Origin of the sequence: Ensifer adhaerens (assembly GCF_013283195.1) — a bacterium.
In the GTDB taxonomy this organism is placed as follows: domain Bacteria; phylum Pseudomonadota; class Alphaproteobacteria; order Rhizobiales; family Rhizobiaceae; genus Ensifer; species Ensifer adhaerens_G.
The window spans coordinates 2547034-2658253 of sequence record NZ_JABEKT010000001.1; the positions used below are offsets into that span (position 1 = coordinate 2547034).

108 protein-coding genes and 1 pseudogene (1 of these 109 cut by a window edge) are annotated in these 111220 nt (G+C 61.1%); 53 read left to right on the forward strand and 56 right to left on the reverse strand.

The features are described from left to right. From LPJGGPFB_RS12080 to LPJGGPFB_RS12095, 4 genes are all read right to left on the reverse strand, one after another. On the reverse strand, positions 1 to 1097 hold the 5' portion of the coding sequence (locus LPJGGPFB_RS12080; RefSeq protein ID WP_173420122.1) for an ankyrin repeat domain-containing protein. It extends 637 nt beyond the left edge of the window; the window shows 1097 of its 1734 coding nt (coding positions 1-1097); the start codon lies at positions 1095 to 1097; its stop codon lies beyond the left edge, outside the window. Between the two features lie 165 nt (positions 1098 to 1262). Beyond that, a complete protein-coding gene (locus tag LPJGGPFB_RS12085) occupies positions 1263 to 2090 on the reverse strand; it encodes a TolB family protein (protein WP_173420123.1) in 828 nt (275 codons plus the stop codon). A 24-nt stretch (positions 2091 to 2114) separates the two neighbouring features. Next, entirely contained in the window at positions 2115 to 2300 is a 186-nt protein-coding gene (locus LPJGGPFB_RS12090) for a hypothetical protein (RefSeq protein ID WP_173420124.1), read from the reverse strand. Between the two features lie 152 nt (positions 2301 to 2452). After that, complete coding sequence (locus tag LPJGGPFB_RS12095; RefSeq protein ID WP_173420125.1) at positions 2453 to 4135, reverse strand: NAD+ synthase; 1683 nt, start codon at positions 4133 to 4135, stop codon at positions 2453 to 2455. A gap of 270 nt (positions 4136 to 4405) precedes the next feature. On the opposite strand from LPJGGPFB_RS12095, the gene LPJGGPFB_RS12100 reads away from it, so the two are divergent. From LPJGGPFB_RS12100 to LPJGGPFB_RS12120, 5 genes are all read left to right on the forward strand, one after another. Beyond that, the gene (locus LPJGGPFB_RS12100; RefSeq protein ID WP_173420126.1) at positions 4406 to 6328 is read left to right on the forward strand and encodes an LTA synthase family protein; all 1923 of its coding nucleotides are present in this window, start codon (positions 4406 to 4408) and stop codon (positions 6326 to 6328) included. Between the two features lie 184 nt (positions 6329 to 6512). Continuing rightward, positions 6513 to 7061, forward strand: a complete 549-nt coding sequence (locus tag LPJGGPFB_RS12105; RefSeq protein ID WP_173420127.1) for a DUF1003 domain-containing protein — start codon at positions 6513 to 6515, stop codon at positions 7059 to 7061. 195 nt (positions 7062 to 7256) lie between these two features. Further along, entirely contained in the window at positions 7257 to 7679 is a 423-nt protein-coding gene (locus tag LPJGGPFB_RS12110) for a TadE/TadG family type IV pilus assembly protein (protein ID WP_173420128.1), read from the forward strand. Position 7680: 1 nt separating this feature from the next. Beyond that, positions 7681 to 9420, forward strand: a complete 1740-nt coding sequence (locus LPJGGPFB_RS12115; protein WP_173420129.1) for a TadG family pilus assembly protein — start codon at positions 7681 to 7683, stop codon at positions 9418 to 9420. Positions 9421 to 9618: 198 nt separating this feature from the next. Next, positions 9619 to 10536, forward strand: a complete 918-nt coding sequence (locus tag LPJGGPFB_RS12120) for a helix-turn-helix domain-containing protein (RefSeq protein WP_173420130.1) — start codon at positions 9619 to 9621, stop codon at positions 10534 to 10536. Between the two features lie 112 nt (positions 10537 to 10648). Here LPJGGPFB_RS12120 and LPJGGPFB_RS12125 read toward each other — a convergent pair whose 3' ends face one another. After that, positions 10649 to 10993, reverse strand: a complete 345-nt coding sequence (locus tag LPJGGPFB_RS12125; RefSeq protein ID WP_173420131.1) for a hypothetical protein — start codon at positions 10991 to 10993, stop codon at positions 10649 to 10651. Between the two features lie 330 nt (positions 10994 to 11323). Here LPJGGPFB_RS12125 and LPJGGPFB_RS12130 point away from each other — a divergent pair, with 330 nt between their 5' ends. Continuing rightward, complete coding sequence (locus LPJGGPFB_RS12130; RefSeq protein WP_173420132.1) at positions 11324 to 12364, forward strand: MerR family transcriptional regulator; 1041 nt, start codon at positions 11324 to 11326, stop codon at positions 12362 to 12364. Positions 12365 to 12370: 6 nt separating this feature from the next. Here LPJGGPFB_RS12130 and LPJGGPFB_RS12135 read toward each other — a convergent pair whose 3' ends face one another. The 5 genes from LPJGGPFB_RS12135 to rpiA all read right to left on the reverse strand — a co-directional run bounded on the left by LPJGGPFB_RS12135 (position 12371) and on the right by rpiA (position 17498). Beyond that, positions 12371 to 12769, reverse strand: a complete 399-nt coding sequence (locus LPJGGPFB_RS12135) for a GFA family protein (protein WP_173420133.1) — start codon at positions 12767 to 12769, stop codon at positions 12371 to 12373. A gap of 122 nt (positions 12770 to 12891) precedes the next feature. Continuing rightward, the gene (locus LPJGGPFB_RS12140) at positions 12892 to 14265 is read right to left on the reverse strand and encodes a class II 3-deoxy-7-phosphoheptulonate synthase (protein ID WP_077503918.1); all 1374 of its coding nucleotides are present in this window, start codon (positions 14263 to 14265) and stop codon (positions 12892 to 12894) included. Between the two features lie 249 nt (positions 14266 to 14514). After that, positions 14515 to 15906, reverse strand: a complete 1392-nt coding sequence (gene gor / locus LPJGGPFB_RS12145; RefSeq protein ID WP_173420134.1) for a glutathione-disulfide reductase — start codon at positions 15904 to 15906, stop codon at positions 14515 to 14517. 227 nt (positions 15907 to 16133) lie between these two features. Next, positions 16134 to 16682, reverse strand: a complete 549-nt coding sequence (locus LPJGGPFB_RS12150; RefSeq protein ID WP_173420135.1) for a DUF2059 domain-containing protein — start codon at positions 16680 to 16682, stop codon at positions 16134 to 16136. Positions 16683 to 16802: 120 nt separating this feature from the next. After that, positions 16803 to 17498: a ribose-5-phosphate isomerase RpiA gene (gene rpiA, locus LPJGGPFB_RS12155; protein ID WP_173420136.1), complete on the reverse strand. Its 696-nt coding sequence runs from the start codon at positions 17496 to 17498 to the stop codon at positions 16803 to 16805. 223 nt (positions 17499 to 17721) lie between these two features. Here rpiA and LPJGGPFB_RS12160 point away from each other — a divergent pair, with 223 nt between their 5' ends. Then, positions 17722 to 18399 (forward strand): HAD family hydrolase, encoded by a 678-nt coding sequence (locus LPJGGPFB_RS12160; RefSeq protein ID WP_173420137.1) that lies wholly within the window; start codon positions 17722 to 17724, stop codon positions 18397 to 18399. A 243-nt stretch (positions 18400 to 18642) separates the two neighbouring features. On the opposite strand, the gene LPJGGPFB_RS12165 is transcribed toward LPJGGPFB_RS12160, so the two are convergent. Next, complete coding sequence (locus LPJGGPFB_RS12165) at positions 18643 to 20535, reverse strand: L,D-transpeptidase family protein (protein WP_173420138.1); 1893 nt, start codon at positions 20533 to 20535, stop codon at positions 18643 to 18645. 532 nt (positions 20536 to 21067) lie between these two features. On the opposite strand from LPJGGPFB_RS12165, the gene fumC reads away from it, so the two are divergent. The 3 genes from fumC (at position 21068) to LPJGGPFB_RS12180 (ending at position 24564) form a co-directional block, all read left to right on the forward strand. Next, positions 21068 to 22459 (forward strand): class II fumarate hydratase, encoded by a 1392-nt coding sequence (fumC, locus tag LPJGGPFB_RS12170; RefSeq protein WP_173420139.1) that lies wholly within the window; start codon positions 21068 to 21070, stop codon positions 22457 to 22459. A gap of 210 nt (positions 22460 to 22669) precedes the next feature. Beyond that, positions 22670 to 23740, forward strand: coding sequence for a GGDEF domain-containing protein (locus LPJGGPFB_RS12175; protein WP_173420140.1), 1071 nt, complete (start codon positions 22670 to 22672; stop codon positions 23738 to 23740). A 173-nt stretch (positions 23741 to 23913) separates the two neighbouring features. After that, on the forward strand, positions 23914 to 24564 hold the full coding sequence (locus LPJGGPFB_RS12180) for a L,D-transpeptidase (protein WP_173420141.1): 651 nt from the start codon (positions 23914 to 23916) through the stop codon (positions 24562 to 24564). A gap of 39 nt (positions 24565 to 24603) precedes the next feature. Here LPJGGPFB_RS12180 and LPJGGPFB_RS12185 read toward each other — a convergent pair whose 3' ends face one another. The 3 genes from LPJGGPFB_RS12185 to LPJGGPFB_RS12195 form a co-directional block, all read right to left on the reverse strand. Continuing rightward, positions 24604 to 25368, reverse strand: coding sequence for a M15 family metallopeptidase (locus tag LPJGGPFB_RS12185; protein ID WP_345791011.1), 765 nt, complete (start codon positions 25366 to 25368; stop codon positions 24604 to 24606). Between the two features lie 115 nt (positions 25369 to 25483). Then, on the reverse strand, positions 25484 to 26092 hold the full coding sequence (locus LPJGGPFB_RS12190; RefSeq protein ID WP_173420143.1) for a pyridoxamine 5'-phosphate oxidase family protein: 609 nt from the start codon (positions 26090 to 26092) through the stop codon (positions 25484 to 25486). Between the two features lie 239 nt (positions 26093 to 26331). Beyond that, the gene (locus LPJGGPFB_RS12195; protein ID WP_173420144.1) at positions 26332 to 27240 is read right to left on the reverse strand and encodes an alpha/beta fold hydrolase; all 909 of its coding nucleotides are present in this window, start codon (positions 27238 to 27240) and stop codon (positions 26332 to 26334) included. A 47-nt stretch (positions 27241 to 27287) separates the two neighbouring features. On the opposite strand from LPJGGPFB_RS12195, the gene LPJGGPFB_RS12200 reads away from it, so the two are divergent. Then, the gene (locus LPJGGPFB_RS12200) at positions 27288 to 27773 is read left to right on the forward strand and encodes a MarR family winged helix-turn-helix transcriptional regulator (RefSeq protein ID WP_173420145.1); all 486 of its coding nucleotides are present in this window, start codon (positions 27288 to 27290) and stop codon (positions 27771 to 27773) included. 261 nt (positions 27774 to 28034) lie between these two features. Here the strand turns inward: LPJGGPFB_RS12200 and LPJGGPFB_RS12205 are convergent, their stop codons facing one another. Further along, positions 28035 to 28409 (reverse strand): gamma-butyrobetaine hydroxylase family protein, encoded by a 375-nt coding sequence (locus LPJGGPFB_RS12205; protein ID WP_173420146.1) that lies wholly within the window; start codon positions 28407 to 28409, stop codon positions 28035 to 28037. 147 nt (positions 28410 to 28556) lie between these two features. Here LPJGGPFB_RS12205 and moaA point away from each other — a divergent pair, with 147 nt between their 5' ends. After that, the gene (moaA, locus tag LPJGGPFB_RS12210; protein ID WP_173420147.1) at positions 28557 to 29606 is read left to right on the forward strand and encodes a GTP 3',8-cyclase MoaA; all 1050 of its coding nucleotides are present in this window, start codon (positions 28557 to 28559) and stop codon (positions 29604 to 29606) included. A 354-nt stretch (positions 29607 to 29960) separates the two neighbouring features. Here the strand turns inward: moaA and LPJGGPFB_RS12215 are convergent, their stop codons facing one another. Then, positions 29961 to 32513: a methyl-accepting chemotaxis protein gene (locus LPJGGPFB_RS12215; RefSeq protein WP_173420148.1), complete on the reverse strand. Its 2553-nt coding sequence runs from the start codon at positions 32511 to 32513 to the stop codon at positions 29961 to 29963. A 453-nt stretch (positions 32514 to 32966) separates the two neighbouring features. Between LPJGGPFB_RS12215 and LPJGGPFB_RS12220 the strand changes: the two genes are divergently transcribed. The 3 genes from LPJGGPFB_RS12220 to mobB are packed head-to-tail and all read left to right on the forward strand — an operon-like array spanning position 32967 to position 35078. After that, entirely contained in the window at positions 32967 to 33875 is a 909-nt protein-coding gene (locus tag LPJGGPFB_RS12220; RefSeq protein ID WP_173420149.1) for a DMT family transporter, read from the forward strand. 16 nt (positions 33876 to 33891) lie between these two features. Beyond that, a complete protein-coding gene (gene mobA / locus LPJGGPFB_RS12225) occupies positions 33892 to 34554 on the forward strand; it encodes a molybdenum cofactor guanylyltransferase MobA (protein ID WP_173420150.1) in 663 nt (220 codons plus the stop codon). Then, positions 34551 to 35078 (forward strand): molybdopterin-guanine dinucleotide biosynthesis protein B, encoded by a 528-nt coding sequence (gene mobB / locus LPJGGPFB_RS12230; protein WP_173420151.1) that lies wholly within the window; start codon positions 34551 to 34553, stop codon positions 35076 to 35078. The genes mobA and mobB overlap by 4 nt, the downstream gene beginning before the upstream one ends. A gap of 13 nt (positions 35079 to 35091) precedes the next feature. Here the strand turns inward: mobB and LPJGGPFB_RS12235 are convergent, their stop codons facing one another. From LPJGGPFB_RS12235 to LPJGGPFB_RS12245, 3 genes are all read right to left on the reverse strand, one after another. Next, complete coding sequence (locus tag LPJGGPFB_RS12235; protein ID WP_173420152.1) at positions 35092 to 36345, reverse strand: tetratricopeptide repeat protein; 1254 nt, start codon at positions 36343 to 36345, stop codon at positions 35092 to 35094. A 141-nt stretch (positions 36346 to 36486) separates the two neighbouring features. Beyond that, complete coding sequence (locus LPJGGPFB_RS12240; RefSeq protein WP_173420153.1) at positions 36487 to 37230, reverse strand: polysaccharide deacetylase family protein; 744 nt, start codon at positions 37228 to 37230, stop codon at positions 36487 to 36489. Positions 37231 to 37333: 103 nt separating this feature from the next. Then, positions 37334 to 39712 carry an OmpA family protein gene (locus tag LPJGGPFB_RS12245; protein ID WP_173420154.1) on the reverse strand — a complete coding sequence of 793 codons (2379 nt, stop codon included), beginning with the start codon at positions 39710 to 39712 and terminating at the stop codon, positions 37334 to 37336. Positions 39713 to 40126: 414 nt separating this feature from the next. Here LPJGGPFB_RS12245 and LPJGGPFB_RS12250 point away from each other — a divergent pair, with 414 nt between their 5' ends. From LPJGGPFB_RS12250 to LPJGGPFB_RS12265, 4 genes are all read left to right on the forward strand, one after another. Then, a complete protein-coding gene (locus LPJGGPFB_RS12250) occupies positions 40127 to 40909 on the forward strand; it encodes an ABC transporter substrate-binding protein (protein ID WP_173420155.1) in 783 nt (260 codons plus the stop codon). 169 nt (positions 40910 to 41078) lie between these two features. Further along, on the forward strand, positions 41079 to 41882 hold the full coding sequence (locus LPJGGPFB_RS12255) for an ABC transporter permease (RefSeq protein ID WP_173420156.1): 804 nt from the start codon (positions 41079 to 41081) through the stop codon (positions 41880 to 41882). Then, complete coding sequence (locus LPJGGPFB_RS12260; RefSeq protein ID WP_173420157.1) at positions 41879 to 42709, forward strand: ABC transporter permease; 831 nt, start codon at positions 41879 to 41881, stop codon at positions 42707 to 42709. Before LPJGGPFB_RS12255 ends, LPJGGPFB_RS12260 begins: the two co-directional genes overlap by 4 nt. Positions 42710 to 42884: 175 nt before the next feature. Further along, complete coding sequence (locus tag LPJGGPFB_RS12265) at positions 42885 to 43151, forward strand: usg protein (RefSeq protein ID WP_077503719.1); 267 nt, start codon at positions 42885 to 42887, stop codon at positions 43149 to 43151. Positions 43152 to 43175: 24 nt separating this feature from the next. Here LPJGGPFB_RS12265 and LPJGGPFB_RS33710 read toward each other — a convergent pair whose 3' ends face one another. Continuing rightward, entirely contained in the window at positions 43176 to 43400 is a 225-nt protein-coding gene (locus tag LPJGGPFB_RS33710; RefSeq protein ID WP_173420158.1) for a hypothetical protein, read from the reverse strand. Between the two features lie 120 nt (positions 43401 to 43520). Continuing rightward, positions 43521 to 44246: a DUF2270 domain-containing protein gene (locus tag LPJGGPFB_RS12275; RefSeq protein ID WP_173420159.1), complete on the reverse strand. Its 726-nt coding sequence runs from the start codon at positions 44244 to 44246 to the stop codon at positions 43521 to 43523. Positions 44247 to 44425: 179 nt separating this feature from the next. On the opposite strand from LPJGGPFB_RS12275, the gene LPJGGPFB_RS12280 reads away from it, so the two are divergent. The 4 genes from LPJGGPFB_RS12280 (at position 44426) to LPJGGPFB_RS12295 (ending at position 48140) form a co-directional block, all read left to right on the forward strand. After that, positions 44426 to 45253 carry a class I SAM-dependent methyltransferase gene (locus tag LPJGGPFB_RS12280; protein ID WP_173420160.1) on the forward strand — a complete coding sequence of 276 codons (828 nt, stop codon included), beginning with the start codon at positions 44426 to 44428 and terminating at the stop codon, positions 45251 to 45253. A 110-nt stretch (positions 45254 to 45363) separates the two neighbouring features. Then, a complete protein-coding gene (locus tag LPJGGPFB_RS12285; RefSeq protein ID WP_173420161.1) occupies positions 45364 to 46233 on the forward strand; it encodes an NAD(P)-dependent oxidoreductase in 870 nt (289 codons plus the stop codon). Then, complete coding sequence (locus tag LPJGGPFB_RS12290; protein WP_173420162.1) at positions 46230 to 46952, forward strand: DNA alkylation repair protein; 723 nt, start codon at positions 46230 to 46232, stop codon at positions 46950 to 46952. Before LPJGGPFB_RS12285 ends, LPJGGPFB_RS12290 begins: the two co-directional genes overlap by 4 nt. Before the next feature lie 195 nt (positions 46953 to 47147). After that, a complete protein-coding gene (locus LPJGGPFB_RS12295; protein WP_173420163.1) occupies positions 47148 to 48140 on the forward strand; it encodes a carbon-nitrogen hydrolase family protein in 993 nt (330 codons plus the stop codon). Between the two features lie 44 nt (positions 48141 to 48184). On the opposite strand, the gene LPJGGPFB_RS12300 is transcribed toward LPJGGPFB_RS12295, so the two are convergent. The 3 genes from LPJGGPFB_RS12300 to LPJGGPFB_RS12310 form a co-directional block, all read right to left on the reverse strand. After that, positions 48185 to 48673: an Lrp/AsnC family transcriptional regulator gene (locus LPJGGPFB_RS12300; protein WP_025427268.1), complete on the reverse strand. Its 489-nt coding sequence runs from the start codon at positions 48671 to 48673 to the stop codon at positions 48185 to 48187. A gap of 65 nt (positions 48674 to 48738) precedes the next feature. After that, on the reverse strand, positions 48739 to 49374 hold the full coding sequence (locus LPJGGPFB_RS12305) for a uracil-DNA glycosylase family protein (protein ID WP_173420164.1): 636 nt from the start codon (positions 49372 to 49374) through the stop codon (positions 48739 to 48741). Beyond that, the gene (locus LPJGGPFB_RS12310; RefSeq protein ID WP_173420165.1) at positions 49367 to 49960 is read right to left on the reverse strand and encodes a thermonuclease family protein; all 594 of its coding nucleotides are present in this window, start codon (positions 49958 to 49960) and stop codon (positions 49367 to 49369) included. Before LPJGGPFB_RS12310 ends, LPJGGPFB_RS12305 begins: the two co-directional genes overlap by 8 nt. 224 nt (positions 49961 to 50184) lie before the next feature. Here LPJGGPFB_RS12310 and LPJGGPFB_RS12315 point away from each other — a divergent pair, with 224 nt between their 5' ends. Together LPJGGPFB_RS12315 and LPJGGPFB_RS12320 are read left to right on the forward strand one after the other, a co-directional pair. Continuing rightward, a complete protein-coding gene (locus tag LPJGGPFB_RS12315; protein ID WP_173420166.1) occupies positions 50185 to 51720 on the forward strand; it encodes a sensor histidine kinase in 1536 nt (511 codons plus the stop codon). 3 nt (positions 51721 to 51723) lie between these two features. Further along, a complete protein-coding gene (locus tag LPJGGPFB_RS12320) occupies positions 51724 to 52263 on the forward strand; it encodes a GNAT family N-acetyltransferase (protein WP_173420167.1) in 540 nt (179 codons plus the stop codon). 6 nt (positions 52264 to 52269) lie between these two features. Here the strand turns inward: LPJGGPFB_RS12320 and LPJGGPFB_RS12325 are convergent, their stop codons facing one another. Both LPJGGPFB_RS12325 and cobT read right to left on the reverse strand, forming a co-directional pair. Then, positions 52270 to 52683 (reverse strand): diacylglycerol kinase, encoded by a 414-nt coding sequence (locus LPJGGPFB_RS12325; protein WP_173420168.1) that lies wholly within the window; start codon positions 52681 to 52683, stop codon positions 52270 to 52272. Between the two features lie 229 nt (positions 52684 to 52912). Further along, positions 52913 to 53929, reverse strand: a complete 1017-nt coding sequence (gene cobT / locus LPJGGPFB_RS12330; RefSeq protein WP_173420169.1) for a nicotinate-nucleotide--dimethylbenzimidazole phosphoribosyltransferase — start codon at positions 53927 to 53929, stop codon at positions 52913 to 52915. Between the two features lie 151 nt (positions 53930 to 54080). On the opposite strand from cobT, the gene LPJGGPFB_RS12335 reads away from it, so the two are divergent. The 4 genes from LPJGGPFB_RS12335 to LPJGGPFB_RS12350 all read left to right on the forward strand — a co-directional run bounded on the left by LPJGGPFB_RS12335 (position 54081) and on the right by LPJGGPFB_RS12350 (position 56626). After that, positions 54081 to 54869, forward strand: coding sequence for an adenosylcobinamide-GDP ribazoletransferase (locus LPJGGPFB_RS12335; protein ID WP_173420170.1), 789 nt, complete (start codon positions 54081 to 54083; stop codon positions 54867 to 54869). A gap of 70 nt (positions 54870 to 54939) precedes the next feature. After that, positions 54940 to 55161: a DUF1289 domain-containing protein gene (locus LPJGGPFB_RS12340; RefSeq protein ID WP_173420171.1), complete on the forward strand. Its 222-nt coding sequence runs from the start codon at positions 54940 to 54942 to the stop codon at positions 55159 to 55161. Beyond that, complete coding sequence (locus tag LPJGGPFB_RS12345; protein ID WP_173420172.1) at positions 55158 to 55859, forward strand: TIGR02281 family clan AA aspartic protease; 702 nt, start codon at positions 55158 to 55160, stop codon at positions 55857 to 55859. The genes LPJGGPFB_RS12340 and LPJGGPFB_RS12345 overlap by 4 nt, the downstream gene beginning before the upstream one ends. Before the next feature lie 86 nt (positions 55860 to 55945). After that, complete coding sequence (locus tag LPJGGPFB_RS12350) at positions 55946 to 56626, forward strand: permease (RefSeq protein ID WP_173420173.1); 681 nt, start codon at positions 55946 to 55948, stop codon at positions 56624 to 56626. An 18-nt stretch (positions 56627 to 56644) separates the two neighbouring features. Here LPJGGPFB_RS12350 and LPJGGPFB_RS12355 read toward each other — a convergent pair whose 3' ends face one another. The 9 genes from LPJGGPFB_RS12355 to LPJGGPFB_RS12395 all read right to left on the reverse strand — a co-directional run bounded on the left by LPJGGPFB_RS12355 (position 56645) and on the right by LPJGGPFB_RS12395 (position 65411). After that, positions 56645 to 57406, reverse strand: coding sequence for an ABC transporter permease (locus LPJGGPFB_RS12355; protein WP_173420174.1), 762 nt, complete (start codon positions 57404 to 57406; stop codon positions 56645 to 56647). Continuing rightward, positions 57403 to 58329 (reverse strand): ABC transporter ATP-binding protein, encoded by a 927-nt coding sequence (locus LPJGGPFB_RS12360; RefSeq protein ID WP_173420175.1) that lies wholly within the window; start codon positions 58327 to 58329, stop codon positions 57403 to 57405. Before LPJGGPFB_RS12360 ends, LPJGGPFB_RS12355 begins: the two co-directional genes overlap by 4 nt. A gap of 105 nt (positions 58330 to 58434) precedes the next feature. Then, entirely contained in the window at positions 58435 to 58929 is a 495-nt protein-coding gene (locus LPJGGPFB_RS12365) for a YeeE/YedE family protein (protein WP_173420176.1), read from the reverse strand. Then, positions 58926 to 59333, reverse strand: a complete 408-nt coding sequence (locus tag LPJGGPFB_RS12370; RefSeq protein WP_173420177.1) for a YeeE/YedE family protein — start codon at positions 59331 to 59333, stop codon at positions 58926 to 58928. The genes LPJGGPFB_RS12365 and LPJGGPFB_RS12370 overlap by 4 nt, the downstream gene beginning before the upstream one ends. Further along, positions 59330 to 59662 carry an ArsR/SmtB family transcription factor gene (locus tag LPJGGPFB_RS12375; protein WP_077503740.1) on the reverse strand — a complete coding sequence of 111 codons (333 nt, stop codon included), beginning with the start codon at positions 59660 to 59662 and terminating at the stop codon, positions 59330 to 59332. The genes LPJGGPFB_RS12370 and LPJGGPFB_RS12375 overlap by 4 nt, the downstream gene beginning before the upstream one ends. Before the next feature lie 300 nt (positions 59663 to 59962). Continuing rightward, on the reverse strand, positions 59963 to 60784 hold the full coding sequence (locus LPJGGPFB_RS12380; protein ID WP_173421026.1) for a sulfite exporter TauE/SafE family protein: 822 nt from the start codon (positions 60782 to 60784) through the stop codon (positions 59963 to 59965). 339 nt (positions 60785 to 61123) lie between these two features. Beyond that, complete coding sequence (locus LPJGGPFB_RS12385; RefSeq protein WP_173420178.1) at positions 61124 to 62377, reverse strand: extensin-like domain-containing protein; 1254 nt, start codon at positions 62375 to 62377, stop codon at positions 61124 to 61126. 380 nt (positions 62378 to 62757) lie between these two features. Beyond that, complete coding sequence (locus tag LPJGGPFB_RS12390) at positions 62758 to 63309, reverse strand: Kazal-type serine protease inhibitor family protein (protein WP_173420179.1); 552 nt, start codon at positions 63307 to 63309, stop codon at positions 62758 to 62760. 287 nt (positions 63310 to 63596) lie between these two features. Continuing rightward, a complete protein-coding gene (locus tag LPJGGPFB_RS12395) occupies positions 63597 to 65411 on the reverse strand; it encodes a methyl-accepting chemotaxis protein (protein ID WP_173420180.1) in 1815 nt (604 codons plus the stop codon). A gap of 212 nt (positions 65412 to 65623) precedes the next feature. Between LPJGGPFB_RS12395 and LPJGGPFB_RS12400 the strand changes: the two genes are divergently transcribed. Both LPJGGPFB_RS12400 and LPJGGPFB_RS12405 read left to right on the forward strand, forming a co-directional pair. After that, the gene (locus LPJGGPFB_RS12400) at positions 65624 to 66010 is read left to right on the forward strand and encodes an acyl-CoA thioesterase (RefSeq protein ID WP_077503744.1); all 387 of its coding nucleotides are present in this window, start codon (positions 65624 to 65626) and stop codon (positions 66008 to 66010) included. A gap of 77 nt (positions 66011 to 66087) precedes the next feature. Next, positions 66088 to 66621, forward strand: a complete 534-nt coding sequence (locus tag LPJGGPFB_RS12405) for a hypothetical protein (RefSeq protein WP_210264476.1) — start codon at positions 66088 to 66090, stop codon at positions 66619 to 66621. A 6-nt stretch (positions 66622 to 66627) separates the two neighbouring features. On the opposite strand, the gene LPJGGPFB_RS12410 is transcribed toward LPJGGPFB_RS12405, so the two are convergent. Then, positions 66628 to 67263 carry an NrsF family protein gene (locus tag LPJGGPFB_RS12410; protein WP_173420182.1) on the reverse strand — a complete coding sequence of 212 codons (636 nt, stop codon included), beginning with the start codon at positions 67261 to 67263 and terminating at the stop codon, positions 66628 to 66630. Beyond that, on the reverse strand, positions 67250 to 67816 hold the full coding sequence (locus LPJGGPFB_RS12415) for a sigma-70 family RNA polymerase sigma factor (RefSeq protein WP_173420183.1): 567 nt from the start codon (positions 67814 to 67816) through the stop codon (positions 67250 to 67252). Before LPJGGPFB_RS12415 ends, LPJGGPFB_RS12410 begins: the two co-directional genes overlap by 14 nt. 226 nt (positions 67817 to 68042) lie before the next feature. On the opposite strand from LPJGGPFB_RS12415, the gene LPJGGPFB_RS12420 reads away from it, so the two are divergent. From LPJGGPFB_RS12420 to LPJGGPFB_RS12440, 5 genes are all read left to right on the forward strand, one after another. Next, complete coding sequence (locus tag LPJGGPFB_RS12420) at positions 68043 to 68312, forward strand: BufA1 family periplasmic bufferin-type metallophore (protein ID WP_173420184.1); 270 nt, start codon at positions 68043 to 68045, stop codon at positions 68310 to 68312. A 57-nt stretch (positions 68313 to 68369) separates the two neighbouring features. Continuing rightward, a complete protein-coding gene (locus LPJGGPFB_RS12425; protein ID WP_173420185.1) occupies positions 68370 to 68654 on the forward strand; it encodes a BufA1 family periplasmic bufferin-type metallophore in 285 nt (94 codons plus the stop codon). 78 nt (positions 68655 to 68732) lie between these two features. After that, positions 68733 to 69587: an MNIO family bufferin maturase gene (gene bufB, locus LPJGGPFB_RS12430; protein WP_173420186.1), complete on the forward strand. Its 855-nt coding sequence runs from the start codon at positions 68733 to 68735 to the stop codon at positions 69585 to 69587. 11 nt (positions 69588 to 69598) lie between these two features. Continuing rightward, a complete protein-coding gene (locus LPJGGPFB_RS12435) occupies positions 69599 to 70354 on the forward strand; it encodes an HvfC/BufC N-terminal domain-containing protein (protein WP_173420187.1) in 756 nt (251 codons plus the stop codon). 14 nt (positions 70355 to 70368) lie between these two features. Beyond that, positions 70369 to 70860, forward strand: a complete 492-nt coding sequence (locus LPJGGPFB_RS12440; protein WP_173420188.1) for a DoxX family protein — start codon at positions 70369 to 70371, stop codon at positions 70858 to 70860. Between the two features lie 20 nt (positions 70861 to 70880). Here LPJGGPFB_RS12440 and LPJGGPFB_RS12445 read toward each other — a convergent pair whose 3' ends face one another. Both LPJGGPFB_RS12445 and LPJGGPFB_RS12450 read right to left on the reverse strand, forming a co-directional pair. Beyond that, the gene (locus LPJGGPFB_RS12445; RefSeq protein ID WP_173420189.1) at positions 70881 to 71693 is read right to left on the reverse strand and encodes an AraC family transcriptional regulator; all 813 of its coding nucleotides are present in this window, start codon (positions 71691 to 71693) and stop codon (positions 70881 to 70883) included. A gap of 18 nt (positions 71694 to 71711) precedes the next feature. Further along, complete coding sequence (locus LPJGGPFB_RS12450) at positions 71712 to 72146, reverse strand: hypothetical protein (protein WP_173420190.1); 435 nt, start codon at positions 72144 to 72146, stop codon at positions 71712 to 71714. A gap of 355 nt (positions 72147 to 72501) precedes the next feature. On the opposite strand from LPJGGPFB_RS12450, the gene LPJGGPFB_RS12455 reads away from it, so the two are divergent. The 3 genes from LPJGGPFB_RS12455 to LPJGGPFB_RS12465 all read left to right on the forward strand — a co-directional run bounded on the left by LPJGGPFB_RS12455 (position 72502) and on the right by LPJGGPFB_RS12465 (position 75207). Beyond that, the gene (locus LPJGGPFB_RS12455; RefSeq protein ID WP_173420191.1) at positions 72502 to 73455 is read left to right on the forward strand and encodes an aliphatic sulfonate ABC transporter substrate-binding protein; all 954 of its coding nucleotides are present in this window, start codon (positions 72502 to 72504) and stop codon (positions 73453 to 73455) included. A 101-nt stretch (positions 73456 to 73556) separates the two neighbouring features. Beyond that, positions 73557 to 74339: an ABC transporter permease subunit gene (locus LPJGGPFB_RS12460; protein WP_173420192.1), complete on the forward strand. Its 783-nt coding sequence runs from the start codon at positions 73557 to 73559 to the stop codon at positions 74337 to 74339. Positions 74340 to 74379: 40 nt separating this feature from the next. Then, a complete protein-coding gene (locus LPJGGPFB_RS12465; protein ID WP_173420193.1) occupies positions 74380 to 75207 on the forward strand; it encodes an ATP-binding cassette domain-containing protein in 828 nt (275 codons plus the stop codon). A 36-nt stretch (positions 75208 to 75243) separates the two neighbouring features. Here LPJGGPFB_RS12465 and LPJGGPFB_RS12470 read toward each other — a convergent pair whose 3' ends face one another. Continuing rightward, positions 75244 to 75597, reverse strand: coding sequence for a DMT family protein (locus LPJGGPFB_RS12470; RefSeq protein ID WP_077503757.1), 354 nt, complete (start codon positions 75595 to 75597; stop codon positions 75244 to 75246). 762 nt (positions 75598 to 76359) lie between these two features. Between LPJGGPFB_RS12470 and LPJGGPFB_RS12475 the strand changes: the two genes are divergently transcribed. Next, positions 76360 to 76803: a TIGR02594 family protein gene (locus LPJGGPFB_RS12475; RefSeq protein WP_173420194.1), complete on the forward strand. Its 444-nt coding sequence runs from the start codon at positions 76360 to 76362 to the stop codon at positions 76801 to 76803. 24 nt (positions 76804 to 76827) lie between these two features. On the opposite strand, the gene LPJGGPFB_RS12480 is transcribed toward LPJGGPFB_RS12475, so the two are convergent. The 3 genes from LPJGGPFB_RS12480 to LPJGGPFB_RS12490 form a co-directional block, all read right to left on the reverse strand. Continuing rightward, positions 76828 to 77391, reverse strand: a complete 564-nt coding sequence (locus LPJGGPFB_RS12480) for a GNAT family N-acetyltransferase (protein ID WP_173420195.1) — start codon at positions 77389 to 77391, stop codon at positions 76828 to 76830. A gap of 218 nt (positions 77392 to 77609) precedes the next feature. Beyond that, positions 77610 to 78110, reverse strand: coding sequence for a GNAT family N-acetyltransferase (locus LPJGGPFB_RS12485; protein WP_173420196.1), 501 nt, complete (start codon positions 78108 to 78110; stop codon positions 77610 to 77612). Positions 78111 to 78257: 147 nt separating this feature from the next. Beyond that, positions 78258 to 78917 (reverse strand): Asp/Glu racemase, encoded by a 660-nt coding sequence (locus LPJGGPFB_RS12490; RefSeq protein ID WP_173420197.1) that lies wholly within the window; start codon positions 78915 to 78917, stop codon positions 78258 to 78260. Positions 78918 to 79214: 297 nt separating this feature from the next. Here LPJGGPFB_RS12490 and LPJGGPFB_RS12495 point away from each other — a divergent pair, with 297 nt between their 5' ends. Together LPJGGPFB_RS12495 and LPJGGPFB_RS12500 are read left to right on the forward strand one after the other, a co-directional pair. Then, the gene (locus LPJGGPFB_RS12495; protein ID WP_173420198.1) at positions 79215 to 80969 is read left to right on the forward strand and encodes an adenylate/guanylate cyclase domain-containing protein; all 1755 of its coding nucleotides are present in this window, start codon (positions 79215 to 79217) and stop codon (positions 80967 to 80969) included. Between the two features lie 6 nt (positions 80970 to 80975). Continuing rightward, positions 80976 to 83147, forward strand: a complete 2172-nt coding sequence (locus LPJGGPFB_RS12500; RefSeq protein ID WP_173420199.1) for a CHASE2 domain-containing protein — start codon at positions 80976 to 80978, stop codon at positions 83145 to 83147. A 3-nt stretch (positions 83148 to 83150) separates the two neighbouring features. On the opposite strand, the gene LPJGGPFB_RS12505 is transcribed toward LPJGGPFB_RS12500, so the two are convergent. Both LPJGGPFB_RS12505 and LPJGGPFB_RS12510 read right to left on the reverse strand, forming a co-directional pair. Beyond that, positions 83151 to 84233 (reverse strand): FecR family protein, encoded by a 1083-nt coding sequence (locus LPJGGPFB_RS12505; protein WP_173420200.1) that lies wholly within the window; start codon positions 84231 to 84233, stop codon positions 83151 to 83153. A 169-nt stretch (positions 84234 to 84402) separates the two neighbouring features. Then, positions 84403 to 84840, reverse strand: coding sequence for a GNAT family N-acetyltransferase (locus tag LPJGGPFB_RS12510; RefSeq protein ID WP_173420201.1), 438 nt, complete (start codon positions 84838 to 84840; stop codon positions 84403 to 84405). A gap of 209 nt (positions 84841 to 85049) precedes the next feature. On the opposite strand from LPJGGPFB_RS12510, the gene uvrB reads away from it, so the two are divergent. Further along, the gene (gene uvrB / locus LPJGGPFB_RS12515) at positions 85050 to 88034 is read left to right on the forward strand and encodes an excinuclease ABC subunit UvrB (protein WP_173420202.1); all 2985 of its coding nucleotides are present in this window, start codon (positions 85050 to 85052) and stop codon (positions 88032 to 88034) included. Positions 88035 to 88292: 258 nt separating this feature from the next. On the opposite strand, the gene LPJGGPFB_RS12520 is transcribed toward uvrB, so the two are convergent. From LPJGGPFB_RS12520 to LPJGGPFB_RS12545, 6 genes are all read right to left on the reverse strand, one after another. Continuing rightward, positions 88293 to 88886, reverse strand: coding sequence for a HEPN domain-containing protein (locus LPJGGPFB_RS12520; RefSeq protein WP_173420203.1), 594 nt, complete (start codon positions 88884 to 88886; stop codon positions 88293 to 88295). Further along, a complete protein-coding gene (locus LPJGGPFB_RS12525; protein WP_173420204.1) occupies positions 88886 to 89923 on the reverse strand; it encodes a DUF262 domain-containing protein in 1038 nt (345 codons plus the stop codon). Before LPJGGPFB_RS12525 ends, LPJGGPFB_RS12520 begins: the two co-directional genes overlap by 1 nt. Positions 89924 to 90242: 319 nt before the next feature. Next, positions 90243 to 90440 (reverse strand): hypothetical protein, encoded by a 198-nt coding sequence (locus LPJGGPFB_RS12530; RefSeq protein ID WP_173420205.1) that lies wholly within the window; start codon positions 90438 to 90440, stop codon positions 90243 to 90245. A gap of 23 nt (positions 90441 to 90463) precedes the next feature. Further along, positions 90464 to 91219, reverse strand: coding sequence for a bestrophin-like domain (locus LPJGGPFB_RS12535; RefSeq protein WP_173420206.1), 756 nt, complete (start codon positions 91217 to 91219; stop codon positions 90464 to 90466). A 299-nt stretch (positions 91220 to 91518) separates the two neighbouring features. Beyond that, positions 91519 to 92241: an LssY C-terminal domain-containing protein gene (locus tag LPJGGPFB_RS12540; RefSeq protein WP_173420207.1), complete on the reverse strand. Its 723-nt coding sequence runs from the start codon at positions 92239 to 92241 to the stop codon at positions 91519 to 91521. Between the two features lie 356 nt (positions 92242 to 92597). Beyond that, positions 92598 to 93167 (reverse strand): J domain-containing protein, encoded by a 570-nt coding sequence (locus LPJGGPFB_RS12545; RefSeq protein WP_173421027.1) that lies wholly within the window; start codon positions 93165 to 93167, stop codon positions 92598 to 92600. Positions 93168 to 93979: 812 nt separating this feature from the next. Between LPJGGPFB_RS12545 and LPJGGPFB_RS12550 the strand changes: the two genes are divergently transcribed. After that, positions 93980 to 94192 (forward strand): cold-shock protein, encoded by a 213-nt coding sequence (locus tag LPJGGPFB_RS12550; protein WP_025427309.1) that lies wholly within the window; start codon positions 93980 to 93982, stop codon positions 94190 to 94192. 183 nt (positions 94193 to 94375) lie between these two features. Here the strand turns inward: LPJGGPFB_RS12550 and dusA are convergent, their stop codons facing one another. Continuing rightward, entirely contained in the window at positions 94376 to 95473 is a 1098-nt protein-coding gene (gene dusA / locus LPJGGPFB_RS12555) for a tRNA dihydrouridine(20/20a) synthase DusA (RefSeq protein ID WP_173420208.1), read from the reverse strand. 90 nt (positions 95474 to 95563) lie between these two features. Here dusA and LPJGGPFB_RS12560 point away from each other — a divergent pair. After that, positions 95564 to 96627: pseudogene (locus LPJGGPFB_RS12560) on the forward strand (tyrosine-type recombinase/integrase). A 237-nt stretch (positions 96628 to 96864) separates the two neighbouring features. On the opposite strand, the gene LPJGGPFB_RS12565 reads toward LPJGGPFB_RS12560, so the two are convergent. Beyond that, positions 96865 to 97641: a hypothetical protein gene (locus tag LPJGGPFB_RS12565; RefSeq protein WP_173420209.1), complete on the reverse strand. Its 777-nt coding sequence runs from the start codon at positions 97639 to 97641 to the stop codon at positions 96865 to 96867. Between the two features lie 183 nt (positions 97642 to 97824). Here LPJGGPFB_RS12565 and LPJGGPFB_RS12570 point away from each other — a divergent pair, with 183 nt between their 5' ends. Further along, complete coding sequence (locus tag LPJGGPFB_RS12570) at positions 97825 to 98316, forward strand: hypothetical protein (protein WP_173420210.1); 492 nt, start codon at positions 97825 to 97827, stop codon at positions 98314 to 98316. Positions 98317 to 98583: 267 nt separating this feature from the next. Here LPJGGPFB_RS12570 and LPJGGPFB_RS33450 read toward each other — a convergent pair whose 3' ends face one another. Together LPJGGPFB_RS33450 and LPJGGPFB_RS12575 are read right to left on the reverse strand one after the other, a co-directional pair. Further along, complete coding sequence (locus LPJGGPFB_RS33450; RefSeq protein WP_282438038.1) at positions 98584 to 98706, reverse strand: hypothetical protein; 123 nt, start codon at positions 98704 to 98706, stop codon at positions 98584 to 98586. A 287-nt stretch (positions 98707 to 98993) separates the two neighbouring features. Then, positions 98994 to 99887, reverse strand: a complete 894-nt coding sequence (locus LPJGGPFB_RS12575; protein ID WP_173420211.1) for a hypothetical protein — start codon at positions 99885 to 99887, stop codon at positions 98994 to 98996. A gap of 739 nt (positions 99888 to 100626) precedes the next feature. Here LPJGGPFB_RS12575 and LPJGGPFB_RS12580 point away from each other — a divergent pair. From LPJGGPFB_RS12580 to LPJGGPFB_RS12590, 3 genes are read left to right on the forward strand one after another with little or no spacing between them, the layout of a single operon-like run. After that, positions 100627 to 102177, forward strand: coding sequence for an N-6 DNA methylase (locus tag LPJGGPFB_RS12580; RefSeq protein WP_173420212.1), 1551 nt, complete (start codon positions 100627 to 100629; stop codon positions 102175 to 102177). Then, positions 102174 to 104393, forward strand: a complete 2220-nt coding sequence (locus LPJGGPFB_RS12585) for a sensor histidine kinase (protein WP_173420213.1) — start codon at positions 102174 to 102176, stop codon at positions 104391 to 104393. Before LPJGGPFB_RS12580 ends, LPJGGPFB_RS12585 begins: the two co-directional genes overlap by 4 nt. Beyond that, the gene (locus LPJGGPFB_RS12590) at positions 104386 to 105519 is read left to right on the forward strand and encodes a hypothetical protein (RefSeq protein ID WP_173420214.1); all 1134 of its coding nucleotides are present in this window, start codon (positions 104386 to 104388) and stop codon (positions 105517 to 105519) included. Before LPJGGPFB_RS12585 ends, LPJGGPFB_RS12590 begins: the two co-directional genes overlap by 8 nt. A gap of 761 nt (positions 105520 to 106280) precedes the next feature. Here the strand turns inward: LPJGGPFB_RS12590 and LPJGGPFB_RS12595 are convergent. Further along, positions 106281 to 108047, reverse strand: coding sequence for a prenyltransferase/squalene oxidase repeat-containing protein (locus tag LPJGGPFB_RS12595; RefSeq protein WP_173420215.1), 1767 nt, complete (start codon positions 108045 to 108047; stop codon positions 106281 to 106283). Positions 108048 to 108804: 757 nt separating this feature from the next. On the opposite strand from LPJGGPFB_RS12595, the gene LPJGGPFB_RS12600 reads away from it, so the two are divergent. From LPJGGPFB_RS12600 to LPJGGPFB_RS12615, 4 genes are all read left to right on the forward strand, one after another. Next, positions 108805 to 109266: a DUF3828 domain-containing protein gene (locus LPJGGPFB_RS12600; protein ID WP_173420216.1), complete on the forward strand. Its 462-nt coding sequence runs from the start codon at positions 108805 to 108807 to the stop codon at positions 109264 to 109266. Between the two features lie 146 nt (positions 109267 to 109412). Next, positions 109413 to 109796 carry a hypothetical protein gene (locus LPJGGPFB_RS12605; RefSeq protein WP_077503774.1) on the forward strand — a complete coding sequence of 128 codons (384 nt, stop codon included), beginning with the start codon at positions 109413 to 109415 and terminating at the stop codon, positions 109794 to 109796. Positions 109797 to 109852: 56 nt separating this feature from the next. After that, positions 109853 to 110314 (forward strand): GNAT family N-acetyltransferase, encoded by a 462-nt coding sequence (locus LPJGGPFB_RS12610; RefSeq protein WP_173420217.1) that lies wholly within the window; start codon positions 109853 to 109855, stop codon positions 110312 to 110314. A 516-nt stretch (positions 110315 to 110830) separates the two neighbouring features. After that, on the forward strand, positions 110831 to 111070 hold the full coding sequence (locus tag LPJGGPFB_RS12615; protein WP_173420218.1) for a hypothetical protein: 240 nt from the start codon (positions 110831 to 110833) through the stop codon (positions 111068 to 111070). The last annotated feature ends 150 nt before the right edge of the window (positions 111071 to 111220 follow it).

A 111220-nucleotide genomic window follows, 5' to 3' on the forward strand; every position in this document is an offset into this window, starting at 1 on the left:
GCCTGTTCGCCCTTGCCCTCGGCAATCGCTCTCGCCAGGCGATCGACATCGGTAAGTTCCGCAACCGTCGCGCCATGAGCAAGCAGATATTCCGCAAGGGACGCATCGCCGCCAAGCTCCGCCCATTGGTAGGGTGTGCGTCCCTTCACGGTTCGGTTGACGTCCGCACCATGCTCGACGAGCAATCGAACGCGATCGGCCATTCGTTTTTCCAGCGCCCAGGCGAGCTGATAGTCGAAAACACTCTGGCTGTTTTCGATCAGTTCTCCATCCTCGCGCACCAGCCAGTTGTTCCTGTCCTTGGCGCTCAACCCGTGGCGCAGCAACAGCTCGAGGCAGGTATTGTCGGGCTCGAACATGCGATTGTAGAGCGCCTGACTGTCGTTGGCCCTGGCGCCGGCCTTGAGCAGCAGCTCGGCAAAGGCGGTGCAATCAGGGTGTTCCGGTTGCCGCTCCTTGCCCGCTTCGCCTTGGCCGAAGACGCCTGTCAGCGCGGTGAAACGATACTGTCCATCATCCAACCAGAAGGCATTGGCATCGGCACCGCGCGCAACAAGCCGCTCACCGGCTGCAAGCGAAGACCTGCCGGGAACGCGGGCATAGGCGGCATAGAGCAGAGGCTCCCAGTCGTAGGGGCCTGCACGCTTGCCGGCGAGCTTCGGATCCTGATCGAGCCACCGGTCGATAGCGTCGCCATCGCCGAGCGCGGCGGCAACGTGAATACTTTCGCCTGCAATTTCAGGATGCTCTTCGAGCAGAGCTTTCGCCTGGGCATACCGCTCAGGATCGGCGGCTATGTCGCCGAAGTAAGACACAGTCGCGAGCGCCAGGAAGCGGTTGGCAAGCTGCTCGGTGGCAGGCTTGCCCTGCTGAGAGCGCTCGAGGTGCGTTTTCAATCGGGTCCAGCTGGAAAAGCCGAACTCCCGAGCGAGGACCAGTTGGGCATCCTGCAGACCAATCGTGGCCGGTTCGGTGAAATAGGGCAGCGTCCGCTGGCGTGCCGCGGCATCGCCAGCCTTCAGGGCTTTCAGAAAAGCCTTGGCCTGCTTGCGGATGGATTCGAGGGTAGCATTCGCGGGAAGATCGCGCGTGATCATGAAAGACCTCCTTTCATTCACGTCCGGTATCCGCGCCCACAGACTGAAAAGAGGTGTGGCAACCAAGTTCAGTGAAACAGGTGGGTCTGGCCCTTCCCGCGGATCGGGTGCGCCCTGCAAGCGAGACGATCGCTAGCACGCAGTCCGTATTCTTGTCCAGCCTTCTCAGCTTTTCGCTTCGTAGCGAACGAAGGCAAAGCGATCGGCCTTCGGCGACCAGTTGGGAACGTTCATCGTGCCCTGTCCGCCGAAGAGTTCGAACAGGTCGCGCGCATTGCCGCCATCCATCTCCATCAGCCGCAGACGAACGTTCAAGTCCCGCGGATGGTCGAAGACATCGCCGTCGTAGGAGAGAACCAGCAGGTGCTTTCCGTCCGGCGACGGATGCGGGAACCAGTCGCCATAGGGACTGTCGGTAATTCGCTCTACGTCGGAGCCGTCCGGCCGGACACGCCAGATCTGCATGCGCCCGGTGCGGCTGGAGTTAAAGTAGATCCAGGCGCCGTCGGGTGACCAGTCCGGCCCATCGTTACGCCCCTCGCCGTGCGTCAGCCGCCGCTCCTCGCCACCCTCAACCGGGATTGTATAGATATCGAAAACCTGATCGCGAATGCCGCAATAGGTCAGCGTCTGGCCATCGGGCGACCAGCCATGCCAGTAGGACGGCAGGTTCTGTGTTACGAGCCTAGGTTCGCCGCCCGAAGCCGGCAGCAGATAGATCGCCGACTTGCCGAATTCGGTCTTGTCGCTGATCGCGATCGTGCTGCCATCCGGCGAAATACCGTGATCGTTGTTGCAGAGACGGGCAAAGCCGGTCTCGATCTGGACCGGTTCGCCGCCGTCAAGCGGAAGGCGATAGAGCAGCCCATCGCCATTGATGACAAGATGCGTTCCATCAGGCGACCAGTTCGGCGCCTCGACCAACCGGTCGGTCTGCCAGACGACATGCATCTCGCCGCTGACGATGTCGTAGGTTTCAACGGAACTGCGCATCGCATTCTCCTGCCGTCACTGCGGCTATCTGCGTCGTTCGTCCGCCGGCAACATCGCCAACACCTTGACGCAGATCGATTTCATCAGGCCGAATTTGCTCTGGTCTCGCCAGGTCGAAACGAAACCCCAGCCGAGCAGCAACAGGATACAGACAAAGGCGACGCCAACGATGACAATACTGCCGGTCGCAAGACCGTAGATCCCGAACACCGCCGGTGTGGCGAAATAGGCGATCTGTGCCGAAACTGGCCGCCAGCAGAACTATCGCTGAGCGACCACAGCCGGATCAGGTGGACTTCCTCGTCGGTGAACTCTGGCGAGCTCTTGGCGTCGCCCGCCTCATCGCAGACGGCTTTCACCGCCTAGCCCCGGTCGCGGAACCGGTTCGTGATCGGATAGCGCCGGTCACGGCCAAAATTCTTCTTGGTGATCTTCACGCCCGGCGCCGACTGCCGGCGCTTGTACTCCGCGATATAGAGCAGATGCTCGATGCGGTGCACCGTCGCCTCGTCATGACCGCGCGCCACGATCTCTTCCGTGCTCATCTCCTTTTCGACGAGGCATTCGAGAATGTCGTCGAGTACCGGATAGGGCGGCAGCGAATCCTGGTCGGTCTGGTTGGGGCGAAGCTCGGCCGAAGGCGCCTTGTCGATGATGTTCTGCGGGATGACCACACCGGACGGGCCGAGCGCACCGGGGGGCACGGTGGTGTTGCGCCAGCGCGAGATGCCGTAGACCTGCATCTTGTACAAGTCTTTGATCGGATTGAAGCCACCGTTCATATCGCCGTAGAGGGTGGCATAACCGACCGACATTTCCGACTTGTTGCCGGTCGTCACCACCATCGAGCCAAACTTGTTGGAAACCGCCATCAGAATGGTGCCGCGTGTTCGGCTCTGCAGGTTCTCCTCGGTAATGCCGGATTCCGTGCCTTCGAACATATCGGCGAGCGCGCCGAGGAAGCCTTGCACCGGCTCCTCGATCGGCACGATATCGTAGCGGCAGCCGAGCGCTTCAGCGCAGTCCCTGGCGTCCTTGAGCGAATCCTTCGAGGTATAGCGGTAAGGCAGCATGATCGTGCGCACCCGCTCCTCGCCGAGCGCGTCGACGGCAAGGGCCGCACAGATCGCCGAGTCGATACCGCCGGACAGGCCGAGCACGACGTTCTTGAAGCCGTTCTTGTTCACATAATCGCGGAAGCCAAGCATGCAGGCGCGATAATCGGCCTCCTCCCGCTCCGGCAGGCGCGACTGCAGGCCGCTGGCGCAGTGCCAGCCATTGTCACCCTTCTTCCACTCGACGATCGACAGCGCTTCCTCGAACTGGCTCATCTGGAAGGCGAGCGACTTGTCGGTGTTGAAGGCAAAGCTCGCGCCGTCGAACACCAGTTCATCCTGCCCGCCAAGCTGGTTGGCGTAGATCATCGGCAGGCCGGTCTCGATCACCTGCTTCAGCACCACCTGATGGCGCACATCCACCTTGTCGCGATAATAGGGCGAACCGTTCGGCGACAGCAGGATTTCAGCCCCGCTTTCGGCGAGCGTCTCGCACACGCCGAGATCGCCCCAGATATCCTCGCAGATCGGAATGCCGATGCGGATGCCGCGGAAATTGACCGGCCCGGGCATCTCGCCCTGATCGAACACCCGCTTCTCGTCGAACTCGCCATAATTCGGCAGATCAACCTTGTCGCGCACCGCAATGATCTTGCCGCCGTCGAGAACGGCGACGGCATTGTGGCGTCCCGTCTTGGCAAGACGCGGGAAGCCGATAATGACGCCCGGACCACCGTCGGCGGTCTCGCCCGCCAGCTTTTCCACCGCTTGCAGGCAGGCCTTGAGGAAAGCGGGCTTTAGAACCAGATCCTCCGGCGGATAACCGGAAATGAAAAGCTCGGTAAGGAGAAGGAGGTCGGCGCCCTGGCGCGCCGCATCGGCGCGCGCCTCACGCGCTTTCGCCAGATTTCCGGCGATATCGCCGACAGTCGGATTGAGCTGGGCAACAGCGATGCGAAGCAGGGTGGGAGCAGCTTTATGAGCGGTCATGAGCGGGCCTGTCGGTCTGTTCTCGAACGAATGCGTCTGACTTTCGCCCCGATCTTTAGCGCAATCCGCGCCAAAATACCCACAGCCAATCGCAGCGAAGCGAAAAATTCCAAAAAAATTCTGCTATTTCGGATTGTTATCGGCTCCGGTTCGCACACCCTCACGTGACGAAAACCTGTTTCCAAACACCCTGAACAAGCCATTCATCCCCTGTTCAAAATGACAGTCGTATGACAGTTACACGACGCATTGATGAAATTGGAGAAGATGTTGGCTAGTATCGATTCAGCCGTAGCGAGGAGATCACGAGTCTACGCCGATAGACCCGGATTTGCCGTGCGGCACGCCAAGACGCTGACCTCCGCACGCAGCGCACTGCTTTCGCTGTCAATCGCGGCTGCGCTCGTTTTCGCAGTCGAGTTGATCGTGCGCCACTCCCTGGCCGACACGGTTTCCTACTTCCTCGACCCGACGCGCCCCGCCTGGACCACCATCGGTGCATTCTTCCTCATTCTGCTCGCCATCGATGGTGTTTTCGGCCGTGAGCACAAGTCCGCCGTGGTAATCGCGCCGCTGGCGATCATACCGGCCATCATCTGCCAGCAGAAGCAGGTCTTCCTTTCCGACCCGCTCTATCCGACCGACTTTCTCTTCGGTCGCCAGATCCTCGAGCTGATGCCGGTTCTGGTCAAGGACCGCCCGTGGACTGCTGTCGGCATTGCTGTCGGCCTGCTCGCAGCCGTTGCCGCCATCGGGTTGCTCCTCCGCTACGCGTGGCGCAACTTCCCCAAGCTGACGCGCCGCGAGCGCATCGCCCGCGCCGCCTTTGCGTTGCCGCTGCTCTTCGCCTTCTGGAACATCATGGACTACAACCAGTTCTCCTGGATCCGTGATCGCCTGAAGGTCATCCCCATCATGTGGGATCAGACCGAAAACTATCGTCACAACGGCTTTGCGCTGGCGTTCGCGATCAACCTGCCGATGGCCAATGTCAGCGCACCTGCCGGCTACATGGCCGATGCGATCGACCGCATCCCGGTCAAGCCGCTGCCGGCCGGCACGTCCCATCGCAGCAAGCCCGACGTTATCGTGCTGATGAGCGAGTCCTTCTGGGATCCGACCCGTCTGCCGAACGTCAAGCTGTCGCCCGACCCGATGCCGACGATCCGCGAGATGCAGTCCGGCAACGTGTTCTCGCCGGAGTTCGGCGGCATGACGGCGAATGTCGAGTTCGAAGCGCTGACCGGCTTTTCCAACGCCTTCCTGCCCTATGGCAGCATCCCGTACCAGCAATACATCCGCAATCCGATCCCTTCGCTTGCCACCTTCTTCCGTGGCGAGGGTTATGTTTCGCGGGCCATCCACCCGTTCCAGAGCTGGTTCTGGAACCGCACCGCCGTCTACAAGGCCTTCGGTTTCGACACCTTCAAGTCGGAGGAAAACATGCCGCCGATGCAGAAGCGTGGCATCTTCGCCTCGGACGAGTCCCTGACCAACGAGATCATCCGCCAGGCCGATGCCATGGATGACCCGTTCTTCTTCTTCGCGGTCACCTTGCAGGGCCATGGCCCGTATGAGGCCAACCGCTACGCCAAGAACACCATCAAGGTTGAAGGCAACCTGCCCGAAAGCGACCGCCAGGTGCTGGCGACATATGCTCAGGGCATCAAGGAAGCCGACGAGAGCCTGAAGAAGCTGATGGACTGGGCGAAGGAGCGCGACCGCGAGACCATCATCGTGCTGTTCGGCGATCATCTGCCGCCGCTGAACACCGTCTACACCAACACCGGCTTCATGAAGGGCGTGACGGCCGAGCGCAAAGGTCCGAAGGACCAGATGAAGGCGCAGCATGAAACGCCACTCGTCGTCTGGTCGAACAAGACTGGTCCGAAGAAGAATGTCGGTACGATCAGCCCGGCCTTCCTCTCCTACCAGATCCTGAAGCAGTCCGGCTACGAGCATCCCTACTACACCGGCTTCCTCGGCAAGGTGCACGATCAATACCGCGTCGTCGACCGCTACATGCTGATCCGCAAGAACGGCAAGGACGTCGCAGAGTGGTCCCGTCAGCCGAAGGTGCCGGCGCTGCTGCGTGACTATCGCTTCCTTCAGCACGACATGATGTTCGGCAAGCGCTACTCGACGGACCGCTTCTTCAAGTCGCACGCGGATCTTTACGCCGCAGGTTTCTAGTTGGTATCGCCGGAAGACGCGTCGCGTAAACACCGCTCTTGCACAGCGCAGGGTGCCTGAAAGCCTGAATGACAACACAGAACCGGACGGGTGACCGTCCGGTTCTTTTCATCTGAGGTCTCCCGTTGATTTCCTCGCCGAAGTGGTGCGCTAGATATCGCCCGGACCATTCTCGGAGATAGCCATGCCGCATTTCAACGACCTGTCCCAGCACCTGTTCGGCAAGCCGCTTGCCGAACTCGGCGAAATCGAGCGCCGCATCCTTACCCGCGCCAAGGAGAGGCGCACAGTTGCGACGGACACCAACGCCGAGTTCAGCGCCGAGCTTTCCGTCGGCGATCGGCTTGCCGACTTCATCGCCAGGGTTGGCGGCTCCTGGGCCTTCATTCTCAGCTTTTGCGGCTTTTTGGTTGTCTGGGTGATCGTCAACACCGTCTTGCTCATGACCGGGGCATTCGACCCCTACCCCTTCATCTTCCTGAACCTGCTGCTCTCGATGCTGGCGGCATTGCAGGCGCCGGTCATCATGATGTCTCAAAACCGGCAGGCCGAGCGCGACCGCTTCGCTGCGGCAAAGGACTACGAGGTCAATCTGAAATCGGAAGTCGAGTTGATCGCCCTGCATCACAAGGTCGATGACGTGCTGCTGCGCGAAATTGCCGAGTTGCGGTCCGACCTCGCCACTCTCAATCGCCAGCTTGCCCAATACCGGCACATACCTGACAACGACTAGCCGTATCCGGCACGGCTAAAACCCTCAAGAATCTACGCAATTCCTAATTCAATCACAAATATGCATTTTGCACCAATAGGCTATTTCTAGCCATTGAAACAACCTATTCGCGTATCAGAAAATTAATATTTGAAGCGCAGCCTGACGGTGCAGGGACAGAGAAAAAGCAGTCACGGTTCGGTCGGAGTTGCTGAAATGTCCAGAATAACGCGCCTGTTTGGCAGCCGCGATGGCGCTGCCGCAATTGAATTTGCAATCATCGCCCCTCTCTTCTTTCTTTGCGTCCTGACGTTGATCGCCTACGGCATCTACCTCAGCGCCGCCCATTCCATTCAGCAGATCGCTGCCGATGCTGCTCGTACCGCCATTGCAGGCCTTTCGGAAGGCGAGCGCGAACGTCTCGCCACCGACTACATCCAGCGCACCACGATGGATCAATCCTTCATCAAGCCGTCCCGCATGACCGTGACGGTCATGGCCGACGCGAGCAATGCCAACCAGTTCACGGTAAGGATCAAATACGACGCCAGCGATCTGCCGATCTACAACATGTTCACCTTCGCAATGCCGAGCGAGCAGATCGAGCGCTTCGCCACCATCCGCTTGGGAGGCATCTGAAATGGTTCCGAAAGCACCGGCATTGCGCGCGCTCGCCCAATCCAGGCATGGCAATATCGGCATGTCCGCCGCGCTTGTCATGCCGCTGGTTATTGCGTCCATGGGGCTTGGCATCGACTACGGTTATCTCACCGTCCAGAAGCGGGAGATGCAGCAAACTGTCGATCTTGCCGCTATCGCCGCCGCATCGAACGTCTCTTCCGCAGAGCAGGCCGTCCTCAAGTACTTTTCCAACAACAGTCATAATTTCGCAGTCGCGACGCCCACCGGCCTGTTGACCATCGATGGCAAGGTTGTGCGACCAAGCGATGTCGCCACCGCCAAGATCGAAGGTGTGGCAACGGTCACACGCGGGCGTTATGTCCCCGATCCGAACATTGCCGCCGGCCAGCGCTTCGTCAAGAACGCGGCCCCTTCGGATGCCGTCCAGGTTCACCTGCAAAGGAAGGGACAGATCTTCCTCGCCTCGGTCTTCGCCGAGCCACCGGATCTCAATGTCGTCGGAACGGCCGCAAGCTCGAAAATTGCCGCCTTTTCTGTCGGATCCCGCCTTGCCAGCCTGAACGATGGCCTCCTCAACGCCATACTCGGCCAGATGCTCGGCACCACCATCTCACTGAAGGTGATGGACTACACCGCCCTGATCGACGCGGATATCGACATCCAGCCGTTCCTGAAGATCATTGCGACCAAGCTCAGCCTCAAAACCGCCTCCTATGAAGACGTGCTCGACGCCAAACTGACGATGCCACAGCTGCTGTCGTCCATGCGGCTGTTCCAGGGACTGTCGGGAACCGTCAACTCAGCGCTCAAGACCATCGAGCTGGCGACGGCCAACAACAGGAAGACCTTTACTCTGGCGCAGATACTCAATCTTGATCCCAAGAAAGACCTGAGGATCGATGCCGGTTCAGACTGGACGATGAAGGTCAGCGCCCTGCAGATTGTCTCCGCCGCGGCCGCCATTGCCAACGGCCAAAACCAGATCGCGCTGAATGCGGTCGCCGGGTTGCCGGGAATAGCGTCGGCGACCGTCAAACTGGCGATCGGCGAACCGCCGGTCGAGACGCCAAGCCATCGCCTCGGCACGCCAGGTACTGCGGTCCGCACGGCACAGACCCGCCTTGCCGTCGAAGTAGGCGTAGACGGGCTGGCCGCCCTTGCCGGTATCCGTATTCGTTTGCCGATCTACGTGGAGCTAGCCCACGCCGAAGCCAAACTCTCCGATATCCGCTGCTACGGCGGCAAGCCGGAGAATGCAGCCGTGGTCGTCGATGCGGTTCCGGGCGTCGCTGAAATCGCGATCGGCGACGTCAACCCGAAGGTGCTTTCGAGCTTTTCGTCCGATGCCCGCGTCGAGCGCGCCCGCATCGTCGACGCACTGGTGGTCAAGATCGACGCGATCGCCCACATCGAGGCGCAAAACCTTCAGGCGTCCCGCCTCACCTTTAGCCCTGCCGAGGTCGCCGCGCGTTCGATCAAGAGCGTATCGACCAAGGACATCCTCTCGTCGACGACGAAGACGCTGCTCAACAATCTGGATCTGAACATCCAGGTCTTGTTCCTGACGCTTGGCAGCCCGACGATCCTGCAACAGGCGCTGGCCCAGACGCTGGGAGCCGTCACAAAACCGGTGGACGATCTGCTCTACAACCTGTTGCTCCTGGTCGGGGTGCGGGTGGGCGAAGCCGATGTTCGCGTCACTGGGGTCAAGTGCCAACCACCAGTGCTCGTGCAGTAACACCACCCCGGAAAATGCGATGGGGCTGGCGACGGAAAAATCCTTTGACCTGCTCTTTCGAACAAAATGGCGGCTTCACACGTTATGAGCAAGGTAAAGCTGCTAAAAGCAGTAGAGTTGAGTAGTATCGAGGCAGGCGTGGCGAGGGATCGGCCTCCGAAGCCTACGCGAAACATCGTCGGGAGACGTGCACGACACATGCATTTGGTGGCAAAACAGGGGGATGCTGCACCGGAAAAACCGCCCGCCTTTACGGCGGATGGAATTTTGCGCAACCCGCTGCTGCGCGAGACGCTGCAGATCAGCGCCCGCGATCTGATGGCCGTCTATGACATCTTTCCGCGTGTGGCTCGTCTGGTCGCCTCCCATCAGAAATGGATTTTGAGCCAGGCCGCCTATGCGCTTCATCTCGAGCGCGATCCGACGCATCCGGATTCCGGCATTACAGCGGCGCGACTGTTGAAGTTCATGCGTGATACCGGCGGTGCAAGTCGAAACACGGCAGCCGCATTCCTGGCCGAACTGCTCGCCTACAAATTGCTGCGCGATGTCAGCGGCGAACGGACGAACAAGAAGGTTCGCCCGCTCGAACCGACGGAAGTCAGCGAGAGCGCCATGATGCGCTGGTTCATGAGCCAGATGGGTACGCTCGATCGCCTCGATGGTGGCAATCGGCTGGAACACGTTGAGGCCGACACCTCCGTCCTTGTACGCACGCAGCCGATTGCGGCAAGAATGCTCCTGTCCGACAAGAATTGGAGCGAGCCTCCCGAAGGTGTCGCCATCTTCGCCTGGACCGAATGCGGAGGCTTGCTGCTCGATGACCTGATGGCGCGCCCGAAAAGCCTGACGCCCGTGGACGGGAAGGTTTGGCTGGAACTCAACCTGGCCGAGCTCGCCAACCATTACACCATCTCCAACACCCATGTCCGCAGACTGTTTACCAAGGCGCAGGACTCCGGCTACATCGGCCGATCGAACGACGGTTCGCGCGGTCGCTTCTGGATGAGCATCCGGCTGGTCGACGAATACTGTCGGTGGCAGGCCGTCAAGCTTGCCGCGCTGGCCAACGCCTATGAGCGAGCCACGGACGGTGCGGTGCGGCTCGCAAAATAGTCCCCGTCTTTCTTGCGGCGAAATCGACATGCGCGTCGGAACGATAGGAAATCTGTCGGCGATTGCCTGCCCCTGCCTTAACCTGCCGGTTTTCCCTTCGGCCGATTGCGATCTAGGCTGCTGTCCCTGTGAACACGCCTGGCCTCGTCGGCACGATTTCGACCCCGTGGCGCTCCAGTTCGGGCCCGTGCTCCCGAAAGACCCTGTTCCAGGTCGCCACATCGGCGATTCCGACAAAATTCGTCGCGCGTGCCCCGTCTTCGCGCACACGAATCTCGCTGATCAGCCGGCTCTTCCAACACTCGCTCGTGGCCGGGGTATCGGCCAAGAACACGAATGCGACCACCCGATCAGGGCGGTGAGCAGCAAGGTATGCCAGGAGCGTGTCGGACAGCGCGCGATGGGGCGCATTGATCGTAGCGCAGACCATATTCTCCGCAAACTCATCGTCCGACATGGCCTTCGCCCTTCCTCTCTTCTGACGAACACGGCGTCGCAGCGAACCTGTGACAGGTTGACCTTTCGCCACAAACACTTTCCACGGCCGCGCCCGGTTTAGGCAATCGCGGGCTCGGTGAAAGACTTTAGCGGTGCGCGCATCGCTGGGCAAACGCAACCAATATTCAATCGGCATTCGTCCGTTCGGCTCCGGCCAGTCAGAACCACGGTACCTGCTCTCTCAACTCCAAGCTTGCCGGGCGCAGGTGCCGTTATTTTTCAGCGGACAGTTGACCCGTCCCCGGGGCCAGGACCGATAAAGATCGCGGTGAACAGGAAGAGGTGATTCGTGAGTGACTCCACGTGTTTCTTGACTGCAACCGAGGCCGCCAAGCGCCTTGGCGTCTCGATCAAGGCATTACGCCTCTATGAGCAACATGGGTTGATCGCGCCTGTGCGGACTTCGGCAGGATGGCGGACCTATGGCCCGGTGCAAATGGCGCGCGCGGGCGAGATCGCAGCCCTGCGCTCGCTCGGCCTCACCCTGGCACAGATCCGACGCGTGCTCGATGGCGGTGCGCGCGAGCTTGGCCCTGCCCTGGCGCAGCAGCAGGGGCTGCTGGAGGCGCGGGCGCAGGATCTGCATGAGACAGTCGCAAAGGTCCGGCGTCTCCGCCGAGATCTGGCAAGCGATGCGGACAATGCGCCCGACTTGCAGCAACTGGTACAAGGGGAGCCGTCATCCGGCAATCCCGCGGTCGCCTTCAACCTGCCATGGCCATGGGGCGGTGAGGCGTTCAGCCTTCAGACGATCCGTCCGCTGACCTACATCATCGGACCGCTCGGCAGCGGCAAGACACGGTTGGCCAAAGCCATTGCCACGGCCCTGCCCGGCGCGGTCTTCGTGGGCCTCGATCGGCTGGAGGAGATAAACGGCGAGGCCACTCTCCGGCGGCTCGAGGTCGAACCTCGGCTAAAATCACGCATAGACACCGTTCTTGCGCGACTACTGGACGACGGCGCCGTCGCATCGCCACCTTTGACTGCTTTGTTGGTGGCATTGGAAGGGGATGCCGAGGCATTCGTAGTCGATATGGTCGAACAGGGCCTCGATGCCGCTTCGCAAACCGCCTTGCTAAAGCACCTGCGTCACCACCGTACCGACCGGCGGCCGATCCTCATGTTGACCCGATCCAATGCCGTCCTTGACCTGGCCGCTCTCGGACCAGAAGAAACCGTCATTCTGTGCCCGGCCAACCATAGCCCGCCGACCGAGGTCGCGCCCTATCCGGGTGCCCCAGGCTACGAGACCGTCGCCAACTGCCTGGCGTCGCCGGAGGTCCGTGCGCGGACGCAAGGTGTCATCGCCTGGCGGCCGGAAGTGGCCTGAAGGCTTTTACGGTCGCCCTGCGTCAAACTTCGGCAGCTCGTCGTCGATGCCATAGAAATCGCCCTTGTCGGCGCAATAGATGTGATAGCCGGGTTTGAGGTCCGTCGGCTTTTCAAAGGCGCCGGCCATGATCGACGTGTAGTCGAGCCCATCGGCTTTCCAGAACAGGGCCGACCCGCAATGACGGCAGAAGCCCCGTTGAGCGCCGTCGCTCGAGCGATACCAGGTGACATCCTCAGCGCCTTCCAGCTCCAGGTCGCGATCCAGCACATTGGTCGCGGCATAATAGAGGCCCGTCTGCTTGCGGCATTGCGTGCAATGGCAAAAGATCAGCTCGCGTAGCTCTCCCCGCGTCTTGAAGCGCACCGCAGTGCAGAGACAGCTGCCGCTGTGGATGTCCGACATGGTCCCCCGACCTCCCTCAATGAAAAATGCCGGGCCAGCTTCGCGAGCGGGCCCGGCATTGTCAATTTCATAGCAGTCGCCCGACAGTCAGAAAAACTGAACCGTGCGGCGCTGCGTCAGGATCAGCCGTTGACGACCAGCTTCTTCTCGTCGCGTCCGCCCTTCATGCGCTCGGCCAGCAAGAACGCCAGTTCCAGCGCCTGGTCCGCGTTCAGGCGCGGATCGCAATGGGTGTGGTAGCGATCAGCCAGATCGTCGCCCGAAAGCGCGCGCGCACCGCCCGTGCATTCGGTGACATCGTTGCCGGTCATCTCGATATGGATGCCGCCCGGATGCGAACCTTCCGCACGGTGGATCTGGAAGAAGCTCTCGACTTCCGACAGGATCCGCTCGAACGGACGGGTCTTGTAGTTGTTGAGCGTGATCGTGTTGCCGTGCATCGGGTCGCAGGACCAGACGACCTTCTTGCCCTCGCGCTCGACCGCGCGGATGAGGCGCGGCAGGTGCTCGGCAACCTTGTCGTGGCCGAAGCGGCAGATCAGCGTCAGGCGGCCGGCTTCATTGGCCGGGTTGAGCAGATCGATCAGTTCCAGCAGGCCGTCGGCCGTCAGCGACGGACCGCACTTCAGGCCGAGCGGATTCTTGATGCCACGGCAGTACTCGATATGGGCGTGATCGGGCTGGCGGGTACGGTCGCCGATCCAGATCATGTGGCCCGAGGTCGCATACCAGTCGCCCGAGGTGGAGTCGACGCGCGTCAGCGCCTGCTCGTAGCCGAGCAGCAGCGCCTCATGGCTGGTGAAGAAATCGGTCTCGCGCAGGCTCGGGTGGTTTTCCGAGGTGATGCCGATCGCCTTCATGAAATCCATGGTCTCGGAGATCCGGTCGGCGAGCTTGCGGTAGCGCTCTGCCTGCGGGCTGTCCTTGACGAAGCCAAGCATCCACTGGTGCACGTTGTCGAGGTTGGCATAGCCACCCATCGCGAATGCGCGCAGAAGGTTGAGCGTGGCAGCCGACTGGCGGTAGGCCATGATCTGGCGTTCCGGATCCGGAACGCGTTCGGCTTCCGTGAACTCGATGCCATTGATGATGTCGCCACGGTAGCTCGGCAGCTCGACGTCGCCCTGCTTCTCGATGTTGGACGAGCGCGGCTTGGCGAACTGGCCGGCGATACGGCCGACTTTCACCACCGGCTGCTGTGCACCAAACGTCAGGACCACGGCCATCTGCAGGAACGCGCGGAAGAAGTCGCGGATCGTGTCGGCACCATGCTCGGCAAAGCTCTCGGCGCAATCGCCGCCCTGCAGCAGAAAGCCGCGGCCCTCGGCAACATTGGCAAGTGCGCTCTTCAGACGCCGCGCTTCACCGGCAAACACCAGCGGCGGATACTTCGCGAGCTTCGCTTCCGTTGCCGTCAATGCAGCAAGGTCCGGATAGTCCGGCACCTGCTGGATGGGTTTCTGCCGCCAGCTATTCGGAGTCCAAGTCTGTGCCATTTCGATCACCTGTTGTCTGCCGCGGACTGCGGTCCGCGCGGGTCGCGCCCTGACGGCTTTGATACCGCCCGGTATTCGGAAATTTCACTGCGTCCGCGCCCTGCTCCAGCGCTTGGCCCAAGCCTTGGCGCCCGCCCGAAGCCGGTCACTTCGCGGATGCGGGCTTATAGACGTTAAGCGATGGCTTGGAAAGACATCCTACCAGAATTCATGGCTTTCAGCGCCAGGCAAAGCGAAGCGGCGGCGGGCTCAGTTGACCCGCTCGCCCTTGTGCACTCGATAGGACGGCGCATACATCGTCACGAGTTCTTCGGATGCGGTCGGATGAACGGCCATCGTCCGGTCGAAATCGTCCTTGGTGCATCCGGCTTTGAGCGAAATGCCAAGCAACTGCGCCATCTCGCCGGCGTCGTGGCCGAGGATATGCGCACCCAGCACTTTGCGGTCGGCAGCGTTGACGATCAGCTTCATGATCGTCTTTTCCTTGCGACCGGAAAGCGTCGCCTTCATCGGCCGGAACTCGGCGCGATAGACTTCCAGGTCCTCGAACTGGCGTCCGGCCTGCTCTTCGCTGAGGCCGACCGTGCCGATTTCAGGCTGGGAGAATACGGCCGTTGCGATCAGGTCATGATCGGGGGAGACGGGGTTGTTCTTGTACTCGGTCTGGATGAAGCACATCGCCTCGTGGATCGCGACCGGCGTCAGTTGCACGCGATCGGTGACGTCGCCAAGCGCATAGATGCCAGGCGCGCTAGTGCGCGAGAAAGCATCGACAATGATCGCACCACGCTCATCCGTCTTCACGCCGGCGCTTTCAAGCCCCAGACCCTTGGTGTTCGGCACGCGGCCGAGCGCCAGCATCACCTGGTCGACGGCGATCTCGCCGTGCTTCATCGTCTGCGCCACACGTTTGCCGTCGGCGTCGACAGCCACGGACTGGATGATGTCCTCGCAAATGATCCGGATACCCTTCCCTTCCATCGCCGCGTGCAGACCGCGGCGCATATCCTGGTCGAAGCGCGACAGGATTTCCTTGCCGCGATAGATCAGCGTCGTCTCGACGCCGAGACCGTGGAAGATGTTGGCGAACTCGACAGCGATATAGCCGCCGCCGGCGATCAGGATCGACTTCGGCAGTTCCGCAAGGTCGAAGGCCTCGTTGGAGGAAATGCAGAGTTCGTGTCCCGGCAGCGCGTCGTGCGGCGTCGGATGGCCACCGACGGCAATGACGATGCGCTCGGCGGTGACGGTCTTGCCGGTGTCGAGCAGACGAACGGTGTTCGGGCCGACGAGTTCTGCCCGGGTGCGCAGGATCTCGGCGCCGGCATTGGCGAGCCCCTTCTGGTAGAGACCTTCAAGCCGCGTGATTTCCTGCTCCTTGGCGGCGACGAGCTTATGCCAATCGAAGCGGCTTTCACCGACCGTCCAGCCAAACCCGGCCGCATCCTCGAAGTGCTCGGCGTATTGCGACGCGTAGACGTAGAGCTTCTTCGGCACGCAGCCACGGATGACGCAGGTGCCGCCGTAACGGAATTCTTCGGCGATTGCGACCTTCTTGCCCAGGCTCGCCGCCAGCCGACCGCTTCTGACGCCACCGGAGCCGCCACCGATCACGAAGAGGTCATAGTCGAAAGCGGGCATGGGCGAACTCCTGAAGGTCGTGCAAACGGAAATTGGGATCATGGGAGCACCGTCCGGTCGGCATTTCGCCGACGGCATGCCCCGCCCGGGGTGGGAGCCCCGTTGCAGGCACATATAGTGTTGCACTGCAGAAAAAGAAAAGCCCGGATTGCTCCGGGCTCTTCAAAACGTGATGACTTTGTCGGGCTGGCCCAAGGTCAGTTCAACTGGCCTCAGATTATCTCAGATTATTGAGCCGGCGTCGCCGGCGTGCCTTCAACAAGCGCCGGGGCCGACGTGCCGACCTTGGCGTCAAGCGACTTCGTCGCTTCCGTGTTCAGATCGCGCGACACACCAGCTGCCCAGATGTCGGCAGCCTTCAACAGTTCGCGCGAAGCGATCGGGCCATCGTTCAGAAGCTTCTTGCCGGCCGTCGAGTTGTAGAACTCGGAAATGGCGTTCAGTTCTTCCAGCGTGAAGGTCTTGGCGTAGATCGTCGCAGCTTCGTTTTCGAGGTCGGCGCGGCGTGCAGCCAAGGTCAGAGCCTTCTCGTCGACGGTCGCGGTGATCAGCTCCTGGAAGTTCGGCGAAGCCTGGATCAGCGTGTTCTTCAGGCGCTCGGCGAGGTTCGGCAGGATGTTGTCAAAGCTGTTGGTGACACCAAGTGCCGCGATGGTCGCGCGAGCAGCCTTGATCTGTTCTTCGGACACGTCCTGAGCCTGGACTGCCGGAATGGATGCAGAAAGGAGAACCGCGGTGGCTGCGAAAGTGCGGACAAGACCTGCGAGTTTGTTCATTTTTATCCATGCTCCTGTGTTTGTCGCATGCTGCCCGGGCGATTGCCGCCGCCAGGCCCGCATGTGTGGTAACCTGTTTTCTTCACCGTCCCGGCTCCTGGCGGAGCCACGGGAATCGGCTCAAGACGCGGTCAGAATGCGTGCCTCTTCCGGTCCAGCAATAATTGCCAGCGAAGCGATGCCGATGAAAAGTCCATGCTCAACGACGCCGGGAATGGCATTCAGCTCTCCCGCGAGCGCATCTGCATCAGGAATACGGCCAAAAGATGCATCAAGAATGAGGTGTCCGCCATCGGTCTTGAAGGGGCCGTCGCCTGAATTGCGCACGGAAATTTCGCCGGTAAGGCCGAGCCGCGAAGCCACCTTTTCAATGGCGATCCGCGTTGCCACCTGACCGAAGGGATTGACCTCGATCGGCAGCTTGAACGCGCCGAGAACGTCGACGACTTTCGATTCGTCGGCAATCACGATCATGCGCCTGGAAGCAGCCGCGACGATCTTTTCACGCAACAGCGCGCCGCCGCCACCCTTGATCAGCCGCAGGCGGCCGTCGACCTCGTCGGCGCCGTCGATCGTCAGATCGAGTTCGGGAAGTTCGTCCAGCGACTTCAGTTGCACGCCCAGTTCCAGGCAGAGCCGTGCCGTGCGCTCGGAGGTCGGAACACCCTCGATGCGAAAACCTGAGGCGACCTTTTCGGCCAGCAGCCGAACGAATTCCTCCGCCGTCGACCCCGTGCCGATGCCAAGCCGCATGCCGTCTTCGACATGTTCGAGCGCCGCTGCCGCGGCTTTGATTTTCATTTGGCGGGCGTCCATGCGCCAGTCGCTCCCTTATGTTCACCGGATGTGCATGTGGTAAGCCCACCTTTGTCATCCGTTTTCCGCTGAGACACTTACACGCCCCAAGCTGCAAACAAAAGCCAAATTCAAAAGCGCCGCCCGGATTCCCGCACCCTTCCCACGCACACTTGCCATTGCATTCCGGCGCAACTTCGCCTACCCGAACGGCAACCCTATCCCGCTACGCGAGGTTCTCTCCTTGTCTTCTCCCATTGTCGTCTTTGATCTCGACGGAACTCTTGTCGATACGGCGCCGGATCTGGTGGCGAGCCTCAACCATGCGGTGACCCAGGCCGGCGTCGAGCCCGTCACGTACCGCGACCTCACCCACCTCGTCGGCCATGGCGCCCGCGCGATGATCGAGCGCACGTTCGCCATGCGCAACAAGCCGCTCGATGAAGATGCGCTCGCCTGGCAGATGAAGGAATTCGTCGACTTCTATCATGGCTCGATGCCCGGTGATTCCCTTCCCTATCCCGGCATGCTCGATGCGCTCGACCGGCTGGCTGCAGCCGGGTTCAAGCTCGCCGTCTGCACCAACAAGCCGGAAATGCTGGCAAATCGCCTGCTTGAGCGCCTCGGCCTTCTCGATCGCTTCGCTGCGGTGTCGGGCGGTGACACGTTCGAGATCCGCAAGCCGGACGCGGACCATCTGCTGCGCACGATCGCCAATGCCGGGGGGTGCGCCCAGCACTCGGTGATGGTCGGTGACAGCCTCAACGATATCCTCGTCGCCCGCAACGCCGTGGTCCCATCGATCGCCGTCCCGTTCGGCTATTCCGACGTTCCGATCGAGAGCCTTGAGCCGACGATCATCATCCAGCACTTCGACGAATTGACGCCGGAACTGGTCACGGGACTTTTCAACGGCAAGTGAATTGCGGCCCCGGAGCCGGCTTGGAAGACCCAAGTCGCTTCACGGCAACGGTTGACTTCATCGCCAAGACGGATCGCAGGACTGGCGATGCCCGATGGGTTGGCGGACGCGCACCAAAGCGACGTGACAGCCCCTCCTTCGCCGACCGCCAGAATGAAAAGACCCCACGGAGGTTCTCCATGGGGTCGCAAATTCCGTGAACACGGATGGCATCAATGCCCACCGAGCCTCTTTGGCGCAGATTTACCCCTCGGCCCGGCGGGCGTTGCGGGTCGCCTCGAAGGCGCGGTTCATGTACATGTCGCGCTCGTATACGTCGTCGAAATACTCGATGACACCGTCCTTGTTCGGCCAGGCCGTGAAATAGGCGACGTAAACCGGAACCTTCTGCGGCACCTGCAGTGCCTTGTTGCGGCCGCCGCCGATTTCCTTGCCGACATCCTCGACGCTGGTGCCAAGCACGGCTGCTGCCATCCGGCGCGGATCGGCTAGACGCACACAACCATGGCTGAGCGCACGCTGGTCGCGCTTGAAGAAACTCTTCGACGGCGTGTCGTGCATGTAGATGGCGTGTGCATTCGGGAACAGGATCTTCAGTTCACCGAGCGCATTGTCGCTGCTCGGCGGCTGTCTGACCGCAACAGACGCAGTCGATCCGTTCCAGTTGATCGACGACGACGGCACCGAACGGCCGCCGACTTCCACCTGATAGCCCATTCGATCGAGATAATTGGGATCGTTGCGCAGCTTCGGCAGCATCTCGTTGATGATGATGGACTGCGGCACGCCCCAGTAAGGGTTGACCTCGACGGTCTGGATCTCGTCCTGGAAGAAATAGGTCTGGTTTGCCTTGGAGCCAACGACCACACGCATCGAAAACTGCTCGGTGCCGTTGTCGGTATAGGACGCGGTAAAGGCCGGCTGGTTGATGAAGACGTAGCGGTTGCCAAGACCATCGGGAAGCCAGCGCGCCTGTTCCATCGCGACTTCGAGCTTGTTGATCCTGGCGGCCGTGCTGTCGCCACCCGTCAGGATGCGCAGCGACGCCTGCCCCACCACGCCATCGGCCTTGAGGCCGTGCTCCTTCTGGAACGCTTCAACCAGTGCAACCAGCTCCGGGGTGTACTCCGGCGTTCCCTGGTAGGCCGCAAGCACCGCGGCGTGGTCCGCCTTCAGCGTCTCGGAGCCCTTGATGCGGATGCCCGCGACAATGTTGGCAAGTTCCGGATTGCTCTGGCCCGGCTTCAAGAGCGTGCCCGGCGCAATTTCGACGCGCTGTTCCATGCCTTTTTCCGCGCGCAGACGCTCAAGCTCCACCGACAGGGCGGCAAACTGCGCGCTCTTCGGGTTCTGATCGTTGAGCAGTGTGGCGACATCGGTCGATGCCGAAAGCTTGTCGAGGAAGGCGCCGAGATCGACGGTCTTGCGCTGAAAATCGTGATAGCCGGAAATCTTGTTGGGATCGATGCGGCCGCGCACGGTGTCCTGCACATAGGACAGGGTAGCTGCGGACAATGCGAGTTCGAACTGAACGAGCTCCTTTTCGCGCGCGATCATATCGCCCCGATCGAAATCGTCGGAGGGCACCTGAACGGCATAATCCTGTGGATCGAGCCCGACCTTCGCCGCCTCGGCAAGCACGGCCATCGCCGACTTCGCCCGCGCATTCACACCCGCGCCGTCGATCCAGACGAAATCTGAACGCGAGCCGTAATGGGTCTCGATGGCCTTTGCGACGGCTGCGGTTGCGCGCACATCGACGTCCGGCATGAACTGGCGAGCATCTGCGAGCGGCGTGCGCAGCATCGGTGGCAGTGCGCCATTGCGCACTGAGCCGGTCACGACCGGATCCAGCAGCTTGTCGGTTGCGATCCGGCGCAGCGGATCGGCCTTGTAGGTGTAATACTGCGGACCCGTGACCTTCGGCAAAGGCTTGGCAACCGCATTCTGCTGCGGCTCGACCATGGCGCCGACGCCTGGAAGCGACTGCGGCTGCGACTGCTGAGGTTCCGGCTTCTTCCTGCCTGCGCGGATGAAATCGCCGAGCGAGAAGGCCGATGCCGGCCGAGCATCCAAAGTCGCGACCGCACAACCGCTCATGAGCGCTACGATCGCTGCCGTCTTAAAAATTCTCATGTGAAACTGCGTCCCCGTATCGCGTTGTCGCCGAACTCGGCTTTAGCCAATTCCTCGCCACGCCCTCGTGCTCCAAAACTTATAGAAAAGGATGGTGAATGAAAAGGAAACGCGCCTGCCCGAACTCGCATGAAACCACCTCGATGACGCGAAAAAAACGGCTCATTTCCAGGACGTTCGAAAGGGCATAAAAATTTGATTTGCATCGACATTAATGCTGCAGCAATGGGCGTCCGCGGCCAGTGCGCAGCATTCCTGACGGCACGGAAGGTTGCGAATGTGACTGAAACGCCACAAGAAATGCGCATGCGGCGAGAAGAAGGCGAATCACCCATTGCATGGCGTCAGAGCCGCGTTTCGTCGCAAGCCTGCCTTTCAAACGATTGTAGCATTGCCAGCGCCGCGGCCACCTCTTTACAAGCCTTTCCAGCCGGGGCAGAGAGAGGCCCGGCACCTTGGGGAGGGACAGCCGGTTGCGGCCGCGTCCCCTCGCCCAGACTTCATGAACCGCATGACGAAGGCAGGGATCACGATGACATCGACGCGCACGGAAACAGATACGTTCGGCCCCATCGAAGTGGCAAACGATCGCTACTGGGGCGCCCAGGCCCAGCGATCCCTGGGTAACTTCAAGATTGGCTGGGAAAAGCAGCCGGCGTCGATCGTCCGCGCCCTCGGCATCGTCAAGCAGGCTGCCGCCCGCACCAACATGGCACTCGGCCGCCTCGATGCGACCGTCGCCGATGCCATCGTAAAGGCGTCGCAGGAAGTCATCGACGGCAAGCTCAACGAGCATTTCCCGCTCGTCGTCTGGCAGACCGGCTCCGGCACGCAGTCGAACATGAACGCCAACGAGGTGATCTCGAACCGGGCGATCGAAATGCTCGGCGGCGTGATGGGCTCGAAGAAGCCTGTCCACCCCAACGACCACGTCAACATGAGCCAGTCGTCGAACGACACCTATCCGACGGCCATGCACATCGCCTGCGCCGAGCGCGTTATCCACGACCTCTTGCCGGCCCTGAAGCACCTGCACAAGGCGCTCGAAGCCAAGGTCAAGGCGTTCGATCACATCATCAAGATCGGCCGCACCCACACCCAGGACGCAACCCCGCTGACGCTTGGCCAGGAATTCTCCGGCTATGCAGCCCAGGTCGCCTCCTCGATCAAGCGCATCGAGATGACCCTGCCCGGCCTTTGCGAACTGGCCCAGGGCGGCACCGCCGTCGGTACCGGCCTCAACGCACCGGTTGGATTTGCCGAACAGGTTGCAGACGAAATCGCCAAGATCACCGGCATTGCCTTCACCACGGCGCCGAACAAGTTCGAAGCGCTTGCCGCCCACGATTCCATGGTCTTCAGCCACGGCGCGATCAACGCCGCTGCCGCCGCCCTCTTCAAGATCGCTAATGACATCCGCCTCCTCGGCTCCGGCCCGCGCTCGGGCCTCGGCGAACTGTCGCTGCCGGAAAACGAGCCGGGCTCGTCGATCATGCCGGGCAAGGTCAACCCGACCCAGTGCGAAGCGCTGACCCAGGTCTGCGTCCAGGTCTTCGGCAACAATGCTGCGCTGACCTTCGCCGGCAGTCAGGGCCACTTCGAACTCAACGTCTTCAACCCGCTGATGGCCTACAACTTCCTGCAGTCTGTGCAGTTGCTCGCCGATGCCGCAGTCTCCTTCACCGACAACTGCGTCGTCGGCATCGAAGCCCGCGAAGACAACATCAAGGCAGCCCTTGATCGCTCGTTGATGCTGGTGACGGCACTGGCGCCGAAGATCGGCTACGACAACGCCGCAAAGATCGCCAAGACGGCGCACAAGAACGGCACGACGTTGCGCGAAGAAGCAGTTGGCGGCGGCTACGTCACCAACGAAGAGTTCGACGCGGTCGTCCGCCCGGAAACGATGATCAGCCCGGCCTGATCGGCAGATCTGCCGGCCTGATCGGTTTGTTGCTGCCGCGGCCCTTCTATCGGCGTCGCGGCAGCGCCCTCGCCCGGGCTAAAGGGAAATCGCATTATCGGTGTTAAGTCGAATTGTCTTCGTTCGCGAAAACAATCATTAAGACTTCGCAAATCATTTGCCCCTAAAAATCAGTACCCGTAAGCAATGAGTAATATTGAGGGTTTGCGGATGCAAACGGCCACATCTGGAAAAACGCAGGCTCCGGATATCGCAGCGCAGGTAACCCATGCGATGCGCATGATGGGCGTTTCGCCGATACCGCGCAATTACGAGCTTTATTACGAAGCCTATCTCGGTTCGAACCCGCAGCTGTCCAAGGAGCTCGCCGCCCTCGGCAGCCGGGCGACCCAGGAAGAACTCGACGCGATCGGCGCGCAGTATTTCAGCCATATCCACCGTTCGACCGGCATCGAACGCGCCCATACCAGTCTTGCGGCCAAGCTGGCCGAACTCGTCAACCTGTTGAAGGACGAGCAATATGCGCTCGAAAACTACAACAAGGTTCTCGACGAAGCCTATGTCAACATAACCAGCAAGAGCGCTTCCAGCGCCGACATCCTGCGCCACGCCATCGGCATCCTGACTGAAGCAACCGCCGACACGATGAGCCAGGGCAAGGAACGCGTCCAGACCGTGGTGCAGAAGTCCTTCGAGATGGAGGTCATCCGCCAGGAACTCGACGAGTACAAGCGGATCGCCAACACCGATTCGCTGACGCGGCTCGCCAACCGCCGCGCCTTCGACGACAATCTCGCCGCTGTCTACAACAACGATCACCAGAAGAACTTCACCGGCCTGCTGGTCGCCGATATCGACCACTTCAAGAAGGTGAACGACACGTTCGGACACCCCGTGGGCGACAAGATCCTGGCGACAGTCGGCAGCGTCATCCGTGCCAATGTCCGGCGCGATGCTTTCGTGGCGCGGACTGGTGGTGAAGAATTCGCCATCATCCTCAACGACAGCAGTCAGGAAGAATGCCTGCAGGTCGCAGATCGCATTCGCACGGTGCTTGCGGGAACGCCCTTCCGCAACTCCAAGACCGGCGTCAATTATGGCCCGATCACCCTGTCGGTCGGCGTCTGCATGGCGACCGCCGCCGAGGATGCCGTCGACCTCTACAACAAGGCGGATATCGCGCTCTACTCCGCCAAGAATGCCGGCCGCAACAAGACGATGCTGTTCGAAGACGGCATGCGCAAGGAATCCGGCCGCAACTGGCTGATCTACAGGCGCTAGCGAACTCTCGACACTCCCTTGGTAAGATGGCGCCCGATCGGCGCCATTTTCGTTTCGCCTCCCCGTTCCCTTGGAAACAGCCAGATCAGGTTGCACCCGCTACAACCCTGACAACAGGGAACAACGGCTACGAAAAGCGCGATCGGTTCCCACAATTCGAGGGGAGAACCGACATGAAGCGCATTCTTGCAGCAATGATAGCGACCGCCTTGATGGCCGGAGCATCGGCGACCGCCGACGCAAAAGACGTCAGACAGGATCCAATCACCGTTGCCTCGCTCGACAGCGCCACCGCCAACACCGGCTGGCTTCAGGTACTGTCGCAGGGCGGCACTAGGCAGAAGGCGAAGCGCAGCGACATCAGCCAGTCGCCGATCGCCCGAGAACTCGTTGCCATCCCGGCAACCGCAACGCCGGGCACCATCATCATCGACAACTCCGAGCGCAGGCTCTACCACGTCGTTGGCCGCGGTATCGCCGTCAAATACGCCGTCAGCGTCGGGCGCAAAGGGTTTCTCTGGACAGGCACCAACACCGTCAGCCGCAAGGCCGAGTGGCCGACCTGGATCCCGCCGGAAGACATGCGCGTTCGTGAAGCAAAGAAGGGCAAGGTGCTGCCGGCGAGCATGGAAGGCGGCATCGACAACCCGCTCGGCGCCCGCGCCCTGTATCTCGGCTCGACGATCTACCGCATTCACGGTACCAACCAGCCCCTGTCGATCGGCAAGGCCATGTCATCGGGCTGCATCCGCATGGCCAACGAGGACGTCGAGCATCTCTATGCCAATGTCGAGATCGGCGCGACGGTGATCGTTCGCGACTGACAGGTTGGTTTCCCCAAAGAGACTGGCGCGCAACGGCGCCTAGCGACAGGCGGAGGCGCCCGCCTGTCTCGCGATGGCGATCAATTCCGGCCGGTATTCGAAATGCATGGTATCGAAATGATACCAGCGCCCGCCCCAGATGAAGCCGTGTTTCTCGAAGATCTCGACGATGTCGAGCGGATAGCGGTTTCGGTAAGGTGCTGCCCCGCTCTTGGCGCCGCCGGCCCAACGCCAGTAGTCGGCAAAGGCGGTATTGAGATCGATCGCAGCACCAAAGCTGTGCACCGAGAGCGTGCGCGTACCGGCGATATTGCGCCAGTTGAAAGTCCCGGCACTGGGAACAAGATACCGTTTCAGCTTCGGTCGTGAGGTGAGTTCGGCCTCTACTGATTGCAGCGCCTTGGCCACGCCATGCCTGCGGGTGACCATCAGGCGCTCGCCGAACCAGTTGACCGTGACGAGATCGCGCCTGGCGCTCGCAGCGCTGCCGCCATAGAGACGTTTCATCAAGGCTTCGCTGCGGATGCGCCCCGGATCGAAATCCTTAGGCGGCGGCTTTGCGCAGGCGCCAAGCGGATAGATCTGCGAAAGACTGTCTTCGATGTCGCCGGACGCGAGCTTTTCGGCGTGGCTCTTCTGCCTGCCGTCATCGATCGGAAGCGCCGTGCCGCCATCGCGCAGCGTCAACGTACCTGTGCCAACCTCGGCAATCCCTTCCGGATAGGCCCTGGCGAGCAATTCGAGTTTCTCTCGGAGCGTCGGGTCGGCAGCCAAGGTATCGCCGACGCACACCAACAGAAACACGGTCGCTACCCTCAGACAGGTGCACAGAGAACCACGTCGCATCACGTCCCCATCTCCCGGCACTCCCGATCCGGCCGAAGACCACGCACGGAAATGCACTGCCGACCGGTCCAGCCTACCACATGGTCTTGGCGGCGCGCTCCGGCCATTCGCGATCATAGGTTTCCCGGTCGAAATCCGCCTTGGCGGCCTTCAGCAGTGCGCCGGGCGTTGGAAGCGTGGCGGGATCGATGAAGCGTTCAGGGTTCCAGATCTGCGACCGCATCAACGCGCGAGCACACTGGAAATAGACCTCACCGATGGTGACGACGATCACGCTGCGCGGGTTCTTGCCAAACACCTCGAAGGAACCTGTCAGTGCCGGATCGATGCTGACCGCGGCGGTGCCATTGATCCGCATGGTGGTATTGGATCCGGGCACCAGGAACATCAGCGCGACACGTGGATCGCGCACGATGTTGGCAAGCGAATCGACGCGGTTGTTGCCGCGCCAGTCGGGCATCAGGATCGTTTTGTCGTCAGCGATCCTGACGACACAATCGTCGTCACCGCGCGGAGAACAGTCGAGCCCTTCGGGGCCGACCGTGGCAAGGGCGGCAAAAGGCGAAGCCTCGATCATCTGCCGGTATTCCGCGGTCAGCGCCTTGGTGACCTTTGCCACCGATGCCTCGCTGACACCGCCGTAAAGCGCGCTCAATTCCTCGACCGTGGTGATGATCGACATGCCGTCCTCCCGCTAATGCACGATATCCGCACGTCGAAATCGATGCACGGAATCATGCCGTCAATCCAATAGCAGCAGCAAGCCTTGCGCCACTAAAAAGCGCCCGACGCTGCGGATCGAAGCGATCCTTTCGACGGATAGCATGACAAGCGTATGACGACGTCAAAGCGACCGGCAGAAGCTGACCCGCCCAGGAGCGGCGTGACGCGACGCGTTCCGCCTTGACCGGCAAGGTGGCCTCAGGCCGCGGCCTTTCGATCCTCGCCATGGACGAACGCATTGACCTTGTCGATGACGGGCGCTGCGGAGACGATACGGCGATGGCCATAGCCGTTTGCCCAGTGAAGTTCGACATTGGGCCCGGCCGCCGCATAACGGCGGGCATGGTCGGCCGAAACCTCCTTGTCGTCTTCCGCATGGATGATCAAGGTCGGCACGGCCCTGACTGCAAGGATCTTGGCCGCATCGAAATCCTCCAGCCGACGCCCGGCCAAGCGCTCGACGACGCCTTCAAACGCTTGCTGCGTCTTCGGCGACAGGCGAAGAATTTTGCCAAAGCCCTTGAAAAGCCACGTCATCTCGCTCGGCGCACCGATGAGGACTAGCTTCTTTGCCACATGGCTGGGCACGTCGCAGACGACGCCCCCCGCCGCGCAAGCCAGGCTGCCGCCGCCAAAGGAATGGCCGACGCTCACATCAAACCCGCCAAAATGACGCCAGGCGGCGTCGATCGCCCTGACCGCTGCAACCATCGTCAGCGTGCGCCCCGACGACGCGCCGTGCCCCGGCCAGTCGAGCGTCACCACTTCGGCGCCACCGGCAACCAGCCCCTCGATCATGGCGGCGAGATAGTCGCTACGCGATCCCCAGCCGTGGACAAGCAGCACGCGCTTGGCATTGGCGGCATTGCGCGGACCAACGAAATGCCGGGCCATCACCCACCCACCAGCATAGGACAGCGTCACCGGCTTACCCTTGGCAATCACGGGAGCCGCAGCCGCCAGTGCCGCGCGTTCCTTGGCGTTCTTCGGTTTGCGCCCGGGCGTCACGGTGAAAAGCTTGAAGGCCAGCCGGCCGGCGGCCTCCGGTGAAATGGCCGACACGCCGGCAAGCGCATGGCGGATGACCTTGATCGCAAAGGATGCCATAGTGAGAATCTCTTAATATGTTCAATGCTGAACATTATTGTACAACGATGAACAAAAATCAAGTGACGAACGAACAGCATCATTTCCCTTGGGACCACCCGCGTTTTCGCAGCTGGATTGCCGTTGCCCGCGCCTGTCAGCTGATGCAGCAGACGATGACGCGTTCTCTCGCGCATCTCGACATCAAGACGCCGCACCTCGACATCCTGATCAACCTCTATCGCTTCGACGGGATCTCGCAGCAGGAGCTTGCCCGCAAGCTGCTGGTGGGGCGGTCGAACATGAGCATGCTGCTGCCGCAGCTGGAGAAACGCGGCCTGATCGAGCGCCGCGGCGACGACAAGGACAAGCGCGTGCTGCGACTGTCGCTGACGCCATCAGGACGCACGCTGACCGAAGAGGCGATGGAGGTTCAGACCGGCCTCATCGGAAAACTGATGGAAGACGCTCCGCTCGAGGAGTGCATGGTTGTGGCACAATCCATGGAGCGACTGATCACCCTTCTCCTGAAGCACGAAAGCGAAATCGCCTGACGCCCGACCGGGCTGGTCAACCGGGTGAGCCTTCCTGTGCCTCACGCGCTTCCGCGAATCAGCTGCCACTCGGTATAGATGCCGCCGATGGTTTCGAGCGCGAACCGCTCCTTGTCGAGGTCGCGGAACGCTTCGATCACATCCGCTGCGGTCTCGGCATCTCGCCCAGAACGTTCAACACCTGCGCGCCGAAGAGACGCGCTCGAACAGCGGTACGGCGACCGCACCGGCGATCAACAAACCGTCTCTTTTTGAAAAGGTTCAGCGCGGCTTTTCGGTCTTGTCGCGCGACATGCCCTTGTCGGCCAGCTCCTGTTCATAGACGGCAAACAGCTCTTCGCCCTTCTCGCCCAGTTCACGCAGGTAGGTCCAGGTAAAGATGCCTGTGTCGTGGAAATCATCGAAGCCGATGCGCACGGCATAGTTTCCTGTCGGCTGCATCGAAATGATCTGCACATTTCGCTTGCCGGGCACGGTCACCCGCTGGCCCGGCCCGTGGCCCTGCACCTCGGCAGACGGCGAAAGCACGCGCAGCATCTCCGCCGAAAGATCGAAGGATGCGCCGTCGTTGAAGGCGACGACAAGGCGATGGCGATCTTTCGATACGCGCAGTTCCGTCGGCCAGATGTCGCTCATGGTGTCTGCTCCTGTTTTCAAGCAACGCTTATCGGAAGAATCGCCTGCCGAGAATTACCCGGCTTTTCCAATCAACACTTTGCGACAGGATGCGCCTTGACGCGACCACGTTTGCTGACGACATTGAACGAGCTGGGAGAAAGACGCGTGAACACTGCAGCAATAGTGAAAAGCGGCGCTAAGGCGCTCGTCGACAGAAGCGCCCCGATGATCGATCCGTTCGGCCGGGCGATCACCTATCTGCGCGTATCCGTCACCGACCGCTGTGATTTCCGCTGCACCTACTGCATGGCGGAACACATGACCTTCCTGCCGAAGAAGGACCTGCTGACGCTGGAAGAGCTTCACCGGCTCTGTTCCGCCTTCATTGGCAAGGGCGTGCGCAAGCTGCGCCTGACCGGCGGCGAGCCGCTAGTGCGCAAGAACATCATGTTTCTGGTGCGCGAACTCGGCCGCGAGATCGAGGCAGGGCGGCTTGATGAGTTGACGCTGACGACCAACGGCTCGCAGCTCGCCAAACACGCCGCCGAACTGGCCGAATGTGGCGTGCGGCGCATCAACGTTTCGCTCGACACGCTCGACCCTGCGAAATTTCACCAGATCACCCGCTGGGGCGATCTCGGCAAGGTCATCGAAGGCATCGACGCTGCGCAAGCCGCCGGTATCAAGGTCAAGATCAACGCCGTCGCGCTCAAGGGCTTCAACGACGCGGAGATTCCCGATCTGATGCGCTGGGCGCATGGGCGAGACATGGACCTGACCCTGATCGAAACCATGCCGATGGGCGAGATCGAGGAGGATCGGACCGATCACTACATGCCGCTGTCGGAGATGCGCCGGCAGCTCGAAGAGCAGTTCACGCTCTCCGACATTGCCTACAAGACAGGTGGACCTGCCCGCTATGTCGAGGTTGCCGAGACCGGCGGCCGGCTCGGCCTGATCACGCCGATGACCCATAACTTCTGCGAAAGCTGCAACCGCGTCCGACTGACCTGCACTGGCACGCTCTACATGTGCCTCGGCCAGAACGACGCCGCCGACCTGCGCACAGCACTTCGCGCCTCGGATGACGACGCCTATCTCGGCCAGGTGATCGACGAAGCCATCGGCCGCAAGCCCAAGGGCCACGATTTCATCATCGACCGCGAGCACAACCGCCCGGCCGTTGCCCGCCACATGAGCGTCACTGGCGGCTGAGCGTCACTGGCGGTCGAGCGAGCCAATATTCATCAGTGCGTGGTCCGCCCCTCATCCGCCTGCCGGCACCTTCTCCCCGCCAGCGGGGCGAAGGACGCGTGTGGCAGCGCTCCCGCTCCACCCTGAGCCCTGAGCCCTGAGCCCTGAGCCCTGAGCCCTGAGCCCTGAGCCCTGATGGCGAGGAGTTGAGACGTCGGTCAAGCGCGAATAGCGCGTCGTAAGAGGCCATGTGATGGGTAGAATGGCCCAAGGTCACACGAAACCCATCGCGTGGCACGTCCCCTCTCCCCGCGGGCGGGGAGAGGGTTAGGGTGAGGGGCAACCGGCAGGCACATCGCACGCCGGAGGCGTCCCTCAAGCTGCGTAGTGTGCTCCGTAACCACGCCCATGCCCCTGGCCGCGAACCATCGACGTGCCAGTCTTGAAACGCTCGATCTTTTCGTTGAGCGCCTCGACCTGCCGGCGCAGGCCGTGGATCTCGGCGGTGTTTTCCTCCACCATCGCCGCGTTCTGCTGGGTGATCAGCTCGACCTCGTGCACCGCCGAGTTGACTTCGTTGAGGCCGGTATACTGATCGGCGGCGGCAGCCTCGATGTTGCTGACGAGCTGGTGGATGGTGCCGATGTGGTCGTTGATGACGGCAAGCGCGTCGCCGGTTTCCTGTACCAGCGCCACACCACTTCTGACCTGCGCCGAGCTTTCGGAGATCAGCCCCTTGATCTCGCGCGCAGCCCCGGCGCAGCGCTGGGCAAGTTCCCGTACTTCCTGCGCGACAACGGCAAAGCCGCGACCCGCCTCGCCTGCGCGTGCCGCTTCGACGCCGGCATTGAGCGCCAAGAGGTTGGTCTGGAAGGCGATCTCGTCGATGACGCTGATGATCGTGCTGATCTTCTCCGACGAGCGGTTGATCTCCGCCATCGCGTCGATCGCCTTGGCGACTACCTGACCGGAATGCTTGGCGTAGGAATTGGTCTCGTCGACAGAAACCGTGGTCTTGCGGGCGCTGTCGGCGGTCGAGCGGACGATCTCGGTCAGTTGGCGAAGCGCACGCGAGCTTTCCTCGAGAGCTGCCGCCTGCTGTTCCGTGCGACGGGCCAGATCGTCGGCCGAGGCCGAGAGGTTGCTGGTGCCACCGGTGATCTCGCCGGTCACCATCCTGACATCGCTGAGCGTAGCGCGCAGCGCCTCAACAGCATTGTTGTAGGTGCGCGCCATGATCACGTAGTCGGCCGGCAGGTCCTCCGCCATGCCTTCTTCGAGATTGCCGGCGGCAAGCTCTGCCAGCACGTCAGAAAGTGCGTTCAGCGCCTGCATCTGTTCGGCTTCGATCCGCGCGCGCTCCTCGGCCCGGCGGGCTTCCTCCTCTGCAGAAAGCGTGCGGGCGGCTTCCGCCTCGCGTCCCAGCCGGACGTTTTCGACCGCGTTGTCGCGGAACACCGCAACCGAGCGCACCATGTCGCCGATCTCGTCGCCGCGATTGCGGCCTTCGATCGCCACGTCGAGGTCCCCATTGGCCAACCGTGTCATCGTCTCCGTCACGCGCTTCAAGGGGCCGCGCAGCGTTTCGACCAGCATCAGGCCGCCGATGATGGCAAGCAGCGTGCCCGCTACCATCGCCACGATCGACATGTCTGCCGAACGCTGGCTGTCTGCCTTACCGACCTCCTGGGCGCTGCTGACGAAGCTTTCGAGTGTCGCGCTCGCGCCGGCCACCAACGTCGAGGCGGCAGCCTTGGCTTCCTGCCAGCGCCCGCCGACGTCGATCAGGGCCGCCGTGCCCGTGTCGATATTGTCGAGCGAAGGCTTGAGCTTGGCCGGCAGGTCGCGAAGTGCTGCATTCTTGCCGCCGAGCTCGGACAATTTGCCCGCGCTGTCGCGAACGGCCTGAATGTCGGCCATCACCAGGTCACGACTTTCCGCGTCAAGCTTGCGGTGCAGCTCGCTGATGTGCAGCCGGGTGCTGTCGAGAGCCTTGAAGGTGTCGCCCATCAGCGCGATCAGCGTCTTCAGCTGGGAGATTTCGCTATCCATGCCGACGAAGCGCTTGGCAGCCGTGTCAGAGTTCTTGGCAGCTTCCTTGCCGAAATCGGCTTCGTATTTCGAGAATTTGCTGAGGATCGGCACCAGCGCGTTCTTCTTTGTTTCACTGTCTTCAGCGCCGGCAAGGATCGCCTGAACCTTGAGCGCCTGCTCCTTCAATTCTGCAATCGGCTTTTGAACCTTTTCCGAAGCGATCGTCTCAGCCTCCCCGATCTGTTTGATCAGATGCGGCAGCAACTTGCCGGCCTGGTCGATCTTGGCATCGGCACTGGCCGCCATCGTCACCGGCAGGCGGAACTTCTTGATGCGCTCGGCAACGCCCTGATAGGCCGCGGCATCGAACAGCAGCGCCTTGGCGAAGGCTTCCTTCTCGCCCGATTCCTTGCGGATGATGTCGATCTGCTTGTAGGCGCTGTTGCCCTGCGCCGTCATTTCGGTGAGCGCCGCCTCGAGCGACGCCGTTACCTGATCCTGCTCGACCTTGATCGACCACAGCTTGTCGGTCTGGGCGCGCATCGCGTCACCGAGCGAAAGCACCGAGGCGATCTCCGATTTGTCCGCCTCGCGCGTCAAAAGGCCGTCGAGCGCGCGGACGCCCGCTTCCTGCTCGTCGACCTGTGCACTCAGCGCGGCCCTCGTCTCTTCGCTCGGTTGATCGGCAAAGCCCTGCAGCGCACCGCGCAGCGCCTGGAAATCCGAGAGATTGTTGATGGTTTCCCGCGTCACGGTCATATGGCCGTTGAGCGTTCGCGCGGTGAAAAAGCCGACAAGGCCGATACCCGCGATCAGCACCACAAGCGGAACCACGAAGAGCAGGACTTTGGTGACGATACGCAGTCGCTGCAGCAGACGATCGATGAAAGACATTGCGGACCCCAGATTATTCTTATGAGAAACATGTCCGCGCGGTGGCTTCTCTTATTGGAAGCATGGTGTGAAGTCTCGGCGCAAGCGCCTCCCAGGCCCCGACCGACACCCCTTGAATGGCGCGCTACCAGGGTTCCGGCGCACGCCATCCACCGATCGCATCATGCGATTGGAAGCGGAATGTTCGGGACGATAGGCAGCGAAACTTAAGATTCCGCGAATAGAAGCGGCGCCTAATAGCCCTGCGTTCCAGGCTGACACAGTCTTCGATCGGCCTGAACTGACCGGCAGGACACCGTTTTACTTGCGATGGAAGAAAAAACGCCCTTCGGCCGCTTGGTGTTTGCACAAAATGACGGCCGATGCTTAAACGGTATGCGACATCCGGCAACGGATTCGCCCTCCCCATCCGCCTCAGGCCCCAGCCCGATCCGGCGCCGCAGGACAGCCAGCATGCAATCCTCCAGCAATTTCCGTGGCATCGTCTTCATGTGTTTGGCGATGATCGCCTTTTCCTGCAACGACGCCCTGGTGAAATCGGTGACCGGAGCGATGAATGTCGGCCAGATCATGTTCGTGCGCGGGCTGTTGACCACCTTGATGGTGATCGTCATTGCCCGGCACTTCCGCGCATTTCGCCCGCTGCGCACCATCCTGAAGCCGGTCATCATCCTGCGCATCGTCATGGAGGCACTGGCCTCCATCACCTATATTTCCGCCCTTGGCCAGATTCCGCTCGCCAATGCCTCGGCCATCATGCAGGCGCTGCCGCTGGCCGTTACGCTCGGCGCCGCAGTATTTCTCGGCGAGCCCGTTGGCTGGCGGCGCTGGACCGCCATCTTCGTCGGTTTCATTGGCGTGCTGATCGTGCTCCGCCCCGGACCTGAAGGTTTTACGCCGGCCGCGCTCACGGTTGTCGCCTGCGTCTTCTGCACCGCGACACGCGACCTCTGTACCCGCCGCATCGACCACGACATCCCTTCGCTCTATATCACCGTGACGACGGCGCTGGTGACGACCTTGGTCGGCGCCGCACTGATCGTGCCGCTCGGCGGCTGGCAATCGATGTCGTCAACCACGATGACCCACGTCGCCGCCGCCAGCCTGCTGCTGATGGTTGGATACCAGACGATAGTGCTCGCCATGCGTGGCGGCGACATCTCCGTCATCGCGCCCTTCCGCTACACCAGCCTGCTCTTTGCGATCACGATCGGCATTTTCTTCTTTTCGGAGAAGCCGGATGCATGGATGCTGGTGGGCGTCGCCGTCATCGTCGGTTCAGGTCTCTACACCTTCTACCGCGAGAGCCGGCGTGGCAAAAATCCTGTCGCCCAGAGCGCGGTGACCGGGCCACTCGAATAGGAACGACGATCCCAGGATGCCAACGGCAACGACTTCAGATGAGAGACATGCGCCTCGGCCGGCGGTTGTGCTTGCCGGCGGACTATCCCGCCGCATGGGTCAGCCGAAATCCGAGCTGAACCTCGGTGGAAAGCCACTTCTGTCGCGGGTCCTCTCCCGGCTCGAGCCTCAGGCCGATGGTATCACCATCAACCTCAATGGCACCGGGCTGCACATGATCGGCAGCCGCACGGTGATCGGCGACACGGTGCCCGGCTTTCTCGGTCCGCTTGCCGGCGTCCTGGCCGCCATGCGCCACACAGCCGCAACGACGCCAGCGGCAAGTCATGTTCTCGTCGTGCCGACGGATACGCCGTTCTTTCCGCCAGACCTCAGCCGGCGACTGACGATGGCGATGACCGCGCATGGCCAGATTGCCGTGGCAGCATCCAACGGCGCCCTGCATCCGCTCTTTGCGCTCTGGCCGGTCGCGCTCGCCGACGATCTCGAGAGCTGGCTGACCACCGATCCGAAACGCCGCGTGCGCGCCTTCATCGAGCGGCACCCGAACGTCACGGTCGATTTCCCGATGACAGACACGGCCGGCGGCATGTTTGACCCGTTCTTCAACATCAACACGCCTGATGACCTCAAGCAGGCCGAAGAGTGGCTGCATATCCTTGGAGAGAGTGCCGCATGACCGGAACGAAAATCTTCGGAATAGCTGGCTGGAAGAACTCGGGAAAAACCGGCCTGATGGTCCGCCTTGTCACCGAGTTGACGGCGCGTGGATACGTCGTCTCGACCGTCAAGCACGCCCATCATGATTTCGACATCGACAAGGTCGGAGCCGACAGTTTTCGCCATCGGGAAGCAGGCGCCCACGAAGTCACTATCGTTTCCGGTACGCGCTTTGCGATCATGCATGAGCTGCGCGGTGCGCCCGAGCCGAGCTTCGAGGAGATCATCGCCCGACTCGCGCCTTGCGATCTGGTTCTGGTCGAAGGCTACAAGCGCGAGCCGATCCCCAAGATCGAGGCGCGTCGGCTCGAATCGGCGAACCGCGAGCCCTTGGCGCCGACAGATCCACATATCTGCGCCATTGCCGCCGATCATCCGGTCGCAGACACGAAGCTTGCGGTCTTCGATCTCGATGATACCGATGCGATTGCCGATTTTGTCGAGCAGATCACGGGCCTGACGCGAAAGAGCAGCACGCCCTGACGCGTCGATCGCGTCACTTCTTCGGCAGCGCGTCGAGATACTGTTGCGCCTCCGGGATCCCTTGGGCCGCCGCCTTGCGATACCATTCGGTCGCCGCAACATCATCCTTGGCAACGCCCTCGCCTCGCTCATACAGCAGCGCGAGATTGTACTGTGAACGCGCATGGCCCTGCTCCGCAGCCCGGCGGAACCACGAGACGGCCTTGGCATCGTCCTTGCCGACACCCCGTCCGCTGTAATAGGCAAAGCCGAGATTGTACTGTGCCGAGGCATTCGCCCCTTCGGCTGCCGAACGAAGCCAGTGCATCGCCTCGACCTCGTTGCGCGGAACACCCATACCTCTGCCGTAGATCAGCGACAGGTTGAACTGGGCGACGGCATCCCCCTTGTCGGCAGCGGCGCGAAGCCAAAGCATGCCTCTTTCAGTGTCGATGCGACCCGCCCGGCCATCCATGTAGCGCAGGCCGACCACGACCTGGGCCTCAAGATTGCCCGCTTCCGCAGAGCGCAAATACCAGCGCATGGCTTCCAGCGGATCAGGAGCGGCTCCGGCCCCCCTGTCATACATCATGCCAAGATTGAACTGCGCGCCATCATGGCCGAGCTGGGCCGCCTTCAATGTCCAGCGGTATGCCTCAGCCTCGTTCCTGGGCGCTCCGGTGAGACCAAGGTGAACAATGCCGAGATTGTACATTGCGGGCGCATAACCCTGCTCCGCTGCCTTCAATGACCAGCGAACTGATTCTGCATTGTCACGCTTCGTGCCCCGACCGTCCCGATAAAGAACCGCGAGATTGTACTGAGCCTGATCGTCGCCCTGCTCAGCCGCCAGCAGGTAATATTGCAGCGCCTGTGCCTCATCCTTCCCGACACCCAATCCTCGTTCGTAGAGGAGGCCAAGATTGTACTGAGCGAATGCCGTGCCGCGTCCTGCCGCCATGGAATACCAGCGCTTTGCCTCGGCATAGTTTCGTCTGACGCCGGCAGCGCCTTTCATGTAGATCCCGCCGAGATTGACCTGCGCCTTGGTGCTGCCATTGTCGGCCGCCCGTCGGTACCAGCCAATGGCTTTCATCACGTCAATTGGGACACCCTCTCCCTTCTCGTAACGTGAACCGAGCCGAAACTGCGCCTCGACATCCCCTTCGTCCGCCAACGTCCGATCCTTTTCTAACTCGGCGACGGCGCTGGTCGTTTCCGCCGACGCCAAGGGCGCAACCACGCTGAATGCAAGGGCAGCAATCAGGCCGAAGACGGTGCGTTTCATTCGTTCCTCCGGAGACGGATCAATCCGCCTCGGAAGCTAAACAACGAAAAGTTGATTCGCCACGGGTTTCAACCCGAAACAGGAAAGGGAGCGTGCAAGACCTGGTCTACCGCTTGAAGCAACCCCAAAAGTCGAGCAGCGTCAGTTGGTGGCGCCGACCGTCATCTCGTCGGGAATGTCATCGAGGCGCACGAAGTTGTAGCCCTTCGCCTTCAGGTCGAGAATGCCGCGCGCGACGCCGGCGCCGGCCGCATGTGTCGGCTGGTTGATATGGGCGATGATCACGTCGCCGTCCCGGGCATTGCGGATGCGCTTCTCGGCCATCGCCGCGCCCAGCAGCGAACCGCCGTCGCCGTTTACCGAATAGCCTGCAATGCGGTAACCCATCTCGCGGATCTGGCTCATCGAGGTGTGGGTGTATTTCGCCGTTGCGCCGCGGAACCAGCGCGGCGCCGCAAGGCCGTGCGCCTTGATCGCCGCCGCACCACCTTCGACCTCGGCTGCAACGGCAGCACTCGAACCGGCAGCCGCCAGCCCATAGACGGAAACCTTGATGTCGATTGGCGGCACGTGCATGGCGCCGTGATCCTCGATTTCGAAGAGATCCGGATGCGCCTTCATCACCTCGACCACCAACCCGTTGCGCTTCAGCCACCGCGCCGTCACGAAGATCGTCGCCGGGATGCGGTTTTCGATCAGCGTGCCGAGGATGCGCATGTCCGTTGCGCCACTGCAGGCATCGAGCGTCAACGCCACGCGCGGCGGTTGATCCTTGCCGGCAGGATTGCTCGGAAGCCGCAGGTCGGGCTCGACGAGAGCCGGTGCCGCATGGGCGGCCGGGGCGAACAGGACAAAGGAGGCAAGGAGCAGAGCAGTGGTTTTCATGGCAATCCTGGAAAGAAGTCTCGGAATGAAACGGCAGAAACCCGCCCTTTGAAAGGCGGGTTTCGCATATTCTAAGCAGACGCTCGAGCCAGGCTCGAACCTGTTAGCGCTGGGCGACCGGGCGAACGAGCGGCGTGACGCGGCGGATGGTCACGCGGCGGTTCTGCTGTTCGGCGGCCTCTGTGCGAACCTTGAGGAAGCGCTCGCCATAGCCCTGGGTCACCAGGTTTTCGGCAGGAATGCCGTAGACCTCGGTGAGCAACGAGGCAACCGATTCGGCGCGCTGGTCCGAAAGCACCAGGTTCGACCGGTCCGAGCCGACGGCATCCGTGTGACCTTCGATGAAGAAGGTTTCGCCCGGATCCTTGGCCAGCACCTTTTCCATGGCAGCTGCAACGCCGCGCATGGTCTTGGCCTGAGACATCGACACTTCGGCGCTGCCTGTCGGGAAGGTGATGGTGTCGAGGTCGATGCGGCGGACCTTGTCACGCAGACGCGCGGAGTGACGGACCTCGTCGATCGAATAGACACGCTCGACGCGCTCCACCGGCGGCTCGGCCAGGAAGTCGTAGTAGTCGCGGCCCGGGTCCTCGGAGACATCGGCGATATATTCGCGAACCGGGATGCGCAGGCGCATCGGCGGCAGTTCGTAGCCGACGTCGATGATCGCCGGACGCGGACCTTCGTCACGCTCGGGCGCGTAGATCATCAGGTACTCGTTGCCATCACGATCGACGCGCGAACGCTGCAGGATGTCGCCATAGCGGTTGTAGATCGTCACGATCCGGTAGCCACCGGGACGAACGATGGTCTCGCGGGTCCGGCCGCGCGGAAGCTGGTCGTAGAAGGTTTCTTCCGCATCGCGACGAAGGCGCGGGCGGTCGTCGCCGCGAACGAAGATCTGGTCGCCGACGCCGAGGATGATCCGGTTGTCGATCTCCTGCACCACTTCAACATTGGTGATGTTGTTCGTGACGTTGTTGACCGTCGTGTTGTTGTTGATCACCGTGTTGTTGATGATGGTGTTGTTGACGATGTTGGTCGTCTCGGGAACGGCGAACACCGGCACTTCCTCGACGCGTGTACCCTTCTCGGCCAGGTTCGCCTCGATCTTCTGCGGCAGGTCTGCCTGAATTTCGGCCGGCATCTGCGCCTGTGAAGAAGCGTCATCGGTCGGCGCAGGCACGGCTTCCTCCTGCGCGCGCAGTTCTTCGCGCAGCTTCTGGCGGTCTTCGCGCGACTTATTGCCGCCGGCATTGTCGGCGTCCTTGTCGCTGTCGAGAACGGCTGCACCGTTTTCAACCGGAAGGACGACGGTCTCGTCGCTCGCGGCCGGATCGTCGGCGATCTTCTGCTTTTCTTCCTCGGTCCGGGTCTCGACGATTTCCGGGACGGGCTGGACCTCAGGCTGCTGTTCAGCCGTCGCCGGCTGCTCGGTACCCGGAACCGGCTGGCCCTCGCCCGTCTGCGGTTCGCCGGTCTGCGGTTCGACAGCCGGTGCCACGGCTTCGCCGGCATTCTGGCCGTCGGTTGCCGGTGGCTGTTCGCCTGCCTTCTGTTCCTCGGTCACAGCAGGCTGTTCGCCGGCATCCTGACCTTCCGTTGCCGGCTGCTGGCCGGTCGTTGCTTCTCCACCAGCCGGCGGGCAAGCGGTCGATGCGTCCTGGCCTTCCGGCACGACGCATTCGCCAGTCTGAGCCTTCTTGGCTTCCTCAGCCTGGCGTGCGGCCTCTGCTTCGGCGGCCTTCTGCTGTTCGGCGGCCTGGCGGGCGGCTTCGTCTTCTGCAGCCTTCTGCTCGTCTGCGGCCTTCTGCTGAGCTTCGCCTTCAGCAGCCTTCTGGGCTTCAGCGGCCTTCTCCTGCTCGGCGGCCTGGCGTGCAGCCTCGTCTTCAGCAGCCTTCTGCTGTTCGGCGGCCTGACGGGCTGCCTCTTCGTCGGCAGCCTTCTGGGCCTCGGCTTCAGCGGCCTTCTGGGCTTCCGCGGCCTTTTCCTGTTCGGCGGCCTGACGCGCGGCCTCTTCTTCAGCGGCCTTCTGCTGCTCAGCCGCTTGCTGCTCCTGTTGCTGGCGCGCGGCCTCCTCTTCCGCCGCCCGCTGGGCTTCCGCGGCCTTCTCCTGTTCGGCTGCCTGGCGAGCGGCCTCCTGCTCGGCGGCCTTCTGCTGCTCGGCCGCCTGGCGGGCAGCCTCCTCTTCGGCAGCCCTCTGCTGTTCGGCCGCCTGCTGCTCCTGCTGCTGGCGCTGCGCTTCGGCTTCCGCCGCGCGCTGCTGCTCCTCTGCGGCACGCTGTTGTTCTTCGGCTGCGCGTTGCTGCTCTTCGGCCTGGCGCTGCTGCAGAAGCAGCTCTTCCTCGGACGGCTGGCCACTCCCTTCCTGCGCCACCTCGAACGGCTTCATCAGGCTGTCGGCAAGGGCTGGTTGCACCGCAAGCGACACCGAGAGCACCGGCAGCGCCACGGTCGCGAATAGTCTGGATCGAATCGACATTGTCTTCCTTCCTCGTCCTGGGAGGTCCCTTACCCGCCACTGTTACCCACCGGACAGCCGGTTCGGCAACAGAGACAGGCGTGAATTCTCAAGGGCTTTGTTCCAAGGTTCCGGCTTTTTTGTGTTGCCCGCTTCAAGAGCCGCCAACGCAACGCCCGAACCTGTGATCGGTTCCCGCAATAGGCCTAGCCAAAGCAAGATTAACCGCTGCTGAACGCGGCGTTCATGTTCGCGGCGAGCATGGCCGATGCAATCTCCGGTCGAATTTCTTTTCCCGGTGGGCGCCGTCGCTTTCCAGTTGATTTTTGCCGGAAAACAGTACGAATATCGCCCCAACCGGTGGCAAGCGCCCCGGTCAAGATAGGCATCCGTGAAGAACAAGAAACCGGATGTCGGCCAACAGAGAGGACTATCATGCGTATTTCCAGACGGCTGGCAGCCGCCGCATCGGCTGCCGTTTTCGTGCTCATGGCTGGATCTGCCATGGCAGATGGCGAAAAGGTCGTTATCGGCACGGAAGGCGCCTACCCGCCCTTCAACAACCTTGCAGCTGACGGCACGCTGACCGGCTTCGACGTCGACATTGCCAAGGCGCTATGCGTCGAGATGAAGGTCGAATGCACGTTCGTGACGCAGGACTGGGACGGCATCATTCCGGCACTGATCGCCAAGAAGTTCGACGCCATCATCGCGTCCATGTCGATCACCGCTGAGCGCAAGGAAAAGGTCGACTTCACCAACAAGTACTACAACACGCCGCCGGCGATCGTGGTGCCGAAGGATTCGCCGATCACCGAAGCAACCGAGGCAGCCCTTGCCGGCAAGACGCTCGGCGCCCAGGGCTCGACCACCCACTCCAACTATGCCGAAGCGCATATGAAGGAAGCGGAAATCAAGCTCTATCCGACGGCTGAAGAATACAAGCTCGACATCGTCAACGGTCGCGTCGATGCCGTGATCGACGACGTCGTCGTGCTTTCGGAGTGGCTGAAGTCGGCTGACGGCGCCTGCTGCAAGCTGCTCGGTACGCTGCCGGTCGACCCGGTCATCAACGGCGAAGGCGCTGGCATTGCCGTGCGCAAGGGCGACGACGCTCTGCGCGAGAAGTTCAACAAGGCGATCGAAGCCATCCGCGCCAACGGCAAGTACAAGGAAATCAACGAAAAGTACTTCCCGTTCGACGTTTATGGCAGCTGATCGACGGCTTCCGGCCTGTTTTCCTAGTGAATCATGCCGGAAAAACGTTGGTTGATGAAAAAAATGCAACGGCGGATGGCTTGCCCTTCCGCCGTTTTTGTTTGACAAGAACCTAAAACATAAGCGCGATCCATTTTCATAAGAACAGCGCAAAGGGGAATTCTCTGACATGAGCGGGTTATTTGCCGGCTTCTATTCGATCCTAGCCTGGATCGGCTCCATCGTGGATCCATTTTGCGGCCCAGTCGGCGTTTTTCGCTGGTTTGCATCCGGTACGCTTCTCGCCTGCGGCGACGCAGGCTGGGGCGACGAGATCGCCTACGGCTTCGTTGTCACCGCAAGCCTTGCCATCGCAACCTTGCCGGTCGGTCTTTTGATCGGCTTCTTCGTCGCACTCGGCAAGCAGTCGGAAGAGCGCACCGTTCGCCTCGCATCGAACATCTACACCACCATATTCCGCGGCTTGCCGGAGCTCTTGACGCTGTTCATCGTCTATTACGGTCTGCAGATTCTGGTGCAGCAACTCCTGGCATCGTTCGGTTACGAAGGTCCCGTCGAGATCAACGCCTTCTTTGCCGGCATGATCGCGCTGGGCGTGGTCTTCTCCGCCTATTGCTCCGAGGTTCTGCTGTCGGCTTTCAAGGCGATCCCGCATGGCCAGTACGAGGCCGGTGCTGCGCTCGGCCTGCATCGTGGCCGCACCATGCGGCTGATCATCCTGCCGCAACTCGTGCGCATCGCCCTGCCAGGCCTCGGCAATCTCTGGATGGCGCTGCTGAAAGACACGGCGCTCGTCTCGGTCGTCGGCCTGCCCGATATTCTGCGCCAGACCGGTATCGCCGCCCGCGTCACCAAGCAGGCCTTCGAGTTCTTCGGCATGGCCTGCGTCCTCTTCCTCCTTCTGGCCATGGTTTCGTCAATCGTATTCTCGAACCTTGAACGCTGGACCAAGCGTGCGGAGATGGGCCGATGAGCTTCGTCGAGACGATGATCCCGCCGCAGGCTCCGCCACCGGCGCCGCCCAAAGCCTATACGCTTGCACGCTTTGTCGGCAGCGTGACGCTCGGCATCTGGCTGGCCCTCGGCGTCGGCATATTCCTGACCGTCGTCAACGGCTGGGACCCGGCGAAGTTCGCCAAATACGGTCCGAGCTTCCTGTCGGGCCTTGGCGTCACCCTGATGCTGGTCGCCTGCTCGGTCGTGCTCGGCGCCATCCTTTCGCTGCCGATCGCGCTCGGTCGCATGTCGAAGAACAAGATCTGGTCCTGGCTTGCCTACGCCTACGTCTACTTCTTCCGCGGCACGCCGCTGATCGCCCAGTTGTTCCTGATCTATTACGGGCTCGGCAGTTTCCGCCCGCAACTCGAATCGGTCGGCCTATGGTGGTTCTTCCGTGAAGCCTGGAACTGCGCGCTCTTCACCTTCACGCTGAACACCGCAGCCTATCAGGCGGAAATCCTGCGCGGCTCGATCGAGAGTGTGCCGCGCGGCCAGCGCGAGGGTGCTGCCGCCCTCGGTCTGCCGGAGCGCGTCGCCTTCTACAAGATCATCCTGCCGCAGGCGATGATCGTGGCGTTGCGCCCCTATGGCAACGAGATCATCCTGATGATCAAGGGCTCGGCCATCGTCGCGATCGTCACCGTCTTCGATCTGATGGGTGAAACGCGCCGCGCCTTTTCGCGCACCTTCGACTACCAGATGTATGTCTGGGCGGCGATCCTCTATCTCCTGATGGTGGAACTGCTGCGCAATGTCTGGGCCTGGCTGGAAAACCGCCTGACGCGGCATCTGAAACGCTAGACTGTCGTTTCGACAAGACCAAGTTGAGACAAAAGGCTTGGCAGCACTCTTCATCGAGCGCTGCCAAGCCTTTGTTATTACGCCTAAAGTTTCAGGCTGAAGCAAATATTAGAACTTGATTAATAAATCAAGCGTTTCATCATAAAGACCAACCTTTGCGAGAAGTGAGGTTCATATGACGAACGAAATGGAACTGCAGTTGAAGGGCTACGGCATGACCACGGCCCAGATCCTCTACCGCATGCCGGATCATCCGACATTTCTGCAGACCTTTATCTGGCAGCACTACGACATCGCTCCGGATTTCCCGGAGATGCGCGGCTTCCTGAAGTTCTGGCAGGAAAAGCTGGATGGTCCACTGCATTCGGTCCGCTACGTGCATCGCAAGCTGATATCGGCCACCGAATGGCGGGCGCTCAAGGGCGAGTTCATTCTCAACTGAACCCGCCAAAGAATGCCTAATTCCTCAAGTCGGATTCGATTTGGGGGAAATGGTCCGGCGAAGTTGAAGCCTTACGCCGTCCCCGGGTATCGTCGTCGAGGCGCAGTGCTGTTGAAGAAGACGCGAGCAGATCTGGCGCATGATACCGACGTCGATCCGAGTGTTCTGGCCGGTCCTGTAAGCACCGCGGTCGGTCGCCAGGAACGCGACCGGTTCGACCATCTCTTCCGACGTGCCGTGGCGCTTCATTGGAACGCGATTACGCCGTTCTTCCGTCTCCGGCAGCCTGTCGATGCCGGGCAGTCATAAGCAGCAACCGCAAGCGACAAACTCTGAAGAAGGATACACATCCTTTGCGGACGGGCCGCATCAGACGTGCACCTCGCCGTGGGCAAGCTCGCCCTCGCCTCGCTCCTTGTGCAGCGAACCGTAGAGCACGACGGCATAGAACAGCACCACCGCCAGTATGACCGGCCAGCCCGGCAGCGGGCCGAGCGCGGCATTCTGCGTCACATCGGCCCAGGAGCGCACATGCCCGAACGGCTCACCATTGGACGACAGCTTCGGCGACGAGATCTTCAGCGCCCAGGCGAGCAGCAGGATCAGATACATCCAGCAATAATTGCGCTGCAGCCGCCGGCATACCGCCTCGCGATAGCTCATCAGGAAGGCCGGCTTGCGCAGGCTCTTGGCGATTGCCGCCGCCCAGTTGAGGTTCGGCGCCCCGTCCGGTGCCAGGATCTGGGCGAAATACCCGCGCTCAAGCTGACGCACCCGGGCGCGGTAGACATCGAAGAAGCGGTAGCGCCGCGCCTCGATCAGGAGCAGCAGCGTGATCAGCAGCATGGCAAACAACAGCACGCCGTGATGCGAGGATGGCGTCGACAGTGAGACGGACAGGAGGGCGGCGACCACAGTGATCGCCCAGTTGGACGTGCGGTCGATGCGATCCCGCCAGCCGGCCATCCGCCCCATCTCGCCGCGATAATAGTGCACGACGGCATTGATCTGCTCTTGCGACGTCTGGGGCAGCGGCGGGCCTTTCAGCTCCTTCATTTCCGTGCCAACAAGCAGCGGACTGAGTTCGGCAGCCATCGGCATTTCCTCCGTCTTTTCTTGTTGTTGCGATCATGAACCCTTTCCGCGCCGGGATAAATCCCACGCTCGCCGCTTGCCTTCTTTTTTCGTTTTTCGGCACCCTGCCGACGCCTGATCTCGTCTGACCGCAACGGCAGCACATTGCCAAAGACGGCCTTCGGACGTAAGAAGCGCCCATGACCCAGAACACCACGAAAATCGACGAGGAAGCGTTGGCGGAAGCCTACAACCGCGCCCTCTCCCTGGAAAAATCCGGCAACTTCGATGCTGCGGCCGATGCCTATGCCGAAGTGCTGGCGCTCGATCCCGAGGATCACGGCGGCGCTTCCGTGCGTCTTGCCTCGATGGGGCGCGGCGAGACGCCGGTGAAGGCGCCGGACGCCTATGTCGCCACTCTCTTCGATCAGCACGCTGACTTCTTCGACAACGTGCTCGTCGAGCAGCTTGGCTACTGCGTGCCGCTTCTGGTGCGCCAGCGCCTGCAGGCACTCGAACTCGGCCCCTTCAACCGCGTTCTCGATCTTGGCTGCGGCACGGGCCTGACCGGCGGCGCGCTGCGCGACATGGCCGAAGACATCACCGGCATCGACCTCTCGGAAAACATGGTCGAGCTCGCACACGAGAAGGATCTCTACGAGACCCTCTACGTGGCGGAAGCCGTCGACTTTCTCGACGACAATGACGACGAGCCCTTTGACCTGATCGTCGCAACCGACGTGCTGCCCTATATGGGCGCGCTCGAGGCGCTGTTCTTCGGCGCCGTCGACAATCTCGTGCCAGGCGGCCTGTTCATCTTTTCGAGCGAGACCCTGCCGGCCGAAACCTTTGCCGGCCGCCCCTTCATGGTCGGCCCGCACCAGCGCTTCGCCCATGCCGAGACTTATCTGCGCGAACGGCTGACGGCGACCGGCTTCGAAGTGATCGAGGTCGGCGACATTACCGTGCGCATGGAAGAGGGTGAGCCGATCGCCGGCCACCTCGTGATCGCCCGCTTCAAGCCATAAGCGACACGACAAGATCAACGACGGAATGGGATCCACCCGTTCCGTCGCCCCTTTCCCGCATTCGCGCCATCAGCTAAACCTCACCCAAAGCAATTGGGAGTGTTCAGGAAATGGCAAAGGTCGCATTCATCGGTCTCGGCGTCATGGGTTATCCCATGGCCGGCCACCTCAAGGTTCGTGGCGGACACGAACTGACGGTCTATAACCGCACCTTCGCCAAGGCCGAAAAGTGGGCTGCCGAATTTGGTGGTCGCGCCGTCAGGACGCCGGCGGAAGCCGCCGATGGTGCCGATTTCGTCTTCGCCTGCGTTGGCAATGACGATGACCTGCGCTCGGTCACCACGGGCAAGGACGGCGCCTTCGAAACGTTGAAGGCCGACGCCATCTTCATCGACAACACCACTGCCTCGGCCGAAGTCGCCCGCGAACTTTATGAGGCAGCCACGAAGCGGGGCGCCCATTTCATCGATGCGCCCGTGTCGGGTGGCCAGGCCGGCGCTGAAAACGGCGTGCTGACGGTGATGTGCGGCGGCGACGAGCCCGCCTTCGAGCGTGCCAGGCCGGTGATCGATGCCTTTGCCCGCATGGTCGGCCTGATGGGCCCGGCCGGTTCCGGCCAGATTACCAAGATGATCAACCAGATCTGCATTGCCGGCCTCGTCCAGGGGCTCGCCGAAGGCATCCATTTCGGCAAGAAGGCCGGCCTCGACATCGAGAAGGTCGTCGACGTCATCTCCAAGGGGGCTGCCGGATCCTGGCAGATGGAAAACCGCCACAAGACGATGAATGCCGGCAAGTATGATTTCGGCTTTGCTGTCGACTGGATGCGCAAGGATCTCGACATCGTCTTGACGGAAGCCCGCCGCAACGGCGCCAAGCTGCCGGTGACCGCCCTCGTCGACCAGTTCTATGGCGACGTCCAGGAAATAGGTGGAAACCGCTGGGATACGTCCTCGCTGCTGGCACGACTGGAAAAATGACGCTCTCGCCGACCTCGAGTGCCGAAGACATCATCACGCACCTGCGGGCACAGCGCTCGCAGGAAAATCTTGCCGGCATGGCGCGGTTCGGCATCGTCACCGATACGGCGCTTGGACTCTCTAATGTCGAGCTGCACCGGGTCGCGCGGCAGGTGAAGATCGACCATGCCCGGGCGCTCCAACTCTGGCAGTCCGGCATCCGCGAGGCCCGCATCCTCGCCGCCTTCACCGCCGCCCCGAAAATGCTGACGCTCGACCAGGCAAGGCGCTGGGTTGAGGATTGCAATTCCTGGGAGATCGTCGACACCGTCGCCGACCTCTTCGTCACCGCGCGCTTCGAGCAGGTGCTGATCCCGGAATTTGCGGCGGATGGTCGGGAATTCGTTCGCCGCATGGCCTTTGCCATGATCGCGACGGCAGCCGTGCATCTGAAGAAGGAGCCGGACGCCAGCCTGCTTGCCTTGCTGCCGCTGATCGAGCAATACGCCGAGGACGAACGCAACTTCGTCAAGAAGGCAGTCAACTGGGCGCTGCGCCAGATCGGCAAGCGCAGTGCCGCCTGTCATGGCCCGGCGCTGGCCCTCGCCGGGAAGCTTGCCGGCGGCAACGACCGCACGGCAAGATGGATCGGCAAGGATGCGTTCAGGGAACTGAGCAGCGACAAGATCAGGGCGAGGCTCGGCATCCACGATGGTTTCGCTGAAGACACAGAACGCTGAAGCGGCGCGTTGACGAATCACGATGGCAACGCCATCCTTTTTTAAAGGCGTGGCCTGCGCCCAACCTCCGAGGACCTTCCCCAGCAGGGTCTTAAACGGAGGCAAAGGGACTTCTGTCCCGGGTTACTCGTCTTGGTCCGACCGTCTCGGGCGTGTTGCTGGGGAACTGACGCCTGCGACGTGAAAGGCCCGACAATGACCAAAAATGCAAACTTCAAACGCCGAGTCCGTGCGCGCGCCGCCAGAACGGGCGAATCCTATACATCGGCACTCAGGCATATCCGGCAGATAGAAGCCGACCATCCGACCATCGGGTCCGTTCGGCTTGCCGTGGCGCAGACTTCGCTTTTCAACGATCCTCGCGATGCTTCCGGCCTCCGGGCCAGCGGTACTGAAATGCGCCGCCTGATGCGAGACGCACGCGCTGCCGGAGCACGGCTTATTCACTTTCCGGAGGGCGCAACGTGTTCGCCCAACAAGCGGATCATGTCAGAAACCGGCCCCGGAGAAATTGGCCTGTCCGATTGGACCTGGTTCGAGTGGACGGTTCTGCGCGACGAGTTGGACGCAACCAGCCGCCTTGCCCGCGAGCTCGGGCTGTGGACGGTATTCGGGTCGGTCCATCGACTGAGCGCGCCGCACCGGCCGCACAACAGCCTCTACGTCGTCTCCGATCGCGGGGAACTCGTGACGCGCTACGATGAGCGCATGCTGTCGAACACGAAAGTCTCCTACATGTACACGCCGGGCAATGCACCGGTGACATTCGAGATCGATGGCATTCGTTTCGGCTGTGCCCTTGGTATGGAAACGCACTATCCGGAAATCTTCACCGAGTACGAAGGACTGGATGTCGATTGCGTCCTGTTCTCGACAACGGGCGAGACACCGTCTGCCGCGCCGGCTTTCGCCGCTGAGGCACTCGGGCATGCTGCAAGCAACACCTATTGGGTCAGCTATAGTGCCCACGCGCCGCAAAGCGTCGCCTTTCCCTCGGGAATTGCGGCACCCGATGGCCGCTGGACCGCGCAATGCCCGCCCGACGGAGCGGCCGCCATTGCAATTGCCGACATCGAAATCGATCCAATGCAGCGTGCACGACTGTGGCGGCGAACGGCACGCGGCGATCTTTATGCACCGCATCGGGTGCTCGACGACCCGAGAAGCGACGGTCGCAACACGTTCTGAGAAAGTCGCGGCGGGCGGCGGCGACCGCCACCCGGCTGTCAGCTTCAATCCTCGCTGGATTTCGCCTGGTCGATCATCATGTAGTCGAGCGGAAGCTCGGTCGTGTACTTAATCTGCTCCATGGCAAAAGCAGAGGAGACGTCGCGGATCTCGATCTTGGCGATCAGACGCTTGTAGAAGGCGTCATAGGCGGCGATATCGGGAACGACGACGCGCAGGAGGTAATCGACGTCACCGCTCATGCGGTAGAACTCGACCACTTCGGGGAATTCACCGACCACTTCCGAGAAGCGGCGCAGCCATTCGATCGAGTGCGTATTGGTGCGGATGGAGACGAACACCGTCACCTTGGTGTTGATCTTGACCGGATCAAGCAGCGCCACGCGGCGGCGGATGACGCCGTCCTCTTCCATCTTCTGGATGCGCCGCCAGCAAGGCGTGGTCGACAGGCCAACCTTCTTGGCGAGGTCGGCAACAGCCAACGTGGAATCCTCCTGCAACAGGCGCAGGATTTTGCGGTCTAGGCGATCCATGAGTGTCCCTCTCGAATTATTTTTCTTTCTATAGCGCGAAATCGGCAAAGATAAAGAATAATTTTTCAGGAAATCAACAGGGTGATCCGCTCGCGCAAAAACGGCAGGACATCCGCCTCAAACCATGGATTGCGCTTCAGCCAGCCGGTATTGCGCCAGCTGGGATGCGGCAGCGGCAGGATCGCCGGCACGGCGTTGCGCATCGCGTATCGGCGCCAGTCGGCAACGGTCTCGGTCATCGATTTCGGACAATCCGGCCCGATATGCCAGCGCTGCGCATAGTGGCCGATCGCCAGCACCAGTTCTACCTGGGGCATTGCTTCCATCACCCGCGAACGCCAGAAGGGGGCGCATTCGCGGCGAGGCGGCAGGTCGCTGCCATGGGCGTCGTAGCCGGGAAAGCAGAAGCCCATCGGCGCGATCGCCAGCTTGTCTCTGTTGTAGAACGTCTCGCGGTCGACGGCGAGCCACTGCCGCAGCCGGTCGCCGGAAGCGTCATTGAACGGCAATCCGCTTTCATGAACCCTGAGACCAGGCGCCTGCCCGGCCAGCAGCACCCGCGCGGATCTTGAGATGACGGCCACCGGTCGCGGTTCGTGCGGCAGGCGGTCTTCCGGCCCGCGAGCCGGTTGATCGCGACAGATGCGACAGGCAGCGATCGCGGCGCGGAGCGGTCCGAGATCGTCCTGCTCCTCATGCATCGCCAATCCTCGCAAACAGTGCCGAGAGCTGCTCGAACAGCCAAAGCCGGATCGTGTCCAGCCAGCCATCGACCACATGCGGCGTCTCGTCCGCATGGCCGTTGGCCCGACGCCAGGCTTGCGGCCGGGTGAAATCGCCGGCCCAAAGCCCAACATTCTGTTCTTCCGCCGAAGCTTCCTCTTTCTGATAGCGGCCATAGCTGACGGCATAACCGGTTGCCACCATCTGCCGTCCGATGTCTCTTCCATTCGTTTCGCACGTACCGAGGTCGCGACCATATTTGTCGCGTCCGTGCAGGCGACAGACCGTCGTGCCACTCGACACCATCGTGCGCAGTCGCTGGCGGGCGTCAGCCCCACAGTCCCATTCCGCGCCTTGGCGGTTGCAGGTCTGGCCGATCTCGGGAGCATCGATGCCTTCGAGGCGTATGCGCCGCCCGTCGAGACGCAGGCTGTCGCCATCGCTTGCGCTCGCCACTCCCGAGAGCTCGCCTGTGACGGCGCGCTCCGGCGGTGGCAGCTTCGAGGCGAAGTAAGCGCCGACGCAGAGCAGCAGAAAGAAGATCCAGCCACCGATGGTTCCCATCCGGCCGGCAGGAGCGCCACCCTCAGCGCCCCTTCTGCCGCCCGTGAAGCGATATCTGGATCTGCCCGATCTCAATTTGCGGCACCCTTTGGTTTTGCAACGCCCGATCGATCCGGCAAATCACGATCGCGCCACAATGGTTGTCGAATCCTTCATGTCAGGCAGCAACTTCTTAAGGATTGCTCACTAGACTGCAACCAGCTGTAACCTTTGCATATATGAGCATGAGTATCGCCGTCAGCACATCGACAGATAAGATTATTGTCGACAAGTCGCGAAGCCATCGAAACAAGGCTGTTTCGAAGACGGTACGCGCGACGCGCGAACGGCTGCAAACCGGTTCGTCCGCGCCTTCCGGCTTCGAACGCGAAATGCTCAATCTCTATATCGGCTCGGTATTGCATGGCGCCATCGCCATGCCGCTACTGGTGGCTCTCATTACCGCCGTCGGTATTTACCTCTCCGGCAATCTGAGCATCGTCGTCTGGGCCGTCATGACGCTCTCGGCCCACGCCATTACCGTCTTTCTGGCGCGAAAGGCGCGCAAGGACGAAATCGCCGCCGACAAGGTGCCGGTCTGGCGTCGCCGCTTCCTGATCGGCCAGCTGCTGATGGGGCTGTGCTGGGCAACGTTCATGACGCAGGACTGCGCGGCCTGCGGCGACATTCGTTACGGCTTCTTTGAAGGTACGGTATTGCTGATCGCGCTTGCCGCCACCGCCATGGGCACCTTCCTGCTGCGCAACGCCCTGCTTTACACCTTCCTGCCTGTCGTGGCCGCCCTCGCCTTTTCGTCGCTGACGACCGGCGATCCGGTGCATGTCGGCCTGACCGGCGTGATTTCGCTTTCGCTGCTCTTCCTCGTGTTTATGACCGACCGCATGAACCGCGCCAATGTGCATATTCTTTCGATGCAATCGGAGAAGGACGATCTGATCGCCGAGTTGGAAGTGGCGAAATCCATGTCGGATGAAGCCCGCAGGCGCGCCGAGGAAGCCAACCTTGCCAAGTCGCGCTTCCTGGCCTCGATGTCGCACGAGCTGCGGACGCCGCTCAACGCCATTCTCGGCTTCTCCGAAGTCATGTCGACGGAGGTGCTTGGGCCGCTCAACAACCCGACCTACAAGGAATACACCAGCGACATCCATCGCTCGGGCGAACACCTTCTGAACCTGATCAACGAGATCCTCGACCTCTCGCGCATCGAGGCCGGCCGCTATGACCTCAACGAAGAGGCCGTCAGCCTTGTCGATATCGCCGACGATTGCATCGGCATGGTCCAGCTTCGCGCCCGCGCCAAGACGATCGGCATCAACGCGCAGTTCGAACAGGGCATGCCGGCCGTCTGGGTCGACGAAAAGGCCATGCGCCAGGTCATCCTGAACCTCTTGTCGAATGCGGTTAAGTTCACGAGTTCGGGTGGCGAGATCACCGTCAAGGTCGGTTGGACGGCCGGCGGCGGTCAATATCTCTCGATCAAGGACAACGGCCCCGGCATTCCCGAGGAGGAGATCCCGATCGTGCTCTCCGCCTTCGGCCAGGGCTCCATTGCCATCAAGAGCGCCGAACAGGGCACCGGTCTCGGCCTGCCGATCGTCCAGGCAATCCTCGCCAAGCACAATGGCGAGTTCATCCTGCGCTCCAAACTGCGCGAAGGCACGGAAGCCATCGCCATCCTGCCGGCCCGACGCGTGCTTGAAAGCCTGCCGGCAGTCGAGGACGTGCCCGCCCCCGCCCGCCGCCGCAAGAGCTTTGCCTGATCCATGCAGATTGAAACCGAGCGCCTGCGGCTGCGGCCCTGGCAAGAGCGCGATGTCGCACCCTTTTCCGACATCAATGCCGACCCGGAAGTTCGTCGCTACTACTATCCGAGCATCCTCACGCCAGCAGAGACAGCAGATGTCATTGCTGAATGCGATGCTCACCTGCGCCAGCATGGCTTTGCCTTCGTAGCATTGGAGCGCAAGACCGATGCGGCCCTTGTCGGCGGCCTGGGTCTTTCCATCGCCGGCGACGAAATCCCCGGTGGTCCGCATATCGAGATCGGTTGGATCCTCGGACGGCCCTACTGGCGCAACGGCTATGCTCTGGAAGCGGCCGGCGCCTGCCTCAAGCATGCCTGGAGAAGGCTCGGTCTGACTGAAGTTATCGGCTACACGTCACGCATCAACGATCCCTCGCGGGCGTTGATGGAAAAGCTTGGAATGCTTAGCGACCCGGCCGAGGATTTCGACGATGCGACCGTGCCCGTAGGCAACCCGCTGCGGCCGCACGTGCTTTATCGCGCCAGACCGAACGGCTGATATCGCTCAGCCGAAAAAGCCGACGAAGATCACCACGTAGCCGGCATAGACTGCGTTGGCGACGATCAGGCACAGGCAGGCGAACGAGCCGAGATCCTTGGCATTCTTGCCCATCTCGGAAATTTCCGGCGAGACGCGGTCGACGATCTCTTCGATCGCGGTGTTGATCGCCTCGAAGGCCATCATCAACAGGAACAGGATCGCCATGGCGATGTACTGGAAGAAGGTGGCGCCGGCGATGACGAACGCGACCATGGCCACCGCAAAGGCGATCAGCTCGTGCCGGAACGCCGCCTCGCCGATCAGCCGTTTGGCGCCACCAAGCGAATAGCTGGCAGCTGCGAACAGATGGCGGATCCCCGTCTGTTTTTCGACCGGTCCGGTCTGGCCGCGGCGGGGCGTGGTGTTGTTGGCGTCCATTTCATCTCGACTGGCTGTAAAACTGCGCTGCTTCGACATCGTTATTGAGGCGAATGCAAGGCGGTCTCGGTTGCAGTGGTCGCCCGCAGGTGGCTGCGGCGTGCATGTGCGCCTCTGGATAGGCGAGAAGAATGCGGCCAGCAAGGCCCGTTACGGGCAAGAGAGAGGCTGGCGACAGCCAATCGACAGCAAACGGCGGGCCTTTACTCAAACGCCCGCCGTTTCCTGCTCAGTTCTTGTTGCTGACGCCCGCCTGCGCGAACGTCGCCATACCGCTATGGCAGGCCGCAGCCGCCTTGACGATGCCGGCGGCAAGGGCTGCACCCGTGCCCTCACCAAGGCGCATGCCAAGGGCCAGCAGCGGTGTCTTGCCGAGTTTCTCGATCGCCTTCATGTGACCGGGTTCGCCCGAGACGTGGCCGATCAGGCAATGGTCGAGCGCAGTCGGGTTGGCGGCCTTGAGGATCGCGCCGGCAGCCGTCGCCACGTAACCGTCGAGGATGACGGGGACCTGCTGCATCCGCGCCGCAAGGATGGCACCGGCCATGGCCGCGATTTCACGACCGCCAAGGCGGCGCATCAGCTCCAGCGGATCGGACAAATGGCTTTGGTGCAGCGCAACCGCCTTTTCGACGGCGGCGACCTTGCGCTTAAGAACCTCGCCCTCCGAGCCCGTACCCGGGCCGACCCAGTCTTCGGCAGTACCGCCGTAAAGACCGAGATTGATTGCCGCAGCGATCGTCGTGTTGCCGATGCCCATCTCGCCGATGCACAACAGGTCGGTGCCGCCGGCGACGGCTTCCATGCCAAAGGCCATGGTGGCGGCACAGTCACGCTCGGAAAGGGCAGCCTCCTCGGTGATATCGCCGGTGGGATAGTCGAGCGCGAGGTCGAAGACCTTCAGGCCAAGGTCGTGGCTGACGCAGATCTGGTTGATCGCGGCACCACCGGCGGCGAAGTTCTCGACCATCTGTGCCGTGACCGACGACGGAAAGGGTGTGACGCCCTGGCGGGTGACGCCGTGATTGCCAGCGAAGATGGCAACGAGCGGCCGGTTGACCGCCGGCGGCTTGCCGGTCCATGCGGCGAGCCAGAAGGCGATCTCTTCCAGGCGCCCGAGCGCGCCCGGCGGCTTCGTCAGCTGCGCATCGCGATCGCGCGCGGCAACCAGCGCGGCCGAATTGGGGCCCGGCAGGTTGCGCAGCAATTCGCGGAAATCATCAAACGGGAGGCCGCTGGCGCTCATGGAGAAGAATCCTTGCATATCGTGAAGTTCAATCCACGCTCCTCATAGAGGGCGAGGAAATTTGGGGCAACGACATTTGCGCCAATCCGCGTCGCCGGCGCATGATCCGCCGAACGCGCGTCGATTCGGCGCGGCCGGGACTGGAGGGGCCATGACCTATCTTCGCGACTTTTGTGACGATCTAGCACGCTCGGTCGCCTTCCTCAGCCGCATCCATATGCCGCAACGCCATTTCGTCGATTACGACGGTCGGCTGAACCGTGCCGTTCGCGCCTTTCCGCTGGCGGGCCTGCTGATCGCCCTGCCCGCGGCCGCCGTTGCCTCGTTGCTGATCGCGCTGCAGGTCAGCTCCCTCTTCACAGCCTTCCTGGTCGTCGCCGTGCAGGCGCTCGTCACCGGCTGCCTGCACGAGGACGGGCTCAGCGATACCGCCGATGGCTTCGGCGGCGGGCGTGATCGGGAGGGGGCGCTGGTCATCATGAAAGACAGCCGCATCGGCTCCTATGGCGCGGTCGCCCTGATCCTCTCCTTCGGCCTGCGCGTGTCGGCGCTCGCCTCCTTCCTGCCGCTGTTCACGCCGACGGGTGCCGGGATGATGATCCTTGGTGCCGCAGCCCTCAGCCGTGCGGCCATGGTCTGGCACTGGTCGCGCCTGCCGCCGGCCCGCCGCGACGGTGTCGCAGCCTCGGCCGGTGAACCGGATCCGGCAGCCACCTCGTTCGCACTTGGCTCAGGATTTCTCATCGCCATGCTGCTTTTCTATTTTGCCAAGGCCCCAGCGCCGGCGCTCGTCCTGTCGCTTGTCGCCGTCATCGCAACCGTTGCTGTCTTTGGCCGCCTCGCCAACCGCAAGATCGGCGGCCATACCGGCGATACGATCGGCGCCACCCAGCAACTGACCGAAATCGCGGTTCTCAGCGCCCTTGCACTGACGGTTTGAAAAGCCGATATAATCAGTCGAAACAACACCGGCCCGCGCCGCCGCAACCCGGGACCTTCAGTTCAGGACCATGGAAACTCCCTGCATTCTCGTCTGTTCCATCGATGACAAGACCGGTTACTGTTTCGGCTGCGGTCGCACGCGCAACGAGGTCGGCGCCTGGTCGCTTTACACCGACGCCGAGCGCCGGGCGATCATGCTGTCGCTGCCGGCAAGGCTCGAAACGATGGAGCGCAAGCCGCGCCGCGAAACGCGCCGCACGCGCATGGCCAGGGAACGCGGCGACGCATGACACGCCTTCTGATCCTGCTCTCGATCTTGGCGATCGGCCTTTTGTTGCTGATCGTCAACCACGACGCCGGCCGCACCTTTGGCCTTGCGAATGACGATTTCGGCCAGCTCGTCTCGCTCGGTGCAATTGCCACCTTGCTGAGCGCCGGCATCTGGCAGAGCCGTCGCCGCTTTGGTGAAGGCGCCCGGCAGGCGGCAATCTGGCTGCTCATCGTGCTCGCCCTCGTCTCGGCCTATGTCTATCGCTTCGAGCTGCAAGGCTTCGGCAACCGGGTCCTTTCCGGCCTGATACCCGGTCGCGCGACAGTCATCACCGACAGCGAGGGTCGCCAGGAAGTGGTGCTTCAAAAGATGATCAACGGCCATTTCGAGACCAATGCTGCGGTCAACGGCCAGGAGATCAACATGCTGGTCGACACTGGCGCCAGCAGCATCGCGCTGACCTTCGAGGATGCCGAGCGGATTGGTCTCGACCCGGCGAACCTGAGCTACACGATGACGGTCATGACCGCCAACGGTCAGGCGATGGCCGCGCCCGTGCTGCTCTCCGAAGTCGCCATCGGCCCGATTGTGCGCCACGACATCCGCGCGACGGTCGCCGCCGAAGGCAAGCTCGACCAGAGCCTGCTCGGCATGAGCTTCCTGTCGACGCTCGACTTCCTGCAGATGCGCACCGACGAACTTCGACTGCGCGACTGACCGGAATTTGCGGCAGACGCATCTTCGTGCATGTTGGCGATACCGCCGTGCGAATTTCCGCAGATCGTTGCTCAAGGAGTCGCCGCATGGATTTCATGCGCTTGCTGAAGTCGATCGAAGAGCTTCTCTACGAACTTGTGTCGTGGCTGCTGTTCTATCCGCTGACGATGTGGCGCACGCTGCGCCAGCCGCAGGCCATGATGCACTATGCAGACATGGAGCTGACGGACGACGTCTCGGAGCAATACACCGAGACGCTGAGCCCGCCGCTCTTTTTGCTGATCACGCTCATGCTCGCCCACGGCGTCGAGCTCAGCCTGGTCAATCAAACGACGCCCTGGGCACCGCCGCCGCTGCTCGCAAACGATTCCAATCTTCTGATGTTTCGCGCCGTCGCCTTCAGCATTCTGCCCCTGCTGATGGCGGTGAAGCTGCTCCGCCATAAAGGCGCGCGGCTCACCCGTGATACGCTGCGGGCACCCTTCTATAGCCAGTGCTACGTCACCGCCCCATTTGCGCTCGTGCTCAGCGTCGGCATGCTACTCACCCGAACGGAAAGCCACACAGCGCTTGTCGCCGGTCTCGCCTGCGTGCTTGCCGCATTCGTGTGGTACGTGATCGTCGAGACACGCTGGTTCAAGACAGACCTTGGATTATCGACGACAGGCGCCGTCCTGCGCGTCATCTGGACGTTGCTTCAGGCACTGCTCGCCATTCTGCTTGCCGGCGCCGCTATCGTTTATGGCACAGGCAGCCCGCCCGCCTGATATCGCTCGGTCCCGCCGTCAGTTGCGCAGCCGGTAACCGGTGCGGAAGATCCAGGCGAGCACCGACAGGCAGACCGTCAGGAAAACCAGAATGATCACGGCACTGACGACCGGGTTGACATCAGACACTTCAAAGAAGCTCCAGCGGAAGCCGCTGATGAGATAAAGCACCGGGTTGAAGTGGCTGACCGCCTGCCAGAACGGGGGCAGCATGTCGATCGAGTAGAAGCTGCCACCAAGGAACACCAATGGCGGGATCACCAGCATCGGGATCAAGTTCAGCTGCTCGAAGTCCTTGGCCCAGATACCGATAATGAAGCCGAACAGGCTGAACGACACGGCTGTCAGCACGAAGAAGAAGATCATTGCCAGCGGATGGGCGATCGAAAGGTCGACAAACAGCGAAGCTGTCAGAAGAATAATCGTGCCGATCATCAACCCCTTGGTCGCCGCCGCCCCGACATAGCCGAGCACGATCTCGATCATCGACACAGGTGAGGACAGAACCTCGTAGATGGTGCCGGTGAATTTCGGGAAATAGATACCGAAGGAACCGTTGCCGATGCACTGCGTCAGAAGCGTCAGCATGATCAGGCCGGGCGTAATGAAGGCGCCATAGGAGACGCCGTTGATCTCCTGGATGCGCGCGCCGATCGCCGCACCGAAGACGATGAAATAGAGCGACGTGGAAATCACCGGCGACACCACGCTCTGCAGCAGCGTGCGCCGCGTGCGCGCCATCTCGAAGAAGTAGATCGACTTGATCGCTTCGATGTTCATCGTCCGGCTCCCACGATCTCGACGAAAATGTCCTCCAGCGAGCTTTGCCGCGTGGAAATGTCCTTGAGGCGCACGCCCGCCTCGGCGAGCGCCGCCAACAGCGAAGTTATGCCCGTGCGATCGGCGCTGGTGTCATAGTCGTAGATCAGACAATGGCCATCGCCCTCGAGCGTCAGGTTGTAGGCGGAGAGCGTGTCCGGCACGGCGTCCAACGGATGCGACAGGTCCACCCTGAGCTGCTTGCGCCCGAGCTTCGACATCAACGCCGTCTTGTCCTCAACCAGCAGGATTTCGCCGCCATTGATGACGCCGATGCGGTCGGCGATCTCTTCCGCCTCTTCAATGTAATGCGTCGTCAGGATGATCGTGACGCCCGAGGCGCGCAGGCGTTCGACGACTTCCCACATGCTCTTGCGCAGGCTGACGTCGACGCCGGCCGTCGGCTCGTCGAGGAAGAGCACGCGTGGTTCGTGCGACAGCGCCTTGGCGATCAGCACGCGCCGCTTCATGCCGCCGGAGAGCTCGCGCAGCATGTTGTCCTTCTTGTCCCACAGGGACAGATCCTTCAGCACCTTTTCGATATGGGCCGGGTTTGGTTTCTTGCCATGCAGCCCGCGCGAAAACGTGACGGTGTTCCAGACCGTTTCGAATGCGTCCGTGGTCAGTTCCTGCGGCACAAGGCCGATCATCGACCGGGTCTCGCGAAAGTCGCGCACGACGTCATGGCCGTTGACCAGCACGGTGCCACCGCTCGGATTGACGATGCCGCAGATGATCGAGATCAGCGTGGTCTTGCCGGCCCCGTTCGGTCCGAGCAAGGCGAGGATTTCCCCCTGCTCGATATCGAGGCTGACGCCTTTCAGCGCCTTGAAACCCGAAGCATAGGTTTTCGACAGATTGGAAACTGAAACGATAGGCGCCATGAAGCTGATCCGGATGCGGGGGGCGAAGTCGGCAGGTCACGCCTATATGGGACGATTCACCGCAATTTGCAGCCTACCGGATGGAAAAAACAAGGTGACGAAGCGTCAACGCTCCGACAACCGGCCGCCGTCTGCCCGCAGGGCAAGCGCGCCCTCGCCTTGCCGACGCGCACCGATGCGCGGCAGCCGGTCGTGCAGCGCCATGCCGGCGAGCATGGCGACGACGAAGAGCATCGTCGCCGGCAACCCGAGCGAAAGCGACGCGACCGCCGGACCGGGGCAAAGACCGACCAGGCCCCAACCAACTCCAAAAATCGCCGAACCGACGATGAGGCGGCGGTCGATCACACGGTTCTGTGGCAGGTGAAAGGCATCATCCAGCAACGGCCGCTGCATGCGTCGCGTCACGAGAACCCCGAGCGCCGACACGACGACCGCGCCGCCCAGCACGAAAGCAAGGCTCGGGTTCCAGTCACGCGTGACGTCGAGAAAGCCGCGAACCCGAGCCGGATCCAGCATGCCGGAAAGCGACAGACCAATGCCGAAGATGACGCCGGACACAAGCGTTGCGCCCAACCGCAGGAAGGCACTGCCGCTCATGGGAAGAAACCTTGGAGATAGACCGTGGCGATGGCCGCGATCATGAACGTGGCAACCGCCGCGACAGACCGGCGGGAAAGCCGGGCTAGACCGACGACACCGTGACCGCTGGTACAGCCCGAGCCCATGCGTGAGCCGAAGCCGACAAGCAGTCCGGCAATCATCAGCAGTGGCCAGGAGGATGTGACGGTGACCGTAGGCCAGGCGCCAGCGAAAAGACGGTAGATTACCGGCCCCGAGATCAGGCCAACAACGAAAACAAACCCGGTTGCGGCCTGCACACCCTGCAACAGCCTTCCGACAATTCCGCTGATGCCGGCCACGCGACCGTTGGCCACCATCAGGATCGCCGCCGAGAGCCCGATCAGCAGGCCTCCGGCAAGCGCATTCCAGTATTCATTCATTTTTTCGCGCCTTCGCGACAGAAGATCTGACAGAGCGTGCCTACAAGCCGCCCGACCTTATCATGGCTGAGGCGATAGAAAACCTGCTTGGCCTGCCGTCGCGTCGAAACGACGCCGGCATCGCGCAAGACGGTCAATTGCTGCGAAAGCGTCGGCTGGCGGATCCCTAGCAATTCCTCCAGTGCCGCCACGGAATGTTCTCCTTCGAGAAGCGTGGTGACGATCAGCAGCCTGTTGCGGTTGGCAAGCGTGCGCAGGATCAGTGACACTTCGGTGGCGTGTGCCGTCATGTCGGCACGCACCCCTGGAAATCGCATAACAGTACCCATGCTTTCCTCCTGTCGTGCCTAGGAGTGAGTGGAGACCCAAAAGAAGCGCCCGGAACAAACCGGGACTCAATCCATGATTGTTATACGAATTAATATATTATGGTATTACTTATTCATATGTCAGACGAAACACAAACGCGTTACCACCGCGCGCCGACGCACTTCAACGCGAACACAAAAAATCATATAGCAAAAACAGTTCGCTACAACCGTGCGTCGCTGAAGAGATACCCGCTTGAGTTGGTGTGCGCACGGAAAGAAACCATAAGGTCAGGCTAAAATCCGTGACGCGAAAACGCTTTACCCGTACAGGCTGTAGAGAAATCGTGCCGCAATCAAAATCATGAAGATGCCGAATCCGGTCTCGAGTTGACGCCGGTTCATGGCGTGAGCGGCGCGCACGCCAAGTGGCGCCACCAGCAATGTGATCGGGATGATCAATGCGACAGCGATCCAGTTGATGAAGCCGGTTGAAAGCGGCGGCAGCCCCGGCAGGCCCCACCCGGCCCAGACGTAGCCAAAAAGTCCCGGGATCGAAATCAGCACCCCGACGCCGGCCGAGGTCGCGACCGCCTGATGGATCGGGCGCCCATAGAGCGTCATGAAGGTGTTGTTGAGCACACCACCGCCGATGCCCATCAGGCCAGAGAGGATGCCGATCGCGACGCCGACCAACCATTTTACCGGATTGCGCGGCAGGTCGGAGCCAAGCCGCCAGCTTGCGCGGTTGAACAGCATGCGAAAGGCGACGGCAAGTGCGATCACCGCAAAGATCAGCCGAAGCGTTCCGCTGCTGACGGACGCTGCGATGACCGACGCCAGGATGGCGCCAAGCGGCACGGCGACGGTCCAGTTTCGCAACAGCGCCATGTCGACGACGCCCCGCTTGTAGTGCGACAGGAAGGATCGCACAGAGGTCGGCACGATAATGGCGAGAGACGTTCCGACCGAAAGATGCATGCGAACGGCGTCATCGATACCAAGCAATCCAAACACCTGGTAGAAAACGGGAACGAGGATCGCCCCGCCGCCAATGCCGAAAAGACCGGCAAGCAGCCCGGCGACCACACCTGCGGCGGCCAGCGCCAGGGCAAACATCATCAGTTCCGAAACCGGCGGCACGGCTGCTCCGATCGTGACAGTGGGAATCCGGCGAAGAAACACGATACGGCCGCCGGCACGGCAGTTCTGTCACGAAACGGTGATGCTTTTCAATCAGTTTGGCGTGGCACGCGGCGCGCTCGCCACGTGATTTGCACGCATCGCTTTGGTTCCGGGGATTCTTCTCCGGACGTCGGCCGGCTCCCCCGCCGGCCTCTTTTTTTGCCGGCTCACGACCTGACTGCATAATCCCTTAAATCGGAATCGATTTGGGGAGAAATTATGCAGTAAATTTATAGTGTTACAGCGTCCTTAGCGCGCCATATTCGGCGCGCGGCGCTGTAGCGGCGCAAGCGCTCCTCAATCGCAGTGACGGTAACCGGTCTTGCGGGTCCTCAGATCGAAATGGAAATGATCCTTATGAAAGGGATCGCTGCCCGGGCCGAGAACCGTGTTGAAGTATTTGCAGCTGTCGGTGCGCACCGCCTTCAACAGACCCTTTTCGCGAAAGGCAAAGAATCCCTTCTTGCGCACGTCGATTTCCTTGCCGTTCTTCAAGACAAACTTGCCGACGTCGATGGCGTTGCCATGCGCATGTTCGGACATCGGGTTGCCGCGGCGCGAGTTCATCGTGCGGCAGGAATAACCGCCGAGCGGCTTGATGGTCTTGACGCCGGACCAGTAGCGGTAGCGCGACGATGGCGCCAGTTCGTACTTCACCCACTTGGCGAAGGCTTCAGTCACTTCGCAGTTGAGCTTGACCGCAGGCTTGACGTCGATGCCTCCGGAGAGACCGCTGAGTTGGATCGGATAGTCGATGCCACAGGATGGACCGTTGCTGATACGCGGGATATCGCGAAACTCAACCCCGAGCTTGCGCAAGCGCTGGCGGCAGGCAATTTCCGAGCGCGGCATCTGGCCGTTAAACTGCGATTCCGGCTCCGATAGCGGATTGCGTGCCCGCGGCAGCATCGCCACCTCCTGCGGTTCCTGGGCGCGCTGCATTGCCTGCTGGCGCTCGAAGGCGCGACGACGCTGTGCCTCTTCGGCGGAAATTTGCTCCGGCGTCAAAGGCGGCAGATCCGGGTCGCCGCCAAGGCTCGCCTGCGCCTCGTTCAGCGTCTGTGGCGGGCTGCCGAGCTGGCGGACATTGTCCTCGCCGATGCCGCCGACCACAGGCTGGCTGGCGTTGCCCTCGGCGATCTCGTTGTTCTGCTCCTCCGCCAGCCCGACCACGGGCTGAACGCCAAGCATCGCATCCATGTTGACGCCTTCGGAAGGAATGGCGGTCGAGCCGGTATTGGCCGGCTGGGCACCGGAGAGCGCCGCCTCTTCGCTATCGATCATCGGCAAGGCACGCCGGGTCGGCTGATGGGTCGCCGCAGGCACGGTTCTGCCGTTGCCGTTGCTGAACGTCGAAACCGGGTCCCCTGAAGGATAGGCCGCAACCTCCTGTTCCGGTACGGCATCGACCGGAACGGGGCTGATCGCGCCGACGCGTTCGCCGCTATCGATCCGCGCAGACGGCGTCAGCGCATCGGTCGTGCAGGCGACAAGCGAGATCGACAGCACGAACGCCGTCAACGGACGATGGAGAGTGGGAACATACGCCATACCGATTTGCCGCCTTCATCCAGAACGATATCAACGACATCGCCGCACACAATCGACGTCAAAACGGTGCAGGCTACCTGTGTCGCAAGCCGGGCACACCGCCGAAAAAGGCCGATTTGCGATGCATTTTATGCAAACACAGTAAATGAAGCCTTGCGTGCGGCTCCCAACATCCGGCAGGTCCGGTGGCGAAACCTTTCCGGTCTCATGGCCACAAAGGCCTGTGTACCCACGGCCCGCGGACCTCAAAATTGAAGAATGAAATATGCTGCACCTCGCCGCAATTCACGCCAGGGAGACAACCAAAAGCGCACTGGCGCAAAAAGGCCCGCGTCGATTGCTCTGCGCGGGCCTTTAGCGATCCTGAGGTTTACGCGTGTTTAGCGGCACTCACCGGGGTGCACGACCCGGAAGCCGGCGCCACCAGCTTCGCAGGAGTTCGGGAAGGTCTGAATCCGGTTGCCGCGCTGGCCGCAGACCGGCGCATATTCGCGGGTGCAGAACTGGCCCTGCGGCGGACGGTCGTCGTCGCGGCGGCACTCGCCGGGCGCAACCACGCGGAAGCCGTCGGCACGCGCCATGCAGGCGTTCGAGAACGTCTGCTGCTGGCGGCCGCGCTGGCCGCACACAGGCGCATATTCCCGCGTGCAGACCTGCGGCTCGCGCTCGGGCGGACGGTTGTCCGGGCGGCACTCTCCGCGGTGGATCACGTTGAAGCCGTCAGCCCGCGCCTGGCACGAATTCGAGAAGGTGCGCGTGCGATTGCCACGCTCGCCGCAAACCGGGGCATATTCCATCGTGCACATCGGCGGGCGGATCGGCCCCGGGCCGGGCCGCGGCTCATCGACCACGACGGTACAGGCTGACAGAAATCCGAATGCCAGAAGAATAGCCGCCCCCGGCCGGGTGAAAAGGAGTCTAAGAAGCGCCATGAATATCCCCTGGAGAGTACCGGTAGCCGCCGACCCGGCGACATGCCGCATCATTCCGCTCCCCGTCCAACCGTATCTAACCCCGCACAAGTTTTGGTCAAGCCCGCTTCGTCCCCGACACACAACCGATTGAACAGGGCTCGATGGCTCAACGTGCGCGCGCAGTTCGAGCCTTCAGCACCGCATCCACGCTTCCGATCCCATGGCACGCCCCGGCGAACGCCCGAGACGGCAAAGGGCCCGCGTGCTTTCGCAGGCAGGCCCTTCATCAATCGTCGGATACCGTTTCAGGCAGCACGGCCGTAGGCGGCCTGCCGAGACGTTTCCTGCAGGCGGAACTTGGTCAAGAGCATCTTCAATTCGCGGCTCTCGGCTGCAAGCGTCTGGCTTGCAGCCGTCGTCTCCTCCACCATCGCCGCGTTCTGCTGGGTCATCTGGTCCATGCTGTTGACGGCGGTATTGACCTCGGCAAGGCCCGTCGCCTGTTCGCGGGCCGCCGTTGCAATCGAGGCAACCTGCTCGTTGACGCGGTTGACCAGCGCTTCGATCTCGGTCAGCGCATCGCCGGTCGAGCGCACCAGCTCGACGCCGGCGCCGACTTCGCGCACCGATGTGCCAATCAGTTCCTTGATCTCCTTGGCGGCGCCGGCAGAACGCTGTGCCAGTTCGCGCACCTCCTGCGCCACCACCGCAAAGCCACGGCCGGCTTCGCCTGCCCGTGCTGCTTCGACGCCGGCGTTCAGCGCCAGAAGGTTGGTCTGGAAGGCAATCTCGTCGATCACGCCGATGATCTGGCTGATCCGGCTCGAAGACGTCTCGATCCGGCCCATGGCGTCGATCGCGTTGCGCACGATGCCGCCGGATTTCGCCGCACTCGCCTTGGTCTCATCGACCATGTTGCGCGCTTCGTTGGCCCGGTCGGAGGAATGGCGCACGGTCGAGGTGATCTCGTCGAGGGCCGCTGCCGTCTCTTCGAGTGCTGCCGCCTGTTGCTCGGTGCGGCGCGACAGGTTGTTGGCCGCTTCCGAAATGTCGCCGGCGCTGGCGGTGACGATCTCGGTCGAATGCGAGATCGAGCCGATGACGTCGCGAAGGGCGGCAACCGCAGTGTTGAAGTCCTGCCTCAACTTTCCATATTCCGGGGCGATGTGGCCGATCTCAGCCGTCAGGTCACCGCTTGCCAGCAGCTCGAGCGCTGCCCCCACCGTTTCCATCGCGTCGGCCTGCGCATCGGCGGTTGCCCGCTGGCGCTGTTCGTTGCCGCGACGCTCCGATTCCAGCCTGTCCTGCTGCTCGGCTTCGCGTGAACGCAGTTCCAGCCGCTCATGCACCGAATCGCGCAAGACCACGAGAACCTTGGCCATCTGGCCGATCTCGTCGCCACGGTCGGTTTCCGGCACGTCCGAGGAGAGATCCTCGTCGGCAATCGATCGCATCGATGCCTTCAGCTTCTCGACCGGCCTGACCACGCTGCGCACGATCGCCAATGCTGCCATCAGGATCGCAAGGGCTGCGGCAAGAAGGATGCCGGCCACCTGCCAGGCGCGTTCGCGGAACATCGCCGTAAGATCGTCGGAATAGACGCCGGTGCCCACCACCCAGCCCCAGGGCTTGAATCCGGCGACATGGGAATATTTCAGCACAGGCTCTTCTGCGCCCGGCTTCGGCCAGTAGTAATCGACGAAACCCTGCCCGTCCTTTTCGACCGTCTTGACGAACTCGACGAACAGATGCTTGCCGTTCGGGTCCTTGTTGGCGGTAAGGTCGCTGCCATCCATCGCCGGCTTGATCGGATGCATGATCATCGTCGGATGCATGTCGTTGATCCAGAAATAGCCGCTGCCCTGGTAGCGCATCGCCTTGACCGCTTCGAGCGCACGCTTCTGCGCGTCCTCGCGCGACAGCGTGCCGGCCACTTCCTGCTTGTGATAGGCGTCGAACACTGCAACGGCATTTTCGTTCATGGCCGACAGCATCGCCTTGCGTTCGCCGACGAGTTTGTCCTGCGCCTGAAACAGGCCAAACGTCAGCGCCGCCGCCATGGTCAAAAGTGCGAATGCGACGAGCGCATAGAGCCGCACCGAAATCCTGAATCTCTTCATCCCCAGTCCCCTGCCTCCAGTAGAAGCGTGCAGGATAGGGGTGGCTCTTTGCAAAGCCCCTAACAAACGATCCCTAAATTTCACAGACCTCCATTAACATCTTCGCAAGAAGTGAAGTTCGTGATCGTCCACCTCGCGCGATTTGTCTGACGGCGCACTTCCCTGAAGAAGCAACCATGCGCTACATCTCCTAGGACACGAGGGAGACAGGGATGACTGCAGACACCAGACCGACCGGCGAACTGACCTTGCGCACACTGGCCATGCCCGCCGACGCCAATGCCGCCGGCGACATCTTCGGCGGCTGGGTGATGGCGCAGATGGACCTTTCCTGCGGCATTCGCGCCGCCGAGCGGGCCCGCGGCCGCGTGGTGACAGCGGCAGTCAAGGAAATGGCCTTCGCGCTTCCCGTCAAGATCGGCGACACGCTCTGCATCTACACCGACGTCGTCAAGGTCGGACGCACCTCGATGACGCTCAAGGTCGAGGCCTGGGCGCAGCGTTATCTCTCGCACCTGATGGAGAAGGTGACCGACGCCATCTTCGTCATGGTCGCGCTCGACGAGAACGGCAAGCCAAAGGTGGTACCGGCGGAATAGACGGAAGAGGAGGAACGACCGTGGACCCGACCCAGCCTGATCCGGCGATCTTTTCGCATATCCGGGTCGTCATGGGCATGGTCGTCAGCCTCAGCCTCGCTCGGCTCTTAAGCGGGCTTGCGCTCTTCGTACAGCACCCGGGAAAGACCCGGGTTTACTGGATCCATCTCGGCTGGGTCCTGTTCATGTTCGTCTTCCTCGTGCATTTCTGGTGGTGGGAATTCCACCTCCACGCCCTGCCCGTTCTCGACGTCACCGTCTACCTCTTCGTCATCCTCTATTGCTGCGTCTTCTTCTTTCTTTGCGTGCTCCTGTTTCCGACCACGCTCGACGATTACAGCGACTACGAGCACTACTTCATGTCGCGGCGAAAGTGGTTCTTCGGCTTTCTGGCGCTGGCCTTCGCCGTCGACCTCGTCGACACGGCGCTGAAGGGCAAGGCCTATTTCGCCTCCTACGGGCTCGAATACCCGATGCGCAACGTCACCTACATCGTGTTGTGCATGATCGCCGCCTGGACGCCGAACCGACGCTTCCATGCGGCCTTCCTCATCGGCGCGGTGGCCTACCAGCTGGTCTGGATGTACCGAGCCTTCGATCTCCTGGATTGAGAGCGACTACCAGCGCAGCCAGCGCCGCCCGACGAAATAGCCGGCTGCGGTTACGAGCAAGACAGCGATCGAGTACCAGACCGAAAGAAACAGCGGACTGTCATCAGGGCAGTGAAACGCATAGAGCAAGGCGGCAATGGCGCCGGCGGCAAGGCCCGCCGACGCACCTGCAAGACCGGGGTTGTCGGGCGCGCCATTCCTCAGGACGATCAGGAAGCCGGCGAGCGGCGCCAGCGACAGCACCGGAATGAAGAACAGGCAGAAGCCGGCATTCCTGCCGATCAAACTCGCCGTCCAAGCCTGCGATGGCAGCACCAGGAGCTCGGAAACAACCGCAATTGCGAGAAGAAGGCCAGGGACGGCAAGTTGAAATCCACGTGCCTTGAGTGATCGCCCGGGCTGTCCGACAAGGAAGACGAGACGGCACGCGACAATGGCGAGAACCAGCGTGAAGCCGATCTTGAACAGGACGCGCGCCGTCTCGATAGCTGTTGCCAGGTTGGGGCGGACACCGACCGTCGACAGGAGAACCAGAGCGGACACGACGCCCCCTGCGACGAGGGCAAGCGCCAGCATACGGCCAAGCCGCATGCCCACGGGCGCGTCCTCTGCGAGCAGGCTGATCAGGTCATTCGTCTTCACGTGTCTCACTCCGATAGAGGGCTGCCAACGACTTCAACGCCCTGTGCAGCGCCACGCGCACCGCCCCTTCACTCATCTTCAGCCGATCGGCCGTCTCGCGCACACCTGCACCTTCAAGCGAAATAGAGCGGACGATATCACGCTGCGGGTCCTTCAGGCGCTCCAGCATGTTGACCGCATCCATCCGGCCCAGCCCATCACCCTGCTCTTCCGCCTCCAATGTCGCAATCACATCTTCGATCGGTACATTCACGTGACGACCCCGGCGCCGCAGGCTGTCGATCAGCTTGTTGCGCACGATCGCCGACAGCCATGGACCGATCGGGCGATCCGGATCCCACGTTGCGCGCTTGAGGTGGACGGCCAGCAGCACCTCCTGCACCACATCCTCCGCCTCGCTCGCAGGCGCCCCGAACTGATCGCAGCGCCGGCGCGCCATGGCGCGCAGATGCGGGGTCACCGACGAGAGAAGGCGATGGTAGGCCTGCGTATCGCCCTTCATGGCGCTGCGCATCCACTCTGCCCATTCCTGCTCACGCGTCGAAGCATTCACCCGACATCATCCTCTACGAACCGGCACACGTTTTTGTTACCGAGCGCAGAAGAAATATTTCTGAATCGCCGGAAAGCCTTGGTTCGCCTGCGTTTTCCCTTGCAATCGGAAAGACTGCAAGCGCACGGCGCGAAAAAAATCGAAAAGCGCGATGTAACGAACGGCACCCCGCCTCCGTAGCCCAAGTGTCAGCCAATCACGGCCGACCACCAACGGAGACAGTTCCATGAAAAACAGCATCGCTACTCTGGCGCTCGCAGGTTCGCTCGCTTCGGCCCTTGCCACTATAGCTGCGCCGGCCGCCTTCGCCGCCGAAAACAACGAAAAGTGCTACGGCGTTGCAATGAAGGGCCAGAACGATTGCGCGGCCGGCAAGCATGATTGCGCCGGCAAGTCGACGATGGATTTCGACAAGGGCTCCTTCAAGCTGGTGCCGGCTGGAACCTGCACCTCGATGAAGACCCCTGACGGCCACGGCATGCTGATGCCGGCCTGATCACACGATCCGGTCGACAGCAAGCCTCCCTCAACAGATTCAGGACTGAACAGCATCATGAACAAGATATCCGCAAGCGTCTTTGCCGCCTCAGTCGCAACCGCGCTGTCTCTCGTCGCAAGCGTCCCGGCCTCGGCCGCCGATGCGACAAAGGAGAAGTGCTACGGCGTGGCCCTCAAGGGCCAGAATGATTGCGCCGCGGGACCCGGCACGACCTGCGCCGGGACCTCCAAGATCGATCACCAGCAGAACGCCTGGAAGCTCGTTCCCGCCGGCACATGCGAAGCGATGAAGACGCCGAATGGCCATGGCTCGCTGACGCAGGGCCCGGCGCCAGCCTAGGCCCCCGGATCGCCGATATCCGACAAGACGGCGGCGCAGGTGCTGCGCCGCCGTCCCGCAACCAGAGGAGCAATCCGAATGAAATTCTCCGATCTTCCGCGCCGTGCCGGTGTCGGCTTCAAGCCCGAGCACTTCCCCGCCATCAATGCGGAACCCCAGCCGATCGGCTTTTTTGAGGTGCATGCCGAAAACTACATGGGCGCCGGCGGCCCGCCGCACGCACAACTCGGCAAGCTGCGTCAAGACTACGCGCTCTCCATCCATGGCGTCGGGTTGTCGATCGGCTCGGTTCAGCCGCTCGACAGGGAGCATCTCTCACGCCTGAAGATCGTCTGCGATCGCTACGAGCCGGAGAGCTTCTCTGAGCATCTCGCCTGGTCGACACACGATAGGGTCTTCCTCAACGACCTGCTGCCGCTGCCCTATACCGACCAGACCCTGGCGTCGGTCGCCGACCACATTGACCAGGTGCAGGAAACGCTGAAACGTCAGATGCTGCTCGAAAATCCGGCCACCTATCTGCTCTTTGCCGAAAGCACGCTGGAAGAAACAGAGTTCCTCACGGAAGTTGTTAGGCGCACCGGCTGTGGGCTGCTGCTTGATATCAACAATGTCTTCGTCGCCTCGACCAACCACCATATGCACCCAGGCGATTACCTCGCTCGTTTCCCGGTGGAAGCCGTCAGCGAAATCCATCTGAGCGGCCACTCCGAAACGGTCGACGATGCGGGTGCGCCGCTGTTGATCGATAGCCACGATACGCCGGTCAAGGATCCGGTATGGGCCCTCTATGCCGCCTTGATCGCACGCATCGGGCCGGTCGCGACCCTGATCGAATGGGACAACGACGTGCCCGCCTGGTCGGTTCTCAGCGCCGAAGCGCAGGCCGCCGACGAGATTCTCAAAAACACAAACAAGCGTCGCGCCGCCTGAAGGAGATCTCCATGTCCCTTTGCACCCAGACGCGGTTTGCGGCGGCCTTGGCCGACCCGGCCGTTGCCGTTCCGCCGGGGCTGACCGCCTGGAACGGGCTGCAGCCGCAGCGTCGCTTCGCCGTCTATCGCAACAATGTCGTGGTGGGTCTGACAGGGGCGATCGCCTCACGCTTCCCTGCCGCCCAGACGATCGTCGGGGAAGCATTCTTCTCGGCGATGGCCGCCGAGTTCATCCGCGTCCACCCGCCGCGCTCGCCATTACTGCTGTCCTACGGCGACGACTTCGCCGATTTCGTCGAGCGGTTCGAACCGGCGAACGACATTGCCTACCTGCCCGATGTTATTCGGCTGGAGGCGGCGCGCGGCAAGGCCTATCACGCCGCCGACGTCGCACCGCTCGACGCCGCGAAGCTTGCAGCCCTGCCGCCGGAGCGGCTCGCCGACCTTGTCTTCGTCCCGCATCCTTCGCTGAGCATCCTGAGGTCGCCGCACCCTCTCGTCACCATCTGGGCGATGAATGCGGGCGAAGCCGAATTGCGTTCCATCGAGGATTGGACGGCCGAAGACGCAATGGTGGCCCGGCCGCACATGACGGTCGAGGTCCGGCGCATGCCGCCTGGCGGCGCGGTCTTCCTCCAGGCATTGGCAAGCGGAGAACGCCTTGCTACCGCCGTCGAGCATGCGATCGAGAATGCTTCCGCATTCGACCTTTCGGCCAACCTCGCTGGCGCCTTGCAAACCGGCGCGTTCATTGCTTTCCACTGACAGGAGTGAGGACCATGCAGAACGAAATGACCATGACACCGGACACCCAGCAGGGCATCGTCGGCAAAATCTGTTCCGTGCGAGACCTGCTCGACCGCGTGCCGCACGATGTCGTCGCGCTGATTGCGCGCCTGTCGATCGCCGCCGTCTTCTGGCGATCGGGCCAGACCAAGGTCGATGGCTGGCAGGTGACCGACAGTGCCGTCTATCTCTTCGAGAACGAATACCGGCTGCCGCTGGTCGATCCGTGGCTTGCCGCCCATGCGGCGGCGTTCGCCGAACACCTGTTCCCGCTGTTGCTGGTGATCGGTTTCGCCAGCCGGATGTCAGCGCTGGCGCTTTTCGGCATGACTGCGGTGATCGAGATCTTCGTCTACCCCGATGCCTGGCCGACACACGGGACCTGGGCGGTCTGCCTGCTCGTCATCATCGCCGGCGGCCCCGGCCGCGCTTCGATCGATCATCTCATCGCCCGTCATTTCAGGGCTTGCCGTGCGGCTCGCTGAACGGCGGCAGGCTGCGACGGTCAATCCGTCGGCGCGCCACGCTGCGGCTGGCGCTCGGCGAGAAATCGGCCCGGCGGTTTGCCCGTCATCTTCTTGAACATGACCGCAAAGGCGCTGGCGCTTTCATAGCCGAGTTCATGGGCGACAGACTGCAGCGATAGACCGTGGGCGAGCAGTTGCACGCCGGTGACGACATGCATCTGCCGCCGCCAATGGCCGATGCTCATTCCTGTTTCCTGCGGGAACAGCCGTCGCAGATTGCGCTCGCTCATCCCGATATGACCGGCCCATTCGGCAAGGGTGCGGCGGTCGGCAGGATCGGCCAGCATGCCATCCGTCATCAGCCGCAGGCGTGTGTCGGCGGGGCGCGGCAAGTGAACCTCATCAATAGGGGAATGCGCGAGCTCATCGAGAAGCAGTCGGACGAAACATCCGTCAATGCCCTCCTCGTCGTAAAGCGCGGGCAACGTCACCGCGCGCATGAGAAGTGCTGCCAGAAGCGGCGACACGGCCAGACTGCAGCAGACATCAGGCAATCGGTCGATCGCGTCCGGCTCGACGAACAGCGCGACTCCGGTCATCTCTCCTGCGCAGCGCGACCTGTGCAGCAGGCCACCGGGGATCCAGATCGCACCATGAGGCGGGATGACCCAGACACCCTGTTCCGTCTCGCAGGTAATGAGACCACTGTCGTTGTAGAACACCTGCGCCCGCCGATGGCGGTGCCAGGGCATTTCGCCGCCTTCGGTCAATAGCGTGAAACCGGCGGCCGCGATCGGCCGGGCGCTGTCGTCCGGCTCGAAGTCCTGCGTTGGCAAGGCGGTGATCAGCATGGCACCCCGGTGAAATTTTCAGACCATGGATTGAGCGGCGCCCTGCTCCGGATCCGCTTCGGGCGCGCTCGGCAGCACGGTGCGGATCATGGCGCTCGCTTCGTCCCTGGAAGCGGCAACGAACATCGGATACCCCCAGAACTTCTCGTAGACCAGTGCGAAAGCCCGGGCCGCGATCCGCTTGGAGGTATTCGGCTCGATGTAGATCATCGCCCGCACCAGAGCCGTGATCGGCGTCTTGTTCCGCTTCATCCAGAGGGAGATCTTCTTCCTGTCTGCCACAGCATGAGCGTCCTTGTCGCCCTCGACATCACCGCCTTCACCGAGAAAGACGAAGGGCGCGCCGCGCGCAAGCAGGCCTGTATAGACATCCAGGACCTCGTCTATGGTCTGGCCTGTGCCATGAGTGAAATCCATCCAAACTTCGGGAAACGCGGTGGCATCAACGTACATGATCAGCTCCTTGCCTCTTCGGGAACGTCCCGGCTTCTGTCTTCCGGCATGGAAGTAGCACCGGCGCCTCTCAGGCGTCATTGTCGCGCCCGGCCAGAAGAATGCGAGAACCGGCCAGAAAACGGGAAGCCCCAGATCGGCCTTCAGCGCCGGCAAGCCTTCGCCCTGCAAATGCCGAACCGCAGCCACCGGATGACGATTATTCCCGCACCGCCGGGCTCAGCCGCAAAAGCGTTTCGCAAAGCACGCCGACAACAAAACAAACAAACTCCATAAATTTTATGATCTTCTTTTACACTGATCCCAGTTCACAAGGACGGCGCCCATGGCCCTCCAGAAAACAGGAGCGGGACAGATGTTCAAACTGACCAGACGGCTTTTCGGCACCGGCCTCTTCACTGCCGCGGTGCTCGCCTCCTTCGGCGTCATGGCCGAAGACCTGAAGGAATTCCGTATCGGCTTCCAGAAGACAGGCCTGCCGGTCGTCGCCCAGCAGCAAAAGGTCATCGAAAAGGCGCTGGAGCCGAAAGGCGTTGCAGTATCCTGGGTGGAATTCACCGCCGGACCGCCGCTGGTCGAAGCCTTGAACGTCGGCTCCATCGATGCCGGCTGGACCGGTGACGCGCCGCCGATCTTCGGCCAGGCGGCCGGCTCGGCGATCGTCTATGCCGCGGCCCTGCCTTCGAACGGCAAGGGCGAGGCGATCTTCGTCAAGCCGGATTCGCCGATCCAGTCGCTGGCGGACCTCAAGGGCAAGAAGATCGGTGTCGGCAAGGGCACCAGCGCCCACAATCTCGTCGTCGCGGCATTGGAAAAAGCCGGCATCGGCTTTGGTGACGTCACGCCCGTCTACCTGAGCCCCGCCGATGCGGCAGCCGCCTTCGCCAGCGACAAGATCGATGCCTGGGCCGTCTGGGATCCGTTCTTCGCCATTGCCGAAACACGCTACAAGCCGCGCATCCTGACGACCTCGGCGGAAACCCTCAAGGTCAACACCTACTTCCTCGCCAATCGCGACTTTGCCGCCAGCCATGCCGAGACCATCACGTCGGCAATCGGCGCGCTCAAGGATGCCGCGGTCTGGGCCGATGGTAACCGCGACAAGGTCGCAGCCGCACTCCACGAGGTGACCGGTGTGCCGCTCGAAGCCCAGACGATCGCCGCCAACCGCACGGTCTTTTCGATCGGCCCGATCACCGACGACATCGTCGCCGGCCAGCAGCAGACGGCCGACCGCTTCTTCAAGCTCGGGCTGATCCCCAAGCAGATCACCATTTCCGATGCGGTCTGGACCGCACCGGGCAACTGATCCCTCTGCCTCCCAAGGCGAAAACCGGCCGGCGTCGGGACGAAAGTTTCGGCGCCGGCGCCGCGAAGACTTGAGGCTGCGAGCGAACAAGGACCTGAGCCATGGCGAAGACCGCAACGAACACACTTGCGCGAAATCTCGCAGGCTGGCTCCTGCCCGCCGTCCTGATCCTCGCCTGGGAAGCCGCCTCCCGCACCGGTCTGATTTCGGAAAGCGTGATCGCGCCACCCTCCGCAGTGCTTGCAGCCTTCATCCGCCTGCTGGCATCAGGCGAACTTGCCGAAAACATCGGCGTCAGCACTTTGCGGGCGCTCTCGGGCTTTGCCATCGGCGGCTCGATCGGTTTTGCCTTCGGGCTTGCCAACGGCCTGTCACGGTTGAGCCGGGATCTGACCGACACCACACTGCAGATGGTGCGCAACATTCCGCATCTGGCGCTGATCCCGCTGGTCATTCTCTGGTTCGGTATCGACGAGGAAGCCAAGCTGTTCCTCGTGGCACTCGGCGTCTTCTTCCCGATCTACGTCAATACGCTGCTCGGTATCCAGGGTGTCGACCCCCAACTCCTGGAGATGGGCCGGATCTACGGCATGTCGAAGCGCCAGCTCTTCTTGCGCGTCATCCTGCCCGGTGCGCTGCCGGCCATCTTCGTCGGCCTTCGTTATGCGCTCGGCATCATGTGGCTGACGCTGATCGTCGCCGAGACGATCGCGGCCTCCTCCGGCCTTGGCTACATGGCGATGCAGGCGCGCGAATTCCTGCTGATCGATGTCGTCATCCTGTCGATCTTGATCTACGCGCTGCTCGGCAAGCTCGCCGACAGCTTCGCCAGGCTGCTCGAGCGTCTGACGCTGCAATGGCACCCGGCCTTCCAGCCGGCCTGATCCGGCGCAGGCCCGGAAAAGAGAAGAGAGGAACGATCCGATGTCCGTCATCGCCCTTCACCCGAAACACGAGCAAGAGCGTGACCGCGTCGATGCGCCAGAGACCGGCCGCGTCGCCCCCTTGCCACAGCTTTCGCCCGCCCCGCCTCTCGCCTTCTCGCTCAAGGGCATCGGCAAGCGCTTCGGCGACAAGACCGTGCTCGACGGCATCGACCTCGACGTGCCCGAAGGGCAGTTCGTTGCGGTCATCGGCAAGAGCGGCTGCGGCAAGAGTACGTTGTTGCGCATCCTGGCCGGGCTCGACAAACCAACGAGCGGCACCTTGACCATCCCCGTCGGCAGCGCGCCCGATCGTCGAAGCCGCATCATGTTCCAGGAGCCGCGGCTGCTTCCCTGGGCGCGGATCGGCCGCAACGTCGAGGTCGGGCTGACAGGCATCGCCAAGGGCGAAGTCGCCCGCGATCTGTCGTTGAAGATCCTTGACGAAGTCGGGCTTGCCGACCGCGCAGAGGAGTGGCCGTCGGTGCTGTCGGGAGGGCAGAAGCAACGGGTGGCGCTTGCTCGGGCGCTCGTCGCTCACCCGTTCATCCTGGCGCTCGACGAACCGCTTGGCGCGCTCGACGCCCTGACGCGCATCGAGATGCAGCAACTGCTGGAGCGCATCTGGCAGCAACAGAACTTTACCGCGGTGCTCGTGACGCACGATGTTGCCGAGGCCGTGGCACTTGCCGACCGTGTCGTGGTTGTCGATGAGGGCCGCATCGCGCTCGATCTACCGATCCCGCTCGCCCGCCCCCGCCGCCACGGCAGCGCCGAAACCGCCAGGCTCGAAGGGCAGATCCTGGACCGATTGTTCGGCCGGGGATAGGGTGTCGACTGCACGCACTGCCGGCACTCTCGCCGATCAGCCCTTGAAGATGAACGAGGCGCCGATGGCGATCAGGGAGAAGCCGACGAGGTGATTCCAGCCGATCGACTCCTTCAGCCAGAACACGGAGAACGCCGCGAACACCAGGAGGGTGATCACCTCCTGCATCGTCTTCAGCTGCGCCGCCGAATAGACCTCGTGGCCGATGCGGTTGGCAGGTACGGCCAGGCAATACTCGAAGAAGGCAATGCCCCAGCTTGCGGCGATCGCCATGTAAAGTGGCGATGAGGTGTATTTCAGGTGCCCGTACCAGGCAAACGTCATGAAGACGTTGGAAATCAGCAGCAGCAGGATCGGCCAGAGATAAGCCGGGTTGATGGCGAACGACATGAGGACCCTCGAAGGCGCGAATCGGTCCGGCAGAATGGTCCTGCTGGCCTCCTTCTGACAAGCTCCGACATCGTGTTTGCAACAGCCCACGCCGCATCGACCCGGCCAATGTGCTGAGAGCTTTTTCATAGATCCGGCTTTTGGCGACGTTCGCACGCGAAGGCAGCCACAACAGAACGATTGCGGCGCCTCACTCCGTCGCAACCTGCCACGCCCCATCCAACTGGCTGCCTCTGAGCCCCCCAGGCTCGGGCGGAGGATGTCAATTCCGCCCACTTGCATCGCAATTCCCGCTTGATCGCGGTGGGCCGCCGCTGAAATTGCCGCCTCAATTAAGGCAGCAAGTGCCGCTCAACGGCGAGCGAACCGTCTGACGAACACCGCTTAAACACAAAAACAACGCGTATTAGTCGTAAATGTTGACGATATCTAACCCAAACGAGTTAGATTACGCACGAAAATTCTCTCTTTTTGCCCTTTGCCACAATTTTGCACCAGACAGTGCGCAAAAGTCCGCGCACCGTCCGACGGGACAGGCAGGGGAATACCACACTCCGACGGCAATCGCCGTGAAGTTGGCACCGCGTTTCATCGCGGTTCGCCGGCGCGCTGATGCTGCGTTCAAGGTGCAACGCGCAGGCGCTTGCCGCCGATATCCCCCGAAACAGTGATCGATGCAGATGAAAACCGGGGGCAGTGTTCGGCGATCGCCAGGCACATCCGGGATGCACGCACCAAACAACTTGGCAAGGAGACCTGACCATGAAGGTCCTGGCGTTTCTCGCGGCTGCCTATGTCGCGCTTCTGACACCGGATGTGGCCACGGCGGGCATGTTGGCCCAGGCCCAGCAATATAACGGCATGCACGAAGTCAAGAACAACAGGCGGCTACGCACCGCACTCGGCATCAACCCGGCCCGCACCCCCTGGTGCGGCCACTTCATGGGCCTGATTGCCCGGAAGTCGGGCCGAACGCCACCGCAAAGTTTCGGCATTGCCCGCTCATGGCTGCGCTTCGGCGCGCCGGTCAAGCTCTCCTATGCCCGCCCCGGCGATGTTATCGTCGTGCGCACCGGGCGCAGCTATCATGTCGGCATCCTCTCCGCCCTGTCGAAATCGACCGCGCAGGTGATGGGCGGCAATCAGTCCGGTCGCGTCAGGGTCTCGCAATTCAACCGCGGCCAGGTCGTTGCCGTCAGGCGTTAGCCGGCGGAGAAAACAGCTTCGCGATTACCGAACCGGGGGCTCGTTGTCGCCGTCGGGCTGTCCGTCGTCGAGCGTCAGGCGCATTGCGCAGCGCCGCTCCGCCGGCAAGCCGCAGGCAACCTCCTTCGCAAGGGTCTGCGTAAGCCTTGCATCGGCATCGAGCGCATCGGCTTCAAGCGTCACGAACCCGAGCTTTCGGTAGAAGCGCTCGTTCCATGCGAGTTCGCGGAAGGTGGTCAGCGTTACCGCGCCAAGCGATCGTTCGTGCGCATGGGCGACGGCGGCTGCGATCAAGGCACGCCCGAGCCCAAGGCCTTGTCGATCATGCAACACCGCGAGTTGCCAGATATGCAGGGCGTCGTCGATGATCTCAGAGCAGAGAAAGCCGAGCGGACGATCGCCATCATCGACCGCGACCCAGGAGAGACCGGCGCGAACGAAATCGAGATGTGCGTCAACGGATTGCACATCGTCGTCGGCAATCCAGGCCAGCTCGGAAACAGTGCGAAATGCCTCTCCCGACGATCGCTCGATATCGGGCAGTGCGGGTGCGTCGTCTTGGCGGGTCAGTCGAATCAGGGCGTTCATGGCGGCATCCTATCGACGGAATTCACCTCGTCGACCCTGTCTTTGGCCACGACCACCAGGCAAGGCAGGACGGGGCCGAATTAAGGTGTTTGTTTATATAAAAACAATATCTTAAACAGACATCTTCGCCATACACACGATCCTCGCCCGCAGGCCGATCCCACCGACGGCCGATCCCGGCATGTCCGTACGGCTCTTAGAAGCCGCATTGTGCGCCGCTAGACGTGCGGCAGCGCCATCAGCATCTCATCGAAATACTGCCCATCGACGCAAAGGGCACGCGCTTCCAACCCGTAACCGACAAAGCCGAGTTTGGAATAGAGCCGGATGGCTACGGCATTGGAGGAGACGACGGTCAACTGCAATTGCTCGACCTTGCCCCGGGCCTCGTCGATCACCGCCTCGACCAACCGTTGCGATACGCCGCACCCGCGCGCCGCCTCGAGCACATACATGCCCCAGAGAATACCCTTGTGCCTCGTCTTGATGGCGCTTGGGATCGTCAGGCCCGCGACACCCACAAGCGCGCCGACCGTATCGAAGGCACCGACGATCACGGCGACCGTCAACCGATTGGCAAACCAGTCGAGCGGCTGCTTCGCCTCATCTTCATAGGACGCACCGAACGACTCGGGATGGCGCTTAAGACCATCGAGGCGCAAGGCTCGGTAGGCGTCGACATCTCTGGCTTCGAGGCGGCGGAGTTGAAAGGAAGACATTCAGCGGTTCCGAAATCCGGTTCTGGGCGCACGATACTCTCCGCGTCGACCCAGCCCTGTCAACGCCAATCCGCACTATCAGAGCCGCACGAAGAACATTATATTCTCCTTCTAAACACCTGAATCAATTTTTAAATGCCCTGCTCGTCACTCGACCGTCGAGACCCGTTGTGCGATCCGTTCTAGCGCCGTGCGCAACCCTGCCTCCGGGCTCGTCAAAGGGGGCGGTCCTCGATGCACAAAGTCCGCCGCTCCCGCCATGGAGGCTTGAGCAAGGGCCACGATCGAAGCGCCATCGGCATAGGCGACGTCGCAAGCGCCAGCGATCGCAGCAAGATAGCCGTCGCGGTCACCCGCCTTGAACGAACTCCAGGCGCCGGCGACGAGGCGCACCTCGAGCGCCACCCCCCTGCGCTTCGCCGCCTCGGAAAACAATGCGGTGGTCGGAGCCACCGTCGTCTCGACGGCGCAGAGCGCCACGACCTTGCCACCGACAGCCGTCGCCCCTTCGGCAAGCGCCGCATCGATCCGCAACACCGGCACCGGCGTCGGACCAACAATCGCCGTACTGGGCCCGAGTGTCGAGCAGGTGAGGAGCACGGCATCGGCCCGCGCTGCCAGCGCGCTCAGCGCTGCGGCCGTCTCGCGGGCGATTTCGTCTGTGAGACCCCCAGCCCGTTCCGCGGCCTCAAGCAGGTCCGGCCGCACCGTGTGATGAAGCACGTCGCTTGCAAGCCCGAGTTTGCGCGCGGCGGCTTCAAAAACGGCGCAGTTGCTGTCGGCCGTATGCAGGCAGGCGATGATCAAGGTGTTTCCCTTCGTCGTGAGTTTCAGGCCACGCGCACGCGCCGCCAGCGTATCGGGATACCTTGCACGTTCCGCTGCCGGGCGAAACCGCGTTCGGGCGAGCCCACAACGCAAACTCTTCGTCGCCCCCAGCGCGCAATCCACGAGTGAAGGCCGTCTTGGCCCGCAAATGGCCTCAAAATCGGCGCAGCAATCGTTGGTTAGAGACGATCATGGCGTTTTCGCACTTCTAGATACACCTAATTTACGATACCCTTAATTTCCTCTAGCCATACGCCGCAGGAGGGGCTCGCCCCCTTGGAACGGAAGCTCGCAGTCATCCTCGCTGCCGATGTCGCTGGCTATAGTCGCCTCGTCGCGACCGACGAGGAAGGTACGCTTGCGACGCTTGGCACCTATTGCGCCACGATCGGCGATCTCGTCGCCGAGCATGGCGGGCGAATTTTCAGCACTGCCGGCGACAGCGTCGTTGCCGAATTCCACAGCGCCGTCCAGGCCGTGCGCGCCGCCGTTGCCATCCAGCGCGCCCTGCAACGCCGCAATGCCGATCTGGCGCCGGAGAAACGCATGGAGTTCCGCATCGGTATCAATCTCGGTGATGTCGTGGTCGAGGGCGCCAATCTGCTCGGTGACGGCGTCAATGTCGCGGCACGGCTGCAGCAGGTGGCTCGCCCCGCGGGCGTGTGTATCTCGGGTACACTGCATGACCAGATCGAGGGCAAGCTCGACTTCCCGATGGTCAAGCTCGGCGAGCAGACGCTGAAGAACATGCCGCGGCCGGTGCTCGTGCACAGTGTCGACTGGCGCGAGGATCCGACAGGCCCCGATTTGCCCGGAATGCCACTCCGGCTGCCGGACAAGCCGTCGATCGCCGTGCTTCCCTTCGTCAACATGTCCGACGATCCCGGCCAGGACTACTTTGCCGATGGGCTGACGGAAGACATCATTACCGGGCTCTCCCTCTGCCGCTGGTTCTTCGTCATCGCCCGCAACTCCTCCTTTGCCTACAAGGGGCGCGCGGTCGACGTGAAGCAGATCGGTCGTGATCTCGGCGTGCGCTATATCGTCGAGGGCAGCGTGCGCCGGTCGGGGAGCCGAGTTCGCGTCACCGGGCAGTTGATCGAGGCCGAGACCGGCGTGCATCTCTGGGCGCAGCGCTTCGATCGAGAGGTGGCCGACATCTTCGCCATCCAGGACGAACTGACACAGCATGTCGTCGCCGCGATCGAACCGGAAATCCTGATCGGCGAAAATCGCCGTGCGCTCCTGCGCGGCACCGAAAATCTCGACGCCTACGAATGCCACATGCGCGGCACGCTGCTGCACAACGCCCAGGACACGGCCGCGCATTTTGCCGAGGCGATCGACTGGCATCGCCGCGCGATCGCGCTCGACCCGGACTTCGGCCGCGCCCATATGATGCTGGCACGCTCGCTCTACGCCCGATGCTTCTTCGGCTTCAGCGACGATATCGATCGCGACCGGGCCGAACTGCTTGTCGCAGCCGAGCGGGCCATCGCGCTCGAAGACAGGGATTCCTATTCGCACTACGTCATGTGCCTTGCCAATTTCGCAGCCCGCCGCCCGCATGCGGCCGTTGCCGAGGCCCAGCAGGCTATCGATCTCAACCCCAATCTCGCGCTGGCCCATATGGCGCTCGGCTGGGCCCGCATTTTCGTCGGCCGTTTCGCCGACGCGCTCGATCCGCTGCACAAGGCACTGCGGCTGAGCCCGCACGATCCGCTGACCTACCTCTTCCTCAACCGGATCGCGCTTGCCCATTACCATCTCGGCAATTACGAGGAGGCGCAGCACCACGCCGAACGCGGGCTTCTGTTGCGGCGCACCTATTTCAACCTGGTCGTGCTGCTCGCCTGCCTCGGCCAGCTCGGACGCACCGAGGATGCCTGCAAGCTCGTCGACGAGGCCGTCGCCAACGCGCCCCTCGATCTTCCGGGCTACTGGCAGATCTTTACCGCCTATGTCGACCCCGCCGATTACGCGCATTTCACCGACGGGCTGCGCAAGGCGGGCCTGCCAGCCGTTCCGTGAGGCGCCATGACCCGTGCGCAACAGCTCGGCGTCGTGATCGGTCTGGCGGTCGTTGCAGTGCTGACATTGCTGCGCGCCAGCGACCCGCAGCTTCTGAAGCAAGGGCGCGACGTCACCTTCGATGAGTATCAACGGCTGTCCCCGCGCGCCTACGAGACCATGCCGGTCAAGGTCGTCGATATCGACGAAGCGTCGCTGCGCGCCTTTGGACAATGGCCCTGGCCGCGCGACAGGCTGGCGAAGCTGACCGACAGGCTGGTGGAGATGGGAGCGTCGGCGATTGCCTTCGACATCCTGTTTGCCGAACCGGACCGGCTGTCGCCGCGCAACGTGCTGCGCGACGTGCCCGAAATCGATCCATCGCTGCTTAAGCGCCTGCCCGACAATGACGAGGTCTTTGCCAGGTCGATCGCGGAAAGGCCTGTCGTCCTCGGCTTCGGGCTGACCAATGAAGGAAGCTACCTGCCGCCGGTCAAGGCCGGTTTCGCCTTTACCGGCGAAAGCCCCGTTGGTGCGCCGCCGCGCATCCGCGCCGCCACCCCGCTGCGGCCGCAACTGGAGAGCAACGCCGCCGGGCTCGGCCATATCAGCCTCAACCCCGGTGGCTCCTCGGCCGTCGTGCGTGCAGTGCCGTTGTTCCTGAGCGACGGCCAGCAACTCTACCCCAGTCTGGCACTGGAGGCGCTGCGCGTGGCACAAGGCGGCTCGACCTATGTGCTGGCCGGGGCGCCCGATGTGCCGGATACGCTGACGGCCGCCAAGATCGGGGATTTCGTCGTGCCGGTGACCGCTTCCGGCGAACTCTGGCTCTACGTCAGTCCTGATACGACCGAGCGCTATGTCTCCGCGCGGCGCGTTCTCGAGGATGCCGATGTATCCCCCGATATCGCTGCGGCGATCGAAGGCAGCATCGTCTTCATCGGCACCTCCGCCGCCGGCCTGCAGGACGTGCGCACGACGGCACTCGGCCAGAACGTTCCCGGCGTCTCGCTGCACGCCCAGATCGTCGAGCAGATCCTCTCCGGCCGCTATCTCTCGCGTCCGGACTGGGCCAACGGGCTGGAAATCCTGTCGATCGCGATTGCCGGCTGCCTTCTCGTGCTGCTGACGACCTTCGTCAGTCCCATCGTTGCGCTTGCCTGCGGCCTGGCAATCACGGCGCTGGCGCTCGTCACGTCCTGGGTTGCATTCTCCTATGCCGGCCTGCTGTTCGATCCGCTGGCGCCGATCCTGGCTGCATCCATCACCCATTTCTCGGCGACGGCATTCCGTTTCCTCGTTACCGATCGCGAGCGCCGCGAGGTCCGCCAAGCCTTCGGCCGCTATCTCTCTCCCTCGCTGCTCTATCGGATAGAGCACAACCGCAACGCCCTCAGGCTCGGCGGTGACGATCGCGAGCTTACCGTCATGTTCGTCGATGTGCGCAGCTTCACCGAGATGAGCGAGCGCATGGCACCAACCGATGTCGTTGCCTTTCTCAACACGTTGCTCGACGCACTCAGCCGGCATGTGATTGCCAACGAGGGTACGCTCGACAAGTTCATCGGCGATTCGATCATGGCCTTCTGGAACGCGCCGGTCGATGTCACCAACCATCCGCGCAAGGCGCTGCGTGCTGCACTCGGCATGCGCCAGACCTTGGCGCGGCTCAATGCCGACGACGCCTTCGGCTTCGGTGCGGCGCAGGAGGTCGGCATCGGCATCGGCATCCACACCGGGATCGCCTGCGTCGGCAACATGGGCGCCGAGACGCGTTTCAACTATTCGGCCGTCGGCGACACCGTCAACATCGCCGCCCGTATCGAGGCGGCGTGCAAGGATGTGAGCTTCGACATCCTGGTGTCGGAGGCGACAGCGCAGGCCCTGCCCGGCTGCGCATTGCTGGAAGCCGGCGCCCTGGGGCTGAAAGGAAAGACGACGCGGACCCGGCTGTTTGCCGTCGCCGGCGACGAAGACGTCGCCGCATCGCCCGATTTCGATGAACTGCAACGCCTGCATTCAAGACTGGTCGAAAACCTGCGTGTGCGCGCCTCGGCCAGCCGCAGCCTTGCCAACGCCGCCAAGCTCAAGGCAGCAGCCATCACGCCCGGCCTGGTGGCGTTCTACGGCAGGATCACCCGCCGCTCCGACCATTTCACAGAAACCCCAGCCGATCAGGCCAGCCGCATCGCCGAATAGCGATCAATCGTCGTCGTCGTTGTCGCTTCGATCGCGGTCGCGGTCGCGGTCGCGGCCACCATGGCGATCATTGTTGCCATTGCCATGATCGCGATCGGAACGCTCGCCGCTGTCGCCATCGTCGTTGCCGCCAGCGTGGCCGTCGTTGTCGGAGCCAGACGAGCCATGGTCGTCTTGCTTGCCTCCGCCGCCACCCTGCCCGTGATCCCCGTGATCGTCGTCATGATCCTTGTCGTGATGGCCGTGATCCTTGTCCCGGTCCGGCTTGTCGCGATCCGGTTTCTCATGATGGGGCTTTTCGTGATGCGGCTTTTCCGGTCTGGGTTTCTCCGGCTTGGGCTCTTCGCGCTCGATCGGCGCCTGCTGTTGCTCGATCTGCGCCGGCGGACGGGCGACATCATCGCGACGCGCGGCCTGCAATCCGCAGCCGGCACCGACGGCGCCGATCGTGCCGGAAAGCCTCTGGCCGCCGGAAAGGAAAGGCAGGGCCTGCGCATTGCCGAGGCTGCGCAATGTGCGCTGGCTGACGCGCGCCGCCTGGCTGACCCCACCACCGGGTGTGGCAACCACACAATCGCAGCGCCGCGTCAGTTGCCGGCACCCACCGGCGCCGCAAAAGCTGGCCGCACCGTTCAGCAGCACGACCGCAGTCGTGCCGTCGCGCCCCACATAGAAATCGAACGCCGTGCCACGCACGCCGATGGTGCCGGCGGGCGTGACGATCTCATAGGCGGAATGTTTGGATTTGCCGCTGACCCAGCGAAAGGTGCCTTTGGCGGCCGTGATCGTCAGCTTCTTCACCGACCTGGTGCCGTCGTAGACGAATTGGTCGATGACCACGGAAGACCCCCAGCCGACGGCGAGCTTGGTCCCGTCCTGGAAAACGAACTGACCAAGACCGGACTTTGACGTCCGGATTCGTTCGTCCCGGTAGACCGGGTCCCTGACCGCCAGCGGACCGCTCGCGCCGGACACTTCGGTCCTGATCGATACCGCTTGACCGACGGGTTCGGCCGCAAAGCTCGTGGCAGGGCAAAGAAGCATTGCACGAAAAGCGATAAGGGCGGCACCACTCAAACGCGACATGGCCCCCTCCAAACCACAATTGATATCATGCGTCAGGCTTGGGTGTCTTCTCGCCCATTCGGGGTAAGCTTCCAGCAACCAGAACTCGTAAGGGCTATCCAGCGCCACCCTGGACATCGGTCATGGCAATGCAGCCGCTCAAACGTGCCACTCGCAGCGGGCCGTTGGCTCAGAAGTCGAGCCGATGCGTGATCCCCGATTGCGCGGCAGGTAGAAGGCCCATCCTTTCCCAAAACGCACCGGCTTCGGCCGTGCCGGCATTCACGGTGACACAGGGGGCATGGTTGCGGGCATGCCCGAGCAGCCTGATCGCCAGCTCACGCCCCAGACCGAGGCCGCGGAACTGCGGGCGGACATAGAAGCGACGGAGCCGCAGAGCGGCTGGCACGCAGGGATCGGCGGTCAGACCGCCCAGTCCCGCGCAGGTCCCGGCCACGGCCGCCATCAGCAGGACCTCGCCGCGCCCATCGAAGCGCATGGCGCCTGACCCCCAATCCTTATGCAGCCGCTCGACAAATCGGTATCGCTCGGAGACGGCGTCGCGCCGCAGATCGTCGAAATCCTGAGGCAGGGACGATGTCGGCAAACAACGATCGATGACAAACATGCTTACCTCCTGCCATGCGCCGGCAAACGAGCTCGACGGCAATGACCTCCTATTTGCAAAGCGAACGCATTGGTAGCCGCGATCATCTGTCCTGTGATCCACTGGCGCCCGAAACGCTGAAAACGAGCCTCGGAAAATCCGGAAATTTCGTTTCCCTTTTGTACTCATTCCCCCTTTATTTTCGCCCTGACTCTGTCCATATTCCCGCCATGGCCCAGGATCCGAAGAAGTCTGCAAAAAATCCCCCGAAAAAATCGACAGTGCCCGGCGGCTTCGAGGAAGCCCCGCAGGCACCGCTGTCGGGAACCCCGCTCTCCGGCAATGTTTCCGATTGGGTGAAACAACTCGAGGCGGATGCCGAGGCCTCGGCCTTCGAGAGCCAGCGCGAGGTCGCCTCCAAGGCCGGCAAGCACCGCAAGAAGGTGGAGATCGCCGCTTCCAAATCCTCTAGAGGGACGTCGATGGGCGGGACAACCGACCCGAAGACGCGCGCCGCGGCGGGGCTCAATCCCGTCGCCGGCCTCGACGTCTCGCTTGAGGATGCCGACAAGCTGTCCAACTCGGGCGTCACCGCCACGGTGGAGGCGCTGTCGGCGCTGATCGAGAGCGGCAATCCGCTGTTCAAGGACGGCAAGCTGTGGACGCCGCACCGCCCTGCCCGGCCGCCGAAATCCGAAGGCGGCATCGAGATCCGCATGGTCTCCGATTACGAGCCGGCCGGCGACCAGCCGACGGCGATCGCCGATCTCGTCGAAGGCCTTGCCTCCGGCGAGCGCAGCCAGGTGCTGCTCGGCGTCACCGGTTCGGGCAAGACCTTCACCATGGCAAAGGTGATCGAGGCGACGCAGCGCCCCGCCGTCATTCTCGCGCCCAACAAGACACTGGCGGCCCAGCTCTATTCCGAGTTCAAGAACTTTTTCCCGGATAATGCGGTCGAGTATTTCGTTTCCTACTACGATTACTACCAGCCGGAAGCCTACGTGCCGCGCTCGGATACCTTCATCGAGAAGGAATCCTCGATCAACGAGCAAATCGACCGCATGCGCCACTCGGCCACCCGCTCGCTGCTGGAGCGCGACGACTGCATCATCGTCGCCTCGGTCTCCTGCATCTACGGTATCGGCTCGGTCGAAACCTATACCGCCATGACCTTCCAGATGAGCGTCGGCGACCGGCTCGACCAGCGCCAGCTGCTGGCCGACCTCGTGGCGCAGCAATACAAGCGCCGCGACATGGATTTCCAGCGCGGCTCTTTTCGCGTGCGCGGTGATACCATCGAGATTTTTCCGGCCCACTTGGAAGACGCGGCTTGGCGCATCTCCATGTTCGGCGACGAGATCGACGCCATCACCGAGTTCGACCCGCTGACCGGGCAGAAGACCGGCGACCTGAAATCGGTCAAGATTTACGCCAACTCGCACTATGTCACCCCGCGCCCGACGCTGAACGGCGCGATCAAGGCGATCAAGGAAGAGCTGAAGCACCGGCTGGCCGAACTGGAAAAGGGCGGCCGCCTGCTGGAAGCCCAGCGATTGGAGCAGCGCACCCGCTACGACATCGAAATGCTGGAAGCCACCGGCTCCTGCGCCGGCATCGAAAACTATTCGCGCTACCTTACCGGCCGCAATCCCGGCGAGCCGCCGCCGACGCTGTTCGAGTATATTCCCGACAACGCGCTTCTCTTCATCGACGAGAGCCACGTCTCCGTCAGCCAGATCGGCGGCATGTATCGCGGCGACTTCCGCCGCAAGGCGACGCTGGCCGAATACGGCTTCCGCCTGCCCTCGTGCATGGACAACCGTCCGCTGCGCTTCGAGGAATGGGACGCCATGCGCCCTGATACCGTCGCGGTTTCGGCCACCCCCGGCGCCTGGGAACTGGAACAGTCCGGCGGTGTCTTCGCCGAACAGGTCATCCGCCCGACCGGCCTGATCGATCCGCCGGTCGAAGTGCGCTCGGCAAAAACCCAGGTCGACGACGTCTTGGGCGATATCCGCGAGACGGCGGCTGCCGGCTACCGTACGCTCGTCACCGTGCTGACGAAGCGCATGGCCGAGGATCTGACCGAATATCTGCACGAACAGGGCATTCGCGTCCGCTACATGCACTCCGACATCGACACGCTGGAGCGCATCGAGATCATCCGCGACCTGCGCCTCGGCGCGTTCGACGTGCTCGTCGGCATCAACCTTTTGCGCGAAGGCCTCGACATTCCCGAATGCGGCTTCGTCGCCATCCTGGATGCCGACAAGGAAGGCTTTCTGCGCTCGGAAACCTCGTTGGTGCAGACCATCGGCCGCGCCGCGCGCAACGTCGACGGCAAGGTCATCCTCTATGCCGACCAGATCACCGGCTCAATGCAGCGCGCCATGGACGAAACCAGCCGCCGCCGCGAAAAGCAGATGGCCTACAACGAGGCCAATGGCATTACGCCGGAATCGGTGAAGGCGAAGATCTCCGACATCCTCGACTCGGTCTACGAGAAGGACCACGTCCGCGCCGACATCTCCGGCGTCGCCGGCAAGGGTTTTGCGGACGGCGGCCATCTCGTCGGCAACAATTTGCAGGCGCACCTCAACGCGCTGGAAAAACAGATGCGCGACGCCGCCGCCGACCTCGACTTCGAAAAGGCCGCCCGCCTGCGCGATGAGATCAAACGCCTCAAGGCCGCCGAACTCGCCGCCATGGACGACCCGATGGCACGGGAAGAGGCGCGGTCGCAGGAAGGCACGACTGGCAAAGGCAAGGGCTCAGCAAGGTCGCAGGCGAGCAGCAAGGGTGCCGCCTCCTCCCCGTCCCCGTCTTCGCCGTCCTCCACGTCACCGTCATCCTCGGGCTTGACCCGAGGATCCACCGCCAAGGACGATACGTCTCTGTTCCAGAAACCATCGCTCGACGACATGGGCCCGGGCACCGACACTGAACGCCCGCTGTTCCGCAAGCCCGACCTCGACGAAATGGGCCGCGACGTGGCGACCCCGGTCGGCCGCAAGGATGCCGAGGGCCAAAGCCTCTTTCGCAAGAACAGCCTCGACGAAATGACCGTCGGCCGCACCGAAAAACCCGTCACCGGCAAGGTGCCCGACAAGCCCCTCATCCGCGCCAAACCGGGCGTCGGATCCTACGAGGACCCGATCGACGAGAAGCGGCAGAAGGGGCGGACGAAGGGGAAGACGGGGCGGCCGGGGCGGTAGGTCTTAGGAAGACTGGGCGCTCAGGCCCGCAATACGGCGAGCCATCCTGTGAAAGAGAGCCCAGCGCAATCTCCCCCCTTTATGTGGGAGATGTCCGCTAGGACAGAAGGGGTCCCAAAAGCCCGATCTCGACGAACGGAGCTGTGAGTGCTTCCGGATCCGCTCCAAAGAACGATCGTATTTCGCCTGGGACACCGGAGCGGCAGCCAAGTTAACAAGCTAATCTTCTTGCGCACGTAAACGGCAAAAAAATCAGACCTAAGCACCAATCAATTCTTTCGCACTTCCTGATATGCTTTCAATATACTTCACAAAAAAGGAAATATAGTTCCTAACGTCAGTTAGAGAGACATCATTTGCTTCATCATTGTGATGAACTATATTGTTGCGCTTTTCGACGACGGCGCCAACAATTCCCTTAACGGCATCGAAATCACCGCTCGCGCTGATATCACATCCCAGGAGCTCGAACAGTTTGATTGCCTTCCATGGGTTGGCCGAAAGCTTCTCACTCACAGCTTTCTCATCAATATTCAGCAAAAACCTATCATACTTCGAGTGCTTCTTTCCATCAAAACCATCCCTATGGACACTCCAAGCAATGATATTATTGGATACGTTAGTAGATGAAAGCCTTTGAGACATCGTTCGAACGATGACCATCGCAGTATCCTTCAGGCATGCTTCAGTTATTGCGCAAAGATTTATCAGATACGACTTGGTGTAGAAGTTTATATTATCCGCGAAAAGTCGATCCGGCGGCTCCGATAGAACCCTTTGCTCAGTGCGCTCAATAATTTCCGCTAGCTTGCTCAGCTGACTGGCATAGAGTTGCAAAACCTGAGCGGGCATCACACCAACGCCTTATCCAAAAGAGCATTCCAAAGCTCTGTACGACGCGCGATTGAAGCCTTCATTTGCAAGCCACCAGAGGTCGCTTTTTTGAAATCAGGGGAAGCGCATAGCTCTTTATATGCCTCTACAATACCAACTCGGTGCTTCTCTAAGTTCTCCTTGCTGTGCGCTACTAAAGTCTGCATCAGTAGATCATAATAGACCATCCCCTGACGCCGCCTTGCCTTGTTCATATCTACAAACAGTTCGCCGCCAAATACTACCTTGCATTTTTCTAATGCATCAAGGAAATGCAACCTTCTCGCTTTGACATCATCGACTGAAGACTCGGCATTAGTCTCCATGAATTCGTCAAGAAACTCTCGCAAATTATTCTTGTAATCCGCAGATCTTTCTCTGAAGGCAAAGAACCTCAAGACCTGCTCCTCCCCTTCCCTGCTGTCCTTTACTTTTTCTCCGTTCGCACCGACACCGAAATTCTTTATTTCCTCGACTTCGGATAGCTCTTTCAAAAGTTCGTCCAAGGCACCAGGGTACAAGGCATGCCTTATCTCTTGGTCGGACAGCTTAACGGCCCCTTGATTTAGACGTGAAAAAATCTCCCTCACGAGCTTCTTTGGATTTTCTTTCCTGAGGACAATACATCTTATAGTGGTAGCCTCCAACTCTGACTTCAGTGAGCCAAGTTCCGAGAATCTTCTCCCCTCAAGTTCCTTGAAGGTCGTCAGACCCTCCAATGCAAAATCATCGTTAAAAAACTTCATTATTGTTGTGATGCGCTGAACCCCATCAATGACCATGTGGCGCGATTGTTCATCCTCGGCGAAGTAGCAGGATGGCAAAGGAATGCGCATCAAGCACGACTCTATGAACTTCGATGACCTTTCCCAACCCTCTTTGTCCCACTTGTAGGCACGCTGAAAGTCCGGATTGAGAATTAGTTTGTTGGCCTTCACGCGCGAGACAAGCGTTTCAAAAGGATAGTCAATTGGATAAAGATTTAGTGTCTTTCCATTGCCCGAATTACTATCCATATCGTAAGGCCTTTCGCGATTCGTTCGAACTCAGAAAGCTCTTATCAGAATCTGGCAGATTCAACGAGAGGTCGAGTTTAGGTATGTCACAGCGTGACCTAGTTCCCACGTCCCTGCCAAGATCGCGCTCATCGCTGCCAACTATTATGTGACGTCTCCATAGGGAGCGTCGCGTTTCGATTACGCCTTGAAACAAGCCTCCGTCAGGCGGCTCTATTTTGTTAAGTGCTCGCTGGCGGCAATGTCATGGATAGCTCTAATGACCCATTCCGACAGCCCCACCGATGCCTTTGAGCCGCGTTCTGCGATCACCCAGACACTAATCGAGCGCGGCTAAATCAGCCAAGTGACCGACCTCAAGGGCGTCGACAGCGCCCTTGAGGCCTGCATCGTGCCCGCTTATGCCGGCTTCGACGCTACCGCCGACAGCCTGCATGTCCGCCATCTCGTGCCGATCATGGCGCTTCGCGCGGCTGCAGCAGGCCGGCCACCGGCCTATAGTGGTGATCGGCGGCATTCGCCCATCACCTCTCGCCTCCTCTACACCTTCATCTCCGCCAGCGCCCGATGCAACGGCGCATCCGAAATCTGGATGGCACCGGTGAACGGGATGTCCATGTCGAGCACGATGAAGACCGAGCCGGCGATGAACAGGGCTGAAACCAGGAACATGGCGACAACCGCGGCATTTTGCGGGGCGCGGTAGCCGAAGCTCGCGAAGACCAGCGTCATCCATGCGATCAGCATGCCGATGACAGGCATCGGGATCGCACCTTCCGATTGCTCGACGATCGTCCAGCGTTGATCGACGATGCGGTTATACTGCTCGCGTGCTTCTGCCAGCATGGATTCATGGAGGCTGTCGGCCGGCTGGATGGACGCAAGGCTGTTGCCGACAGTGTCCAGCCGCTGCTGTCCGGCGTTGCGCGCTTTATGCAGCGCATCGTTGACGCGCTCGGGGTTGGCGATCGCCGCCTCCACATAGGCGATCAGATATTGCCGGGCATCGTTGCCGGCGAGGCCATAGCTCCGGAGCGTGCGGTCGAGCAGGATCAGGTTGGTGGCAAAGGAATGCACATTGTCGTCGATGCCCTCGAAGGTGTTCTTGGCCGAATTGATCATCAGGCCGAAAACCAGCGACGCCATGACGACAAAAATGTTGGCGACGAGCCGCACCACAGTATTGGTATCGTCGTCACGATGCCGCGCGTGCAGCTTGGGGTAGACATGCATCATGCCGAGCGCCGCGACACTCAGGCAGAGGAAGGCGGCAACGGCAATCAAGATCGCACTCATTCCAGCCCCGCTCCTGCTGCGCCGCCGCCCTCTGGGTCGGGGCAAATCAACGTCCCCTGCTGCGTGTTTCTATCCCTAAATGCTATTCGATTTACGGGTAGAAACATGCAGCAGTTCAAAGTGCTACAGCGCCGCGCGTCCAACAAGACGCGCGGCGCTGTAGGATAGGACCTTTGGCGATGCGCGCAACGCCCTCGCGCGCCGAACCTTCGCAATGTCGGATCCAGCGGCCGCTCGAAATTAAGGGCAAGACATTGCTGCCGGGGCCGGATCATCGCCTGGCGATTGCCGGCCTCACCTTAGTTGCCGCCGCTGGCCGTCGCCTGCCCCAGCACCCCCACCAGCGCCTTGCCATCGGTGAAATAGGGATCGCCGCCGCCGTTACGGCCGGTCTTGGTCGCACCGATGCCGGGGATCTCGTAGGTCGATGCGATCTGCCCGGCCTTCTGCAGGTCTGACATCACCAGGTTTCGCTCCGCGTCCAGATCCGGGCCGATGTGGTGGGTGATCTGGCCCGTGTCGTGGCTTAAGCCGACGCCGCGGTCGAAGCTGGCCGAACCGAGCCAGAGCGACCCGCCGCCCTCCGCGGGCTGGTTGCTCAACCAGAAGCGCACATGGTTGCGCTCGTCGGCGCTTTTGCCGACCGGCTTTTCGAACGCCAGATCCTGTTTCCGCCCCTCGAAGAACAACGGGCTGACCGGCGCATCGAGGTCGGGCCGATCCAGCACCACGCTCAAGCCGATATCGACAGATGAGCGGAGCGTGACCTTGTCGGCCGGATCCCAGCCCGCGGCCGCAAAGGCGCGGATAACCTGCTCCTTCGAACCGACGAGGCCGACATTGATGGGGTCGCCGGGGATATCCTGTTCCGTGGTGGTCACCATGGGGCTGAGACTGTCAATCCGGCTGCGGTCGCGGAAAAGCCAGAGGTCCGGCAGCAGGAAGTAGCTGATCAGCAGATAGGCTACGAGCCCGGCGGAAAGGGCGCTCAACACTGCACGAAGTTTGCTGTGGCGGGTCATATGCGTTCACCTCGATCCCGGTGCGGCGATATCAGCTAAACCCGATACGGCCCGGAAAGCAACGGGGCGGCAAACGTGCAATCCCGCCCGCACCAAGCGGGATCGACGGGCTTTCAATCGCGGGGTCAATCGGCTGCAGCGCCGCGCATCAAGTGCGACATGCAGACGCCACCGTAACACTTTCTATTTCCTGAAGAATTCTCTCATCAAATCGATCCGGGCCCAAGGAATTATGCAGGATCGGCAGACCGGCGACGGGCGTCAGGTCCCGAACGGCCGACAGCTCGACCAGGAACGCGCAGCGCCTCTGCCGCAAGTTGCTACCGCGCCGCTTGTCGACAGGATGCGCGCTGCCTCTACTCCGCCGCGTGCGCCTTGGCCTCCAGCGCCTCCAGCTCGTAGGAGTAGCCTTCCAGCATTTCATAGGCCTGCTCGATGGTCTTGATCTGCTCCTCGGTGGTCTTGATCGCCTCGGCGATCGAGCGGGAGCGCGCGCGCAGCATCGAGCCGAGCACGTCTGTCTCCGGCCGTCGGCCGAGACGGTCGAGGTGTTTTCGCACCCGGGCGCGGTGACGCTCCAGTTCGAGGATATGGAAGCGGCTCTTGACGATATCGTCGGAGAGTTTGCGGCGCATGGCGGCAACGGGATCGAAGCTGCCGGGCTCGCGCTCGTCGAGGATGAAGTCGTTGACCAGCGTCTCAAGCATCATCAGGCCCTTGAGGTCGCGCGGCTCGGCGAGCTGCGGATCGTAGCCTGTGTCGTCAAAGACCTTCCGGCGCACCGGGTCCTTCAGGAGTTCATAGACCGCCTGCAGCCGGGCAAATTGCTCCGCATCGCCGCCAGAGTCGGGATGGGCCGCCTTGGCCGCCTTGCGATAGGCCGTGCGGATGGTCTGGTCGTTCGCGTCGCGGTCTACGCCAAGCATCTCGTAGGGATCGATCACGCTGCCCCCTGTTCGTCTTGCATTCCGATTTCTCCGCTTGACCTAACGCACGTACCGGAAGACCGGAACCAATCACCGGTAAAGCCTGCGCGTTATCCCAAACATGTTCAAGTGCTGATGCGATGTGAAAGGGATCAGCGTCGCACACCGCCGCCGCTCATCGGGGCGATACCCGTCCGTCGCGGCGGCGCGCACGTTCGATCGTGGTCGGGACGAAATTGTGGTGAGAAACGGGCCTTCCCCGATTTTTACGCGCCACGCGCGCGCCGAGCGGGAGCCGAAGGGACGCACGGCCGCTCGTGGGATCGCAACCGGTGGCAGCCACCCGGGCGGCAATCATGGACTCTTCAGTCACATTCGGCATCGTCACTCGATATCCCCCGGACGTTGGACCATGTTGCCGACGCTCGAGAAGAAAGGATATTGCGTGGCGGATACCGCAGCTCGCCACGCCTGCTCAGGCCAGTGCTCGCGCCGCGTGCGGCCGCCCGTCCAAAACCCCTGAGAATGCTGTGGTTGGCGGCTCATTTTCCCGAAATATGCCGCGCGAATGGCTCTTGCCTTTTTTTGCAAATACTGTCACTGCTGCTACCGTTCGGGCGTTTTCAATCCCGGAGACTGGACTTTCTCTTTTGTGCCCGGCTTGCCGGGCCGGCCGGAAGCGGCAAATGGACGTTCTTTCCCCGTTATCGTGACTACTCGACGCCTATCCGCTTGCATGCGGAAGACGACACACCCACATCCTCACGGGGGCGCGGGTATAGCTTTAAGACTGAAGGAAAAGGACTTCTTCCATGGCCACTAAGGGCACCGTAAAATTCTTCAACCAGGACAAGGGTTTTGGTTTCATCACGCCGGACGGCGGCGCTAAGGACGTATTCGTCCACATCTCCGCTGTACAGGCCGCTGGCCTTGCTACGCTGAAGGACGGCCAGGTTGTCACGTTCGACACCGAAGCTGACCGCATGGGCAAGGGCCCGAAGGCCGTCAACATCCAGGCTTCGTAAGCCGGATCGTCCGACTGGACTTTTGGAAGCGGCGCTCCCTCGGGGGCGCCGTTTTCGTTTTGGGCTGATCGTTTTCTGCTGCCGCTGCGCAGATATCACCGGCGACGCAAGCCTCGACGGCTCAACCGCTGCGACGCTCACGCCTGCAGTCGATCAAGCGGCGTGCAGCCTCGATCAAAAGGCCTACTCCGCCGCCTGCTTGGTTGCGGCCGCTTCGAACACCGCGTCGAAGGCCGCATGAATGACCTCAGGTCCAGCGCCTTGCCGCGTGGCGTCGGACGACAGGATCTGGCGATAGCGCCGCGCGCCCGGCCAGCCCTGGAACAGCCCGACCATATGCCGGGTGACATGCGCAAGCCGCCCGCCATTGGCAATGTGGCCGCTCGCATAGTCGGCCATGACATCGCGTATCTCTGCCCAGAACGACAGGTCCAGCCGATGGCCGCGCTCGGAGAAGTCCACGCCCTTGTGGTCGAGCGCCGCCGCGCCGGTGAGCGGATGCGGGAAGAAACCATCGACCGCCGTCAGCATGGCGCTGTCGTGATAGGCGGCGCGGCCAAGCATCACGCCATCAAGCCCTTTCATTTCCTCAAGCGACTGACTCAAAGTCTGAAGTCCGCCGTTGAGACCAATGAAAAGATTAGGATTTTCGAGTTTCAATTGATGAACGAGAGCGTAGTCGAGCGGTGGGATGTCGCGGTTCTCCTTGGGCGACAGTCCCTGCAGCCACGCCTTGCGCGCATGCACCCAGACAGCGTCGGTTCCCGCGTCCGCGACACGCGACACCAGATCGCGAAGGGCCACTTCCGGATCCTGCTCGTCGACGCCGATGCGGCACTTCACCGTCACCGGGACGCGAACCACCGCCTTCATCGCTGCCACGCATTCCGCCACCATGCCGGGCTCCTGCATCAGACAGGCGCCAAAGGTCCCGGATTGCACCCGGTCGGATGGGCAGCCGACATTCATGTTGATCTCGTCATAACCGAACTCTTCGGCAATGCGCGCAGCCTCGGCCATCTTGCGCGGATCGTTACCGCCAAGCTGCAGCACCAGCGGATGCTCCGAGGCATCGTAGCCGAGCAGCTTGTCGCGATCCCCCCGCAGAATCGCGTCCGCGACGATCATCTCGGTATAGAGCAGCGCATGTTGCGAAAGCCGGCGCGCGAAAAAGCGATAGTGCCGGTCGGTCCAATCCACCATAGGGGCCACAGCGAAAATAGGCCCCTTGCCATACAGGCTGTTGCCCGATTTTTCAGGCATTTGCGGCAATTCTTGCATGTCTGATTAGGTCTCGTTTATTGTCTTTTTCGTCCGTTTCGCTCGTGCTAATGCTACGCCGTAGCACCGAAGCAAGGCTTGTAGCACCGCATGGGAACCATATCAGAGCGAAAGCGCCGGAACGGAACAAAATCTTATACCGCGCAGATCAGGCTAAAGCGAGATGGCAAGGTAGTGCACACTGAGGCACAGACGTTCGATCGAAGGCCGGCAGCCGCAGCATGGCTCAAGAAACGCGAGAGCGACCTAGCACAGCCGGGCGCGCTGGACAATCTGCAGAAGCCCGCTGTGTCCCTTGCGGATGCGATCGACAAATACAAGACAGAGAGCGTCAAGACGATCGGCCGGACCAAGGCTCAAGTGCTGGAGAAAATAAAGACCGAATTTGCCATAGCAAACATGCAATGTGAGGACATCGGCAGCGCGGACATCGTCGCGTTCGCAAAACAACTTTCCGACGGGCGAGAGCCGCAGACAGTCGGCAACTATATCTCGCACCTGGCAAGCATATTCTCGATCGCGAGGCCGGCAGAAAGGCCATCGAGGACGCGCAGACGGTACTCAGAAAGCTAGGCCTCATCAGCAAATCAAAAACGCGCGACCGCCGGCCGACGCTTTCCGAACTAGACGTCTTAATGGACCACTACGGCGACCGAGAGGCCCGAACGAAGGTATTGCCCATGCGGCGCATTATTGCGTTCGTACTCTTCTCGACGCGGCGGCAAGAGGAAATCGCTCGCATGAGGTGGGTCGACTTCGAAGAGGAACACGGCCGCGTTCTCGTAACCGATATGAAGAATCCCGGCGAAAAGATTGGCAACGACGTGTGGTGCGATCTGCCTGCTGAGGCGATCAGAATCATCAACAGCATGCCAAAGACGTCCGACAGGATCTTTCCGTACGAAGCTAGGACGATCAGCTCATCATTCACACGCGCGGCAGCGCTACTCGACATTGACGATCTGCGTTTTCATGACCTTCGCCATGAGGGCGTTTCCCGCCTATTCGAAATGGGCTGGAATATCCCACACGTCGCCACCGTTTCCGGCCACCGGTCTTGGACCTCCCTGAAACGATACTCCCACATCAAGCAACGTGGCGACAAATACGAAGGCTGGAAGTGGCTGGACATCGTTGCACCAGCTGTCACTTGAATGTGCGGATACACTCTCCTTTGGTAAGGGAGAGGCCGAGAGTTCAAATCTCTCTTGCTGCACCATTCTTCCCCAACGAAATCATATAATTAAGCCAGCAGTGGCAACGTATCACTCTGCTCGAAACGACGTGGCTGCGCGGAACAAACCCTGAATTGCACGGCTCAACCGTGCAAAATCCGTGCAGAATGTTCCGATTTGTTCTCATATCGCCCGCCATTCGCCGGCTTTAGTGCGCTACGGAAGGGTGTCCAATTCGGCGACCATCATCTCGCCTATCCGCACGACCGTCGCAAAGTCACAAATAATCTGTCCGTGAAATGCCACCGGCCAACCATCCCCATCTGCGCCGCCGTACGAGTGCATCATCATCGGTTGAAATGACCCGAGCTGAGACTGAGCACCCATGAATTCGTCAAAGGTGTCAAAATCTCCCGCTTTCAGAGCTGCATACGCCTGCTGCTCCAGTCGTTCATGATCATCCGCCTCAGTTTCATTGAGTGTTTTGGGAGGAATATAAAGCGGTATTCGATGCGCGAGCGCGTGACGATAATTCTCCAGGTAGCGGAACCAACCATCGGCGGCGACCAGGTGATCCTGCAGGGGTTGAGATAGGCTACCCCTTACCAACTTACATCCCGCGCCAAGCCCGATATGCTGCTGGGGGACTGCGCCGCCACCGGGCTTTGTCAATCCGTACTCTCGTACCCAAAGCCGGGCCAAATTGTCGAGAGAACCGTAAACGTTGATGACGAATGCCTGTAGGTAGATGGCAGCTTCATCGATGGAGCTACGCTGAGGCTCAGTTTCTTCAGGCGGTAAGAGGGTGTAAACTCCGTCGATGCAACGGCTCAGCGTTTGAAGGCGGCGCACAAGGCCTTGTGCCGCCAGGATCCTTGAACTCTCATGTCGATACTCCCGCATCAGCAGGCGCTCGGTCAGAGTCTTTCTGCGATCCAACCACTCTTTGTGGGCCTGAGCGATTTCTAGAAACTGATCTTCTGTGTACGTCATGCCACCTCCCGAGTATTTGCGGCGCTTGGTCGTCGATCTGGTGCCCCATGCCGAAGTAAGACAAGCTAGCCGGATCAGCGGCTTGGCTGGTCGTGAGACAACTATGCTGGTCGCCGTTTTATTATCTTTTCTCTCCTGCTTGTCCCACTTACAACTGCGCTGGAAGGGTTCTGGAGAGGTTTAATGTGGGAATACGTCAATGGCATCGGCTCAATCGTCGGCCTGATAACGGGGGCCTTCGTCATCTGGGAGAGATTTCTCCGCTACACTCCATCTGCGTTCCTGATTGCTCAACCGTACATCCCGGGCGGCGCACAGAAAGGCGCCTACCTCCGGATCATCAACCGCAGCGAGCGACCAATTATTGTTCGATGGCCGACGGGGATGAAGGATCATACGCTGAGCATCGCCCGAGATCATTCCACCAGGTCGATCATCAGGACGATCCTAGAAGGCGATTTGGCTACAGCGATCGACGGCTCCTCCGAGCATCTCTTCCCCGTCCACACTCCGAACAATTTTCCAGAGATACCAAACGATGGAACGATGTCGATCGAGGTATCGTGGCGGTTCGCACAACCGCTCATCTACAAGCACGACAGGACGCTTAAGGTGAGCATTTCCAAGGAGGCTTATCGCGTTCTCTTGGACCTGGAAGACGGCGATATGGATTGAAAAATGGTGCCCGGAGGCGGGCCACCTGAATTGCCTGAAATCAATGACTAGCCAAAAGGCTGGACACTCACCTGTCCAGCTTTTTCATTATGCTTTTTGAAAAAGTGTCCAGCCGCCCTACCCTGACTGCAGGGAGGATTCTACATGCCGAAGATATCAGCACCAAAATGCTCGACCCATCATCCTGACCGTGACCTCAACTGCCAGGTGGCTCTGGAGGAGGGAGACTTCCTCCTCCTTGCCGAACGCGGAGCGGCTGCCGGCTGGTCAAGCGATGAGGTCGCCGAGGCATTGATCGAGCTGGCGTGTAACAATTGGTTCGCGCTCGATGCCGAGCGTCGAATGTTCGAAGAGTGCGCCGGCGTCATCCTCCGGGGCCAGAAGCTTCATTAGCGCCTCCCCAAATCTTGGTGTTGACTCTCACCCCCCAATGAGAACATTTGTAGAACATAAGCATTGAAAAGGCCTACCAGATGAGTGACGAAGCCGGCGCGACCAAGAAGACGGAAAGCGGCCCGTTTGTGCATTTGTGCGAGCACCCAGGCTGCAAGGCATGGGGTTCATTCGGCTTCGCCAGCGGCCGTCTACCTTCAAGACTTGGCCGACTATCTCGACGTCCGTCGCGCCGCGGCATTGAAGGAGTTCCGACAGCTACATCGGTGAGGAATGAAGGCCATCTACGCGGCCGCCTGTGTCTTGGGGCTCTGCTCAGGTACTATGTTGTCGTAGAACGTGACCCCCAAAGTGATCGCAAGTGCTCTCAATGTTGGCGACAGCGGCCCTTCTGTAACGAGGACGGCATCTACTGCTTTGTCATCGTTACAAGCGGCAACTTCGGCGGCCATCACCGCCTTGTACTTCACGCATTGAAAGATGCCCCTGGTGAGATCTCCATCGCTAGAGATCGCCGATTTCACCTCAACGGCAAGCCAGCGGTCTTTGGAGGCGAATGAAACATCAAGGCAATCAGCAGATGCGATCTTGCGCTCCATCTCGGAAAACTTCGGGCTAGAAAAACCAAACAAACCGGAATTATTAAATACAAACTCTTTCAGTCGCTTGTGACCCGGCCCTTCCCCACCGCCTCGCCCACTGGATCTTGCAGCCGCAACCAGCCCAGAAAAATCATCTCCGACAGGGTGAAGCTGCAAGGCCTCGAGGACCTCCGGCCACCGCGGGAAGGCGTAGATCTGGTGGAGGACTGAATCCACGAGTTTCTGCTTCTGCCCCTTTGACAGCCTATTGAAAGCATCCTTCGAGCCTTTGATGAACCAGCCGATCCCTTCTCCGGGCAGACCCGTCCCCTTATTGAGCACCAGACATTGAATCGGAGGGATATCCGTTCCCCATTTTTTCGCTAACGCTGCGATGCTAGTGCCGACGCTACCCAACGGGTAGTTGAGATTTCTCGGATTCGGCATGTCGACCATGGGAGCCAAGTCAGAGTAATAGAGCGGATGCCTGGCCAGCGCCTGCCTAACCAGTAGCGGAAAGATCTGCTTTGCTTTCTCCTGGTAGGGCTTACCGCCATTAAGATGGGCTGCTGCATCACCCGTTTCACGCCGCGCCATTTGTGCCTCCGAATGCATCGATCTAAGCACACAATTTCACAACCAAGACGTGAATAAACCATTACTTAGGGTGGCATTGCAGACGCAGTAGATGGCGTAGGTTAACGCTTCTTGGGCGTGAGAAGGCACCGCAGCACGCGCTTGTAAGCGCACGACCTGCGTCAACCAAGCTGGAGCAACGCTGATGGTGACCAAGCGCAGGCTGTATCCGCCACGGGCCGGTAACCGCGACGCGATGACGTAGGGCAACTTCTCGACTGCGTTTCTGCTGTTCGCCCAACGTCGAAGACGTCTGCCAGCCACCGGACAAATTCCTACGCAAAGTAGGCCAAGGCGAAATCGCCATCCCCTCATCCGCGCCGAAACTTCACAGAAATGCCCAAAGGGGGGGTCTACCTGCAGGATCTGGCTGACTACCTGGACGTGCGCCGCGAGGCAGCGCTGAGAGAGCTTCATCAGCTGCTTCGGTAGCGCGTCTCCAGTTGACGAATACTTCGGGCGCGCACATCACCGCACGCGCTGTCGTCAGTCCCTAACGCCACGTTGCAGGCGCGTTAACGCGATGGTATTCAGAAGACCTTACGTTGCGCCGGAATCAGAAATCCACCAACTGGTTTCGGTGATAGCTAACTGGACGCGCCTATCGTCGTCTTGTCTCGTTGCCATTCACCTGTCGAGGCGACCACGTGAATTCAAATACGAAACGAACCTTTGAGTACAAGAGCACATGACGCCCCACATGGCTCGCAAACGACTTGGTCAATTCTACACCCCACAATCTGAAGCCGCCTCATTTGCCACCTGGGCTGTGCGAACCGGATCGGAACGCATTCTAGAGCCAAGTGTGGGTGACGGTGCGCTTCTGCGTGCAGCCTTGGCGCGCGCACAGGAATTAGATCATAGAGCCGCGCCGAGCGTGATTGCATGCGATATCAATGCTGAGACAATCAAATCCCTACGTCCACAATTTGGGCCGCGCATTGACCTGTTTCATTGCGATTTCTTCGAACTCGATCCGGCGAGCACCGACCCCGTCGATGTGGTGCTAGCCAATCCCCCTTTTACTCGAAATCATCAGCTCGCGGCCGATGCCCGATGTTCACTTAAGCATCGCTTTCCACAAAAAGGTGCCGCAGGCTTGTGGACATATTTTATGCTTCACGCGTGCCGGTTTCTGAAGCCTGGCGGACGAATGGCATTTGTGGTGCCTGCGTCCGCAACTTTCGCAAACTATGCGGATGCGCTCATTGAGACATTGAGCAACGAGTTTCGTGACTTGGCACTGTATGACTTACCTACGAAACCAGCATGGATAGGTAGAGCATCGGAGCGTGGCGCACTTCTCTTGGCTGATGGCTATCACGCTGGTGCGTCGAGCGGGTTGCGGCGTGGTCTCTGGTCATATGCTGGCTCACCTGCGGAAGGGCACATCTCTCCTCCACCGTCATTTAATAAACTACTCGATGCCGCGCGCCCATTATCTATGCTGGCAGAATTATCGATTGGATTTGTCACTGGCAGCAATCGTACGTTCCTTTTGAGCGACGCTGACATATTCGATTACGGGTTGCATCGAGACGATCTCGCCCGAGTTATCAGCCGTGCCCGCCACGCTAAATCAGTAAATGTGGAGATCTCAGACCTCGAAGAGCTTGGCCGTGCCGGCGAAAAGACGTGGCTGCTCAAGCCACGAGAGCTGGGACCGCGTGGCGGCGGCGTGCGCCGGCGCCTGGCGATGATCAGTTCGCGCGAAAGACGAAAAACCGTGTGGCTCAACAAGCGAGCACAATGGTGGAACGTTGAAACGGGCCCCGCAGCTGACGCTGTATTCACATACATGAACGACCTCGGCCCACACCTCTCATTGGTTCCAAGCGGCGTGACTTGTACAAACACACTCCATCGTGTGGTTTTTAAAGCCGAAACTCGGGAACCCGACAAAATCGCGGCCGTGCTGACGTTTATCTCAACATTTGGCCAATGGTTCGCTGAAGGGCTCGGAAGAGCATATGGCGGGGGCGTACTCAAGTTTGAACTGCAGGAAGCTCGCAAGTTTCCAATCCTCCCATCTTCGGGTTTTGCAAGCCCGGCAGCACTGATGGAGATCGACGCTGCACTGCGTCGTGGCGATGGCGAGCTAGCTCGAAACCTAGCCGACGAAGCGTTGATAGCACCCCTCTTAGGACCGTCTTGGCGCGGCGTCACGCGCGATATGAAACGCATCCTCGACGTTGCACGAGCGGCACGACGCAGAGGAGAAGGGCGGCACCAGCCGAAGATGAGACCATGACTGAAGAGCTGTACTTTCATGCTGATGCTGCGATCATCAACCGGCTTGGGCGCGAACTCGTTGCGAAGCAAGAGACAGCCCTGATCGAACTAATCAAGAATGCATATGACGCGGATGCCAACAAAGTCACGGTGTCTTTCTTCGGTCGCGAAGGCCCCTCAGCAGCACTCGAGATTCAAGATGATGGCGAAGGCATGAATCGCTCCGACATGCTTGATGGTTTCCTTCGGCTCGCATCTGACCTCAAAGTACAAAACCCTACTTCACCGAAGTATCGGCGAGCACGCGCTGGGCGGAAGGGCATCGGCCGCTTTTCGACGCAACGGCTCGGGGACCGCTTGACGCTCACCACCCAAACACGGGACGCTATGATAGGATTGCAACTGGTAGCCGATTGGACCCAGTTCAAACCCGGCAAGCAACTTGGAGACGTGGTCGTTACACTGACTGAAGTGCCGCTTAGCCGACAAGGCACAACATTGCGTATTGAAGGGCTTCATGACCAATGGACCCTTGCACAAATCCGTTCCTGTTGGAGAAGCGTCCTGGCGCTGCAACAGCCCTTTCCCGTCCGTCCGATCGAGGCAAGAAGTGATAGCAATATCAAATCGTTAGACCCAGGATTTGAAGTGCAGTTTCTCGATGGTGGGTCACTTTTCGACCATGCCACAGTCATTGCTGACATGCAAAGCGAGATACTGGCTCATCTTCCGGTGATTATCGAACTGCGTGTCGACGAAGATGGGTTCGCTAAGTGGCGCGTTTCCAAGAACGCGTTTGGTCCAAAGCGCGATTGGCGCCCTATCCATCACGACCATCGCCATGCCAGTGATCCACCGCCTTATTCGTCTTTGCGCAATGTTGCAATGAAAGCCTATCACGTAATATTGGACCCGAGCTTGCTACCCAGTTTAGTTTTCACGCGTGTACGCGACACGTTGGGGAAGGAAGGTGGCATTCGGCTGTATCGCAACGGCTTCCGCGTTCCCCCATATGGCGAACCGGGCAACGATTGGCTACGCCTCGACGAAAATTATAGTCGCCGAAATGTGTTGGCGCCCATTACAAACAAGAACTTCTTTGGAGTGATTGAGGTCCAAGATCCGGAAGGTTTGGTGTTCGAAGAACATACCTCTCGTGAAGGTTTGATTGAGACCCCAGCCTTCTCTGAGCTCAAAGATGTGACCTCAGCCTCCCTGATCACGGCAGCCACAGAGATTCAATCGGATAGAGGGCGAAAAACGCACACTAGTGCTCCGTCTCCACGTCCGGAAACAACCGCAGTTCTGTCCGAGGCACGAGCCGCCATGCGCGCAGCGCGAGAAGCCATCGAACGCACAACCGACAGCTCAAACAGCCCTGAAAAACAGCAGGCCATAATCAAGGCCGCTGATGCTGAGCGCATTATTGAAGCGGAAGAGAAGCGCATCGTCAGTGAGCGGGCACTCTTAGCGGATGAAGCAGCCATGCTGCGTTTGCTTTCATCGATCGGGATGACGACCGCGGAGTTCAGCCACGAAACTGGGATGGCATTCGAAGCGTTTCGCCTTGACCTCGAGAGAGTCTTTGAAACGGCGCTTGCTGCCCGGCCGGGAGACAGCAACTTTAGAGACCAAGCTGAACGTGCCAGTCAGGCGCTGATGCGACTCGATACTCTCACTGCATACCTTAACGCCACGGTTGCAAGCCGCGCAATGCGCGAGATCCATCCTGTCAGCTTGTCAAAAGCGGTGGAGGATTTTGCTAAGGGCATGACCACACACGCAGGATCTCAGTCAGCCACGATAGAAGTAGAAACGCCGGCGCTTGATGCTCTTTACACCAAACCGATGCACGAAGCCGAAGTAGCATCAATTCTGCTCAATCTGTACACTAATGCCCTAAAAGCGATGAAGCGGGCATCGGGCCCGCGCAGGATCCGTGTAGTAGCGGATCGAAGCGACGACAAGGACGCCGTTCGCCTACAATTCTGCGACACAGGCGATGGAGTTCCTGAAAATGTTCGAACTCGCATTTTCGATGCCTTCTTCACCACACAATCCGCTGCCGCAACTAGCGCACCCGATGTTGAACTGGCCAAAGGCACAGGACTTGGCCTTTGGATTGTTGACCAGATTGTGAAGAATGCGGGCGGCGAGATCTCGGTAAGCGACGCACCTCCCGGATACTCAACTTGTTTTGAGCTTCGAATTCCCACTGAGGTCCCTAATGACTGACCCGACACATATCGATCTATCCGGTAGCTGGTTGTTCGTCGATGACGATCCGAATTCTGCTAAATCGTATGCAGCACGGTTAAGTGAAGGCGCGAACGCTATAGCATTGACCGTACTTCCTCCCTCACAAGGACGAGTCGCTCTTCTCACAGGAAACTCGACTCCACTTGGCGTCCTAATGGACGTTGATTTGACTGGGGAACCAGGCGAGCATGGGACTGGCTTAGGAATCGCCCAGGACATTCGGGCGCGGCAAAAAGCACGTAAAATAAATGAGTTTCCGATCATTCGGTTCGCTAACATCGAACCCGTTAAGATCAATATTGGCGGGGATCCATCAAGCGACGATCTGTTCGATGACAAGATGGACAAAGGGGCAGTCGGTCGAAACACGGGGATCGTTCAACGGCGTCTCATTGGCGTCGCTGCTATCTACGATCACTTAAAATCCATGGGCAACAATCCCGCTGATTCAGAGATTTCAAACCTATTTTCACTCGACGAGCCACATTTATCCGAGTGGACGCATCCGGGCCTGATGTCGCGACTAACTGACGGGATGCGTCAGGCGATCCACGTCGCGGCGGGTGCCTATTTGCGTTCCTTTTTGATGCCAACTGGTTTGCTTATGGATCGCAAACTTCTCCTAATGCGAATGGGCACAACTCAAGAGAGCGGAGAAAAGAGTTGGGATGTAATCTCAAAGTTTGCCGACTCGTTTAAGTTTCGGGGTCTGGGCTCTGAGCACTATGAACGCTGGTGGGCCAGAGGGCTCGAAGAGGCATGGGATGAACTGGAGTTTGCAGAGGCACCCATCGCAATGACCTCAGCTACGGATAGAACATCTGCCTTTGCCAACGTGTTCGATATTGAATTGGAGCCACTGCAGCTGGGCGATAGGAGCCCTGGGACGAGGCCTTGGCGTTGGTGCACATTGAGGCAGGAAGAAGATCCTCCATCATACGTACCAGTCGACCCGCGCTTTGGGGTCAAGATTTCGCCTCGTGTGGACGTGGCTCCGTGGATTGAGCCCGCGATGGCTTCAATCGGAGCTGCAGTCCGCAAAGAGCAAGATGCACGACTTAATCGGACAGACATTGAACGTTTGGTCTCGGAATTGTCATAACCATGCACCAGAATGTTGCCGAAGATCTGATCACACTTGAGAACATTCTACGGCGCGTGCCAGCCACTATAGCCACGGCGGACGCGATTTCTACCGTTGCGGGGTCAATTCGTCGCGCAGCGCGGACGATGCAGCGAATAGTGGGTCAAGTCCCACTTCCGTTACCGCGCCGCCAAGGCATTCGCCCGTCGCAAGCCATTATGGACTCCGCAACGATGAGATTCTCGTTTGCTGGCCCCCCACCTGATGGCAAAATCGAAGATGTCGAAACGGAGATACAAGTTTGTATTAGGGGTCGACTTCAGTTGGCAATTGGCTCAGTCGCGCTCGAAGACCACTGGCGAATTGACACTCACGCAGACCACAAATACTCCAGCCAGGCAAAAGAGGGGCATCCGCAGTTTCATTTTCAGCGAGGCGGTCATGCCCAGGATGATTTTAGCTCCGGTCCTGGTTTCGTGCCTGGGCCTGCTCTGAAGGCTGCTGACGAGGGCTGGCGCGGTCTCATGCAGTACCCGGGGCCAAGGGTTGCGATCGTACCCATGTGTCCAACCGCGGCAATAGACTATGTACTCTCACAACATGACGGGCGATTGTGGCGCCGCCTCAAGAGTGATCCGGACTATTCAAACTTGATCAATCAGTGCCAGAACAGAATGTGGAGCATGTATTCGCAGGCCCTCCTTGACGCCAACCGCCGGGAGAAAATTCTAGGCTACTCGTAGGCGAAGAAGAGCGTTGCGAACGCCCAAACTTACCCGCTACTGCAACAAGTCTAGCTTCAAAAGCGACTTGCTGTATTCGTTGATAAATGCCCGACTATGTCGTATCCCATCCATCAACTCAGCTTCGCTAATCTCAAAAGCTCTGTGAATGATCCCATCTCGCCTACCGATCAGCGAGCTAAGTTTGTCCCTCCTAAAGAGCGTTCGCGGTGGTGCAATCACACCAATCCGAACTAGAGCATCCTGGAGCACCCGCAGGGCTTCACGTGGGCCCAGTGTTTCTTGTCCGTTTTCCTTAAATGCAGACAGGCCTAGGTCGTCGCGCCGCTCGAACAATCCGTAGAGGAACATTTCGACGGCATGCACCGTCGAGATAGCAGCCAGTCGGCGATTATTCGCACCGCCTTCAATGCGCAGTTCCTCGGCCTTACGGAAAAAATCACGCGCCATAAGGAGAAAGCCGTCAACTTGAGACAGCATCTCGCTTTGTCGGGCAAGGTAATCCAGGACAACACTCGTTGTGAAATCAGGCGTCCAGTCTTGCGACTCCCAATGACCGTCATCAGTCTGCATAGACATGAGCCAACCGTCGCCGGCGTCAAGTACGTGGGGCAAATCAGCAAGTAGATCTGATCGCCTCAGCGCCTCCATCGCAAGCGTCGTCGCTATCAAGTCTGGAGTTCCGTATTCACAAAACCTGGGCAATGCCCCGTTTGACAACCCCTGAGTGGCTAACCACTGGCATGCTTTCTTGATTGCATCGTGATATCGATCATCGCCTAGCCGCTGGAGACTAACGACAGCCAGCGCGGTCCCCCGAATGGTTGTCAATGTTTGGTCGTCATGCTCATCGGCCCACCACCCTCCGATTGTCTGCAAGCTCAGTAGCCGGTCCATGAGCATCGCAATTTCTCGTCGCAACCTCCCGACTAACGCCGGGCTTCTCGCAGATCGCCACAACACGAAGCCAATTTTTTCGATGAGCAGTACCTGATCGGCATCGGCGCCGCCAAGCGCAATCATGTGCGACGCACATTGCCGAACGGCCGCCTCCAGTTGGTGGCCCTCCGTGGGGCTACCATAAACATCCAAAAACCACGCCAAAGAAAAGCACCAAGTATCTGGCAGCTCTTCATCTTGGAGCTCTCTGGCCATAACAGCGAGCAGCGCGTTGCGACCTTCCGATGTCTTAGGCTCAACCCCAATAATCGGGTAGTGTTCTGGCGTCGCGGTTCTGGCGAGGCGACTGGGTATCAACGCAAGGGCCTTCTCGAGCGATTGCGGAAACTGCTCAAGCTCAAGACGGAGAGCGCGCACTTCAGCTTGCTGCTTATCGCGGATCGCTGCGGTGTAGTCCCCAGCAACGATCTTGACGGTGCGCCTCACCGGCTCCGAGCGTGCGAGGTCGAGCAACTGGGCCGGGAGTGACGCCGCTTTAATCGCCCAATGCGTCCGATGCTGTTCGAAAGGAGCAATTCCCAACTCGGATGAAAATCTCAGCACATCAGATCGATCAAGATACGAACGATCCGCGTCGAGCAAAAACTCAAAATCTAGTTCACGCCCAACCCGTGTAATGTTGTGCACACGTCCGTGGCGGACCGTTCTGACATGCTGCCCATTAGCGCCGACTTCATACATTAGCAAAGTTGGGATTTGCTCAAGTATCGCCAGCGTTTCGGGTCTGTCCAAGTCGACTTGAGCGGCAATTGGATCGCTGTGCTCTTTGAAGCGGTCAACTCCGATAGAAAACCGTGAGGTCTCCCACCATGTGGGACTGCCAGCTACCAGCAAGTTGAACATGCGAACTCCACCACTCGACTTATGCGTGAACTGCGTTACGCCTGAGGCGATCCAGCTCCTACAGCCCAAAAATGAATAGAGTATCAAAGATGCGCGCGCGATGCGGAACTGGTGAAATGGCTGACGGAAACCGGCGGCGGGCAGCCGACTTACTGCCGTCTAATGCCTAAATCCACTCAACATTTGCTACGATTTTGCTACATGGATCAGGCTGGCATTGATTTTGCTTGCTTATATAGAGCAATCCGTCCAATCCACCATGGGGGCCACGGCGAAGACCGGAGTGTTGAAATAGCGGCTGTTGCGCGACGTTTCGGCCATATCAGGCAAGTCTCTCATAAACGATCGGTGCGCGGCGAGCGCGCGACTTCGACCTTCGTGCGGCAGTCCCTTTCAGATAGGTGCAAGGCGGCCGGTTTTGTAGCAATCCAGGAGGACGACATTGAAACGAATGCGCCAAACTGGCGTCGGATCCGGCATCGCCCGGGAGCCCCATAGCACGAGATGGCCGCACTGGCCACCCGGAGCCGGCGGCCGACAGCACCCGGAACGCCGGCAACCGCAAACGTCCTTGTGCTGATTGGAGACCATCCTTCGATCGCCACCGAGAAGCGACGTCGGCGAACGGTAACCGCGCTGCAACCATCTGCCCCTGCCCCAACCTTTTCTTTCGATCACGGCAACACCAAAATTGGCGCAGTTGCGCAGCGCCATTCCTTGATAAGAAAGGCTCCTGGATTCGATGAAGGGCCTTTCCATGCCAAGATTCATAGTCGTTGCGGCACTCAGCCTTGCCGCCGTGAGCGCCTCAACTGCCGTCGCCCAGCCTTTTGAAACGCCGGCGGCGTTGATCGAGGCGCTCTATGCACCCTATCTCGGCAATGGCGACACATCCGAGCGCGACGCGTTTTTCTCCGACGAGCTTACCGGGCTTTATGCGGACGACGCACAGAAGAACCAGGGCGAGGTCGGTGCCATCGGCTTCGACCCCGTCATCAACGGTCAGGACTGGGACATCGCCGACCTGCATGTAGGCAAGGCAGAAATCAGCGGCCAGGCCGCTGTTGTCACCGTCCGCTTCGAAAACTTCTCCACCCCCATGACCCTGCGATACAGCCTGATCGATGAAGGCGGCAACTGGCAGGTCGACGACATCGAAAGCATCGAGGGCGACACCCGATGGAGATTGAGCGAGATTTTCGCCAACGCGCAGGACTGAAACCACGCAGCGCGGAGGCGAATTCGCGCTCGGCCAGGTCGCGCAGAAAGATGGACGCAACTATCATCGGCTTGACAGGCAGTGTCACAGGCGATTAGGGCAGCGTCCCTGTATCGATACAGACGCCAGGAACAAGGGAAGACGGCATGAAACGTGCGATCGTGGCACTCCTCACTCTCCAGCTCGCAGCTTGCCAGTCGATGGCGCTTGAAGACCAGGAGATCGCAACGCCGAAGCCCCCATCCGTGCCGACGCTTTCCGGCGCCGATCTTCAGGCCCTCATCGTCGGCAAGTCGTTGCGCTACACGATCAACGGCGTTGTCTCTTCCTACTTTGCCGACGGCCGATATGGCTACCGCGACTACGAAGTACGCGACGGCGGAACCTACACGATCGCCGGCGACGAGGTCTGCATCACGTTCGAGGATGGCGGCCGACGCTGCGACCAGTTCGCCCGGATTGGTCCTGATTACGTCAGGATCGAAGAAGGCGGCCGCCAGACCAAGGTGGCAGGTGTCGGGCCGGCCTGAACCGGCAACAGCCTCGTGGGCGCGAACAATCCGACAGCAATTGCCGGGGGCCAGCCTTGAGCGCGCATGAAATCCGCCCGGCCCGGCCGGACGAACGTCTGGCGCTGATCGAGATTCAGCGGCGCGCCTCGCTCACGCATGAAGCCTATCGCGCGCTTCTTCTTCAAAATCCCGATGCCATCGATCTTCCGATCGAGCACATCTCCCAGGGCGGCACGCTGGTCGCGACCGTCGAAGCAATCCTTGCAGGCTTTGCGGTCGTCATCACCCACCCGGATGGCACCGTCGAGCTCGACGGCCTGTTCGTCGAACCCCGATGGTCACGCATGGGGATCGGCCGCCACCTCGTTCGCGAAGCCTGCAGCAAAGCACGCCAATGGGGTGCTGAGACGCTGATCGTCGTCGCGTCGCCCGAAACCCAAGGCTTTTACGCCGGCTGCGGCTTTGTCGTCGTCGGCGAAGCGAACACACGCTTCGGCACGGCCGTCACCATGCGTCGGCACACCGCCGAAGAATAAGGGCGTCCGGCACGGGTGCCGCTCGCACCGTCAGCCATTGGGCTCGTCCGGCGACAGGCCGTTTCTTCCAGGCTCCACTTCCTAACAATTTATTAAGAAGAATCGCCGATCGTCCCAAAATGGCATGATTGTCATCGGAGCGAAAACATGAGCTACGATTGGAGTGGCGCAAGACGGCGCCGAACATTAGCGGTCACGGTCAGTGTCGCTCTTATGCTGGCCGCACTGGCGGCAACCATAGCGGTATCCGTTGCGGGAACGATCTTCTAGCCGCGCAATGCGATCCTGACGGGCGCGGAGGTCACCTCCGGGCAACGGCTGCTCGGCAAATGATCTGCGTTGTCGGCGGTCTGACCGACGCGAGCGACACGTCCTCTTCTGCCTCCCAGTACGTGGACTGCGGCGAACTCCGTCAGATCCACCTCGAGAACCCCTGATTCCCGAGGGGTTCAATTATCAGGGGTTGTGGCATAGTTCGCTGGGCACTGCGGCTTTAGTGCCCTGGGGGAGTAAGACGTGAACCCTTTGCGCTCGACACAATGTATCGCGCTGTCGCAGCCTGATATCGACACGCTGCAGCGGGTCTTCGATGACATCTGCGCCGAACATTGCTGGCCGCGCGACAGCGCCCGCGCCCGCCGGCATGCACGCATGCTGATCGACGAATATCTGGCGGGTACGACAAACGAGCAATTGCTGCTCGTCGTCGGCCGCTGGTTCGCCTCCCGCCTCGCGGAGACATCGACCCCGGCTTAGAGGTTGCATGGCGGCGAAACGCACCCGGAAAGGCTGCTTACAAAAGCGTTATCCTGCGCTACATTAGAGCGATTGACTGTTTGCCGCGTGGGAGGAGCCCTGCCGCAAGCCGTCCCGATGCCGACATTCATTGAGATGATCTCGAGGAGG

Excerpts from the sequence above, each read along its gene's own strand:
- LPJGGPFB_RS12175 (WP_173420140.1), top strand. The coding sequence starts at position 22,670 with ATGCAAACGGCCACATCTGGAAAAACGCAGGCTCCGGATATCGCAGCG.
- LPJGGPFB_RS12590 (WP_173420214.1), top strand. The coding sequence starts at position 104,386 with ATGACTGACCCGACACATATCGATCTATCCGGTAGCTGGTTGTTCGTC.
- bufB (WP_173420186.1), top strand. The coding sequence starts at position 68,733 with ATGAAATTCTCCGATCTTCCGCGCCGTGCCGGTGTCGGCTTCAAGCCC.
- uvrB (WP_173420202.1), top strand. The coding sequence starts at position 85,050 with ATGGCCCAGGATCCGAAGAAGTCTGCAAAAAATCCCCCGAAAAAATCG.
- gor (WP_173420134.1), bottom strand. The coding sequence starts at position 15,906 with ATGCCCGCTTTCGACTATGACCTCTTCGTGATCGGTGGCGGCTCCGGT.
- LPJGGPFB_RS12535 (WP_173420206.1), bottom strand. The coding sequence starts at position 91,219 with ATGAGTGCGATCTTGATTGCCGTTGCCGCCTTCCTCTGCCTGAGTGTC.
- LPJGGPFB_RS12500 (WP_173420199.1), top strand. The coding sequence starts at position 80,976 with ATGACCCGTGCGCAACAGCTCGGCGTCGTGATCGGTCTGGCGGTCGTT.
- LPJGGPFB_RS12460 (WP_173420192.1), top strand. The coding sequence starts at position 73,557 with ATGGCGAAGACCGCAACGAACACACTTGCGCGAAATCTCGCAGGCTGG.
- LPJGGPFB_RS12530 (WP_173420205.1), bottom strand. The coding sequence starts at position 90,440 with ATGCCGCCGATCACCACTATAGGCCGGTGGCCGGCCTGCTGCAGCCGC.
- LPJGGPFB_RS12215 (WP_173420148.1), bottom strand. The coding sequence starts at position 32,513 with ATGTCTTTCATCGATCGTCTGCTGCAGCGACTGCGTATCGTCACCAAA.
- LPJGGPFB_RS12275 (WP_173420159.1), bottom strand. The coding sequence starts at position 44,246 with ATGGCTGCCGAACTCAGTCCGCTGCTTGTTGGCACGGAAATGAAGGAG.
- LPJGGPFB_RS12250 (WP_173420155.1), top strand. The coding sequence starts at position 40,127 with ATGCGTATTTCCAGACGGCTGGCAGCCGCCGCATCGGCTGCCGTTTTC.
- LPJGGPFB_RS12320 (WP_173420167.1), top strand. The coding sequence starts at position 51,724 with ATGCAGATTGAAACCGAGCGCCTGCGGCTGCGGCCCTGGCAAGAGCGC.
- LPJGGPFB_RS12385 (WP_173420178.1), bottom strand. The coding sequence starts at position 62,377 with ATGGCGTATGTTCCCACTCTCCATCGTCCGTTGACGGCGTTCGTGCTG.
- LPJGGPFB_RS12340 (WP_173420171.1), top strand. The coding sequence starts at position 54,940 with ATGGAAACTCCCTGCATTCTCGTCTGTTCCATCGATGACAAGACCGGT.
- LPJGGPFB_RS12260 (WP_173420157.1), top strand. The coding sequence starts at position 41,879 with ATGAGCTTCGTCGAGACGATGATCCCGCCGCAGGCTCCGCCACCGGCG.
- LPJGGPFB_RS12505 (WP_173420200.1), bottom strand. The coding sequence starts at position 84,233 with ATGTCGCGTTTGAGTGGTGCCGCCCTTATCGCTTTTCGTGCAATGCTT.
- LPJGGPFB_RS12125 (WP_173420131.1), bottom strand. The coding sequence starts at position 10,993 with ATGTCGGACGATGAGTTTGCGGAGAATATGGTCTGCGCTACGATCAAT.
- LPJGGPFB_RS33450 (WP_282438038.1), bottom strand. The coding sequence starts at position 98,706 with ATGAAGCTTCTGGCCCCGGAGGATGACGCCGGCGCACTCTTCGAACAT.
- LPJGGPFB_RS12305 (WP_173420164.1), bottom strand. The coding sequence starts at position 49,374 with ATGCATGAGGAGCAGGACGATCTCGGACCGCTCCGCGCCGCGATCGCT.
- LPJGGPFB_RS12575 (WP_173420211.1), bottom strand. The coding sequence starts at position 99,887 with ATGGCGCGGCGTGAAACGGGTGATGCAGCAGCCCATCTTAATGGCGGT.
- LPJGGPFB_RS12180 (WP_173420141.1), top strand. The coding sequence starts at position 23,914 with ATGAAGCGCATTCTTGCAGCAATGATAGCGACCGCCTTGATGGCCGGA.
- LPJGGPFB_RS12300 (WP_025427268.1), bottom strand. The coding sequence starts at position 48,673 with ATGGATCGCCTAGACCGCAAAATCCTGCGCCTGTTGCAGGAGGATTCC.
- LPJGGPFB_RS12235 (WP_173420152.1), bottom strand. The coding sequence starts at position 36,345 with ATGAAACGCACCGTCTTCGGCCTGATTGCTGCCCTTGCATTCAGCGTG.
- LPJGGPFB_RS12425 (WP_173420185.1), top strand. The coding sequence starts at position 68,370 with ATGAACAAGATATCCGCAAGCGTCTTTGCCGCCTCAGTCGCAACCGCG.
- LPJGGPFB_RS12605 (WP_077503774.1), top strand. The coding sequence starts at position 109,413 with ATGAAACGTGCGATCGTGGCACTCCTCACTCTCCAGCTCGCAGCTTGC.
- LPJGGPFB_RS12480 (WP_173420195.1), bottom strand. The coding sequence starts at position 77,391 with ATGAACGCCCTGATTCGACTGACCCGCCAAGACGACGCACCCGCACTG.
- LPJGGPFB_RS12395 (WP_173420180.1), bottom strand. The coding sequence starts at position 65,411 with ATGAAGAGATTCAGGATTTCGGTGCGGCTCTATGCGCTCGTCGCATTC.
- LPJGGPFB_RS12325 (WP_173420168.1), bottom strand. The coding sequence starts at position 52,683 with ATGGACGCCAACAACACCACGCCCCGCCGCGGCCAGACCGGACCGGTC.
- LPJGGPFB_RS12140 (WP_077503918.1), bottom strand. The coding sequence starts at position 14,265 with ATGGCACAGACTTGGACTCCGAATAGCTGGCGGCAGAAACCCATCCAG.
- LPJGGPFB_RS12570 (WP_173420210.1), top strand. The coding sequence starts at position 97,825 with ATGTGGGAATACGTCAATGGCATCGGCTCAATCGTCGGCCTGATAACG.
- mobB (WP_173420151.1), top strand. The coding sequence starts at position 34,551 with ATGACCGGAACGAAAATCTTCGGAATAGCTGGCTGGAAGAACTCGGGA.
- LPJGGPFB_RS12350 (WP_173420173.1), top strand. The coding sequence starts at position 55,946 with ATGGATTTCATGCGCTTGCTGAAGTCGATCGAAGAGCTTCTCTACGAA.
- LPJGGPFB_RS33710 (WP_173420158.1), bottom strand. The coding sequence starts at position 43,400 with ATGAAGCGCCACGGCACGTCGGAAGAGATGGTCGAACCGGTCGCGTTC.
- LPJGGPFB_RS12595 (WP_173420215.1), bottom strand. The coding sequence starts at position 108,047 with ATGTTCAACTTGCTGGTAGCTGGCAGTCCCACATGGTGGGAGACCTCA.
- LPJGGPFB_RS12370 (WP_173420177.1), bottom strand. The coding sequence starts at position 59,333 with ATGAATGAATACTGGAATGCGCTTGCCGGAGGCCTGCTGATCGGGCTC.
- LPJGGPFB_RS12205 (WP_173420146.1), bottom strand. The coding sequence starts at position 28,409 with ATGAGCGACATCTGGCCGACGGAACTGCGCGTATCGAAAGATCGCCAT.
- LPJGGPFB_RS12105 (WP_173420127.1), top strand. The coding sequence starts at position 6,513 with ATGCCGCATTTCAACGACCTGTCCCAGCACCTGTTCGGCAAGCCGCTT.
- LPJGGPFB_RS12550 (WP_025427309.1), top strand. The coding sequence starts at position 93,980 with ATGGCCACTAAGGGCACCGTAAAATTCTTCAACCAGGACAAGGGTTTT.
- LPJGGPFB_RS12245 (WP_173420154.1), bottom strand. The coding sequence starts at position 39,712 with ATGTCGATTCGATCCAGACTATTCGCGACCGTGGCGCTGCCGGTGCTC.
- LPJGGPFB_RS12360 (WP_173420175.1), bottom strand. The coding sequence starts at position 58,329 with ATGGCGCCTATCGTTTCAGTTTCCAATCTGTCGAAAACCTATGCTTCG.
- LPJGGPFB_RS12520 (WP_173420203.1), bottom strand. The coding sequence starts at position 88,886 with ATGCCCGCTCAGGTTTTGCAACTCTATGCCAGTCAGCTGAGCAAGCTA.
- LPJGGPFB_RS12580 (WP_173420212.1), top strand. The coding sequence starts at position 100,627 with ATGGCTCGCAAACGACTTGGTCAATTCTACACCCCACAATCTGAAGCC.
- LPJGGPFB_RS12375 (WP_077503740.1), bottom strand. The coding sequence starts at position 59,662 with ATGGGTACTGTTATGCGATTTCCAGGGGTGCGTGCCGACATGACGGCA.
- LPJGGPFB_RS12280 (WP_173420160.1), top strand. The coding sequence starts at position 44,426 with ATGACCCAGAACACCACGAAAATCGACGAGGAAGCGTTGGCGGAAGCC.
- LPJGGPFB_RS12150 (WP_173420135.1), bottom strand. The coding sequence starts at position 16,682 with ATGAACAAACTCGCAGGTCTTGTCCGCACTTTCGCAGCCACCGCGGTT.
- LPJGGPFB_RS12310 (WP_173420165.1), bottom strand. The coding sequence starts at position 49,960 with ATGGGAACCATCGGTGGCTGGATCTTCTTTCTGCTGCTCTGCGTCGGC.
- LPJGGPFB_RS12135 (WP_173420133.1), bottom strand. The coding sequence starts at position 12,769 with ATGTCGGACATCCACAGCGGCAGCTGTCTCTGCACTGCGGTGCGCTTC.
- LPJGGPFB_RS12525 (WP_173420204.1), bottom strand. The coding sequence starts at position 89,923 with ATGGATAGTAATTCGGGCAATGGAAAGACACTAAATCTTTATCCAATT.
- LPJGGPFB_RS12240 (WP_173420153.1), bottom strand. The coding sequence starts at position 37,230 with ATGAAAACCACTGCTCTGCTCCTTGCCTCCTTTGTCCTGTTCGCCCCG.
- cobT (WP_173420169.1), bottom strand. The coding sequence starts at position 53,929 with ATGAGCGCCAGCGGCCTCCCGTTTGATGATTTCCGCGAATTGCTGCGC.
- LPJGGPFB_RS12095 (WP_173420125.1), bottom strand. The coding sequence starts at position 4,135 with ATGACCGCTCATAAAGCTGCTCCCACCCTGCTTCGCATCGCTGTTGCC.
- LPJGGPFB_RS12295 (WP_173420163.1), top strand. The coding sequence starts at position 47,148 with ATGACCAAAAATGCAAACTTCAAACGCCGAGTCCGTGCGCGCGCCGCC.
- LPJGGPFB_RS12085 (WP_173420123.1), bottom strand. The coding sequence starts at position 2,090 with ATGCGCAGTTCCGTTGAAACCTACGACATCGTCAGCGGCGAGATGCAT.
- LPJGGPFB_RS12120 (WP_173420130.1), top strand. The coding sequence starts at position 9,619 with ATGCATTTGGTGGCAAAACAGGGGGATGCTGCACCGGAAAAACCGCCC.
- LPJGGPFB_RS12465 (WP_173420193.1), top strand. The coding sequence starts at position 74,380 with ATGTCCGTCATCGCCCTTCACCCGAAACACGAGCAAGAGCGTGACCGC.
- LPJGGPFB_RS12485 (WP_173420196.1), bottom strand. The coding sequence starts at position 78,110 with ATGTCTTCCTTTCAACTCCGCCGCCTCGAAGCCAGAGATGTCGACGCC.
- LPJGGPFB_RS12400 (WP_077503744.1), top strand. The coding sequence starts at position 65,624 with ATGACTGCAGACACCAGACCGACCGGCGAACTGACCTTGCGCACACTG.
- LPJGGPFB_RS12220 (WP_173420149.1), top strand. The coding sequence starts at position 32,967 with ATGCAATCCTCCAGCAATTTCCGTGGCATCGTCTTCATGTGTTTGGCG.
- LPJGGPFB_RS12285 (WP_173420161.1), top strand. The coding sequence starts at position 45,364 with ATGGCAAAGGTCGCATTCATCGGTCTCGGCGTCATGGGTTATCCCATG.
- LPJGGPFB_RS12200 (WP_173420145.1), top strand. The coding sequence starts at position 27,288 with ATGAACAAAAATCAAGTGACGAACGAACAGCATCATTTCCCTTGGGAC.
- LPJGGPFB_RS12510 (WP_173420201.1), bottom strand. The coding sequence starts at position 84,840 with ATGTTTGTCATCGATCGTTGTTTGCCGACATCGTCCCTGCCTCAGGAT.
- LPJGGPFB_RS12405 (WP_210264476.1), top strand. The coding sequence starts at position 66,088 with ATGGTCGTCAGCCTCAGCCTCGCTCGGCTCTTAAGCGGGCTTGCGCTC.
- LPJGGPFB_RS12190 (WP_173420143.1), bottom strand. The coding sequence starts at position 26,092 with ATGTCGATCATCACCACGGTCGAGGAATTGAGCGCGCTTTACGGCGGT.
- LPJGGPFB_RS12440 (WP_173420188.1), top strand. The coding sequence starts at position 70,369 with ATGCAGAACGAAATGACCATGACACCGGACACCCAGCAGGGCATCGTC.
- LPJGGPFB_RS12335 (WP_173420170.1), top strand. The coding sequence starts at position 54,081 with ATGACCTATCTTCGCGACTTTTGTGACGATCTAGCACGCTCGGTCGCC.
- LPJGGPFB_RS12345 (WP_173420172.1), top strand. The coding sequence starts at position 55,158 with ATGACACGCCTTCTGATCCTGCTCTCGATCTTGGCGATCGGCCTTTTG.
- LPJGGPFB_RS12195 (WP_173420144.1), bottom strand. The coding sequence starts at position 27,240 with ATGGCATCCTTTGCGATCAAGGTCATCCGCCATGCGCTTGCCGGCGTG.
- LPJGGPFB_RS12420 (WP_173420184.1), top strand. The coding sequence starts at position 68,043 with ATGAAAAACAGCATCGCTACTCTGGCGCTCGCAGGTTCGCTCGCTTCG.
- rpiA (WP_173420136.1), bottom strand. The coding sequence starts at position 17,498 with ATGGACGCCCGCCAAATGAAAATCAAAGCCGCGGCAGCGGCGCTCGAA.
- dusA (WP_173420208.1), bottom strand. The coding sequence starts at position 95,473 with ATGCAAGAATTGCCGCAAATGCCTGAAAAATCGGGCAACAGCCTGTAT.
- LPJGGPFB_RS12445 (WP_173420189.1), bottom strand. The coding sequence starts at position 71,693 with ATGCTGATCACCGCCTTGCCAACGCAGGACTTCGAGCCGGACGACAGC.
- LPJGGPFB_RS12265 (WP_077503719.1), top strand. The coding sequence starts at position 42,885 with ATGACGAACGAAATGGAACTGCAGTTGAAGGGCTACGGCATGACCACG.
- mobA (WP_173420150.1), top strand. The coding sequence starts at position 33,892 with ATGCCAACGGCAACGACTTCAGATGAGAGACATGCGCCTCGGCCGGCG.
- LPJGGPFB_RS12110 (WP_173420128.1), top strand. The coding sequence starts at position 7,257 with ATGTCCAGAATAACGCGCCTGTTTGGCAGCCGCGATGGCGCTGCCGCA.
- LPJGGPFB_RS12315 (WP_173420166.1), top strand. The coding sequence starts at position 50,185 with ATGAGTATCGCCGTCAGCACATCGACAGATAAGATTATTGTCGACAAG.
- LPJGGPFB_RS12165 (WP_173420138.1), bottom strand. The coding sequence starts at position 20,535 with ATGAGAATTTTTAAGACGGCAGCGATCGTAGCGCTCATGAGCGGTTGT.
- LPJGGPFB_RS12540 (WP_173420207.1), bottom strand. The coding sequence starts at position 92,241 with ATGACCCGCCACAGCAAACTTCGTGCAGTGTTGAGCGCCCTTTCCGCC.
- fumC (WP_173420139.1), top strand. The coding sequence starts at position 21,068 with ATGACATCGACGCGCACGGAAACAGATACGTTCGGCCCCATCGAAGTG.
- LPJGGPFB_RS12450 (WP_173420190.1), bottom strand. The coding sequence starts at position 72,146 with ATGTACGTTGATGCCACCGCGTTTCCCGAAGTTTGGATGGATTTCACT.
- LPJGGPFB_RS12470 (WP_077503757.1), bottom strand. The coding sequence starts at position 75,597 with ATGTCGTTCGCCATCAACCCGGCTTATCTCTGGCCGATCCTGCTGCTG.
- LPJGGPFB_RS12365 (WP_173420176.1), bottom strand. The coding sequence starts at position 58,929 with ATGAGCGGCAGTGCCTTCCTGCGGTTGGGCGCAACGCTTGTGTCCGGC.
- LPJGGPFB_RS12455 (WP_173420191.1), top strand. The coding sequence starts at position 72,502 with ATGTTCAAACTGACCAGACGGCTTTTCGGCACCGGCCTCTTCACTGCC.
- LPJGGPFB_RS12545 (WP_173421027.1), bottom strand. The coding sequence starts at position 93,167 with ATGCTTGGCGTAGACCGCGACGCGAACGACCAGACCATCCGCACGGCC.
- LPJGGPFB_RS12115 (WP_173420129.1), top strand. The coding sequence starts at position 7,681 with ATGGTTCCGAAAGCACCGGCATTGCGCGCGCTCGCCCAATCCAGGCAT.
- LPJGGPFB_RS12390 (WP_173420179.1), bottom strand. The coding sequence starts at position 63,309 with ATGGCGCTTCTTAGACTCCTTTTCACCCGGCCGGGGGCGGCTATTCTT.
- LPJGGPFB_RS12475 (WP_173420194.1), top strand. The coding sequence starts at position 76,360 with ATGAAGGTCCTGGCGTTTCTCGCGGCTGCCTATGTCGCGCTTCTGACA.
- LPJGGPFB_RS12255 (WP_173420156.1), top strand. The coding sequence starts at position 41,079 with ATGAGCGGGTTATTTGCCGGCTTCTATTCGATCCTAGCCTGGATCGGC.
- LPJGGPFB_RS12585 (WP_173420213.1), top strand. The coding sequence starts at position 102,174 with ATGACTGAAGAGCTGTACTTTCATGCTGATGCTGCGATCATCAACCGG.
- LPJGGPFB_RS12435 (WP_173420187.1), top strand. The coding sequence starts at position 69,599 with ATGTCCCTTTGCACCCAGACGCGGTTTGCGGCGGCCTTGGCCGACCCG.
- LPJGGPFB_RS12600 (WP_173420216.1), top strand. The coding sequence starts at position 108,805 with ATGCCAAGATTCATAGTCGTTGCGGCACTCAGCCTTGCCGCCGTGAGC.
- LPJGGPFB_RS12290 (WP_173420162.1), top strand. The coding sequence starts at position 46,230 with ATGACGCTCTCGCCGACCTCGAGTGCCGAAGACATCATCACGCACCTG.
- LPJGGPFB_RS12355 (WP_173420174.1), bottom strand. The coding sequence starts at position 57,406 with ATGAACATCGAAGCGATCAAGTCGATCTACTTCTTCGAGATGGCGCGC.
- LPJGGPFB_RS12565 (WP_173420209.1), bottom strand. The coding sequence starts at position 97,641 with ATGACGTACACAGAAGATCAGTTTCTAGAAATCGCTCAGGCCCACAAA.